This is a genomic window from Verrucosispora sp. WMMD1129, from assembly GCF_029581255.1.
In the GTDB taxonomy this organism is placed as follows: Bacteria; Actinomycetota; Actinomycetes; order Mycobacteriales; family Micromonosporaceae; genus Micromonospora; species Micromonospora sediminimaris.
Genome location: NZ_CP120741.1, coordinates 5,435,200 through 5,549,223 on the forward strand (window position 1 = coordinate 5,435,200; position 114,024 = coordinate 5,549,223).

The 114,024-nt window shown below is 70.9% G+C and carries 103 protein-coding genes and 1 pseudogene (1 of these 104 only partly in view); 57 read left to right on the forward strand and 47 right to left on the reverse strand.

Annotated elements, in window-relative coordinates; translation table 11 throughout:
- Together O7624_RS25370 and O7624_RS25375 are read left to right on the forward strand one after the other, a co-directional pair.
- Positions 1–312, forward strand: partial view of an enoyl-CoA hydratase/isomerase family protein gene (locus O7624_RS25370; RefSeq protein ID WP_282237518.1) — the 3' portion only. The gene continues 456 nt to the left of window position 1, outside the view; 312 of the gene's 768 nt are visible here — the last part of the coding sequence; the start codon falls outside the window, past its left edge; the stop codon is at positions 310–312.
- Positions 313–422: 110 nt separating this feature from the next.
- Entirely contained in the window at positions 423–2,399 is a 1,977-nt protein-coding gene (locus tag O7624_RS25375) for an ABC transporter ATP-binding protein (protein WP_282240760.1), read from the forward strand.
- Between the two features lie 21 nt (positions 2,400–2,420).
- Here the strand turns inward: O7624_RS25375 and mug are convergent, their stop codons facing one another.
- The 6 genes from mug to O7624_RS25405 form a co-directional block, all read right to left on the reverse strand.
- Positions 2,421–2,942, reverse strand: a complete 522-nt coding sequence (gene mug / locus O7624_RS25380) for a G/U mismatch-specific DNA glycosylase (RefSeq protein WP_282240761.1) — start codon at positions 2,940–2,942, stop codon at positions 2,421–2,423.
- 101 nt (positions 2,943–3,043) lie between these two features.
- A complete protein-coding gene (locus tag O7624_RS25385) occupies positions 3,044–3,805 on the reverse strand; it encodes an SDR family oxidoreductase (protein WP_282237519.1) in 762 nt (253 codons plus the stop codon).
- Positions 3,806–3,869: 64 nt separating this feature from the next.
- Positions 3,870–4,358: a hypothetical protein gene (locus tag O7624_RS25390; RefSeq protein WP_282237520.1), complete on the reverse strand. Its 489-nt coding sequence runs from the start codon at positions 4,356–4,358 to the stop codon at positions 3,870–3,872.
- Positions 4,355–5,173: a DUF692 domain-containing protein gene (locus tag O7624_RS25395; RefSeq protein WP_282237521.1), complete on the reverse strand. Its 819-nt coding sequence runs from the start codon at positions 5,171–5,173 to the stop codon at positions 4,355–4,357. The genes O7624_RS25390 and O7624_RS25395 overlap by 4 nt, the downstream gene beginning before the upstream one ends.
- Positions 5,170–6,084 carry a TIGR04222 domain-containing membrane protein gene (locus O7624_RS25400; protein WP_282237522.1) on the reverse strand — a complete coding sequence of 305 codons (915 nt, stop codon included), beginning with the start codon at positions 6,082–6,084 and terminating at the stop codon, positions 5,170–5,172. Before O7624_RS25400 ends, O7624_RS25395 begins: the two co-directional genes overlap by 4 nt.
- A 103-nt stretch (positions 6,085–6,187) precedes the next feature.
- Positions 6,188–6,760 (reverse strand): TetR/AcrR family transcriptional regulator, encoded by a 573-nt coding sequence (locus O7624_RS25405; RefSeq protein ID WP_093401424.1) that lies wholly within the window; start codon positions 6,758–6,760, stop codon positions 6,188–6,190.
- A 152-nt stretch (positions 6,761–6,912) separates the two neighbouring features.
- Here O7624_RS25405 and O7624_RS25410 point away from each other — a divergent pair, with 152 nt between their 5' ends.
- Positions 6,913–7,557: an HAD family hydrolase gene (locus tag O7624_RS25410; RefSeq protein WP_282237523.1), complete on the forward strand. Its 645-nt coding sequence runs from the start codon at positions 6,913–6,915 to the stop codon at positions 7,555–7,557.
- A 161-nt stretch (positions 7,558–7,718) separates the two neighbouring features.
- Positions 7,719–8,651, forward strand: coding sequence for an RIO1 family regulatory kinase/ATPase (locus tag O7624_RS25415; RefSeq protein ID WP_282237524.1), 933 nt, complete (start codon positions 7,719–7,721; stop codon positions 8,649–8,651).
- A 69-nt stretch (positions 8,652–8,720) separates the two neighbouring features.
- Here O7624_RS25415 and O7624_RS25420 read toward each other — a convergent pair whose 3' ends face one another.
- The gene (locus tag O7624_RS25420; protein WP_093401421.1) at positions 8,721–8,969 is read right to left on the reverse strand and encodes a DUF2630 family protein; all 249 of its coding nucleotides are present in this window, start codon (positions 8,967–8,969) and stop codon (positions 8,721–8,723) included.
- 307 nt (positions 8,970–9,276) lie between these two features.
- Here O7624_RS25420 and O7624_RS25425 point away from each other — a divergent pair, with 307 nt between their 5' ends.
- The 3 genes from O7624_RS25425 to O7624_RS25435 all read left to right on the forward strand — a co-directional run bounded on the left by O7624_RS25425 (position 9,277) and on the right by O7624_RS25435 (position 12,987).
- Complete coding sequence (locus O7624_RS25425; protein WP_282237525.1) at positions 9,277–11,757, forward strand: nitrate- and nitrite sensing domain-containing protein; 2,481 nt, start codon at positions 9,277–9,279, stop codon at positions 11,755–11,757.
- A gap of 85 nt (positions 11,758–11,842) precedes the next feature.
- On the forward strand, positions 11,843–12,274 hold the full coding sequence (locus O7624_RS25430) for a roadblock/LC7 domain-containing protein (RefSeq protein WP_093401419.1): 432 nt from the start codon (positions 11,843–11,845) through the stop codon (positions 12,272–12,274).
- A gap of 113 nt (positions 12,275–12,387) precedes the next feature.
- Positions 12,388–12,987: an ATP/GTP-binding protein gene (locus O7624_RS25435; RefSeq protein WP_093401418.1), complete on the forward strand. Its 600-nt coding sequence runs from the start codon at positions 12,388–12,390 to the stop codon at positions 12,985–12,987.
- Positions 12,988–13,049: 62 nt separating this feature from the next.
- Here the strand turns inward: O7624_RS25435 and O7624_RS25440 are convergent, their stop codons facing one another.
- Entirely contained in the window at positions 13,050–15,905 is a 2,856-nt protein-coding gene (locus O7624_RS25440) for an aconitate hydratase (RefSeq protein WP_093401417.1), read from the reverse strand.
- A 158-nt stretch (positions 15,906–16,063) separates the two neighbouring features.
- Between O7624_RS25440 and O7624_RS25445 the strand changes: the two genes are divergently transcribed.
- The gene (locus tag O7624_RS25445; RefSeq protein ID WP_093401416.1) at positions 16,064–16,420 is read left to right on the forward strand and encodes a glyoxalase; all 357 of its coding nucleotides are present in this window, start codon (positions 16,064–16,066) and stop codon (positions 16,418–16,420) included.
- 228 nt (positions 16,421–16,648) lie between these two features.
- Here O7624_RS25445 and O7624_RS25450 read toward each other — a convergent pair whose 3' ends face one another.
- Positions 16,649–17,935 (reverse strand): IS256 family transposase, encoded by a 1,287-nt coding sequence (locus tag O7624_RS25450; protein ID WP_282237173.1) that lies wholly within the window; start codon positions 17,933–17,935, stop codon positions 16,649–16,651.
- Positions 17,936–18,153: 218 nt separating this feature from the next.
- Here O7624_RS25450 and O7624_RS25455 point away from each other — a divergent pair, with 218 nt between their 5' ends.
- The gene (locus O7624_RS25455; protein ID WP_282236516.1) at positions 18,154–19,455 is read left to right on the forward strand and encodes an IS256 family transposase; all 1,302 of its coding nucleotides are present in this window, start codon (positions 18,154–18,156) and stop codon (positions 19,453–19,455) included.
- A 152-nt stretch (positions 19,456–19,607) separates the two neighbouring features.
- Here O7624_RS25455 and O7624_RS25460 read toward each other — a convergent pair whose 3' ends face one another.
- Positions 19,608–20,264, reverse strand: a complete 657-nt coding sequence (locus tag O7624_RS25460; RefSeq protein ID WP_282237181.1) for a C39 family peptidase — start codon at positions 20,262–20,264, stop codon at positions 19,608–19,610.
- A gap of 489 nt (positions 20,265–20,753) precedes the next feature.
- Here O7624_RS25460 and O7624_RS25465 point away from each other — a divergent pair, with 489 nt between their 5' ends.
- Positions 20,754–22,427: a right-handed parallel beta-helix repeat-containing protein gene (locus O7624_RS25465; protein ID WP_282237526.1), complete on the forward strand. Its 1,674-nt coding sequence runs from the start codon at positions 20,754–20,756 to the stop codon at positions 22,425–22,427.
- A gap of 7 nt (positions 22,428–22,434) precedes the next feature.
- Here the strand turns inward: O7624_RS25465 and O7624_RS25470 are convergent, their stop codons facing one another.
- Positions 22,435–22,623 carry a hypothetical protein gene (locus tag O7624_RS25470; protein ID WP_170863509.1) on the reverse strand — a complete coding sequence of 63 codons (189 nt, stop codon included), beginning with the start codon at positions 22,621–22,623 and terminating at the stop codon, positions 22,435–22,437.
- Positions 22,624–22,642: 19 nt separating this feature from the next.
- Here O7624_RS25470 and O7624_RS25475 point away from each other — a divergent pair, with 19 nt between their 5' ends.
- The 5 genes from O7624_RS25475 to pulA all read left to right on the forward strand — a co-directional run bounded on the left by O7624_RS25475 (position 22,643) and on the right by pulA (position 31,114).
- Complete coding sequence (locus O7624_RS25475) at positions 22,643–23,335, forward strand: hypothetical protein (RefSeq protein WP_282237527.1); 693 nt, start codon at positions 22,643–22,645, stop codon at positions 23,333–23,335.
- Positions 23,336–23,372: 37 nt separating this feature from the next.
- Positions 23,373–23,762 carry a hypothetical protein gene (locus O7624_RS25480; protein WP_282237528.1) on the forward strand — a complete coding sequence of 130 codons (390 nt, stop codon included), beginning with the start codon at positions 23,373–23,375 and terminating at the stop codon, positions 23,760–23,762.
- Positions 23,763–23,916: 154 nt separating this feature from the next.
- Positions 23,917–24,717 (forward strand): hypothetical protein, encoded by an 801-nt coding sequence (locus tag O7624_RS25485; RefSeq protein ID WP_282237529.1) that lies wholly within the window; start codon positions 23,917–23,919, stop codon positions 24,715–24,717.
- 79 nt (positions 24,718–24,796) lie between these two features.
- Positions 24,797–25,489: a cellulose binding domain-containing protein gene (locus O7624_RS25490; RefSeq protein WP_282237530.1), complete on the forward strand. Its 693-nt coding sequence runs from the start codon at positions 24,797–24,799 to the stop codon at positions 25,487–25,489.
- Between the two features lie 132 nt (positions 25,490–25,621).
- Positions 25,622–31,114: a pullulanase-type alpha-1,6-glucosidase gene (gene pulA / locus O7624_RS25495; protein WP_282237531.1), complete on the forward strand. Its 5,493-nt coding sequence runs from the start codon at positions 25,622–25,624 to the stop codon at positions 31,112–31,114.
- 120 nt (positions 31,115–31,234) lie between these two features.
- Here the strand turns inward: pulA and O7624_RS25500 are convergent, their stop codons facing one another.
- The 3 genes from O7624_RS25500 to O7624_RS25510 form a co-directional block, all read right to left on the reverse strand.
- Complete coding sequence (locus tag O7624_RS25500) at positions 31,235–32,905, reverse strand: hypothetical protein (protein ID WP_282237532.1); 1,671 nt, start codon at positions 32,903–32,905, stop codon at positions 31,235–31,237.
- Between the two features lie 352 nt (positions 32,906–33,257).
- Positions 33,258–34,997 (reverse strand): right-handed parallel beta-helix repeat-containing protein, encoded by a 1,740-nt coding sequence (locus O7624_RS25505; RefSeq protein WP_282237533.1) that lies wholly within the window; start codon positions 34,995–34,997, stop codon positions 33,258–33,260.
- 359 nt (positions 34,998–35,356) lie between these two features.
- The gene (locus O7624_RS25510; RefSeq protein WP_282237534.1) at positions 35,357–36,838 is read right to left on the reverse strand and encodes an aminopeptidase P family protein; all 1,482 of its coding nucleotides are present in this window, start codon (positions 36,836–36,838) and stop codon (positions 35,357–35,359) included.
- A gap of 135 nt (positions 36,839–36,973) precedes the next feature.
- Here O7624_RS25510 and asnB point away from each other — a divergent pair, with 135 nt between their 5' ends.
- Positions 36,974–38,935, forward strand: coding sequence for an asparagine synthase (glutamine-hydrolyzing) (asnB, locus tag O7624_RS25515; RefSeq protein WP_282237535.1), 1,962 nt, complete (start codon positions 36,974–36,976; stop codon positions 38,933–38,935).
- Between the two features lie 60 nt (positions 38,936–38,995).
- On the opposite strand, the gene O7624_RS25520 is transcribed toward asnB, so the two are convergent.
- The gene (locus O7624_RS25520) at positions 38,996–40,111 is read right to left on the reverse strand and encodes a lytic polysaccharide monooxygenase (RefSeq protein ID WP_093407421.1); all 1,116 of its coding nucleotides are present in this window, start codon (positions 40,109–40,111) and stop codon (positions 38,996–38,998) included.
- A 403-nt stretch (positions 40,112–40,514) separates the two neighbouring features.
- Here O7624_RS25520 and O7624_RS25525 point away from each other — a divergent pair, with 403 nt between their 5' ends.
- Positions 40,515–41,450 (forward strand): PfkB family carbohydrate kinase, encoded by a 936-nt coding sequence (locus O7624_RS25525; RefSeq protein WP_282237536.1) that lies wholly within the window; start codon positions 40,515–40,517, stop codon positions 41,448–41,450.
- 68 nt (positions 41,451–41,518) lie between these two features.
- Here the strand turns inward: O7624_RS25525 and O7624_RS25530 are convergent, their stop codons facing one another.
- Together O7624_RS25530 and O7624_RS25535 are read right to left on the reverse strand one after the other, a co-directional pair.
- Positions 41,519–42,355, reverse strand: coding sequence for an MBL fold metallo-hydrolase (locus O7624_RS25530; RefSeq protein ID WP_282237537.1), 837 nt, complete (start codon positions 42,353–42,355; stop codon positions 41,519–41,521).
- The gene (locus O7624_RS25535; protein ID WP_282237538.1) at positions 42,352–42,756 is read right to left on the reverse strand and encodes a hotdog domain-containing protein; all 405 of its coding nucleotides are present in this window, start codon (positions 42,754–42,756) and stop codon (positions 42,352–42,354) included. Before O7624_RS25535 ends, O7624_RS25530 begins: the two co-directional genes overlap by 4 nt.
- Positions 42,757–42,880: 124 nt before the next feature.
- On the opposite strand from O7624_RS25535, the gene O7624_RS25540 reads away from it, so the two are divergent.
- A complete protein-coding gene (locus O7624_RS25540) occupies positions 42,881–43,906 on the forward strand; it encodes a phosphatase PAP2 family protein (RefSeq protein WP_282237539.1) in 1,026 nt (341 codons plus the stop codon).
- Between the two features lie 18 nt (positions 43,907–43,924).
- On the opposite strand, the gene O7624_RS25545 is transcribed toward O7624_RS25540, so the two are convergent.
- The 3 genes from O7624_RS25545 to O7624_RS25555 all read right to left on the reverse strand — a co-directional run bounded on the left by O7624_RS25545 (position 43,925) and on the right by O7624_RS25555 (position 46,359).
- Positions 43,925–45,217, reverse strand: a complete 1,293-nt coding sequence (locus tag O7624_RS25545) for a PH domain-containing protein (protein ID WP_282240762.1) — start codon at positions 45,215–45,217, stop codon at positions 43,925–43,927.
- 299 nt (positions 45,218–45,516) lie between these two features.
- Positions 45,517–46,047 carry a PH domain-containing protein gene (locus tag O7624_RS25550; RefSeq protein ID WP_282237540.1) on the reverse strand — a complete coding sequence of 177 codons (531 nt, stop codon included), beginning with the start codon at positions 46,045–46,047 and terminating at the stop codon, positions 45,517–45,519.
- 39 nt (positions 46,048–46,086) lie between these two features.
- A complete protein-coding gene (locus O7624_RS25555; RefSeq protein ID WP_282237541.1) occupies positions 46,087–46,359 on the reverse strand; it encodes a hypothetical protein in 273 nt (90 codons plus the stop codon).
- Positions 46,360–46,595: 236 nt separating this feature from the next.
- Here O7624_RS25555 and O7624_RS25560 point away from each other — a divergent pair, with 236 nt between their 5' ends.
- The 3 genes from O7624_RS25560 to O7624_RS25570 are packed head-to-tail and all read left to right on the forward strand — an operon-like array spanning position 46,596 to position 49,641.
- Entirely contained in the window at positions 46,596–47,702 is a 1,107-nt protein-coding gene (locus O7624_RS25560; RefSeq protein ID WP_093407405.1) for a MoxR family ATPase, read from the forward strand.
- A complete protein-coding gene (locus tag O7624_RS25565; protein ID WP_282237542.1) occupies positions 47,681–48,694 on the forward strand; it encodes a DUF58 domain-containing protein in 1,014 nt (337 codons plus the stop codon). Before O7624_RS25560 ends, O7624_RS25565 begins: the two co-directional genes overlap by 22 nt.
- Positions 48,691–49,641, forward strand: a complete 951-nt coding sequence (locus O7624_RS25570; protein ID WP_282237543.1) for a VWA domain-containing protein — start codon at positions 48,691–48,693, stop codon at positions 49,639–49,641. Before O7624_RS25565 ends, O7624_RS25570 begins: the two co-directional genes overlap by 4 nt.
- Positions 49,642–50,199: 558 nt before the next feature.
- On the opposite strand, the gene O7624_RS25575 is transcribed toward O7624_RS25570, so the two are convergent.
- The 4 genes from O7624_RS25575 to O7624_RS25590 form a co-directional block, all read right to left on the reverse strand.
- On the reverse strand, positions 50,200–51,327 hold the full coding sequence (locus O7624_RS25575; RefSeq protein ID WP_282237544.1) for an acyltransferase: 1,128 nt from the start codon (positions 51,325–51,327) through the stop codon (positions 50,200–50,202).
- Positions 51,324–52,286 carry an alpha/beta hydrolase gene (locus tag O7624_RS25580; protein ID WP_282237545.1) on the reverse strand — a complete coding sequence of 321 codons (963 nt, stop codon included), beginning with the start codon at positions 52,284–52,286 and terminating at the stop codon, positions 51,324–51,326. The genes O7624_RS25575 and O7624_RS25580 overlap by 4 nt, the downstream gene beginning before the upstream one ends.
- Positions 52,287–52,384: 98 nt before the next feature.
- A complete protein-coding gene (locus O7624_RS25585; RefSeq protein ID WP_282237546.1) occupies positions 52,385–53,050 on the reverse strand; it encodes a response regulator transcription factor in 666 nt (221 codons plus the stop codon).
- Positions 53,047–54,330: a histidine kinase gene (locus tag O7624_RS25590; protein ID WP_282237547.1), complete on the reverse strand. Its 1,284-nt coding sequence runs from the start codon at positions 54,328–54,330 to the stop codon at positions 53,047–53,049. Before O7624_RS25590 ends, O7624_RS25585 begins: the two co-directional genes overlap by 4 nt.
- Positions 54,331–54,483: 153 nt before the next feature.
- On the opposite strand from O7624_RS25590, the gene fabG reads away from it, so the two are divergent.
- The 4 genes from fabG to O7624_RS25610 all read left to right on the forward strand — a co-directional run bounded on the left by fabG (position 54,484) and on the right by O7624_RS25610 (position 57,911).
- The gene (gene fabG, locus O7624_RS25595; RefSeq protein WP_093407398.1) at positions 54,484–55,188 is read left to right on the forward strand and encodes a 3-oxoacyl-ACP reductase FabG; all 705 of its coding nucleotides are present in this window, start codon (positions 54,484–54,486) and stop codon (positions 55,186–55,188) included.
- Positions 55,189–55,214: 26 nt separating this feature from the next.
- Positions 55,215–55,982, forward strand: a complete 768-nt coding sequence (gene fabI, locus O7624_RS25600; RefSeq protein ID WP_282240763.1) for an enoyl-ACP reductase FabI — start codon at positions 55,215–55,217, stop codon at positions 55,980–55,982.
- Positions 55,983–56,061: 79 nt separating this feature from the next.
- On the forward strand, positions 56,062–57,093 hold the full coding sequence (locus O7624_RS25605; protein ID WP_282237548.1) for a ferrochelatase: 1,032 nt from the start codon (positions 56,062–56,064) through the stop codon (positions 57,091–57,093).
- The gene (locus tag O7624_RS25610) at positions 57,042–57,911 is read left to right on the forward strand and encodes an HAD-IIA family hydrolase (protein WP_282237549.1); all 870 of its coding nucleotides are present in this window, start codon (positions 57,042–57,044) and stop codon (positions 57,909–57,911) included. Before O7624_RS25605 ends, O7624_RS25610 begins: the two co-directional genes overlap by 52 nt.
- Before the next feature lie 12 nt (positions 57,912–57,923).
- Here O7624_RS25610 and O7624_RS25615 read toward each other — a convergent pair whose 3' ends face one another.
- Positions 57,924–58,700: an alpha/beta fold hydrolase gene (locus tag O7624_RS25615; protein WP_282237550.1), complete on the reverse strand. Its 777-nt coding sequence runs from the start codon at positions 58,698–58,700 to the stop codon at positions 57,924–57,926.
- Positions 58,701–58,728: 28 nt separating this feature from the next.
- On the opposite strand from O7624_RS25615, the gene O7624_RS25620 reads away from it, so the two are divergent.
- Positions 58,729–59,334: a TetR/AcrR family transcriptional regulator gene (locus O7624_RS25620; protein WP_282237551.1), complete on the forward strand. Its 606-nt coding sequence runs from the start codon at positions 58,729–58,731 to the stop codon at positions 59,332–59,334.
- 162 nt (positions 59,335–59,496) lie between these two features.
- Here the strand turns inward: O7624_RS25620 and O7624_RS25625 are convergent, their stop codons facing one another.
- Positions 59,497–60,291, reverse strand: a complete 795-nt coding sequence (locus tag O7624_RS25625; RefSeq protein ID WP_282237552.1) for a hypothetical protein — start codon at positions 60,289–60,291, stop codon at positions 59,497–59,499.
- Between the two features lie 204 nt (positions 60,292–60,495).
- Here O7624_RS25625 and O7624_RS25630 point away from each other — a divergent pair, with 204 nt between their 5' ends.
- Together O7624_RS25630 and O7624_RS25635 are read left to right on the forward strand one after the other, a co-directional pair.
- On the forward strand, positions 60,496–61,308 hold the full coding sequence (locus O7624_RS25630) for a DUF3097 domain-containing protein (protein ID WP_282237553.1): 813 nt from the start codon (positions 60,496–60,498) through the stop codon (positions 61,306–61,308).
- A gap of 76 nt (positions 61,309–61,384) precedes the next feature.
- Positions 61,385–62,665, forward strand: a complete 1,281-nt coding sequence (locus O7624_RS25635) for an AI-2E family transporter (protein WP_282237554.1) — start codon at positions 61,385–61,387, stop codon at positions 62,663–62,665.
- 92 nt (positions 62,666–62,757) lie between these two features.
- Here the strand turns inward: O7624_RS25635 and O7624_RS25640 are convergent, their stop codons facing one another.
- Positions 62,758–64,077: a serine hydrolase domain-containing protein gene (locus O7624_RS25640; protein WP_282237555.1), complete on the reverse strand. Its 1,320-nt coding sequence runs from the start codon at positions 64,075–64,077 to the stop codon at positions 62,758–62,760.
- 82 nt (positions 64,078–64,159) lie between these two features.
- Here O7624_RS25640 and O7624_RS25645 point away from each other — a divergent pair, with 82 nt between their 5' ends.
- The 4 genes from O7624_RS25645 to O7624_RS25660 all read left to right on the forward strand — a co-directional run bounded on the left by O7624_RS25645 (position 64,160) and on the right by O7624_RS25660 (position 69,649).
- Entirely contained in the window at positions 64,160–64,630 is a 471-nt protein-coding gene (locus O7624_RS25645; RefSeq protein ID WP_093407378.1) for an NfeD family protein, read from the forward strand.
- A 4-nt stretch (positions 64,631–64,634) separates the two neighbouring features.
- The gene (locus tag O7624_RS25650; protein ID WP_093407375.1) at positions 64,635–65,744 is read left to right on the forward strand and encodes an SPFH domain-containing protein; all 1,110 of its coding nucleotides are present in this window, start codon (positions 64,635–64,637) and stop codon (positions 65,742–65,744) included.
- A gap of 563 nt (positions 65,745–66,307) precedes the next feature.
- Positions 66,308–67,117 (forward strand): hypothetical protein, encoded by an 810-nt coding sequence (locus tag O7624_RS25655; protein ID WP_210941487.1) that lies wholly within the window; start codon positions 66,308–66,310, stop codon positions 67,115–67,117.
- 342 nt (positions 67,118–67,459) lie between these two features.
- A complete protein-coding gene (locus O7624_RS25660) occupies positions 67,460–69,649 on the forward strand; it encodes a transglycosylase domain-containing protein (RefSeq protein WP_282237556.1) in 2,190 nt (729 codons plus the stop codon).
- A gap of 111 nt (positions 69,650–69,760) precedes the next feature.
- Here O7624_RS25660 and O7624_RS25665 read toward each other — a convergent pair whose 3' ends face one another.
- Positions 69,761–71,611, reverse strand: a complete 1,851-nt coding sequence (locus tag O7624_RS25665) for a thiamine pyrophosphate-requiring protein (RefSeq protein WP_282237557.1) — start codon at positions 71,609–71,611, stop codon at positions 69,761–69,763.
- A 140-nt stretch (positions 71,612–71,751) separates the two neighbouring features.
- Between O7624_RS25665 and O7624_RS25670 the strand changes: the two genes are divergently transcribed.
- Entirely contained in the window at positions 71,752–72,843 is a 1,092-nt protein-coding gene (locus tag O7624_RS25670) for a crosslink repair DNA glycosylase YcaQ family protein (protein ID WP_282237558.1), read from the forward strand.
- 162 nt (positions 72,844–73,005) lie between these two features.
- Here O7624_RS25670 and O7624_RS25675 read toward each other — a convergent pair whose 3' ends face one another.
- A complete protein-coding gene (locus O7624_RS25675) occupies positions 73,006–73,530 on the reverse strand; it encodes a hypothetical protein (RefSeq protein ID WP_282237559.1) in 525 nt (174 codons plus the stop codon).
- 70 nt (positions 73,531–73,600) lie between these two features.
- On the opposite strand from O7624_RS25675, the gene O7624_RS25680 reads away from it, so the two are divergent.
- The 6 genes and pseudogenes from O7624_RS25680 to O7624_RS25705 all read left to right on the forward strand — a co-directional run bounded on the left by O7624_RS25680 (position 73,601) and on the right by O7624_RS25705 (position 78,680).
- Positions 73,601–74,464, forward strand: coding sequence for a LysR family transcriptional regulator (locus O7624_RS25680; protein WP_282237560.1), 864 nt, complete (start codon positions 73,601–73,603; stop codon positions 74,462–74,464).
- Positions 74,461–75,006, forward strand: a complete 546-nt coding sequence (locus O7624_RS25685; protein ID WP_282237561.1) for an RNA 2'-phosphotransferase — start codon at positions 74,461–74,463, stop codon at positions 75,004–75,006. Before O7624_RS25680 ends, O7624_RS25685 begins: the two co-directional genes overlap by 4 nt.
- 27 nt (positions 75,007–75,033) lie before the next feature.
- The gene (locus O7624_RS25690) at positions 75,034–75,336 is read left to right on the forward strand and encodes a metalloregulator ArsR/SmtB family transcription factor (RefSeq protein WP_282237562.1); all 303 of its coding nucleotides are present in this window, start codon (positions 75,034–75,036) and stop codon (positions 75,334–75,336) included.
- Positions 75,336–75,722 (forward strand): VOC family protein, encoded by a 387-nt coding sequence (locus O7624_RS25695; RefSeq protein ID WP_170863517.1) that lies wholly within the window; start codon positions 75,336–75,338, stop codon positions 75,720–75,722. Before O7624_RS25690 ends, O7624_RS25695 begins: the two co-directional genes overlap by 1 nt.
- Before the next feature lie 46 nt (positions 75,723–75,768).
- Complete coding sequence (locus O7624_RS25700; protein WP_282237563.1) at positions 75,769–76,638, forward strand: RNA methyltransferase; 870 nt, start codon at positions 75,769–75,771, stop codon at positions 76,636–76,638.
- Between the two features lie 61 nt (positions 76,639–76,699).
- A pseudogene (locus tag O7624_RS25705) lies at positions 76,700–78,680 on the forward strand (PucR family transcriptional regulator).
- A gap of 180 nt (positions 78,681–78,860) precedes the next feature.
- Here the strand turns inward: O7624_RS25705 and O7624_RS25710 are convergent.
- The gene (locus O7624_RS25710; protein WP_282237564.1) at positions 78,861–80,216 is read right to left on the reverse strand and encodes a hypothetical protein; all 1,356 of its coding nucleotides are present in this window, start codon (positions 80,214–80,216) and stop codon (positions 78,861–78,863) included.
- An 83-nt stretch (positions 80,217–80,299) separates the two neighbouring features.
- On the opposite strand from O7624_RS25710, the gene murD reads away from it, so the two are divergent.
- The 3 genes from murD to O7624_RS25725 all read left to right on the forward strand — a co-directional run bounded on the left by murD (position 80,300) and on the right by O7624_RS25725 (position 83,364).
- On the forward strand, positions 80,300–81,649 hold the full coding sequence (murD, locus tag O7624_RS25715; RefSeq protein ID WP_282237565.1) for a UDP-N-acetylmuramoyl-L-alanine--D-glutamate ligase: 1,350 nt from the start codon (positions 80,300–80,302) through the stop codon (positions 81,647–81,649).
- 63 nt (positions 81,650–81,712) lie between these two features.
- Positions 81,713–82,570 carry a hypothetical protein gene (locus O7624_RS25720; protein ID WP_282237566.1) on the forward strand — a complete coding sequence of 286 codons (858 nt, stop codon included), beginning with the start codon at positions 81,713–81,715 and terminating at the stop codon, positions 82,568–82,570.
- A gap of 8 nt (positions 82,571–82,578) precedes the next feature.
- Positions 82,579–83,364, forward strand: a complete 786-nt coding sequence (locus tag O7624_RS25725) for a hypothetical protein (protein WP_282237567.1) — start codon at positions 82,579–82,581, stop codon at positions 83,362–83,364.
- On the opposite strand, the gene O7624_RS25730 is transcribed toward O7624_RS25725, so the two are convergent.
- The 4 genes from O7624_RS25730 to O7624_RS25745 are packed head-to-tail and all read right to left on the reverse strand — an operon-like array spanning position 83,336 to position 89,541.
- Positions 83,336–84,700, reverse strand: a complete 1,365-nt coding sequence (locus O7624_RS25730; RefSeq protein ID WP_282237568.1) for an acyltransferase — start codon at positions 84,698–84,700, stop codon at positions 83,336–83,338. The genes O7624_RS25725 and O7624_RS25730 overlap by 29 nt on opposite strands.
- A 38-nt stretch (positions 84,701–84,738) precedes the next feature.
- Complete coding sequence (locus O7624_RS25735) at positions 84,739–88,299, reverse strand: trypsin-like peptidase domain-containing protein (RefSeq protein ID WP_282237569.1); 3,561 nt, start codon at positions 88,297–88,299, stop codon at positions 84,739–84,741.
- A complete protein-coding gene (locus tag O7624_RS25740; RefSeq protein WP_282237570.1) occupies positions 88,296–89,162 on the reverse strand; it encodes a pentapeptide repeat-containing protein in 867 nt (288 codons plus the stop codon). The genes O7624_RS25735 and O7624_RS25740 overlap by 4 nt, the downstream gene beginning before the upstream one ends.
- Entirely contained in the window at positions 89,152–89,541 is a 390-nt protein-coding gene (locus tag O7624_RS25745) for a hypothetical protein (protein ID WP_093407332.1), read from the reverse strand. The genes O7624_RS25740 and O7624_RS25745 overlap by 11 nt, the downstream gene beginning before the upstream one ends.
- A gap of 517 nt (positions 89,542–90,058) precedes the next feature.
- Between O7624_RS25745 and O7624_RS25750 the strand changes: the two genes are divergently transcribed.
- From O7624_RS25750 to O7624_RS25770, 5 genes are read left to right on the forward strand one after another with little or no spacing between them, the layout of a single operon-like run.
- Complete coding sequence (locus O7624_RS25750; protein WP_093407330.1) at positions 90,059–91,021, forward strand: MurR/RpiR family transcriptional regulator; 963 nt, start codon at positions 90,059–90,061, stop codon at positions 91,019–91,021.
- Entirely contained in the window at positions 91,018–91,767 is a 750-nt protein-coding gene (locus O7624_RS25755) for an SIS domain-containing protein (RefSeq protein WP_282237571.1), read from the forward strand. The genes O7624_RS25750 and O7624_RS25755 overlap by 4 nt, the downstream gene beginning before the upstream one ends.
- A 26-nt stretch (positions 91,768–91,793) precedes the next feature.
- Positions 91,794–93,197: an N-acetylglucosamine/diacetylchitobiose ABC transporter substrate-binding protein gene (gene ngcE / locus O7624_RS25760; RefSeq protein ID WP_093407325.1), complete on the forward strand. Its 1,404-nt coding sequence runs from the start codon at positions 91,794–91,796 to the stop codon at positions 93,195–93,197.
- 23 nt (positions 93,198–93,220) lie between these two features.
- The gene (locus O7624_RS25765) at positions 93,221–94,162 is read left to right on the forward strand and encodes a sugar ABC transporter permease (RefSeq protein ID WP_282237572.1); all 942 of its coding nucleotides are present in this window, start codon (positions 93,221–93,223) and stop codon (positions 94,160–94,162) included.
- Positions 94,163–94,175: 13 nt separating this feature from the next.
- Positions 94,176–95,138 carry a carbohydrate ABC transporter permease gene (locus O7624_RS25770; protein ID WP_282240764.1) on the forward strand — a complete coding sequence of 321 codons (963 nt, stop codon included), beginning with the start codon at positions 94,176–94,178 and terminating at the stop codon, positions 95,136–95,138.
- An 85-nt stretch (positions 95,139–95,223) separates the two neighbouring features.
- Here O7624_RS25770 and O7624_RS25775 read toward each other — a convergent pair whose 3' ends face one another.
- On the reverse strand, positions 95,224–95,919 hold the full coding sequence (locus O7624_RS25775; protein ID WP_282237573.1) for a helix-turn-helix domain-containing protein: 696 nt from the start codon (positions 95,917–95,919) through the stop codon (positions 95,224–95,226).
- A gap of 64 nt (positions 95,920–95,983) precedes the next feature.
- Here O7624_RS25775 and O7624_RS25780 point away from each other — a divergent pair, with 64 nt between their 5' ends.
- From O7624_RS25780 to O7624_RS25790, 3 genes are all read left to right on the forward strand, one after another.
- A complete protein-coding gene (locus O7624_RS25780; protein ID WP_282237574.1) occupies positions 95,984–96,646 on the forward strand; it encodes a hypothetical protein in 663 nt (220 codons plus the stop codon).
- Positions 96,643–97,401, forward strand: a complete 759-nt coding sequence (locus O7624_RS25785; protein WP_282237575.1) for an isocitrate lyase/phosphoenolpyruvate mutase family protein — start codon at positions 96,643–96,645, stop codon at positions 97,399–97,401. Before O7624_RS25780 ends, O7624_RS25785 begins: the two co-directional genes overlap by 4 nt.
- A gap of 180 nt (positions 97,402–97,581) precedes the next feature.
- Positions 97,582–98,127: a hypothetical protein gene (locus O7624_RS25790; protein ID WP_282237576.1), complete on the forward strand. Its 546-nt coding sequence runs from the start codon at positions 97,582–97,584 to the stop codon at positions 98,125–98,127.
- A gap of 11 nt (positions 98,128–98,138) precedes the next feature.
- Here the strand turns inward: O7624_RS25790 and O7624_RS25795 are convergent, their stop codons facing one another.
- The 3 genes from O7624_RS25795 to O7624_RS25805 are packed head-to-tail and all read right to left on the reverse strand — an operon-like array spanning position 98,139 to position 99,966.
- Positions 98,139–98,546 (reverse strand): VOC family protein, encoded by a 408-nt coding sequence (locus O7624_RS25795; RefSeq protein WP_282237577.1) that lies wholly within the window; start codon positions 98,544–98,546, stop codon positions 98,139–98,141.
- Positions 98,543–99,313, reverse strand: coding sequence for an ArsR family transcriptional regulator (locus O7624_RS25800; protein WP_282237578.1), 771 nt, complete (start codon positions 99,311–99,313; stop codon positions 98,543–98,545). Before O7624_RS25800 ends, O7624_RS25795 begins: the two co-directional genes overlap by 4 nt.
- A gap of 59 nt (positions 99,314–99,372) precedes the next feature.
- Complete coding sequence (locus O7624_RS25805; protein ID WP_093407628.1) at positions 99,373–99,966, reverse strand: DJ-1/PfpI family protein; 594 nt, start codon at positions 99,964–99,966, stop codon at positions 99,373–99,375.
- A gap of 40 nt (positions 99,967–100,006) precedes the next feature.
- Between O7624_RS25805 and O7624_RS25810 the strand changes: the two genes are divergently transcribed.
- The 3 genes from O7624_RS25810 (at position 100,007) to O7624_RS25820 (ending at position 102,295) form a co-directional block, all read left to right on the forward strand.
- Positions 100,007–100,966, forward strand: coding sequence for a helix-turn-helix domain-containing protein (locus tag O7624_RS25810; RefSeq protein WP_282237579.1), 960 nt, complete (start codon positions 100,007–100,009; stop codon positions 100,964–100,966).
- A 40-nt stretch (positions 100,967–101,006) separates the two neighbouring features.
- Positions 101,007–101,789: an alpha/beta hydrolase fold domain-containing protein gene (locus O7624_RS25815; protein ID WP_282237580.1), complete on the forward strand. Its 783-nt coding sequence runs from the start codon at positions 101,007–101,009 to the stop codon at positions 101,787–101,789.
- Between the two features lie 128 nt (positions 101,790–101,917).
- The gene (locus O7624_RS25820) at positions 101,918–102,295 is read left to right on the forward strand and encodes a nuclear transport factor 2 family protein (protein ID WP_282237581.1); all 378 of its coding nucleotides are present in this window, start codon (positions 101,918–101,920) and stop codon (positions 102,293–102,295) included.
- 51 nt (positions 102,296–102,346) lie between these two features.
- On the opposite strand, the gene O7624_RS25825 is transcribed toward O7624_RS25820, so the two are convergent.
- Both O7624_RS25825 and O7624_RS25830 read right to left on the reverse strand, forming a co-directional pair.
- Complete coding sequence (locus tag O7624_RS25825) at positions 102,347–102,955, reverse strand: class I SAM-dependent methyltransferase (protein ID WP_282237582.1); 609 nt, start codon at positions 102,953–102,955, stop codon at positions 102,347–102,349.
- A 36-nt stretch (positions 102,956–102,991) separates the two neighbouring features.
- Positions 102,992–103,888 (reverse strand): LysR substrate-binding domain-containing protein, encoded by an 897-nt coding sequence (locus tag O7624_RS25830; RefSeq protein WP_282237583.1) that lies wholly within the window; start codon positions 103,886–103,888, stop codon positions 102,992–102,994.
- Positions 103,889–103,989: 101 nt separating this feature from the next.
- Here O7624_RS25830 and O7624_RS25835 point away from each other — a divergent pair, with 101 nt between their 5' ends.
- Positions 103,990–105,027: a hypothetical protein gene (locus O7624_RS25835; protein WP_282237584.1), complete on the forward strand. Its 1,038-nt coding sequence runs from the start codon at positions 103,990–103,992 to the stop codon at positions 105,025–105,027.
- Between the two features lie 120 nt (positions 105,028–105,147).
- On the opposite strand, the gene O7624_RS25840 is transcribed toward O7624_RS25835, so the two are convergent.
- Entirely contained in the window at positions 105,148–106,089 is a 942-nt protein-coding gene (locus O7624_RS25840; protein ID WP_282237585.1) for an SDR family oxidoreductase, read from the reverse strand.
- 76 nt (positions 106,090–106,165) lie between these two features.
- Positions 106,166–107,038, reverse strand: coding sequence for a helix-turn-helix transcriptional regulator (locus tag O7624_RS25845; RefSeq protein ID WP_282237586.1), 873 nt, complete (start codon positions 107,036–107,038; stop codon positions 106,166–106,168).
- 173 nt (positions 107,039–107,211) lie between these two features.
- Between O7624_RS25845 and O7624_RS25850 the strand changes: the two genes are divergently transcribed.
- Positions 107,212–108,012 (forward strand): aminoglycoside phosphotransferase family protein, encoded by an 801-nt coding sequence (locus O7624_RS25850; protein ID WP_282237587.1) that lies wholly within the window; start codon positions 107,212–107,214, stop codon positions 108,010–108,012.
- Between the two features lie 96 nt (positions 108,013–108,108).
- Here the strand turns inward: O7624_RS25850 and O7624_RS25855 are convergent, their stop codons facing one another.
- Positions 108,109–109,698, reverse strand: a complete 1,590-nt coding sequence (locus O7624_RS25855) for a DUF6194 family protein (RefSeq protein WP_282237588.1) — start codon at positions 109,696–109,698, stop codon at positions 108,109–108,111.
- Positions 109,699–109,761: 63 nt separating this feature from the next.
- On the opposite strand from O7624_RS25855, the gene O7624_RS25860 reads away from it, so the two are divergent.
- Together O7624_RS25860 and O7624_RS25865 are read left to right on the forward strand one after the other, a co-directional pair.
- Entirely contained in the window at positions 109,762–110,493 is a 732-nt protein-coding gene (locus O7624_RS25860; protein WP_282237589.1) for a TioE family transcriptional regulator, read from the forward strand.
- 177 nt (positions 110,494–110,670) lie between these two features.
- Positions 110,671–111,336 carry a helix-turn-helix transcriptional regulator gene (locus O7624_RS25865; RefSeq protein WP_282237590.1) on the forward strand — a complete coding sequence of 222 codons (666 nt, stop codon included), beginning with the start codon at positions 110,671–110,673 and terminating at the stop codon, positions 111,334–111,336.
- Here O7624_RS25865 and O7624_RS25870 read toward each other — a convergent pair.
- The 4 genes from O7624_RS25870 to O7624_RS25885 all read right to left on the reverse strand — a co-directional run bounded on the left by O7624_RS25870 (position 111,325) and on the right by O7624_RS25885 (position 113,897).
- Positions 111,325–111,720, reverse strand: coding sequence for a VOC family protein (locus O7624_RS25870; RefSeq protein ID WP_282237591.1), 396 nt, complete (start codon positions 111,718–111,720; stop codon positions 111,325–111,327). The genes O7624_RS25865 and O7624_RS25870 overlap by 12 nt on opposite strands.
- Positions 111,721–111,889: 169 nt before the next feature.
- On the reverse strand, positions 111,890–112,858 hold the full coding sequence (locus O7624_RS25875; RefSeq protein WP_282237592.1) for a GNAT family N-acetyltransferase: 969 nt from the start codon (positions 112,856–112,858) through the stop codon (positions 111,890–111,892).
- Positions 112,859–112,891: 33 nt separating this feature from the next.
- Positions 112,892–113,539, reverse strand: a complete 648-nt coding sequence (locus tag O7624_RS25880; RefSeq protein WP_282237593.1) for a GyrI-like domain-containing protein — start codon at positions 113,537–113,539, stop codon at positions 112,892–112,894.
- Positions 113,523–113,897 carry a VOC family protein gene (locus O7624_RS25885; protein ID WP_282237594.1) on the reverse strand — a complete coding sequence of 125 codons (375 nt, stop codon included), beginning with the start codon at positions 113,895–113,897 and terminating at the stop codon, positions 113,523–113,525. Before O7624_RS25885 ends, O7624_RS25880 begins: the two co-directional genes overlap by 17 nt.
- Between the last annotated feature and the right edge of the window lie 127 nt (positions 113,898–114,024).

The window sequence follows — 114,024 nt, forward strand, 5'->3', positions numbered from 1 at the left end:
CTGGCCGGCACCAAGCGCCTGGTCGAGTTGGTCGGCTACGCCCGCGCCCTGGAGATCTGCACCACCGGGCGGCGGATGGACGCCGCCGAGGCCGACCGGATCGGCCTGGCCACCCTGGTGGTGCCGACCGCTGAGCTTGACGACGCGGTGCGTGACCTGACCGCCGGGCTGCTCACCCACGACCGGGACGCCGTCGTCGAGACCAAGGCGCTGCTCGCCGGTGCCGCTGGGCGTACCCACGCCGAGCAGCAGCGCGCCGAGCGGGAGGCGCAGACGCGACGGCTACGGGATCTCGCCGGCCGGGGAGAATAGTAAGGACCGCTCGGGAAGATCCGGGTTACTCGTGTGGTTGTCGTAGTCATCGGGAGAATTGACCCGACGGTCTACGACGTCCTGATCCGGAGGTGAGCGTGTCCAACCACATGGCCGCTGGTGGCATGGGCGGTTGGAGCATGCTCCGGTCGATGCGCAGCCAGGACGACATCGCCGCGCACCGGCTTAAGCGTGGTGTCGCCCGCCGGATCGTCGCCTTCGCCCACCCCTATCGACGCGACATCGTCGTCTTCCTGCTCACCGTGATCGTCGCCGCGGTGATCGGGGTGGCGACCCCGCTGCTGGCCGGCGACGTGATCGACGCGATCACCCGGGGCGGCGCCGAGGCAGGGGCGCTGGTGATCCGGCTGGCCCTGTTCATCGCCGCGCTCGCGGTCGCCGACGCTCTCCTGTCGCTGGCCCAACGGTGGTATTCGGCCCGCATCGGCGAGGGCATCATCCTCGACCTGCGTACCCGCGTCTACGACCATGTGCAGCGGATGCCGTTGCAGTTCTTCACCCGGACCCAGACCGGCGCACTTGTCAGCCGGCTCAACAACGACGTGATGGGTGCCCAGCGGGCGTTCACCTCGACGCTGTCGGGCGTGGTCAGCAACGTGATCCAGTTGGTCCTCACCGCCGCGGTGATGCTCACCCTCTCCTGGCAGATCACGGCGCTGTCACTGGTGCTGCTGCCGGTGTTCATCATCCCGGCACGTCGGGTGGGCCGGCGGCTGGCCGAGATCACCCGTGAGTCGTACGACCTCGACGCCAAGATGAACGCGACGATGACCGAGCGGTTCGGCGTCGCCGGCGCTTTGCTGGTGAAGCTCTTCGGCCGACCCGACGCCGAGGCGGCCCGGTTCGCCACCCGCGCCGAACGGGTCCGCGACATCGGCATCACCTCCGCGATGTACTCGCGGACCTTCTTCGTGGCCATGCTGCTGGTGGCCTCGCTGGCCCAGGCCCTGACCTACGGCCTGGGCGGCTGGCTCGCGGTCAGCGGCCAGGTCAGTGCCGGCACCGTGGTGACCCTCGCGCTGCTGCTCACCCGCCTCTACGGCCCGCTCACCGCGCTGAGCAACGTCCGGGTGGATGTGATGAGCGCGCTGGTCTCGTTCGACCGGGTCTTCGAGGTGCTCGACCTGCAACCCGGCATCAAGGAACGACCCGACGCGGTGCGGATCCCCGAGGGCGCGGGGACTGTCGAGTTCCGCGACGTCCGGTTCCGCTACCCGAGCGCCGCCGAGATCTCCCTCGCGTCGCTGGAGGAGGTCGCCGCGCTGGATCGTACGGTCAACGAACCGGTGCTCAAGGGCGTCTCGTTCAGCGTCGAGCCGGGGCAGATGGTGGCGCTGGTCGGGCCCTCCGGCGCCGGCAAGTCCACCCTGTCCATGCTGATCTCGCGCATCTACGACGTGACCGACGGGCAGGTGCTGGTCGGCGGGGTCGACGTCCGGGACGCCCGGCTCGACTCGCTGCGCGACGAGATCGGGGTGGTCACCCAGGATTCGCACCTGTTCCACGAGACCATCGCGGAAAATCTGCGCTACGCGAAGCCGGACGCCACCGACGACGAGCTGTGGGCGGCGTTGGCCGGGGCGCAGGTCGCCGACCTGGTCAGGTCCCTGCCGGACGGGCTCGAGACGACCGTCGGTGAGCGTGGATACCGCTTCTCCGGTGGCGAGAAGCAGCGCATCGCCATCGCCCGGCTGCTGCTCAAGGCACCGTCGATCGTGATTCTCGACGAGGCGACCGCGCACCTGGATTCGGAGAGCGAGGCGGCGGTGCAACGGGCGCTCTCGGTGGCGTTGACCGGGCGTACCGCCCTGGTGATCGCCCACCGGCTCTCCACCGTCCGGGACGCCGACCAGATCCTGGTCCTCGACGACGGCCGCATCGTGGAGCGGGGCCGCCACGACGAGCTGGTCGCGGTCGGCGGTCTCTACGCCGAGCTGTACCGCACCCAGTTCGCGGTGGCGGACTCACCCACGCCGTACGCCGACGCCACCGGTCCCGAGCCGGTGGTCATCCCCAGCCGGGAGTACATCGCCGACGAGGCCATGCCGCCCGCCGCCGCCAACTGAGGCTGCTGGTCCATTCGCCGCTCACCCGAGGGCGGCCGAGTGAAGTTCGGCGAAGGCGGCACCGAGGGTCTGCGGTGTGTAGTGGGCGTTCAGCCCGCTGGGGTTGGGCAGCACCCACAGCCGGGCATCGGCCAACTGCTCCGGTTGCGGCCCGAACCCCGCCTTCGGTCGGGCAAAGCCGATCCGGTACGCCGTCACGCCGACCACCGCGACCCAGCGCGGCCGGTACCGACTCACCTTGTCGGTGAGCTGCCGTGCGCCGTCGACCAGTTCGCTCGCGGTCAGCTCGTCGGCGCGGGCGCTGGCCCGGGCCACCATGTTGGTGATCCCGAGCCCGAGGGCCGGCAGTTCGTCCTGCTCGCTGGGGTGTAGCAGTCGGGGAGTGAATCCACCGCGGTGCAGCGCCGGCCAGAACCGGTTGCCGGGGCGGGCGAAGTGCCAACCGGTCGCGGCCGACCACAGCCCCGGGTTGATCCCGACGAAGAGCACGTCCAGCCCGACGCCGATGATGTCCGGGATGGTCTTGTCGGCTGCGGCGGCCAACTCCTCCCGGCTCGGTCGTGGGTACCGGCGTGGCTGGGGCTCGTCCCGCCCCGGCCGGCCGTGGGCGGCCCGCCGGTCGCGGCGGGGTGGCTGTCCGGTGGTCACAGGCCGCGCAGCGCGCCGCCGTCGACCGGAACGGTGACGCCGGTGAGGTAGCTGGCCGCGGGGGAGAGCACGAAGGCGGCGACCCGACCGAATTCTGCGGGGTCACCGATGCGGCGCAGCGGGATGGCGGCCTCCACCTCGGTCCGGGCCCGTTCCGGGTCGCCGGAGGCAGCGAAGAGTTCCCGGTTGCGGTCGGTCAGGATCCGTCCCGGCAGCAGCCCGACCACCCGTACGCCCCGGGGGCCGTACTCGTCGGCGACATCCTTGGCAACGCCGGCCAGACCCGGCCGCAGGCCGTTGGAGATGCCCAGTCCGGGTACCGGGCCGCGCGCCGAGGTGGAGAGCACCAGCGCGATGGCGCCACCGTCGGGCATCGCGGCGGCGACCGTTCGTACGGTGCGGACGCTACCGAGGAAGACCGTCTCGAAGGACTGCCGCCACTGCTCGTCGTCGACCGACGCGGCACTGCCGGCGGGCGGTCCGCCGACGGAGACCAGGGCGCCGTCGATGCGGCCGAAGTGGTGCTGTGCGGTGGTCAGCAGGCGTTCGGGGGTCGTCGGGTCCGCCAGGTCGGCGGTGACGCCGACGGCCCGGTCGGGGCCGCCGAGACTGGCCACGGCGGCCTCCACCGCGTCGGCGTGCCGGGCGGAGAGCACCACCCGGGCGCCATCGGCCACCAGGCACTGTGCGGTGGCGTAACCAAGCCCACGGGAGGCACCGGTGAGCACGTACACCCGATCGGTAAGTCCGAGATCCATGGCGACGATCCTGCCCCAGCCCGGTGGGCCGGAAACAGCCCCGGTCCCGTGTCGTGGGTCAGGTTCAGGGGCGGGCCGGGCGCAGCAGGCGTACCCGGCCGGCGACCTGAAGGGCGAGCACGGCGCCGACCCGGCCGAGGGCGGGTGAGCGGCGGCGACGCGGTGCCCTTTGCCCGTCGTAGCGGAACTGCGCCTCGCGGACGGCCAGTTCCTCGGCGCCGAGTGCCGGCAGGGCGGCGCGGGCGTGCAGTGCACGGGCCAGGTCCCAGCCGTCGCGCAACCCGCCGCCGGTGGGTCGGTCGGCCGCCCATTCGACGAACACCGTCGGCCAGGTGGGGCCGAGCCCGGCGGCGAGCAGCGGCCAGTGCCGGGCGACCTCGCCGGCCCGCTTGCGCAGCAACGCGGCACGGGCGGCGGCCAACGGGCCGGGCGCGAAGCCGGGTGGCGGCGGATCGCCGGCCACCAGGGCCGCGACCAGTTCCGCCTGCCGCGAGGCGAGCGATCCGACCGGCCTTCCGGCCGGGCCGGCGGGCCCCGCCCCGGCCGGCGTCACGTCACCTCCGGAAAGCCGCAGGCGGCGGCGACGGCGTCCAGTTCGGTGCGCAGCTCGGCCGCCGGTGGGTAGTGCCCGTCGCGTTCCAGCAGGGCCGCCGGTGGGCGGTGCCGGGCGCACAACTCGGCGAGCAGCTCCAACACCTCCCGCCCGATCGGATCGGTGTGCGTGTCGTGGTAGAAGCCGCCACCCTCGGTACCGCCCGCGACGTGCACGTACGCCACCCGTTCCAGCGGCAGCCGGTCCAGCAGCGCTAGCGGGTCGGTGCCGCGGTTGCGGGCGTTGGCATACACGTTGGCGACGTCGAGCAGCAGCAGTGCTCCGGTGCGGTCCAGGATCTCGTTGAGAAACGCCGCCTCGTCGAGTTCGTCGTCCGGCCAGTCGAACAGGGCGGCGATCGGTTCCAGCGCGATCGGCACCGGCAGGTCCGCCTGGGCGCGGGTGATGTTGGCGCAGATCGCGTCGACCGCTTCGTGGCTGCGGGGCAGGGGTAGCAGGTGGCCGGCCTCCAGGCCGCCGGCCCGGACGAAGGCGATGTGCTCACTGACCAGGGGCGCCGCCAGCTGCTGCGCGACGGCCGCCAGGTGGGCGACCCGGGTCGGATCGACCGGTTCCGCGCCGCCGAGGGAGAGTCGCACGCCGTGCGGCACCACGGTGACGCCGCGGTCCCGCAGCTCGATCAGGTCGTCCGGTGGCGGTCCGGCGGTCGGTACCGACTCGGCGATCACCTCGACGAAGCGCAGGCCGGGCAGCTCGGCGACGAAGCCGGCTATTTCCGGGCGCCAGCCGATCCCCACGCCATGCGGGGTGTTCATCCGCCGCACCCGCCGCCGCAGCCCCCGCCGCCGCAACTGCCGCCACCGCAGCCTCCGCCGCCCGCGGCACCGCCGCCGCCACACCCGCCGGTGGACGTCGCGCCGCCGGCCACGGCTTGGCGTTGGATCTCGGCCTGCTGGGCGAAGGTCGGATCTAGTGCCCAGAGTGACGCGGTGCCGTAGAGGGCCACCGCCATGGCGGCTCCCGCCGCTCCATAGGTGGCGTACGCCGGGTTCGCGGTGGGCGCGAGGTGCCGGTTGCGCTGGCGCAGTGTCCGCAGGGCGGCCTCGGCTGCCCGGGTTCGGCGGGGCACCCGGACGAGCAGCACAGCGGTCAGTACGCCGAGCGCGACGACGGTGAGCACCAGATACCAGACCGGGCGGTCGTTGGCGAGCCCGGCGACGATTCGGGCGACACCGAGCACCAGGAGTGCGACCAGCAGCAGCGGACCGTGCCGCAGGGCGGCCCGCCGGTCCGGACCGATCGCGAGACCGCGCTGGTCGAGGCCGTCACGCAGTTCGGTGAGGGCCCGCTCGACCCACTCGGTGCGCCGTAGCTCCCGGGCCAGGGTGCGCTGCGTCGCGGCGTAGTGGATGGCCCGGTCGAGTGGGGTGGCGGCGGGCGGCAGCGGACCGTCGGCGGTCAGCCGGCGGTCCGGGTCCACGCCGATCGCGCCCTGGCTGCGCAACGCGCCGAGCGAGGTCCAGACGGCGAAGTCATCGCCGCCGTTGAGGTAGGCGACCTGCTGCGGGTTCAGCTGGTCGGCGGGGGGAGCGGCACGCCCGCCCAGCAGCGCCCGGCGGCGGATCAGCACGACGGTGACGGCGAGCACCGCAGCCACCAGGTAGAGCGTGATGAAGGTGGGACCGGGAACTCCCCAGGTGTCGTAATCGACCGCGAAACCCGTCATGGCCTGCTCCTGTCACGCGAGGGAACGCGGCTTCATTGTGGAGCGGCGATGCCAGCATCCGGCTGCCCGTACGGTCGAGTTATCTTCTCGTTACCTGACGGGTTCAGCGTCGGCGCACCGCTTCCTCGACCAGATCGAGCACCGCGCCCAGGTCACCGGCGGGCCGACCCATGGCCAGGTGCAGCACCAGCCCGTCGTAGGCGAGTTCGAGGAACCGGGCCAGCACGTCGATGGGGATGTCCTCGCGGAGTACGCCGGCCTCCCGTTGACGGGCCAGCCGGTCCCGGGTCGCCTCGGCGATGGCGGCCGACCGCTGTGCCCAGCGGGTGGCGAAGGTCGGGTCGGTACGCAGCCGTCGCGACACCTCCAGTTGGCTGCCCAGCCAACCTGTGGTGTCCGGGGAGACCGCCCGGGCGAGCAGGTCACGCATGACCTGGACCAGTCCGTTGCGGGCGACCGTCTCCACCATCGTGGCCGCGTCGTCCTCAGCGACGGCGAGGAAGAGGGAGTCCTTGTCCCGGAAGTGGTGGAAAATGGCGCCACGGGAGAGGCCGGTGGCCTCCTCCAGGCGTCGTACGGTCGCGCCCTCGTAGCCGTGCCGGGCGAAGCAGGCTCGCGCGGCGGCGAGGATTTCCTGACGGCGGGCGTCGAGCTGATCCTGGCTTACTCTGGGCACGTGTCGATCGTGTCAGCTCCCCTCGACTGACGCAAACCGTACGTACGGCTTGGTTCCTGGGGTCGGCCGCATGCGACGGCTGTTCCGGACCGACACCACCGCGTAACCTTCCGCCCTGTCGGCGAGGTACCCGATTCCCGTAAGGTGCCCGAGTGCCGCTGCTCCTGCTGGACCTGGACAACACCCTGCTCGATCGGGCCGGGCCGTTCCGCACCTGGGCAGAGCGCTTTCTCGACGGCATCGGAGCGCCTCCGCACGACATCGAGTGGTTGCTGTCCATCGACGCCGACGGATTAACGGACCGCTGGGACGTGGCGGACGCGATCCGGGACCGCTATCGGTTGCGGATCCCCTCCATCGACCTGGTGGAGGAACTGCACGACGGGGTGGTCGAGTTCACCCGGCTGGACCCGCTGGTGGCGTGCGCCCTGCGGATCGCCGACGACGCCGGCTGGATGCCGGTCGTGGTGAGCAACGGCGCGGTTCGGCAACAGGACGCCAAGATCAGACGTACCGGGTTGGACCGGTACGTCGCCGACTGGGTGATCTCCGAAGAGGCGGGGGTCAGCAAGCCCAACCCCCGCATCTTCGCGCTCGCCGCGCAGCGGGCCAGAATGCCGCTGCGCGGTGCCTGGGTGGTCGGCGACGGCCCGGAGGCGGACATCGGCGGAGCCACCGCCGTCGGTCTGCCCAGCATCTGGCTGCACCGGGGGCGTCCCTGGACCGACGCCCGGTTCGCGCCCACGGCGACGGTGGACACCGTGATCGCCGCCATCGCCGAGATCATGGGCGCCTGAGTCGCGCTAATTGGGTTGACCCGACCGGTGCGGCCGACGAGCATGGTCCGCGCATCGTGCACTCCGGGCGTGCGCCCGGTCGAGGAGAGGGGGTCGGTCATGGCCGTCTTCGCAGGTCACTTCCTGCCTCCCCACACCTCGACCAAGGGATTACCAGCGTCATGCGTGATCACGACTTTCCGGCGCCCGAGCGCCGAACCCGCGGCCGACGCCGCTTCGACGACGACGAACCGCACTTCCTGAAGCGCGGCCGGCCGACCGGCCCCGCTCCCACCGACCCCGACGAGCCCGACCCGGGGACCGGCGAAACGTGGTCCTCCTGGGACGATGCGCTGCACGGCCCGCAGCCCCACCCGCACTGGCTGGTCACCGAACTGGCGGCGAAGGACACCGAGCTCGGTGTGCTCAAGACCGGCAAGGAGGCCGACGTTCACCTGGTGCGCCGGGGTCTACCCGGCACCGACCGGTCCTGCCTGCTGGCGGCGAAACGATACCGGGATCCTCGGCACCGGCTGTTTCACCGGGACGCGGGATACCTCGAAGGGCGCCGGGTGCGCCGCTCACGTGAGATGCGGGCGATGACCGGCCGGACCGCGTTCGGCCGGCAGATGATCGCGGGACAGTGGGCGGCGGCGGAGTTCGCCGCCCTGAGCCGGCTCTGGGAGATCGGCCAGCGCTACGGCACCATCACCGTGCCGTACCCGGTGCAGTTGCGGGGCACCGAGCTGATGCTGGAGTTCCTCGGCGACGCCGAGGAGGGACGCGCCGCACCCCGGCTGGCCGAGTTGCGCCCAGCACCGGCCGAACTACGTGCTCTGTGGGGGCAACTGGTCGACGCGCTTGTCGTCCTGGCCCGAGCCGGGTACGCGCACGGCGACCTGTCGCCGTACAACCTGCTGGTGCACGCGGGGCGACTGGCGCTGATCGACCTGCCGCAGGTGGTCGACGTGGTGGTGAACCCGCAGGGGCGGGAGTTCCTGGCCCGCGATGTTCGGATCGTCGCCGCCTGGTTCGTCGCCCGGGGACTGCCGGCGGACCTCGTGGACCCGACGGTGCTCACCGAACTGCTGTGCCGCGAGGCAGGTCTGGCCTGACCGGCCGGGCTCCGGGTGGCGGTGGCCACCGCCACCCGGAGCCCGTCGCGGGGCGTGGGCGAGCGGGATTCACTGCAGATAGCGTTCGACCTCGGACGTCGGGCGGGCGCCCTGGGCCTCAGGATCGCCATGGGCCTGCCGAGCTGCACGGCGGCGGCGCAGCAGATCCCAGCACTGGTCGAGGGACTCCTCCAGCTCCCGCAGGCGGGTGCGTGCCTCATCGTCGGTGCCAGTCTCGTGGGCCTGCGCCTGTGCGCGCAGCCGGTGCTCCTCGTCAACCAGATCCGAGATCCGGCTCAGGATGGTCTTGTCGTCCATGTCCCTGAGCCTGGCACAGCGGGGCCGACCACGGCTCGCATTCCCGTCGGCGAATCGCACAGACCGGCCGATGTGCCCCGGCGGCCAGCCGCCGCCGCTCATCGGGCGGGCGACGGTGCGGGCGGCCCGGCGGCCGGCGCTCTGGTCGCCGGACCGTGCGCCTGCGGCGGGTGACCCGGGTCGACCAGCGCATGATCACCAGCGCTTGAGTTGCTGCGGTGACGTTGTTAGGTTGCGCCGGGGCCGGTGTGCTGTGTGGCTCGCTCCTGACTGACCGGTCAACTAGCTCACGGCCAGGGACGGTGTGATGGGTTCCCGCAGTACGAAGCTGCGTGCCAAGGTGGTGGCCCTGCTGGCCGCGCTGGTGGCGCTCTGGAGCTTCGCCGCCTGGGTCACCGTCCGCGATGGAGCGAACCTGTTCGGTGTGCAGGCGCTCGACGCGCAGGTGTTCGATCCCACCGAGCCGCTGCTGCTGCAGTTGCAGTTGGAACGGCGCACCTCGCTTGTCTATCTCGGACGCCCGCAGGAGGCGCAGCTTGACGAGTTGACCCGGCTGCGTGCCCGTACCGACCAACTGGCCGCCGAGTTCGTCGAGTCGACCGACGACTGGCAGGTCGGCGTGTTCGGCAGCGACGCGCTGCACGACCGTATCGCGGAGCTGGAGCGGCAATTGGCCGCGCTGCCCGACACGCGTACTGCCGTCGACGGGCGCAACATCGGCCGCAGCGACGCCGGTGCGACGTTCACTGAGCTGATCGAGTCGATCTACCAGGTGTACGACGAACTCGGCAATCTCGACGACGACCAGGTCGCCGAGGACACCGCACAACTGATCCGGCTCGACCGTGCCCGGGAGCTGTTGTCCCAGGAGGACGCCATGCTGGCCGGCGTGCTCGCCGCAGGCCGGATCACCTCGGTCGAGCGGGCCGAGTTCACCCGGGTTGTCGGTGCCCGTCAGTTCGTCGCCGAGCAGGCGATCGTCCGGCTGCCCGAAGCTGATCAGCGTCGCTACGAGCAGATGGTCACCGGGGCGAGCTTCCGGCGACTGGCCGACCTGGAATCTCAGGTCATGAACGGCAACGGCACCTACCGACTGCCGTTCTCGACCTCGGACTGGTCCGACACCACCGCTCCGGCGCTAATCGAGATCGGTGACGTGGTGCTGGCCGGTGGTGACGACATCGTCAAGCGGGCCACGCCGGTCGCGATCGGTGTCATCGTCCGGCTGGTCCTCGTCGCGGGTCTCGGCCTGCTCGCGGTCATCGCCTCGGTGGTCGTCTCGATCACCACGGCACGGGCGCTGGCACAGCAGCTGCAACGACTGCGCGATGCGGCGTTCCGACTCGCCAACGAACGGTTGCCGAGCGTGGCGGAGCGGCTCGGGCGCGGTGAGCAGGTGGACGTCGCCAGGGAGATGCCAGCGCTGCGCTTCGATGACGACGAGTTCGGCCAGGTGGGTCGAGCCTTCAACGTGGTGCAGGAGGGCGCCGTCCGCACCGCGGTCGAGCAGGCCCAGCTGCGTGGGACCGCACGCGAGGTGTCCCTGAGCCTGGCCCGGCGTACCCAGGCCCTGGTGCACCGCCAGCTCACCCTGCTCGACGCGATGGAGCGTCGCGAGCAGGACGCCGAGGAGTTGGCAGACCTGTTCCGCGTCGACCACCTGGCCACCCGGGTACGACGTGCTGCGGAGAACCTCATCGTGCTCTCCGGCGCGACCCCCGGCCGGGCGTGGCGCCGCAGCGTCCCGATGGTGGACGTGGTCCGGGGTGCGGTCGGTGAGGTCGAGGACTACACCCGCGTCACCCTGCTCTCGATCGGCGGTGTGTCGCTGGCCGGGCGGGCCGTCGGTGACGTCATCCACCTGCTCGCCGAACTGATCGAGAACGGACTCTCGTACTCTCCGCCACACACCAACGTGGAGGTGCGCGGAGAACTGGTCGCCAACGGCTTCGCCATCGAGATCGAGGACCGCGGTCTGGGCATGACCGAGGACGACCTCGCCGCCGCCAACCACCGAATCGTGGACCGTTCCGAGCGGAACCTCGCCGACGCGTCCCGGCTGGGCCTCTACCTGGTGAGCCGGCTGACCGACCGGCACGGCGTGCAGGTCCGGCTCAAGGAGTCGGCGTACGGCGGGACGACCGCCGTGGTGTTGATCCCGACTGATCTGATCGTCGACGAGGCTGAGCCGAGCATGGCGGAGGGACGACCTGCGGACGCCGCGGCCCAGCCCACCGGCGACGGTGGCGTGATCGGGACCGGCCGGGAGGTACCGGCGGAGATCGGGCACTCCAGCGGTGACGGTGCCGATGTTTACGGGCTGCCGAGCAGTTCTCGGCCCGGTGCCGGGCACTCCGTTGCCTGGGACGGACCGACGATTCCGATCGGACTGCCGGTCACGTCAGCGTCCAACGACGGTCCGCAGTGGCCGCCGCGCCGGACAACTGATCCCGGCACCGGAAGCGGTGCGGGCCCCGCCGCCGGTCGACCGGCCGACCCGGTGACCCCGGGTGGCCCCATGCCCGCCGAGATCGAGCCGACCCGCACCGAGTCGGGCCTGCCGGTCCGGGTACGCCAGGCGAGCCTGGCCCCGGCGTTGCGGGCCGAGCCCGAGACGGTGCAAGCGGACGAGGACGTGGTCCGCGAGCCCGAACAGGTGCGGCGCATGATGAGTTCGTACCAGACCGGCACCCGGCGCGGACGTTCCGATGCCGCACGGCTGCTCGGTGCTGGCGGTCGGTCCGGGCCCGACGATGAGCCCGAGGACGCCGATCAACAGGCGACCTGACCGAGGTGCGCTGCCCGGCGAGCCGGGGAGAACGGTCAGGCCCAAGTGAGCACGGCGATGAGCCGGGGGAGAAGAGGACGACGAAGTGGCGCAGAAGACGGCTTCGAGTGCCGACCTGACGTGGTTGCTGGATGATCTGGTTGGCCGGGTCAAGCAGGCCGAACACGCGGTCGCGCTGTCCGCCGACGGTCTGCTGATGGCCTCCTCGCAGGGGCTCAGCCGCGACGACGGTGAGCACCTGGCGGCGATGGCGGCCGGCATCCAGAGCCTGGCTCGCGGCGCCGGCAAGCGTTTCGGCGGCGGGCAGGTGCAGCAGACGATCATCGAGATGCAGTCTTCGTTCCTGTTCGTCACAGCCGCCGGGCGTAACGCCTGCCTGGCGGTGCTGGCCAGTGAGGACGCCGACGTCGGGTTGATCGCGTACGAGATGGCCATGTTGATCACCCGGGTCGGCAGGTACGTCGCCTCGCCGTCCCGGCCAGCCGAGCAGGCCAACGGGGAACAGCAGCCCGGATGACGGTGGAGGGAACGCGGTGACCGGCGGCCGGGCCCGCCCGGTCACCGGCCCGCCGGCCTGGGCCCGCTTGACCTGGCGATCGTCGGCACACAGCATCTTCGAGGCGGTTATCAATGGACTACGGGCACGCTGAGCGGCCGTCGGACGCGGCGGCTCTGCCCACAGCGATCAAGATTCTGATCGCCGGCGGGTTCGGGGTGGGTAAGACCACGTTGGTCGGCGCGGTCAGCGAGACGCGTCCGCTGCGGACCGAGGAGGTGCTTACCGAATCGGGCGTGGGCATCGACGACCTGGAAGGCGTCGAGACGAAGCGGACCACCACCGTCGCGATGGACTTCGGTCGGATCACCATCAGCGACGACCTGGTGCTGTACCTCTTCGGCACCCCGGGTCAGGACCGGTTCTGGTTCGTCTGGGACGAGTTGGCACTCGGCGCGATCGGCGCGGTGGTGCTCGCCGACACCCGTCGGCTGGCCGACTGCTTCCCCTCCCTCGACTACTTCGAGGGTCGGGGGACCCCTTTCCTCGTCGCGGTCAACTGCTTCGAGGGAGCCCGCCAGTACCGGCTCGACGAGGTGCAGGCGGCGCTGAACCTCGATCCCGAGGTGCCGGTGCTGCTCTGCGACGCCCGGCAGCGGGAGTCGGTGAAGGAGGTGCTCATCATGCTGGTGGAGCACGCCATGAAGACTCGGGAGGCACGTCGCGCCGACTGACGGGACACCAGACGACATGAGGGCTCCCACCCGTCCGGGTGGGAGCCCTCATGGCATCGCGGTCAGTTGGCGATCATGCGCCGCAGCACGTACTGCAGGATGCCGCCGTGCCGGTAGTAGTCCGCCTCACCCGGGGTGTCGATCCGCACCACCGCGTCGAACTCCACGCCGCTGTCGGTGGTGACCTTCACCGTACGCGGAGTGTCGCCGTCGTTGAGCGCGGTCACTCCGGCGATGGTGAACGTCTCGGTGCCGGTCAGTCCCAGCGACTCGGCGTTCTCCCCGGCGGGGAACTGCAACGGCAGCACGCCCATCCCGATCAGGTTGGAGCGGTGGATCCGCTCGTACGACTCGGCGATGACCGCCTGCACCCCGAGCAGCATGGTGCCCTTGGCCGCCCAGTCCCGCGACGAGCCGGAACCGTACTCCTTGCCGGCCAGGATGACCAGCGGCACGCCCGCCTCCTGGTAGGCCATGGAGGCGTCGTAGATCGAGGTCTGCTCCCCGGTCAGGTGGTTGACCGTGAAGCCGCCCTCCACCCCGGGGACGAGCTGGTTGCGCAGCCGGATGTTGGCGAAGGTGCCCCGGATCATCACCTCGTGGTTGCCCCGGCGGGAGCCGTAGGAGTTGAACTCGTGGCGCGGCACGCCGTGTTCGGCGAGGTACTGCCCGGCGGGGGAGTCGGCCTTGATGGATCCGGCCGGCGAGATGTGGTCGGTGGTCACCGAGTCGCCGAGCTTGGCCAGCACCCGAGCCGGACCGATGTCGGAAACAGGCGCCGGCAGGCGCCCCATGCCCTCGAAGTACGGGGGCTTGCGGACGTAGGTGGAGTCGCCGTCCCAGGCGAAGGTGTCCCCGGTCGGGGTCGGCAGGGACTGCCAGCGCTCGTCACCGGCGAAGACGTCGGCGTACGCGGAGCTGAAGCCGGTGGCGCCGATCGCGGAGGCGATGACGTCCTGGATCTCGGCGGTGCTCGGCCAGATGTCGCGCAGGAAGACCGGGTTGCCCTCGCTGTCCTCGCCGAGCGGCTCGTTGGCCAGGTCGATGTCCATCGTGCCGGCCAGGGCGTACGCCACCACCAGCGGCGGGGAGGCCAGGTAGTTCATCTTCACGTCCGGGTTGATCCGGCCCTCGAAGTTCCGGTTGCCGGAGAGCACCGAGACGACCGCGAGGTCTGCCTCGTTCACCGCCGCGGAGATCTCCTCCGGCAGCGGGCCGGAGTTGCCGATGCAGGTGGTGCAGCCGTAGCCAACCAGGTGGAAGCCGAGCTTCTCCAGGTACGGCGTCAGACCGGCCCGTTCGTAGTAGTCCATGACGACCTTGGAGCCGGGCGCGAGGGTGGTCTTCACCCACGGCTTGCGGTTCAGGCCCTTGTCCACGGCGTTACGGGCGAGCAGCGCCGCACCGATCATCACCTGCGGGTTGGAGGTGTTGGTGCAGGAGGTGATCGCGGCGATCACCACGGCGCCGTGGTCCAGCTCGAACTCGGTGCCGTCGGCGCCGGTGACCCGGATCGGGTTGCTGGCCCGTCCACCGGAGCCAACCGCGGAGTTGACCAGCTCACGGGGCGCGTCGGCCGGGTCGTCGATCCCGTTGGCCGGGGAGTCGCTGGCCGGGAACGACTCGGCGCTGGCCTCGTCGGCGTGGCCGGTCACGCCGTACGGCTGCTCCTGCTGTGGGACGCCCGGCTTGCGGCCCGGGTCGCCGCCGGTCTCGTCGGCGGACACGTAGTCGGTGAGCGCCGAGCGGAACAGGGTCTTGGCGTTGCCGAGCGGCACCCGGTCCTGCGGGCGCTTCGGCCCGGCGAGAGAGGGCTCGATGGTGCCCAGGTCGAGTTCCAACTGCTCGGAGTAGACCGGCTCGTGGTCCGGGTCGTGCCAGAGGCCCTGCTCCTTGGCGTACGCCTCGACCAGGGCGACCTGCTGCGGGTCACGGCCGGTCAGCTCCAGGTAGCGGACGGTCTCGGCGTCGATCGGGAAGATCGCGACGGTGGAGCCGTACTCCGGGGACATGTTGCCGATGGTGGCCCGGTTGGCCAGCGGCACCGCGCTCACGCCGGGGCCGTAGAACTCGACGAACTTGCCGACCACGCCGTGCTTGCGCAGCATCTCGGTGATGGTCAGTACCAGGTCGGTGGCGGTGGTGCCGGCCGGCATCTCGCCGGAGAGCTTGAAGCCGACGACCCGTGGGATCAGCATGCTCACCGGCTGGCCGAGCATGGCGGCCTCGGCCTCGATGCCGCCGACGCCCCAGCCCAGCACGCCCAGACCGTTGACCATGGTGGTGTGCGAGTCGGTGCCGACGACCGTGTCCGGGTACGCCTGGCCGCCGCGCTCCATCACCGTACGGGCGAGGTACTCGATGTTGACCTGGTGCACGATGCCGGTGCCGGGCGGGACCACCTTGAACTCGTTGAACGCGCTCTGGCCCCAGCGCAGGAACTGGTAGCGCTCCTTGTTGCGGGTGTACTCCAGCTCGACGTTGCGCTCGAAGGCGTCCTCGCGGCCGAACAGGTCGGCGATGACCGAGTGGTCGATGACCAGCTCGGCGGGGGCGAGGGGGTTCACCTTGGTCGGGTCGCCGCCGAGGTCGCGGACGGCCTCACGCATGGTCGCCAGATCGACCACGCAGGGTACGCCGGTGAAGTCCTGCATCAGCACCCGTGCCGGGGTGAACTGGATCTCGACGTTCGGGTCTGCGGTCGGGTCCCACGCACCGAGCTGGCGGATGTGCTCGGCGGTGATGTTCGCGCCGTCCTCGGTCCGCAGCAGGTTCTCCAGCAGGATCTTCAGGCTGTAGGGGAGCCGTTCCTGGCCCTCCACCTTGCTGATCTTGAAAATCTCGTAGCTCGCGTCTCCGACGCGTAGCTGGGTCTTCGCACCGAAGGTGTCGAGGCTCGCCACGTCGTACTCCTTCACACCAGCGACCGTGAGTAGTCCTGAGCAGTCTTTCGCACCGGCCGGAGTGCTGCCGTGGTTAGGCAACACTTACCGCCGATTCTCGCCGTCAACAAAACCGTACGTCCGTCTTGCTATTCATGCAACCCGGTGACATCGTCTGGACGGGAGGTGCACACATGATCCATCACGTACAGCTGGCCTGCCCGCCCGGCTCGGAGGGCCTTTCGCGGGCCTTCTACGTCGGCATCCTCGGCCTCACCGAGCTGACCAAACCGCCCGCCCTCGCGGCCCGCGGTGGTTGCTGGTTCCAGGGGTACGGTGCCGAGCTGCACCTCGGCGTGGAGGACGACTTCCGCCCGGCACGCAAGGCGCACCCCGCCCTGCTGCGGCCCGATCTCGACGCCCTCGCCGCCCGGCTGCGCGCCGCGGGCCATCCGGTCACCTGGGGCGACGAAGATCTGCCCGGCCTGCGACGCTTCCACACCCACGACGTCCACGGCAACCGCCTAGAGTTTCTGGCCCCCACCGTCTGAACGCCACCCCGCCGCCATAACCCTCACCGGCCAACCGCCCGCGCCCGTCCGTCGCCGTGCCGCCCGCAGGCGCCGCCGGTTTCCTCAGGTCAGGGACTATCGGTGGACCCCGTGCCGTGCCGTGCCGCTGCGCCGTGCCGCTGCGCCGTGCCGCGCCGCCCGCCGCCGTGGCCCTCGCCGCCTGCTGGGGGGGGCCTGTCTCGCTAAGGGTGTTTCCGGCGATCTTGGTTAGTAGGTTTCAGCGGCTGGGAAGCGGTCGCTGAAGGTGATGGCGAAGGCGTTCAGGGCGGGTTTCCAGCGCGTCGTCCATCGGGTTCTGCCTGCTCCGGTGGGGTCCAGGGATCGGGTCACCAGGTACAGGCACTTCAACGCGGCCTGCTCGTTGGGGAAGTGGCCGCGGGCCTTGACCGCCCGCCGGTAGCGGGCGTTCAACGATTCGATCGCGTTGGTCGAGCAGATGACTGTGCGGATCTCCAGGTCGTAGTCGAGGAACGGGATGAACTCCGCCCACGCGTTGTCCCACAGCCGGATCACCGCCGGGTACCGGCCGCCCCATTTCTCGGCCAGGTCGTCGAACGCGGCCCTTGCGGCGGTGGCGTTGACGGCGGTGTAGATCGGCTTGATATCGCGCTTCAGCTCATCCCAGTAACGCCGCGAGGTGAGCCGGAAGGTGTTGCGGATCAGATGGATCACGCACGTCTGCACCACCGTCTGCGGCCACACGTTCGTGACGACATCGGGCAGGCCCTTCAACCCGTCGCAGACCAGGAAGAACACGTCCTTCACGCCCCGGTTGCGCAGGTCGGTGAGCACGCTCATCCAGAACTTCGCGCCCTCACCACCCGCGCCGGCCCACAACCCGAGGATGTCCTTGTCCCCGTCGAGGGTGACTCCGATCGCGGCATAGAACGGCCGGTTCGCCACCTGCCCATCCCGCACCTTCACCACGATGGCGTCGATGAACACCGCCGCGTAGATCTCGTCCAGGGGCCGGTGGGACCAGTCGGTCATCTCCTCGATCACCTTGTCGGTGATCCGCGAGATCGTCTCCTTGGACACCGAAGCCCCGTAAATCTCGGCGAAGTGCGCCGAGATTTCCCCGGTGGTCAAACCCTTGGCATACAACGACAACACCACCTCATCGACGCCCGACAGGCGACGCTGCCGCTTGCGCACGATCTGCGGCTCGAACGTGCCCGCCCGGTCCCGCGGCACGTCGATCTGCACCCGTCCCGACGCGTCGGTCAACACCGTCTTCGACCGAGTGCCGTTGCGGATGTTGCCCGAGCCGGCACCGTCGGGTTCGTGTTTGGCATAACCGAGATGCTCCGTCATCTCCTCGTTCAACGCGGTCTCCAGGACCGTCTTGGTCAACTGCTTCAACAGCCCGTCCGGACCCGTCAACGACAAGCCCTGCTCCTTCGCGGCCCGAACCAGCTCAGCGGCGGCTTTCGCCTCCGCCGACGGCTCAGCCCGCTTCTTCCGTCCGGTCTGGTCGTTCAGTGTCGCGGTCATCACGGCACCCTCCTCACCAGGCACAACGCCCGGCAGGTCAGGCCGGAAACACCTTTAGATCCACAGACCCGCTGGGGGCAGCGATGCCGCCTGCAACATCGGGGATGTTGCTGTGTCACGCCACGGCGAGGGAGCAACATCCCCGATGTTGCTGCATCCTCCGGACGATCGGGACTGTAAGACGAACGGTGTAACTCCTGATCAAGGAGCAGCACCTGATGTCTGATGGATCGATGGCCGCCGTGGATACTGCCGCGGTGGCGAAGAACGGGCCGGGACAACCGGCGGAGGGTCTCGACGGGGAACTCGTCGCCCAGATCGTGGAGCAGGCCCGTGCGGCGGGTCTGCAGCTGACCGGCGACGGCGGTCTGTTGCAGCAGCTCACGAAGCGAGTCCTGGAATCAGCGCTTGAGGGCGAAATCACCGATCACTTGGGCTATGACAAGGGCGAGCCGGCGGGCAGGAACGGCGGGAACTCCCGCAACGGTGTGCGGGCCAAGACGGTGCTCACCGATGTCGGCCCGGTCGAGATTGACGTGCCGCGCGACCGGGATGGGTCGTTCGCGCCGCAGATCGTCCGCAAGCGGCAGCGTCGGTTGTCCGGTGTGGACGACATGGTCATCTCGCTGTCCGCCAAGGGCCTGACCACCGGGGAGATCCAGGCCCACCTCGCCGAGGTCTACGGTGCCGACGTGTCACGGCAGACGATCTCGACGATCACTGACAAGGTTGTCGAGGGCATGACCGAGTGGCAGAACCGGCCTTTGGACCCGGTCTACCCGGTGATCTTCCTGGACGCGGTGCACGTGAAGATCCGTGACGGGAAGGTCGCCAACCGGCCCATCTACCTGGCCCTGGCCGTCACCGTTGACGGCACCCGGGACATCCTCGGGCTGTGGGCCGGTGACGGCGGTGAGGGCGCCAAGTTCTGGCTGCAGGTCCTCACCGAGCTGAAGAACCGCGGTGTCGCGGACGCGTGCATGGTGGTCTGTGACGGACTCAAAGGGCTGCCCGACGCGATCGGCGAGGTGTGGCCCGAAGCGGTGGTGCAGACCTGCGTGATCCATCTGCTGCGTGCCTCGTTCCGGTATGCCGGCCGGCAGCACTGGGACGCCATCGCCAAAGCCCTGCGGCCGGTCTACACCGCGCCCACCGAGCCGGCTGCCAGGGCCCGGTTCGCCGAGTTCACCGAGGCGTGGGGCGGCAAGTATCCGGCGATCGTGCGGCTGTGGGAGCAGGCGTGGGCGGAGTTCGTGCCGTTCCTGGCCTTCGACGCCGAGATCCGCACCGTCGTCTGCTCCACCAACGCCATCGAGAGCGTCAACGCCCGCATCCGCCGCGCCGTCCGCGCCCGCGGCCACTTCCCCAACGAGGCCGCCGCGCTGAAATGCGTCTACCTGGCCGTGATGAGCCTCGACCCCACCGGGCAGGGCCGCCGGCGCTGGACCATCCGCTGGAAGCCAGCCCTCAACGCCTTCGACATCGCCTTCGAAGGACGCCTGTCCGCAGGCCGCAAGTAGCCGTCAACAACCCGAGTTACACCGTTCGTTTGACAGACCCGGACGATCCGGCGTGGGTGGGTGGGTGGGTGGGTGGGGTTGGGGTGGGGTTGGGGTGGGACGACGAAGGGCCGGCCCTGGGTGGGGTCGGCCCTTCGTGGTGTTTCGGTTGGTCAGGAGGTGGCGCTGTAGCCGCGGGTGGCGATCCAGTCGGCGAGGGTGTCGATGCTCATCCGGTAGGAGGCTTGGGTGGGGTCGGCGGAGTCGGCGATGGTGACGGTGTCGCCGCCGTCGCGGTAGCCGACGACGCTGATGTAGTGGCCGCCTTCGAAGCTGTGGGTGGTGCCGTCGGTGTCGGTGGCGGTGCCGGCGATGTTGGCGACTACGGCGCGGCCGTCGTTGACGGTGCGGACGATGTCGTCGCGCAGCTTGTCGGTCTGCTTGTCGTCGGCCTTGGGGTCGGTGATCTCGACCGAGCGGTAGACGTCCTTGCCGGTCTCCTTGTTGAGCACGGGGGTGATGTCGTTGATGGAGTTGGTGCCGGCCTCGGTGGTGCGCATCTGCTTGGCCATGGTGTCGACGTCGATGTTCTTGCCCTGCACGCTCAGGGCGTTGCGGGCGGCGGCGGGGCCGCAGTAGTAGAAGTTGGGCTGTGCTTCGTAGCGGACGCCGAGTTCGCGTTCGCCGCCGGGCTTGCGGTCGGCCTGCACGGCGCTGGCCTGGACGCCCGGGGTGGCGTGGGCGGCGATGGCGGGGCCGGCGATGCCACCGGCGGTGGCGGCGGCAGCGGCGATGGTCAGGGCGGTCTTACGCAGGATGGTGGTAGCCATGATGATCTGCACCTTTCGGTCGGGGGTGCGCGCGGCTGCGCCCGCGTGTGGGGGATGCGGGTGAGCCATGCGGAAAGGGGGGAGGTTTTGCGGCGTTCGTCCGGTGTCCCGGGAGGCGGGGTGACACCGGGGGATCGCGGCCCGGCCAGGTGTAACGCCGGGTGGGCCGGGGCCATTCCGGGGGCCTCGCGGGGAGGCGGATGGCGCTGGCGTCGTCGTCCTGGGTGTAACGCCCGACGGCGGGGAGCCATTCCGGCCCGGGCCGGGGGCGGCGCTCGGAGGCGCTCGTGGTTACGCCATGTACAACCACCGGACCTGGCCCGCGATTCCGCCGCGGGGGTGACCCCGGCCACCGCAAACCGCCCGATAACTGACATATCTGGTCAGATTGTTGTCATCCGTTGCCGGGGTGAGCCGGGTGGGGCGTTTTCGGGCGGGGGGAAGGGGAAAGCGGCGGCGGTCAGGAGGTCACGACCGAGGGGAGAGGCCGTGCGGCAGCAGGACCGGTCCGTCGCCATCCGGGAACGTCTGTCGCCGGTCGCCGGGGCGCCGCTGTGGTGCGATGCGCTTGACTTCGGACTTCGGGGTGATGGGGTCACCAACGACCAGCCTGCGCTGTCTGCCCTGGTTGACCGCCTGGGTGAGGGGTACGCCGCCGACAGTAGGGCGCGGGTCATCTACTGCCCGCCGGGCATCTACTCGATCAGGGACGCGGGCACGATCTGGCGTAGCGGCGTGTCACTGATCGGTGCGGGGCCTGGAGCCACCCGGTTCGTGCTGAGCAACGAAGGGAACCGGGCAGACCCGACACCGCTGGCCTTCTGGACCACCGTGCAGCACGGCGCCGACCGGGACCGGCACATCGCCGACTGCACCTTCGCCGACTTCGAGATCGACGGCTCGGGCGTGGCGATGGCGGAGTACAGCTATCTGGCCAAAGGTCTCGGCCTGCAGTACGTCGTGCGGGGCGTTTTCCGCAATCTCTACATCCACCACACCGGCGCCACCGGGCTCGGCTGCGACTTCCTCCAGGACAGCCTGATCGACGGCGTGGTGGTGGTCGGCTGTGGTCGGCTGGACAACGGTGAGGAGATGGGCGGCGCGGGCATCGGCATCGGCATCGGCGGCTGGGGTGCGGTGGAACGTTGCACCATCAGCAACTGCACCACCCTCGGCAACGGCACCAACGGGATCTTCCTGGAACTGCAGAAGCCGTACTGGACGCCGCCGCGCGGGTATCGCATCATCGGCTGTCACAGCCAGGCCAACCGGTTCGGCATCTCGGACTGGGGCGCCGACGGCCTGATCGTCTCCGCCTGCACGCTCACCGGGAACCTGGAAGCCGGCTTCGACGTCTCCGCCAACGGCACGGCGGGCATCGCCGGCCGGGGCGGCATTCTCAGTGACTGCGTGATCGACCGCAATGTCCGCGACGGGATCAGCATGGGCAACACTCCCGGGCCGTACACGATTCGGGGCAACCGGATCAGCGGCAACGGTTGGTACGGGTACCACCAGCACAGCCTGGGCAACGGCTATGAAGGCCCGGCGTCGGACGTGGTGATCGACAGCAACGAGTTCTGGGACAACGGTCTGGACGGAATCCGGGTGGACCGGCCGATGGTCGACGCGGCGGTGACGAACAACCGGATCCGGAGCAACGGGCGGCAGTGCGCCCCGGCGGCCACCGGCTCCGGGGAGTCGGTGCGGTACGGCCGGCGTGCGGTGTCGGACCGGGCGGCGGTGTGGGCACCCGACGGGCATCGCGGAAAGCTGCTCCGGGTGGGGTCCCGACTGGCACTGGTGGTCGGCAACACCGAGATGGAACTGGACCTGGCGGACCTGCGGCCGGATGCGGCGATCGCCTGGAACGAGGACGTGCCACCACCGGGCGCGCGCTACGAGTTGCCGGCGGCGGCGCCGGTACGGGCCGGGTTCACGGTGAACGCCCACTTCGAGTCGGCGATGGTGCGCGGCAACCGGATCTGGGACAACCGCGACGACCCGACCCAGCGTTACGGCATGTGGATCAGTGATCAGGGGGCATGCGTCTCCTGCCGGGTCGAGGACAACGACCTCGCCGGCAACGCCGAGGGAGCGATGCGGCTGGACAGCCAACCGGTCGGCGGCCGATGGGACCGCAACCACATCGACGTGGACTGAGGGCGACTCAGCCGGCCTCGTCGGCCGGAGAGTTCGAGCTGGCCTCCGCGTGCCGGTCGCGCAGCCGGGCCCGGATCTCCTCCGGGGTGTACGCGCGCCGCCGCCGTTCCGCCCGGGCGATCACCACGCCGGAGGCCGCGACACCGGCCAGACCGGCCAACCCGAGGACCTTCCACCACCGCATCCGTCGCCGCATCCGCTTAGGGTAGTCCCCTATGAGCATCAGCCTGGACGAGGCGGTGGAGCTGACCCGTACCGGCGATCTGTGGGTCTTCCGTGGCCGCAGCGTGCCTGACCGGGCCATCCAGTTGACCACCAACAGCCCGGTCAACCATGTGGGCATGGCTGTGGTGCTGGACGACATGCCACCGCTGATGTGGCATGCCGAGCTGGGTCGGTCGCTGCCGGATTTGTGGACCGGCACCCACCAACGTGGTGTGCAGTTGCACGACCTGCGGGACGCGGTCTGTGTCTGGGCCAACCGGTACGGCCAGCGGGGTTGGCTGCGCCAGCTCGAACCGCCGGCCGACGCGGAGATGGAGCGGTCGGTGCTGCGGACCATCGCCCGGCTGGACGGCACACCGTTTCCGTCCACCGCCCAGCTGGCCTGGCGGTGGGTGCGCGGGCGGGTGCCGTCGCCGCGGTTGCCGCTGCCGGCCTTCCGGCGACGCGTTCCGGCCGTTGACCCGCAGCCGGATCCGCCTGCCGGAGGGGCGCGGGACCTGGACCTGGAAACCGCGTACTGCGCGGAGGTTGTGGCGGTCACCTACGAGGCGATGGGTCTGCTGCCGGTCGGACGCCGACCGAACTGGTACGACCCGGGTCGGTTCTGGAGCGGGGACGACCTGGGGCTGCACGGAGGTGCCCGGCTGGGCAGCGAGATCGAAGTGCGGATCCCACCCCGTTGAGGTTTCGTCGGGGCACCCCCGGGCAATTGCTTGCGGCGTGACTGCTTCCACCGATCTCGACCTGCTGACCGACTTCTTCGAAAGGTACGGCGTGGCGTTGACCGCCGGTGACCTGCCGGCGATCGCCGGCTGCTACGCCCTGCCCGGGCTGGTGGTGGCCGACACCTACAGCTTCTCGTTCAACTCCCCGGCCGCCGTCGCGCTGTCCTTCGTGGGTGCCGCGCCTGACTACGCCGAGCGCGAGTTGGTTGCGGCGCACGCCGACATCGAGCAAGTGCAGCAGATTTCCGCCCTGCTCGTGGAGGTCGCGGTGCGCTGGGAGTTCCTGGACAGCCAGGGCCGGCAGGTGCCCGGCGAACGGTACCGCTACCTGCTGCGTAGCACCGAGGAGGGGCCGGCCATCTGCACTGTCGTGCGGACGGGCTGAGCCAGCGGTACGGCTCCGGCCGCCGACCAGCCAGGTGCGACGCGTCGATGTGTCGGGTGCGTCGGCGGGTCGGGCGGCTTTGGCGCCTGCCCGTTTCGCGCCGCGGCCCGGCGTGACTAGGCTGGCCCGTCGGCGACGACGAGTGGGGACCTCAATGTCAGTGCGGCCGTCCGGTGATGCCAACGACGATGCCACCGGTGACCAGGGTGGTGATACCACGGGTGACCGGAACGGTGACGCCGCCAGTGGGGTGGTCGGTGGGCACGATCTGTCCAGGATGGTCGCCTCCGTACCCTGGGTGGTGGCGCTGGTCGGCGTCGCGGTGCTGGCGGTGCTGCTTGTGGTCGCACTGTTGTCGTTCCGCGGCCCCGAACGTCCGTCGGCATGGGCGCCGGGCCCGCCGATGAGCCTGCCGACGACTGTCACGGCGAGCGCGGAGGCAGCGCCTACAGCTCGTTCGACGACCTCGACCGGCCCCACCGCGACAGCTTCGGTCACACCGACCGGCTCACCCACGCGGTCCGGATCGCCGGCACCGCCGACCGATCCGTCGCGTACCGGATCGCCCGCGCGGCCGGAGGCCAGCCGGTCACCGAGCACGTCCGCCCCGGCGGCGCCGACCGACGGCGGCGGGGCGGTCACCGCCAGCTACCGGGTGCTCGACAGCGGCGACGCGGATCACTTCGAGGCCCAGTTGGTGGTCAGCAACGGCACCAGCGGGTCGAACGACTGGCAGGTGGAGTTGCGTTTCAGCGGCGGTGTCACCGGGATCCGGGCCTCCAGCGGCCCGGGAGTCTCGGTGACCATCAGGGGCCCTGGCTGGTACCTGCTCAGCGGAACCGGTCAGCTCGCCGCCGGGGCCCAGCAGTCGGTGCAACTGCGGTTCACGCGTACCGGGGGCGGGGAGTATCCGAGCCAGTGCACGGTCAACGGAACCGGCTGCGGGATCGGTTAGGACAGTTGGTGATTCGTCGGGCACTTTCCGGCGCGGCTGAAGATCGTTACGCTTGCCGGGCTGCCCGCTGAGGAGAGACATGTCCGGTACGCGCCGCGCTCCCCGTCAGTTTCCGCCGCACGGCTCAACCGCCGTGGCTTCCTCGCCGTGGATCCTGGTGTCGATCGGCGTCGTCATCATGGTGGTGCTGCTCGTCATCGCGGTCGGCGCGTACCGGGGGCCTGGGCCGGACTTCCAGCCGGTGCCGCCCGGACAGCCACCGGTTGCCGCCGCGCCGATACCCGAGCGCGCCTCCTCGGCAGGTCGAGAGGCGTCGGCGCCACCGTCGGTGGCGGTGCCGGGGCTCTCCCCACGCCGGACCGACCCGCCGAGCCCGACCCCCAGCGCGGCACGTACGACGCCGCCGCCGGCCGCGCCGCCATCGGTCGCACCGTCCCGTACGCCGGCACCGCAGCCCGCGCCGATCGAGGCCCGCTATCGGGTTTTGCACACGTTCCACGGAGGCTTCATCGCCGAGGTGTCGATCCGCAACGCCTCCCACCGTGACCTGGACTGGGTGGCGCGGGTGGAGTACCCGGGCGGGCGGGTGGTGACCGCCTGGCTGGAAGGCGTTCCACAGGGGACGTTCAGCGGTGCGGACGGAACGTTGACCTACCGCAGCGGGCCGGACCTCGCCGGCGGATCGTCCGTGTACCTGCGCTTCCACATCGAGTCGGCCGATCCCCGGCCCGCGAGTTGCCGCGTCTCCGGACGCATCTGCCGCAGCCGTTAGCGTCCAGCGGGGACTGGCCGCGCCTGTCTTGCGCAAGTGTCTGCCTTGTTGCAGGTCTGTTTGCAAGGCATTGCAGAATCTTTCGGCAAGGGCTAGCGTGCGGGCCAATCAGCGACCAGAGGAAGGCCGTCGATGAAGCCCCCGCCGACACCCCGCACATTCCTGCTCGCCCTTGTCTTCCTGCTCACCGTCACCCTGGTCGGCACGCCTGTCGCGGCGACCCCCGCCGCCACGGCCGGCCGGCCCGCCGGCACCGGGGCACCGAGCGCCACCGGTGCCGTCACCTGGCACGCCGAACCCTCCGCCACCGCCCTGCTCGCCGCCGGCCGTAGCCAGGCTGAGGCCGAGCAGTTCTACTTCGTGCTGCCGGACCGGTTCGCCAACGGAGACCCGCGCAACGACCGGGGCGGCCTGGTCGGGGACCGGCTGCGTACCGGGTACGACCCCACGGACAAGGGGTTCTACCAGGGCGGCGACCTCAAAGGACTTACCGAGCGCCTGGACTACATCGAGGGGCTGGGCACCACCGCCATCTGGCTCGCGCCGGTCTTCAAGAACCGGCCGGTGCAGGGCGAAGGCGACGACGTGTCGGCCGGCTACCACGGCTACTGGATCACCGACTTCACCCAGGTCGACCCCCACTTCGGTAGCCCCGCCGACCTGAAGAAGCTGGTCCAGCTCGCCCACCGGCGTGGCATCAAGGTCTACCTCGACGTCATCGTCAACCACACCGCCGACGTCATCGCTTACGAAGAGGACACGTACACCTACGTCGACAAGGCGACCGCGCCCTACCGCGACGCGCAGGGTCGGCCGTTCGAAGATCGTAACTACGCCGACGGCAGCCGGGACTTTCCGAAGGTCGACGGTGGCTCCTTCCCGTACACCCCGACCTTCGAGACCCGGGCCGACGCGAAGGTCAAGGTCCCGGCGTGGCTGAACGACCCCACCATGTACCACAACCGTGGTGACTCGACCTTCGCCGGCGAGAACAGCGAGTACGGCGACTTCTTCGGTCTCGACGACCTGTGGACCGAGCGGCCCGAGGTGGTCCGCGGCATGACCAAGATCTACGCCGACTGGGTACGGTCCACCGGAGTCGACGGCTTCCGGCTGGACACGGTCAAGCACGTCAACATGGACTTCTGGCCGCAGTTCAGCCAGGGCGTGCAGCAGGCGGCGGCCCGGGCCGGCAAGAAGGACTTCTTCATGTTCGGCGAGGTGTACAGCGCGGACCCGGAGATCGCCTCCAGCTACGTGCGGCAGGGCGGGCTGCCCGCCACGTTGGACTTCGGCTTTCAGGAGGCGGCGCGCGGCTACACCGCGAACGACGGATCGGCCCGGGCGTTGGCCGATCTGTACGCCCGCGACGACCTCTACGCCGCCCGGGACACCCACGCCGGCCGGCTGACCACCTTCCTCGGCAACCACGACATGGGCCGGATCGGCTCGTTCATCGCCAACGGACCCACCGACCCGGCCACCCACCTGCGTAGGGACCAGCTCGCCCATGAGCTGATGTTCCTCACCCGTGGCCAGCCGGTGATCTACTCCGGCGACGAGCAGGGCTTCACCGGCGCCGGCGGCGACAAGGACGCCCGGCAGCCGATGTTCGCCTCACGTACTGCGGACTACCTCGACGACGACCTGCTCGGCACCGACCGCACCCACGCGGTCGACCAGTTCGACCGGACGCACCCGCTCTACCGCACCATCGCCGACCTGGGCCGGTTGCGCCAGGCCCACCCTGCCCTGCGCGACGGCGTGCAGGTCACCCGGTACGCGGCCGACGGCCCCGGCGTCTTCGCCTTCTCCCGGTTCGATCCGGACGACCGCACCGAGTACGTGGTGGCGGTCAACAACGCCACAGCCGCGCAGACTGTCACCGTGGACACCTGGTCGGCCGGCGCCACCTTCACCGGCATTCACGGCGCCACCGCCCGACCGGTGGCTGCGGGCGACGGCAAGCTGACCCTGACCGTGCCGCCCCTGTCAGCGGTGGTGCACCGGGCCGGCAGGCCGGTCGCGCTGCCCGACGTCAGGCCGGGTATCACCATCACCGCCCCGGAGGGGTCGCCGGCCACCCGGGCCGAGGTGACCGCCCAGGTCACCGGCGACCCGCTGGCCCGCGTGACGATGGCGGCCAGGGTGGCCGGCGGGAAGTGGACGTTGCTCGGCTCCGCTCATCGCGCGCCCTACACCGTGCACCACGACCTGACCGGTCTGGCCGCCGGTACGAAGATCGAGTACAAGGCGGTGGTCCGCGACGGTCGGGGCCGCACCGCTTCCGGCCACGCCACCGCCACCGTGGGCACCCCTGACCTGCCCGGCTCGTCACGGGACTGGCTGGTGGTCCATCACCAGCGCCCGGACGGTGACTACGACGACTGGGGGCTGTACGCCTGGGGTGACATCGACCCGGAGTACGCCACCGAGTGGCCGCAGGGGCAGCCGTTCGCCGGCACCGACGCGTACGGGCGGTTCGCCTGGGTGAAACTCAAGCCGGGGGCCAAGTCGGTCGGCTTCCTGGTGGTCGACGCCGATGGCAACAAGGACGTCGACAACGACCGGACCGTCGACGTGACGCAGTCCGGCGAGGTCTGGGTCAAGCAGGGCGACCCGGCGACGTACCTGACCCGGGAGGAGGCCGCAGGTGAACCTGCCCCGCCGGTCGAGGAGGGTACGGCGGTCATCCGCTACCACCGGTCCGACGGCGACTACGACGGCTGGGGCCTGCACCTGTGGGACGGCGCGGCCACCCCCACCGACTGGGCGAAGCCGATGCCGCCGACCCGGGTCGACTCCTTCGGCGCCGAGTTCCGGGTGCCGCTGGCCGAGGGCGCGACCGGGCTCAGCTACATCATCCATCGCGGCGACGAGAAGGACCTGCCGCAGGACCAGCGGCTCGACTTCGCCGACGCCGGCCGCGAGGTCTGGTTGCTCGCTGCCACACCGGGCCGGCTGCTGCCGGCGACGGTCACCGGCAGCAGCCGGGACACCGACATCACCAAGCAGCGGGCGCACTGGATCGACAGGTCCACGGTCGCCTGGCGCACCGGCCCCATCGACGGGCGGGCGTACGCCCTGGTGACCGCGCCGGCCGGCGGGGTGCGCGTGGTCGACGGCGAGCTGGTCGGGACGTACACCTCGCTGCCGCTGACCGCGCAGCGCAACGGGCTCACCGAGGCGCAGCGCGCGGCCTTCCCGCACCTGTGGGACCACCGGGCTTTCACGCTGGACCGGAAGGATCTGGCCAAGGTGCCGGCGGCGCTGCGCGGGCAGCTGCTGGTGACCGAGCGGGCCGCCGACGGCACCCTGCTCGGTGCCACCGGCGTGCAGATCCCGGGTGTGCTCGACGACGTCTACGCCCCGGCCACCAAGGCGAGCCTCGGTGCCACCTTCACCGGCGGTGTGCCGACCCTGTCGGTCTGGGCACCCACCGCCCGGACGGTGTCGCTGGAGCTGTACGACTCGCCGACGGCCACCGCACGACAGGTGGCGATGCGTCGCGACGACCGCACCGGCGTCTGGTCGGTACGCGGGCAGCGGTCCTGGAGCGGCAAGTACTACCGCTACCGGGTGCAGGCGTGGCAGCCGGCAGCGCAGCAGCTGGTCACCGCGTCGGTCACCGACCCGTACTCGGTGGCGCTGGCGGCGGACTCCACGCACAGCCAGCTCGTCGACCTGACCGACCCGAAGCTCGCTCCGGCGGGTTGGGCGCGGCTGCGCAAGCCGGCCGCGGCGCCCCCGGCCAAGGTGCAGATCTCCGAGCTGTCGGTGCGGGACTTCTCCATCGCCGACGACACCGTCCCGGCGCAGCGGCGGGGCACCTTCCTCGCCTTCACCGACCCGGCCACCGCCGGGATGCGGCACCTGAAGGCGATAAGCGACGCCGGGGTGACCCACCTGCACCTGCTGCCGGCGTTCGACTTCGCCACCATCCCCGAACGCCGGGCCGACCAGCGGCAGCCGGACTGCGACCTGGCGGCCCTGCCACCGGACTCGGAGCGGCAGCAGGAGTGCGTGGCCGGGGTGAAGGAGACCGACGGCTACAACTGGGGGTACGACCCGCTGCACTACACCGTCCCGGAGGGCGGGTACGCGGTCGACCCGGAGGGCGCCCGGCGCACCACCGAGTTCCGGCAGATGGTGGCCGGGGTCAACGACGCGGGGCTGCGGGTGGTCATGGACGTGGTCTACAACCACACCTCGGCCGCCGGCACCGACCCGAAGTCGGTGCTGGACCAGATCGTCCCCGGCTACTACCACCGGCTGCTCGACGACGGCACGGTGGCCACCTCCACCTGCTGCGCCAACACCGCGCCCGAGCACGCCATGATGGGCAAGCTGGTGGTGGACTCACTTGTCACCTGGGCCAAGGCGTACAAGGTGGACGGGTTCCGGTTCGACCTGATGGGCCACCACCCGAAGGCGAACATCCTGGCCGTGCGCGCCGCACTCGACAAGCTGACCGTGGCCCGGGACGGCGTGGACGGAAAGAACATCCTGCTCTACGGCGAGGGCTGGAACTTCGGCGAGGTGGCCGACGACGCCCGTTTCGTGCAGGCGACGCAGGCAAACATGGCCGGTACCGGGATCGGGACGTTCAACGACCGGCTACGCGACGCGGTACGCGGCGGCGGCCCGTTCGACGAGAACCCGCGCCAGCAGGGCTTCGCCTCCGGCCTGTTCACCGACCCCAATGGCGACCCGGTCAACGGCTCGGCTGCCGAACAGCGGGCCCGGCTGCTGCGCCAGCACGACCTGGTCAAGGTGGGGCTGACCGGCAACCTGCGCGGCTACCGGTTCGTCGACTCGGCGGGCCGGCAGGTCACCGGCGCCGACGTGGACTACAACGGCTCACCGGCCGGCTACACCGACGCGCCAGGGGAGGCGGTCACCTACGTCGACGCGCACGACAACGAGATCCTGTACGACGCGCTGGCGTACAAGCTGCCGCAGGCCACCTCGGCGACGGACCGGGCCCGGATGCAGGTGCTGGCGCTGAGCACCGTGGTGATGGGCCAGGGCACCGGATTCGTCACCACCGGCACCGAGCGGCTGCGGTCCAAGTCGCTGGACCGCAACTCGTACAACTCGGGGGACTGGTTCAACCAGATCCGGTGGGACTGTGCCCAGGGCAACGGCTTCGGCATCGGTCTACCGCCGGCCGAGGACAACCGGGACAAGTGGCCGTACGCGAAGCCGCTGCTGGCTGATCCGAAGCTGGTGCCGGACTGCGCGGCTGTCGAGTTGACCGACGCCCGCTACGCCGAACTGCTGCGGATCCGGGCGTCGTCGCCGGTCTTCGGGCTGCCCAGCGCGAAGGAGGTGCAGCGGCGGGTCGCCTTCCCGCTGTCGGGCGCGGACGAGACACCGGGTGTGCTCACCATGACCCTCGACGCCCGTGGGCTCGGCGGGAAGTGGCGGTCGGTGACGGTGGTCTTCAACGCCACTCCGGAGAGCGCCACGCAGCGGGTGGCCGGGCTGCGTGGGGCGGACGTGACGCTGCACCCGGTGCTGCGTTCCTCGGCCGACCCGGTGTTGCGTGAAGCGGCCTTCGACAGCTCCAGTGGCACCTTCACCGTGCCGGGACGCAGCGTGGCGGTCTTCGTCCAGCGGTAGTGCCGCTCCGGCACACGACGCCGGAGTACGCTCCGGCCCCGCCGGTCCGATCCGTCTGGATCGTTCCGGCGGGGCCGAAGTCCCCTCACCTCGGTCCGGCAGGAGCCGGTGCCGCGTTGATCAGCCGAAGCAGTTCGGGATCGGGGTGAAGGTGCCGGCGCAGTTGGTCGGCTTGTTGGCCGTGATGGCCGACTTGTCGTCCACGTTCACCTCACCGAGGAAGCTGAAGACGCCGCCAGCGGTGAGAGTGGCGAAGTTGTGCGCCACCTTCGTCTTCTCCAGGTCGATCACACCGGCGACGGTGAAGATGCCGCCGCCCACGCCCAGCGGGCCGACTGCCCGGTTGCCGCTGATCTCGCTGTGCCGGAAGGTCGCCTCACCGGTGCCGTTGAACACGCCACCGCCGAAGAAGCCGGCCTTGTTCTCGACGATCTTGGTTTCCTCGACGTTGGCGATCGCGCCGAAGCCGAGGGCCAGGCCGCCACCGACACCGACCGTGGTGTTCTTGGCAACCTCGACGTGTGCCAGTTCGAGGGTGCTGTCGTCACCCGCCGCGGTGACGCCACCGCCGGCCAGGACCGCGGTGTTCCCGATGACCTTGGAGTACCGGACGGTCGTGTTGCCCTCGATGTCGAGCACGCCACCGCCGAAGCCGAGCACCTCGTTGCCGACGACCTCGGTCTTCTCGATCCAGGCGGTGCCGCCGTCGATGTCGGTCCGGAAGATGAACGCCGCGCCGTTGGCGATGCCGCCACCACCGATGATCGCGTCGTTGTTCTTCACGGTCGACTCGGCCACCCGCAGCACGCCGGCGTTGAAGATGCCGCCGCCGTAGAGGAAGGCGGTGTTGTCGGCGACCGTGGTGTGGTAGAGGCTGGCCTTGCCGAAGTTGGCCAGGCCACCTCCGACGCCGCCGGCCTGGTTGGCGACGATGTGCGTCTCCTCGAAGGAGGCGGTGCCGCCGGGCTGCACGAGCACGCCACCGCCGTCGTTGGACTCCGGGTCGACCAGCACCGACGGTGCGCTCGCGGCCTTTTCCTTGAGCGCGATGCCCTTCGGCTTGGCGTGGAGCAACGGCAGGTATTCCTTCTTCGCCTCGGCGGCCTTGGTCGCCTCCACCGAGTTCGAGAACCGTGACCAGACGGCTTCCGGCGTGTCGCCGTTGACCGGCAGTGCACTGGTCTGGCCGTTCTTGATGGTCAGGCCCTTGACGGTCAGGTTTCCGCCGCGACCCACGTTGAGGATCCGGAACTCCTCGGCCGTGGCGTCCCGGACGATCTTGGTGTCGTGGCCCTTGAGCACCACGTTCTCCGTAATCACCGGAAGGCCGTTGGGGCCGGTACCGTCGCCCGCGTCGGAACGGGTCAGGGAGTAGGTGCACCCCTTGGCCAGGTTCAGCACGCCGCCGTGGTTCTCGTTGGCGAAGACCAGGGCCTGGATCAGCTTGTCGCTGTCGCAGGGCACATCCTTGCCGTGATCCCGCTTCTGGTCGTCCCGCTTCTGGTCGTGCCGGGCACGCTCGTCGGCGGCATTGTCGGCCCGGTCCTCCTTCTTGCCCTTGTGCCCCTCGGGGGCGACCGCGTTCTGGTCGCCGTCCCTGCTGACCTGCTGGGCGGTGGACCAGCGCAGACCATCGGTACCAACCGCGCCGGCGCCGGTGGCGACCCCGACGGCGGCGATGCTGACCACGCCGGTGAGCCCGGCGACGCCACTGGCGAGCCAGAGCTTACGACGCCGCTTGGGCGTCGCCTCCGACTCGCTGGCGTTGTTCTTAGCTACGTAGTTGGACATCGGAGCTCTCTGCCCTCTCGTCGTACCAGACAGGGTCGTCACGCACAGGCGAGCGTCCCCTGCTACAAATCGGTTGTAGCTCCCAGAACCACCGTATGAGAAGGTTCCTCGCCTCAGGGCCTTATCCGAAATAACCCCACATTAGGTACGTCGTGGGTCGGTGACGCCCAGGCTCGTGCTGATCGGCACGCCGGGGTGGCTTCCGCCCGGACCTGCTCTGACCTGTCCGGACGGCCCTGGAGAAGCAGCAAGCGGGACGAAGGTGGGGCTCCTCCGCAGCGCCGAGCGCCACGGAGGAGCCCCTCTATGTGGTGGTGCTGTCCTGTTGCTCGTCGCTCGCCTCGACGATGGATCAGCCGAAGCAGCGGTCGGGGATGACCGGGCTGCCGATGCAGTTGGTCGGTCGGTTGCCGGTGACAGCCGACTTCCGGTCGATCTCCACCTGGTCGTTGTCGGTGTAGATGCCGCCGGGTGCGTTGGTGGCCACGTTGTCGGCGACCTTGGTCCGGATCAGCGTGGTCACCCCGTCCTGGTTGGCGAGGCCGCCCGCGAAACCAGCCGTACCCGAGGCCTGGTTGGCCCACAGCTCGGAGTCGCGCAGGGTTACCGAGGCTTCGTCGTTGAACAGGCCGCCGGCAGCTCCGTTGGCAGCCACATTCTCCTTGACGACGCTGTGGGCGATGACCGCCGTGGAGTCCTCGGCGATCCCGAGGCCACCGGCGTCGTCGTTCGCGAAGTTCCGGGCGACAAGCGTGTGTTCCAGGCTCAGCCGGCTGTCGCCGAGAGCGACCAGGCCGCCGCCGTCGAGGCTGCTGGTGTTGTCGGTGAGTTCGCTCTGGACAGCGGTGGTGTCGCCGCCGTTGACGAAGACGCCGCCGCCGAGTACTCCGGTCCGGTTGTGGCTGATCGTGCTCTTCCAGACCCAGACCGTGCCGCCCGTGCCGGCGAAGCCGTTGGGCGTGGAACCGTTGGCGACGCCGCCGCCCCCGGTACCCGAGTTGTTGTACACGATCTTCGACTCTTCGACCCGCAGGGTGCCCGTGCTGAACAGGCCGCCGCCGAAGCTACCGGCACTGTTCTGTTCCACGGTGCTGTGGCGGATCGTGGTGGTGCCGTAGTTGGCGATGCCACCGCCGTTGCGGGTCGCCTGGTTCTGCACGATACGGCTGTGCTCCAGGTCTGCGGTACCGCCCTGCTGCACCAGGATGCCACCCCCGTCGACGCCGTCGGCGGCGATGCTCGGCGGAGCGGCGTCCGCTCCGGCGGCCTTGGCCTTGGCCGCCGGTGACGGCTTCGCCGCGGGTGCCGCCTTGGACCCCGCTGCTGCCTTGGCACCGTCGGTCGTGGGCTTCGCCCCGGCCGGCTTGGCCTTGGCTCCGGCTGCCTTGGTTCCGGCGGCCGGGGTGGTGCCGGTGGGCTTCACGGTGCCGAGTTCCAGTCCCTTGACCGGTGCCGCGATCGTCATGCCCGGAGCGGTCTGGCCGCCCTTGACCGTCACACCCTTCAGGGTCAGGTGACCACCTCGGCCGACGTTGAGGATGCGGAACCGCTCGGCGTTCGCGGCCCGCACGATCTTGCTGTCGTCGCCCTTCAAGGTGATCGGTTTGGTGATCACCGGAAGCCCGTTGCCGTCATCGCTGCGGGTCAGCTCGTAGGTGCAGTACCGGGCCAGGGCAAGTACGCCACCGTGGTTCTGGTTGGCGTGCACGATGGCCTGGATCAGCTTGTCCGTGTCGCAGGGCACCTCGTGAGCCCTGTCCTTGTCGGCACCGCCACCGTCCTTGCGCCCGGCACCCTTGCGGCCGACGTGGTCGCCGGCCGAGTCGTCCCTGGTGCCGCCGTTCTCGGTTGCGTCGGCCTTCCCCGCGTCGCTGACGTTCTGCCGGGCGTTGGACTGCGCGTCCGTCCGGCCCGGCGTACCGGATCGGTCGTCGCGGGCGGCCACCCCACCCAGCGCGGCCAGACCGACCACGCCGGTCAGACCGGCGACGCCCGCGGTGATCCATAGTTTTCGTCGTCGAAGTCCCGGCGGTGCCGGGGGTGGTGGTGCCGGGGGCGGCCCACCGTAGGAAGTGGTCACGTCATCAGACATCAGAGCCTTCCGCCCTTTCCTGCTACCAGACTGGTTCGCACCGAGCGAATGGGTGCGAGCAGCTACAAATGGGTTGCAGCCTCTGATGACCACCGTATGCGAATGTTCTTCGCGAGAAGGATGAATCCGAAATAACCCCGCATTGGTACCTGATCAGGCATCGCCGCGTCATCGCGCAAGATCTGGCCGAAAGCGGTTGACCAGGACGAACGCTTCATCCGCCGGACAGACGAGGGCGGGCCCCGCGCTGAAGCGACACTCTGGTCGCTCCGGCGGGGCCCGCCCTCCTGGGTCCGGTTGCACAGCTCGGCGAGCCTGGGGAACGCGGCCTACGCGTGGCGCTAGTGCGGGCGCTCCGGTCAGCCGGGCAGTCGCGGGCCGGCCTCGCGCTGCTCGGCCAGCCAGGTCTCCACCTCGTCGGCCCGGCGTGGCAGGCCCGCCGACAGGTTCACCGCGCCGGCCGTGGTGACCAGCACGTCGTCCTCGATCCGGATGCCGATACCGCGCAGCTCCTCCGGGACCAGCTCGTCCTCCGGCTGGAAGTACAGCCCGGGCTCGACGGTGAGCACGTACCCCTCGCCCAGGGTGCCGTCGCGGTACATCTCCTTGCGGGCGTTGGTGCAGTCGTGCACGTCGATGCCGAGCATGTGCCCGAAACCGTGCAGGGTCCACCTGCGGTAGACGGTGGAGTTGTCGTCCATCGCCTCGTCCACGCTCACCGGCAGCAGTCCCAGCTCGGCCAGCCCCTCGGCGAGCACCCGCATGCAGGTGCGGTGCACGTCCTTGAACGCCACCCCCGGCTTGATGAACTCGATGCCGGCCTGCTGCGCGGCGTACACGATGTCGTAGATCTGGCGCTGCAACGGGGTGAACCGCCCGTTGACCGGCAGCACCCGTGTCACGTCGGCCGTGTAGAGGTGGCGTCCCTCCACACCCATGTCCATCAGCAGCAGCTCACCCGGACGGGTGACGCCGTGGTTGTGTACCCAGTGCAGGATCGTGGCGTGCTCACCGGCGCCGACGATCGAGCCGTAGCCGATGTCGTTGCCGTCGTGCCGGGCCCGCAGCGCGAAGACCCCCTCCAACAGCCGCTCGGAGACGCCCCGGTCGGCCGGCAGCACCCGGGCCACGTCCTCGAAGCCGCGTACGGTGGCGTCGATGGCCTCCTGGAGCTGGGTGATCTCCCACTCGTCCTTGACCAGCTTCAGCTCCGCGACGGCGATCGCCAGCTCACGGTCGCGGGCCGGCTGCCCCTCCTCGCGCGGGCCGTCCCAGGGCCGCACCGCGGTGTCCACCCGCGCGTCGAAGCCGCGCAGCACCCGGGTACGCGCGGGTGCCAGCCCGGCCAGCGCCGCCTCCAGCTCGGTCAGGTCGGCGGTGGGCAGGCCCAGCTCGGTCGACTTCTCGGTCAGGGTGTGTCGCCGACCCACCCACAGCTCGCCATGACGGCTGCGGAAGAACTCGTCGTTCTCCCGTGAGGAGCGGGGCCGCATGTAGAGCGTGGCGTCGTGGCCGGAGCCGGTCGGTCGCAGCACCAGCACACTGTCCGGGTCGTGGTCTCCGGTCAGGTACGCGAAGTCGCTGCCCGGTCGGAACCGGTACTCGGTGTCGTTGGCGCGTACCTTCTCGCCGCCGGTGGGAATCACCAACGTCTCGCCCGGGAAGGCCGCCGAGAGGGCGGCCCGGCGCTTGGCGTAGTTCGGCACCTCCGGCCGCGGGCCGACCGGCAGGGTGGTGTCCCGCCAGCCCTGCCGCATGAACGACAGGAACGCGGGCGGGAAATCCGGGTCGTGCGACTCGGTGCCGTCGGTCGGTTTACCGTCGGTGCGTTCCTCGGTCATTGCCCCGCTCCCTTCGCCTCATTGCTGGTCCCGACGGTACCGCGAACCCGGTCGTGGCCGACCCGCCGGTGGGGCGTCGCGGTGAGCCCGACAGTGCCGCGACGGCCGATCAGCACGCGTGGAAAGATGACGGACATGTGCGGACTCCTGGCTTTCTTCAGTGCGCGCGGCGATGCCGCCGCCCACCGCGACAACATCGCCGGAGCGTTGGAATGCCTGCACCACCGCGGCCCGGACGAGACCGGGGTCGAGGTGGTAGGCGACGCCTCCGGCCGGTACGCGGACGGGGTGTTCGCCCACAAGCGGTTGGCGATCATCGACGTCGCGCTCAGCCACGAGCCGCTGCCCTACGCCGACGGGCGCTACCTGCTGACCTTCAACGGCGAGATCTACAACTACATCGAGCTGCGCGAGGAGCTGATCCGCGACTTCGGCGCCCGGTTCGCCACCAACGGTGACGGCGAGGTCATCGTCGCCGGCTACCACTACTGGGGCGAGCAGGTGCTCACCCGGCTGCGGGGCATGTTCGCCTTCGTCATCTGGGACCGGCAGGAACGTCGCGCGTTCGGTGCCCGCGACTACTACGGCATCAAGCCGCTGCACTACCTGGAGACCGCCGACGGGCTCTACCTCGCCTCGGAGAAGAAGGCCCTGCTGCCCTTCGCCCAGTCGGCGTACGCCGGGGACGCCGGGGTGGATCCGGCCAACCTCAGCCACTACCTGACCCTGCAGTACGTCCCCGAGCCCGGCACCCTGCACCGGGGGATCAACCGGATCGGCTCGGGGGAGTACCTCACCTGGACCCCGGGCGGCCGGATCGACGTACGGCGCTGGTACCGGCCGGTGTTCCGGCCCGCGCCGGTCTCCGACGAGCAGAAGCTCTACCAGGAGATCCGCGAGACGCTGCGCGAGAGCGTACGTATGCACATGCGCTCCGACGTGCCGGTCGGTTCGTTCCTGTCCAGCGGCATCGACTCCACTGCGGTGGTCGCCCTGGCGCGGGAGTTCAACCCGAACATCCTCACCTTCACCGTCGGCTACGACGTGCCGGGCTACTCCGAGATCGACGTCGCCCAGGACTCGGCCCGGCACCTCGACGTGACCACCATCCCGACCAAGATCGGGCCACAGGACATGATCGAGGCGCTACCGAAGATCGTCTGGCACCTGGACGACCCGGTCGCCGATCCGGCGCTGGTGCCGCTCTACTTCGTCGCCAAGAAGGCCGCCGAGCACGTCACCGTGGTGCTCTCCGGCGAGGGCGCCGACGAGTTCTTCGGCGGTTACACGATCTACCGGGAGCCGCTCTCACTGAGCAGCGTCAACGGGCTGCCCGACGGGGTGCAGAAGGGCCTGCGGGCAGTCTCCAAGGCGATTCCGCAGGGGGTCAAGGGCAAGAGCTTCCTGGAGCGCGGCACCACGCCGATCGAGGAGCGCTACTACGGCAACGCCCGGATGTTCACCGAAGAGGAGAAGCAGCACCTGCTGCGCCGCTACGACCCGTCGGTGCGCTACACCGACGTGACCGCGCCGATCTACGCCGAGTGCACCGAGCTGGACGACGTCACCAAGATGCAGTACGTCGATCTCTACACCTGGCTGCGCGGCGACATCCTGGTCAAGGCGGACCGGATCTCCATGGCGCACTCGCTCGAGGTGCGGGTGCCCTTCCTCGACCGTGCGGTGTTCGAGGTGGCGGCGAAGATCCCGGTGGAGCTGAAGTTGCCGCCGCGTTCCGACGCCACCAAGTACGCCATGCGCCAGGCGTTGCAGGGCGTGGTGCCGCCGGCCATCGTCAACCGCAAGAAGCTGGGCTTCCCCACCCCGACCCGGGTGTGGCTGCGCGGCGAGATGTACGAGTGGGCCCGGCATGTGCTGACCACCTCCGGCGCCGGCGAGCTGCTCGACCTGTCGTACGCGCTGCGCCTGCTGGAGGAGCACAAGCGGGAGGAGTTCGACCACTCGCGCAAGGTGTGGACGGTGCTGATCTTCTGCATCTGGCACGCGATCTTCGTCGCGAAGACCCTCGACCCGGGCATCCAACGCAACCAGTCGGCGCTGTTGACCAAGCCCGTCGTCGGCTCCATGGTGCGCTGACCGACAAGCGGACAAGCGGAAGGGGGCCCCGGTCGGGGCCCCCTTCGTGGTGCTGGTAGGTCAGCTGCTGGAGCAGGTCGCCGTCGGCGTCGCGCCGCTGCCGCTGGCGAGGAAGCCGAAGCTCGTAGTGCCGTTGGCCGCGACGGAGCCGTTGTACGACACGTTACGGGCCGTCACCGACGATCCGGACGTGGTCTGGGTCGCGTTCCACACCTGGCTGATCTGCTGACCACCGGGCCAGCTCCAGTTGGCGGTCCAGCCGCTCAACGCCGAGCTGCCGGTGTTGCGGATCTCGACCTCACCCTGGAACCCACCGGACCAGCTGCTGGTCACCTTGACCGTGGCGGTGCAGCCACCGGGGCCCGGCGGCGGGGTGGTCGGGTTCGGCGGGGGCGTGGTGGGGTTCGGCGGCGGGGTGGTCGGGTTCGGCGGCGGGGTGGTCGGGTTCGGCGGCGGCGTGGTCTGGTTGCCGCCGATGCCGGTCACCTCACCGTTGCCGCCGTCGAAGACCACGTCGGAGCAGCCGAAGAAGTTCTCCTGGCTGTCCGAGCGGACCCACCGGGAGTAGATGATGTGCCGGCCGCTCTTGTTCGACGGCAGGTTGCCGGTGAAGTAGTAGTGGCCGTCGTTGGTGCCGACCGCGCCGCGCTGCGGCGGGTTGGTCACCGTCAGGAACGGCTGGGCCTCCAGGTCACTCCAGGCCAGCGCCCGGGTGGGGCTCCAGCTGTCCCGGGTGACGTAGAAGTAGAACGTGCCCGGGTGGTGGGCCCAGTTGCTGTACTTGAACTCGATCGACCGGCCGGCCGTCAGGTGCGTCAGCGGCCAGTCGTTGCGGGCCAGGTCGTAGCCGCGGAAGCCGGTGGCCCCGCCGCTGCACAGCTGCCCGTCCGGGATGAAGCCGGTGGTGCGACCGCCGGCGTCCGAACGCAGCACGCTGAACCAGTTGTAGAGCGAGTTCGTCCCGCTCTGCGCGACGGCGGCAGCGCAGGCCGGGTTGTTCGGCCTGATCTCACCGGTCTGGGTGAGGCCGTCGCGCCAGCACAGGAAGGTGCGGGCGCCCGGCGTCATAGCCGCGCCGTGCGCGGCGGCCGGCTCGGGGCTGGCGGTCACGACGACCGCACCCGCGAGAAGAGTGAAGGCCGCGGTTAGCAGCGCGGCCAAGCGTGGACGGTGCACGGGTTTCTCCTGACTCGGGAGCGCACCACGTGGGTGCGCCCCGCCGAACGCGCGGGTGGCGGGTGTGGTGCCGCCCCCGCTGCTGCGGGCGAAAATGCGGCTACGCGGCGACCGTGCGGATGGGGACGGATGGCCCAGCCCGGCACGCTGTCGCCAGCGGAGTGTCGACGCGTGAATGCCCTCGCGCGATGTGAAGCCCGGCACCGGTGGACGCGCAGCCCCGCGCCACCCGGCATCATCATCCCACCACGCCGGCCCGCTCCGCGCAATAGCCACCCCTCGATGTGTGAATCGGACCCGGTGCGCGGCCCCCAGGCCGCGCCAATACCGTGGCTTCCACGCCCCGGCACACACCCGCTGTGCCAGCCTGGGCATCACGTACGGCAGACGGAAGGACCTGACGATGGGATACGCGGTGGTGCTCGGCGAGGCGCTCGTCGACCTGCTGGACACCGAGTGCGACGGCGCGCCGGTCTACCGGCAGGCGATCGGCGGTGGACCGCTGAACGTCGCCGTCGGTGTCGCCCGGCTCGGTGGCGCGGTGCAGTTCGTCGGGTCGCTCGGCGATGACGTGCTCGCCGGTCGGATCCGGGACTTTCTCACTGCCGAGCAGGTGGGCCTGACCGGCGCGGTGACCGCCGCGGTGCCGACCACGCTGGCCGTGGCCACCTTCTCCGGCGCGGAACCGGACTTCCGCTTCTACGGCGAGCCGCCCTCCTACGCGCTGCTCGGTCCCGACGAACTCGACGTCTCGTTGGTCGAGGGCGCCGACGTGCTCTACTGCGGCTCGATCGTGCTGCTGGCGCCGACGACGCTTGCCGCCGCCCGCCGGGCCTGGGCGGCTGCCCCGGGGCTGCGGGTGTTCGATCCGAACGTCCGACCCCGGCTGCTGGCCGGCCCGCAGGCGCTGGCCGGGCTGCGCGAGGTGGTCGCCGAGTTCGCCGCCGGGGCGCACCTGGTCAAGCTCAGCGCCGCCGACGCGGAACTGCTCTATCCAGGTGAGCCGGTCGAGTCGGTGGCCGTGTACCTGCGCGAACTCGGCGCGGCCACGGTCGTGGTCACCCTCGGCGCGGCCGGCGCGGTGGTCGCCGCCGCAACTGCCGATCCGGTACGCGTACCCGCCCCGAAGGTCGACGCCGTCGACGCCACCGGCGGAGGTGACTCGGTGATGGCCGCCCTCGTCGCCGACCTGCTGACCGACGGCGAGCCGGTCGGGCCGTCCGGCTGGCACGAGCGGGTCGGCTACGCCCTGCGCGTGGCCGGCCTGGTCTGCGAACGTCCCGGTGGCGCGGTCGCCATGCCCACCCGCGCCGAGGTGCGCCAGCGCTTCGGTGACTGACGATCAGCCCGACTGACCGGGAGATCCACACCGGCCGGCTGACCGGCGGCGTCGATCGTGGGAACGGGTCAGGCGGTGCCGTCGAGTTCGGCGTACCCGCGCCGGGCGGCGGTAAGCGCGTGACGGGCCGGGAACGGGGCGTCGGCGGCCACCCGCTCCGGTGGTGCGCCGCCGGTGTGCCCGGCCCGGATCAGCCAGGCCAGCTCCACCAGCTGGGCGTGCTGGGCCCGGACGAACTCCGCGTCGACCGGCTCGCCGTGCCCGGGCACGACCACCGTCGCCGGTGACATCGACCGCGACAGCTCAGCCAGCGCGTCCGGCCACTGCAACGGGTACGAGTCCTCGAACGCCGGGGGACCGGCCTGCTCGACAAGATCACCGGCGACCAGCAGGTCGGCGTCAGGCACCTGGACGACGAGGTCGGCGTCGGTGTGGCCCCGCCCGGGATGGCGCAGCACCACCTGTCGGCCACCGACATCGAGGACCGCCTCGGTGCGCACCGTGTGGGTGGGCGCCAACAGCGCGGTGTCGGCCAACTCGGCGGCGAGTTCGGGATGCCCGGACCGCAACTCCGCGTACGCCTCCCGGCGCAGCCGGTCCGCCTCGTCGCGGATGGTCGCGGCGGCCAGCTCGTGCGCCCAGACCGGGCGGGCCGGATCACCGGCCAGGGTGGCGTTGCCGAAGCAGTGGTCGAAGTGGTGGTGGGTGTTCACAAGCGTGAGCGGATCGGTGGTGACCGCGCGTATGGCGGCGGCCAGTTCGGTCGCCTGCCCGGCGGTGGAGAGGGTGTCGACAAGCAGCGCCGCGCCGTCGCCCAGCACCAACGTCACGTTTACCGCGAGCACCGGCTCACGCAGCACGAGCACCCGGTCGGCGACCTCGACGAACCGGCCGGTCGTCGTCATGCCGCACCAGCGGCGCGTGCCAGGAACCGTTGCCGGTCGACCAGGGCCCGCTCCACCCGCCCCTCGGCGACGGTCTGCCCGCCCTCGGTGACGGTGATCTCGAACACCAGCCGCCGCCGCTCCACCTCGGTCAGCCGGGCCTGCGCGGCGACCATGCGGCCCACAGGTGTCGCGGCCCGGTGCTCCAGCTCGACCCGGGTGCCGACGGTGGTCGAGCCGTTCGGCAGGTGGCCGGCGGTGGCAGCCACCGTCGCCGCTTCGGCCAGGGCGAGCACCCGTGGCGTGCCGAGCACCGGAACGTCGCCGGAGCCGACCGCCTGGGCGGTGTCGGCGTCGGTGACGGTCAACTCGACCCGGGCCGTCAGACCCGGGGTCAGGGCTTGATCGGGTAGCTCCCGCATGGCCACAGCGTAGGTCCTCGGCGGAGCCCGGGTCACGCGGCCGGGCAGATGCGCCACGCCCGCCACGGCACCGCAGGTGCTCCTGCCGCCGGTCGGGCGCGGGTCGCCGCTAACCTTGTCCGCGATGTCTGCCGTCACCGACCCCCAGCCCCCAGCCTCCACCGAGCCGCCCACCCGGCGCGACGGTGGGCGCCGCCGCGTGATCGCGATGTCGGTCTGGGGCGTCGCCTTCGTAGCAGGCTGGCTCGTCATCGGCCTGCCCACCGACCCGGTGTACGCGTTCTTCTGGATCTGGGCCGGCACCATCGCCTGGTACTCCGCCCGCCCGTGGCGCAGCCACCTACGCTTCGCCCGGGACTGGGTGCCGGTGGTGCTGCTACTGGTCGCCTACAACCTCTCCCGTGGGTTCGCCTACCACGACGGGACCGTGCCGCACGCCTACGAGTTGATCCTGGCCGACCGTCTGATGTTCGGCTGGGCCATGGACGGTCAGGTGCCGACCGTCTGGTTGCAGCAGCACCTCTACCAGCCGGAGGTGCGCTGGTGGGACGTCCTGGTCAGTTGGGTGTACTTCTCGCACTTCGTGGCGGCGCTGGCCGCCGCGGCGGTGCTCTGGATGGTCGAGCGCAGCCGGTGGGCGGCGTTCATGCGCCGCTGGTTCTTCCTCTGCGCCACCGGCCTGATCACCTACTTCCTCTACCCGGCCGCGCCACCGTGGTGGGCGGCGCAGAACGGGTTGATCGAGGAGGTCGCCCGGATCTCCACGCGGGGCTGGAAGGCGTTCGGCATGCACGGCGCGGGCAACCTGCTCAACGCCGGGCAGTTGGCCTCCAACCCGGTGGCCGCGATGCCGTCGCTGCACACCGCCTTCGCCCTGTTCGTGGTGCTGTTCTTCCTGCGTAACGTCCGTCGACGCTGGTGGCCGCTGCTGCTGGCCTACCCGCTGGCGATGACCTTCACGCTGGTCTACAGCGGCGAGCACTACGTGATCGACGTGCTGGTCGGCTGGGCGTACGTCGCCATGACCTTCCTGGTGGTCGGCTGGGCCGAACGCTGGTGGGCCCGCCGGAAGGCCCGCGCCGCCCCGACCGACACCTCGACCGCCGAGCCGGCACCGGTGGCGTCCTCCGCCGTTCCCGCTCCCCGCTGACTCCGTCGCCGCGTCAGGTCAGCCCGCGCGGCGGGCGGCTTGGCCGCGGGCGGTCAACTCCGCCGCCAAGGCCCAGGCGTCGGCGAGGTCCCGGTCCGCCGCCGCAGCGCCGGCGCCACCCGCGGTGTCGGCGTGCACGGTGGCCAACCCGAGCATGCGCTGCACCGGCCCCTGTACCACCCGGACGCTCTGCAACCGGGCGTACGGCACGATCGTCAGCTGGCGGGTGAGCAGGCCGGACCGGACGGCGAGCACCTGCTCGGTCAGGCCGGCGCCGAGCACCTGGCGGCTCAGCGGGTTGACCCAGCGGGCCCGGGCCGGTGGTGGCCGCAGCGGCAACGACGACAGCGCCACCCCGGGCAGCACCTCGGCGACGATCATCTCGCCGGTCGGTTGGTCACCGACGGGCAGCAGACGGTCCGGCCGATTGCGCTCGTCGGCCTCGCCGGCGGCGTAACCGGCGACCTCCAGCCGCAGCCGCAACCAGCCCTTCATCCGCCACAGCAACGGCCAGGTCACCCGCACGGTCTGCACCCGGTGCAACGGTACGGTCTGCGACCTGGTCTCCAGCAGGCCGTTGCGGATGCGCAGCCGGTCGTCGTCGCGGGCCAGCTGGAACCGCCAGTCGTCGAGGACCCGTCGGACGGGTTGCAGCAGGACCCCGGCCATCGCGGTGAGCGTGCTCGCCACCGCGATGAAGGACCAGGACCCCTCGGACAGGAACTGCGTCGCCACGAAAGCCACGCCGAAGGGCAGCAGAAACGCCTGCGGGGTCAGCAGCTGACTGATCAGCAGGTCCCGGTTGCTCACCGCGTGCAGCGGACGGCCCGGTGGCGGGGGTGGCTCGGCACCGGCCGGCACCGGCTGCGCCGGGGCCGCCGGCGCCGCACCGGAGGGGCTGCCGGCCAGGGTCAGCAGGCGCTGGCGCAGCGCCGCGGCCTCGGTGACGCTGAGGTACGCCAGTGGCGCCTCGGTCTTGCCGCCGCCGACCACCTCCAGGCGCAGCTCGGCCAGCCCGGTGAGCTGCGCGAGCAACGGCCGAACCACCTCGACGGCCTGGAGCCGTTCCAGCGGAATCGCCCGGGTACGCCGCCAGAGCAGCCCCTCGTGGATGCGTAGTTCCCGGCCCACCACCTGGTAGCCGGTGTTGTACCAGCTGACCACAGCCAGCACGCTCGCGCCCAGCGCGAGCACGATCACCATCGCGACGAACCAACCGAACCCGACCCGGGACAGGGTCGACCAGGACAGCCCGGCGATGACCACGACCAGCGACTTGGCGCCGTGCAGCGCGGGACTCAACGGATGCAGCCGTTGCCGTGCCGACGGATCCTGCGGCGGCGGACCGGCCCACCCGGCGGGCGGCTGCGGCGGACCGGACGGCGATGACGGCCCGGCCACCTGGTACGGGTTCGGCGGCGGACCCACGCCCGGTGGTGCTGCCTCGGCTGCCGGCACGGCGTGGTCGGACGGCGGTGCCTCGGCGGGCGTCGCCGGCACAGCGCGTTCGGCGGGCTGACCGGGAGCTTGGTCGCCCACCGCGTTTCCGACGTGCTGCCGCTCGTCCGAGCTGGGCGGGGTCCGGTCCGGACCCGGTCCGGCCGGCCCGCTCACAGCCCTTCCGCCCGGTCCTCGCCGAGCGCGGTCAGGCGGTCCCGCAGCCGGGACGCCTCCGCCGGACGCAGCCCCGGCACCCGGGCATCGCTCGCCGCGGCCGCGGTGTGCAGCTGCACGGTCGCCAGATCGAATGCCCGCTCCAGCGGACCGGCGCTCACGTCGACGAACTGCATCCGCGAGTACGGGACGATGGACAGCCGACGGACCAGCAGACCGTGCCGGACCAGCAGGTCGTCCTCACGTTCGGCGTAGCCCCAGGCCCGTACCGCCCGGACGATGGTCACCACCCGCCACAGAGCGAACAACCCGACGGCACCGAGCGCCAAACCGAACGGCCAGGAACCGGTAAGTGCCCAACCGACACCGAGCACCGCCGAGACGACGGCCACCCCGGCCGCCAGGCGCAGCAGCTCCACCCAGATCAGGTCGGTCGAGATCGACTGCCAGTTGACGGTTTCCGGCCACGGTTCGAGCGGGCTGGTCGGCGCGGCCGGCGGCCGGACCTCAGGCGCGTCATCACTCACAGTGCCGACCTTTCGTTCGCGACTGCGGGGCTCGCAAGCTCACTCCTCGCGCTCACGGGGCCGGCTTTTCGTTGTACGCGTCCACTCTTCGAGCGTAGGCGATCCCGCCAGCGGGGTGACCTCGCGCAGAAAGGCCCGCGCGCCGAGGAAGTCGCCGAGTGACGACCGGTGCACGTCGCAGGCGAGCCAGGTCTTGCGCCGCTCCGGCGCGTGCAGGCGGGGATTGTTCCAGTGCAGTGCCCATCGGGCCGCGGCACGACACCCACGGGCCGAACACGGTAGTGCTTCGGCGGGGCTGTCGGGGTGGGTCATCCCGCTCAGTCTAGGACGGCGGGGAAGAGTGAGCGCCGGGCGGCCACGGGGGAAGCCGCCCGGCGACGGATGAATGGTACACACGCCGGGGCGGCTTTTGTCCACTGGCGATCGGCGATTCCTCCCTCCCGGAACGGCGTGGCGGAAATCGGTCGCTCCCTCCGTCGGTACTCAGTCGGGCATGCGAGGCTTGGTACCGCACACGCCGCGACGACCGATCACGCTGTGGAGGACCAGTGGCCCAGCCGACCACGCCCGACGCCCCGCCGCCGAACGGGGCGCAACCACAGGCGCCCGCACCGCCGACCACGCCGGCGCAGGACGCCTCCCTGCTGGAGCGGGCACTGTTCGAGATCAAGCGCGTGATCGTCGGGCAGGACCGGATGGTCGAGCGGATGTTCGTCGCGTTGCTCGCCCGCGGGCACTGTCTGCTGGAAGGCGTACCGGGGGTGGCCAAGACCCTCGCGGTGGAGACCCTCGCCAAGGTGGTCGGCGGATCGTTCGCCCGGGTGCAGTTCACTCCGGACCTGGTGCCGGCGGACATCATGGGCACCAGGATCTACCGCCAGTCCAGCGAGAAGTTCGACGTCGAGCTGGGTCCGGTCTTCGTCAACTTCCTGCTCGCCGACGAGATCAACCGGGCGCCGGCGAAGGTGCAGTCCGCGTTGCTGGAGGTGATGAGCGAGCGGCAGGTGTCGATCGGCGGCGAGAGTCACCGGGTACCGAACCCGTTCCTGGTGATGGCGACGCAGAACCCGATCGAACAGGAAGGGGTGTACCCGCTGCCGGAGGCGCAGCGGGACCGCTTCCTCATGAAGATCATCGTGGGGTACCCGACCGACGCCGAGGAGCGGGAGATCGTCTACCGGATGGGCGTCGCTCCGCCCGAGCCCACCGCCGTGTTTGACACCGAGGATCTGATCGCCCTGCAACACAAGGCCGACCAGGTCTTCGTCCACAACGCCCTGGTCGACTACGCGGTCCGGCTGGTGCTGGCCACTCGTACGCCGGCGGAACACGGCATGCCCGACGTCGCGCAACTGATCCAGTACGGTGCCAGCCCCCGGGCCTCGCTCGGGCTGGTCCGGGCCACCCGGGCGCTGGCCCTGCTCCGCGGCCGCGACTACGCCCTGCCGCAGGACGTGCAGGACATCGCGCCGGACATCCTGCGGCACCGGCTGGTGCTCAGTTACGACGCGCTCGCCGACGACGTACCGGCCGACCACGTGGTGCACCGGGTGATGTCGACAATCCCGCTGCCGTCGGTGGCGCCCCGGCAGCAGGCCACCCCGCCCGTCGGGGCGGTGGCACCTACCTCGGGGTGGCCCGGGCAGCGGCCGTGACCTCGACCACCCCTCGACCCGGTGAGCCGGACCCGCTGGCGGCCACCAACCGTTCCGGTGCCGTGCTGTCCCGCCTGCAACTGCTGGTGACCCGCAAACTCGACGGGCTCCTCCAGGGCGACTACGCGGGCCTGCTGCCCGGCCCGGGCAGCGAGGCCGGCGAGTCGCGCGAGTACCGCCCCGGCGACGACGTGCGCCGGATGGACTGGCCGGTGACCGCCCGGACCACCACCCCGCACGTGCGGCGTACCGTGGCCGACCGTGAGCTGGAGACGTGGCTGGCGGTGGACCTGTCGGCGAGCCTGGACTTCGGCACCGGCCAGTGGCTCAAGCGGGACGTGGTGATCGCGGCGGCCGCGGCGATCACGCACCTGACCGTGCGGGGTGGCAACCGGATCGGTGCGGTAGTCGGCAGCGGCGGTGACGTCCCGGTGCCCCGCCGTGGCCGGCGGCAGCCGCCCCCGGTCGGCCCGGGACGGCTGGTCCGGCTGCCCGCCCGGTCCGGGCGCAAGGAGGCCCAGGGCATGCTGCGGGCGATCGCCGGCACCGAGATCCGGCCCGGCCGCGGTGACCTCGGCGCGCTCATCGACATGCTCAACCGCCCGCCCCGGCGGCGCGGTGTCGCTGTGGTCATCTCCGACTTCCTCGCCCCGCCGGCCCAGTGGGCGCGTCCGCTGCGCAAGCTGCGGGTACGGCAGGACCTGCTCGCGATCGAGGTGGTCGATCCGCGGGAGCTGGAACTACCCGACGTCGGGGTGCTCCCGGTGATCGACCCGGAGACCGGCGAACTGCACGAGGTGCAGACCGCCGACCCGGGCCTGCGGCACCGTTACGCGGCAGCCGCCGCGGCGCAGCGGGCGGAGATCTCCGCCGCGTTGCGCGCCGCCGGCGCCGCTCACCTGCGACTGCGTACCGACCGAGACTGGCTGCTGGACATGGTGCGCTTCGTGGCCGCCCAGCGGCACGCCCGCACCCGAGGGACGACGAGATGATCCGACTGCTGCAACCCTGGTGGCTGCTGGCCGTGCTGCCGGTGCTCGCCCTCGCCGCGCTGTACGTCTGGCGGCAGCTGCGCCGGCGCGACTACGCGCTGCGGTTCACCAATGTGGACCTGCTGCGTACCGTGGCGCCGAAGGGCCTCGGCTGGCGTCGACACCTGCCGGCCACCGCGTTCCTGCTGGCCCTGCTGGTGTTGGCCGGTGCGTTGGCCCGGCCCGCGGTCGACACCCGGGAGCCGTTGGAGCGGGCCACCATCATGCTGGCCATCGACGTGTCGTTGTCCATGCAGGCCGACGATGTGCCGCCGAACCGCCTGGAGGCAGCGCAGGAGGCGGCCATGCAGTTCGTGGCGGAGCTGCCCGAGACGTACAACCTGGGGTTGGTCTCGTTCGCCAAGTCGGCAAACGTGCTGGTGCCGCCGACCAAGGACCGCCCGGCGGTGACCAACGCCATCGAGGGACTGGTGCTGGCTGAGGCGACGGCCACCGGTGAAGCGGTCTTCACCTGCCTGGAGGCGATCCGGTCGGTGCCGGCCGACGGGGCCGCCGGTATCCCGCCGGCCCGGATCGTGCTGCTCTCCGACGGCTTCCGCACGGCCGGACGGTCGGTCGAGGAAGCGGCGGCCGCGGCGCAGGCGGCGAACGTGCCGGTCTCCACCATCGCCTTCGGCACCGACTCCGGGCACGTCGACATCGGTGGCCAGTTGCAGCGGGTACCGGTGGACCGGCTCGCCCTGGCCGAGCTGGCCGAGACCACCGAGGGATTCTTCTACGAGGCGGCCACCGTCAACGAGCTGAAGCAGGTCTATCAGGACATGGGCAGCTCGATCGGCTTCCGCACCGAACCCCGCGAGATCACCCAGTGGTACGCGGGCATCGCGTTGCTGCTGGCCCTCTGTGCCGGCGCATTCAGCCTCCTCTGGTCCTCCCGCATGATCTGACCGCCACCAAAGCCTTGTTGATCATGAGGTTGGCGGCACTCATGGAGATCAAACCGCCCGCCAACCTCATGATCAACAGAGGCGGACGGACGAGTGGGGTCAGTGGGTGGCGCTGGCCAGGAAGAAGAGGACGGCTACCCAGACGGCGGCGAGGGTGAAGCCCAGCGGGGCGACGTAGCGGCTCATGACAGCTCCGACGTGGCGACTGGCGGCCCGGGCAGGGCGGACCGCGAGAGGGGTGGATCAGGACGCGCACACGCGAAGTCGTGACCGGGCTGCTTTTCCGGCGGTACCCGTCCGATCGGCCGCCGCGAAAGGGGAGCGGGACGGCGGGACGGATACCCGGGGGAGCGGGCCAGCTCAGGCGGAGCGGGGCTCAGCGTGGCTGGCGGTCGGCCCGGCCACGACTGGGAGGATCGCTATCTCGCACAGCGATCACCTCCTGCGGTCGGATTCCGGGGCGATGCGGACCGCCGAGCGACCCGCAAACGCGGATCATCGTACACCCGGGTTTTGCGCCCGGCCCACTCGGCCGATCGGCCCACGGAGCGCGCCCGTTCATCGGTCGACGGCGGCCCGGCCGCCGCTGCCGGGTGCCTTCGTCGGCCGGGGCTCGCCGCGCCGGACGAGCAGCGCCAGCACGGCGGTGAGGACCGGCAGCCAAGCGATCCGGGCCAGCAGCCAGGTCGGATCGTCCGGCGCGGTGTGTAGCCCCGGCAGCGCGGTCCCGCCGTGCGCGGCGAGCACCACCACCGCGACCAGCACCGGCTGGTGCCCGAGGTAGATGCGTACCGCGTGCCGGTTGATCTCCTCCGCCAGCCTGCGAGGCAGCGGCCGGGACAGCAGTCGCACCAGCGTCGGCCGGGCCGACAGGCCGAGACCTGTCTGGGCCACCGCGAGCGCTACCACGAGCAACGACGGCGGATCGAGATTGGATCTGCCATCGCCGGGGACCCCGACCGCGCTGGCGGGATAGCCGAGGGCGAGTACGGCGGCCAGTCCGACCGCCCCCGTGACGACCAGCCACCGGGCGTCGCGCCGTCGGCTCAGTCGGCCGTCCGCGTGCGCCAGGCCCAGCAGATACGGCACGGCCCAGGCTGCCAGCACCGTCACCGGTGGCAGCCAGGTGCCGGCCGGGAGCAGGCGCACGGCCAGGTCGGTGCCGGCCACCACGGCCGCCGCGGTGACCGCGCAGCGCAGTGTGCCCCAGCGGCGTACCGCGGCGCGCAGCGGGCCGGTGAGCACCACCAGGGCCAGCAGTGGGGCCAGGAACCAGAGGGGACTGATCGCCAGCGTCAGCGCCACCGACAGCGTGTCGTCGGCGACGCCAGCGACGGCAGCGGCGAGTAGTACGGCTGAACCGGTGCCGAGCAGGGCGATCGCGGGCAGGAGCAGCCGCCGCAGTCGGTGTGCCACCCAACCGGGTCTGGCGTGCCGGTCAGCCGAACGGGCGGAGGCGTGACCGGCGGCGAAGAAGAACAGCCCGAGGGTCTGCAACACCCAGCTGACCGGGGCCAGGGCTGGCATCGTGGTGAGCGGGCTGACCAGGTCCAGCGCGCCTTCCGTGTCGAGTACTAGTCCGGTGACGAGCCAGTGACCTAGCACCACTCCCACGACGGCGAAGGCGCGCAGCCCGTCGACGAGGGGATCCCGAGCCCGTCGGTGGGCGGTGTGGTGGTCGCTCATCGGGCCTGTCCCGTCGTCCGGACGGTCACCGGGTCGGCGGTGTGCCCGGAGGGCGGTGGGGGCGAATGGACTCCGTGCGGTTGCGTGGTGCCGTGCAGCACCACTGCGGCGATCGCGGTAAGCGTCGGCCCGCCGGGTAGCAGGTACCCGTCGTGACCGGTGGCATCGACCGGCAGCGGTCGGGCGCCGAAGGACGGGGCGCCCGGTCGGACGCCGTGTCCCAACCCGGGCAGGCGGAGCTGCGGCACCCACCGGATCCAGTCGTCCGGTGCCTCGGCGGCCCACATGCGGACCGGGCCGAAGCGGTCGGCGTGCTCCGCGCCGACACCCACCCCGCCGAGGGTGACCACGTCGGTGACCTGCGGCGGGGCCTCCCTGGCGGCCAGCCCGACGACAAGCGCGCCGTAGCTGTGACCCACCAGGGTGATGCGGACGGCCGGTAGCTGCCCGGCCAGTGTCCGCAGGTGGTCACCGAGTTGGTCGGCACCCCGGCGGGCGGCAAGCGGGGTGGCTGCCGTGGCGATGCCGTCGGGCGGGTCGTAACCGAGCCAGGCCAGCACGGCCACCCGGGCGTGCGGATCGGCGGCGTGCAACGCGGCACGTAGGTCTCGGGCCTGCTGGGCCGGGGCGCGCCGGGGCTCTCCGCCCAGCCCTCGGTCGAAGTCGGCAAGCCGGGTACCGACGCCCGGCACCAGCACCGCGATTCGATCGGCGCTGGCGAGGTCACCGAGGACCTCGACGGCCCGGCCGTCGCGGTGCGGGTCGAAGGCCAGGAACTGCCGACCCTGTGCGGCCCAGCGGGCGTACGGTGCTCCGGCGGCCTGCATCGCGGCGGCAGTCGACGGGTACGCCTCGACGAAGCCGGCCGGGGCGGCGTCGGGCGGCACCGTTGGTGGCCGTACCAGTCCGGTCGCCAGCATCGCCGCGAGGCTTAGCCGGATCATTTCCCTGCCCACCATCACGCGCTCCCTCCACCCGGTCGTGGCGTGCAGGATGTGTCGGCGGTGTGGTGCCGGTCGTCAACCCGGGGAGCCGTTGATGGCCTGGCACTGGGGGGCTACTCCCCGGCGGCGACCAGTCCGGTCTCGTACGCGAGCACGACGGCCTGGGCGCGGTCGCGCAACTGGAGTTTGGCCAGGATCCGGCCGACGTGGGTCTTGACGGTCTGCTCCGCGACGACCAGTTCGGCGGCGATCTCGGCGTTGGAGCGCCCCTGGGCGATCAGCCGCAGCACCTCGGTCTCGCGTGGGGTGAGCGCGGCGAGGACTGTGGGCCGGGGCCGCTGCCGGTGTGGCCGGGCCGCGAATTCGGCGATCAGGCGGCGGGTGACGGTCGGGGCGAGCAGCGCGTCACCGCCGGCGACGACGCGTACCGCGTGGATCAGGTCGGCGGCGGGGGCGTCCTTGAGCAGGAAGCCGCTGGCTCCGGCGCGCAGCGCCTCGTAGACGTAGTCGTCCAGGTCGAAGGTGGTGAGGATGAGCACGCGTGGCCGGTCGGTCGGCCGGTCGCCGAGGAGTTTGCGGGTCGCGGCGAGGCCGTCGAGCACCGGCATCCGCACGTCCATCAGCACCACGTCGGGGTCGAGTCGGCGGGCCTGCGCGACCGCCTGAGCGCCGTCGGCGGCGTCGCCGACCACCAGCAGGTCCGGCTGGGCGGCCAGCAGCGCGCCGAAGCCCTGCCGAACCATCGCCTGGTCGTCGGCGATCAGCACCCGGATCGTCATGTTGGGTCCTTCGGCTCGTCGGATTGCGGCGGGTCAGCCGGCAGCAGCGCGTCGATCGCGTAGCCGCCGTCGGCGGTGGGGCAGGCGGTGAAGCTGCCGCCGAGGGCGAGGACCCGCTCGCGCATGCCGGTCAGTCCTTGCCCGCCACCGCGTGCGTCCGGGCTGGTCGGGGTCCCGCCGGCGGCGTTCTGGATGCGTACCGTCAGGGCGCCGGGGTGATCGCGGACCGTCACGCGCACCTCGGCACCGGCCGCGTGGCGGGCCGCGTTGGCCAGCCCCTCCTGAACGATCCGGTAGGCGGCCAGCCCGACCGGTGCTGACGGCTCGGTGGCGGTGTCGTTGTCCAGTTCCACGGTCATTCCGGCCCGCTGTGCGGCGGCCACCAGGTCGGGTAGTTCAGCCAGCGTCGGCTGCGGGTCGGTCCGAGTGCCCTCCGACTCGCTGCGCAGCACGTGCAGCAGCCGCCGCATGTCGGTAAGCGCCGCCCGGGCGGCCTCGGCGATGGCGCTGAATTCGGCCCGGGCCGGCTCGGGCACGGCGAGGCGGTACGGCGCGCTTTCGGCCTGCACGGCGATCAGTGACATGTGGTGCGCGACGACGTCGTGCAGTTCCCGCGCGATGCGGGTGCGCTCCTCCAGTACCGCCCGCCGGGCCTTCTCCAACTCGCTCACCTCGGCCTGCTCGGCCAGCGCCCGTCGGGTGAGCAGGTTGTGCCGCAGCAGGTCGCCGACGATGAGCAGCACCACGAACAGCAGGGTGACGCCCACCTGGTTGCCCGGCGGCACGAATATCCAGACCGGGAGCAGGCTGAACAGTCCCGTCCAGGCGAGCACGGCCCGGTCGACCCGTGCCGCCACGGTGATCAGCACGACGATGATGACCAGGATCTGTGTCGGGTTCCACGGCCAGAACTCGTACGTGGCGGGGCCGAGCACCACGGCGTTGTCGGTCGTACGCCGGTTGAAGGTGCCGAACAGTTGCCCGATGAACATGATCCGCCAGGCCAGCAGTGGTCGGGTGGGCAGCAGGGGCAGCGGCGCGACGGTGAGCAGGGCGATGACCCACGCGGTGGCGATGGGCAGGCGCCGCGTGTCCAGCAGAAACTGCGCGGTGATCAGGGCCAGCCCGAGGAGAAGCAGCAGGCCGGTCGTCCGCAGGACGGCGGCGGTGCGGGGCCGGTGTCGCAACCGGTCCAGTGGTCGGCGGCGCGCCGGATAGTCCGGCCCCACCACGGTGCGGCGCAGCCCGGCCAGGGCGGCACGGACGGTACTGCGGTCCATATCCCGGCAGGGTAGTTCCAGTGGCCGGCTCCGTCGTGCGACCAGGGAGTGATCCATCCAGTGGTACCCGGGTACGACGTGCGGCGGGTTAGTGATTACCGTGCGGTAGCGCCTAGTCTCCAAGCCGCAGCGATCTTTGGGAGGGGACGCACCGTGTCACGAACTGTGCTGGTTACCGGGGGCAACCGGGGGATCGGTCTGGCCATCGCCCAGGCCTTCGCCAAGCAGGGTGACCGGGTGGCGATCACCCACCGGGGCAGCGGGGCGCCGGACGGGCTGTTCGGCGTGCGGTGTGACATCACCGACAGCGAGTCCGTCGAGGCGGCCTTCGCGGCGGTCGAAGCGGAACTGGGACCGGTGGAGGTGCTGGTCGCCAACGCGGGCATCACCGACGACACGCTGCTGCTGCGCATGTCGGAGGAGCAGTTCACCCGGGTGCTGGACACCAACCTGACCGGCGCGTACCGCTGCGCCAAGCGGGCCTCCGGAAAGATGCTGCGGGCCAGGTGGGGGCGCATGATCTTCGTCTCCTCGGTGGTTGGCCTCTCCGGCGGTGCCGGCCAGGTCAACTACGCGGCCAGCAAGGCCGGCCTGGTCGGGGTGGCCCGCTCGATCACCCGGGAGCTGGGCGGCCGGAACATCACCGCAAACGTGGTCGCGCCGGGCTTCATCGAGACCGACATGACCGCCGGGCTGACCGACCAGCGCAAGGCCGAGATCCTCAAGTCGATCCCGGCGGGTCGGATGGCCAGCCCGGACGAGGTCGCCGCGGTGATCACCTGGCTGGCGGGCGACAGCGCCGGGTACGTCTCCGGCGCGGTCATCCCGGTCGACGGTGGCCTGGGCATGGGCCACTGAATCCTGAGCACGGAGGAATGAGCGTAATGTCCGGACTGCTGGCCGGTAAGCGGCTGCTCGTCACCGGCGTCATCACCGACGCCTCGATCGCCTTCTCGGTGGCCAAGCTCGCCCAGGAGAACGGCGCCCAGGTCGTGCTCACCGGCTACGGCCGACTGTCACTGGTGGAGCGGATCGCCAAGCGGCTGCCCGAGCCGGCACCCGTGATCGAGCTGGACGTGACCGACCCCGAGCATCTCGCCGGGCTGGCCGACAAGGTCCGCGAGCACGTCGACGGCCTCGACGGGTTGGTGCACTCGATCGGTTTCGCCCCGCAGAGCTGCCTCGGCGGCGGGTTCCTCGACGCCTCCTGGGACGACGTGGCGACGGCGCTGCACGTCTCGACGTACTCCTACAAGTCCCTTGCCGTCGCTGCGCTGCCGCTGATGTCGCCGGGCGGCTCGGTGGTCGGTCTGACCTTCGACGCCAGCCAGGCGTGGCCGGTGTACGACTGGATGGGCGTGGCCAAGGCCGGGCTGGAGTCGGCCTCCCGCTACCTCGCCCTGCACCTGGGCAAGCAGGGCATCCGCAGCAACCTGGTGGCCGCCGGTCCGCTGCGCACCATGGCCGCGAAGTCCATCCCCGGCTTCGAGCAGTTCGAGGACGCCTGGGCCGGACGTGCCCCGCTGGGCTGGAACCTCACCGACCAGGAACCGGCCGCCCGGGCCTGTCTCGCCCTGCTGTCGGACTGGTTCCCGGCGACCACCGGCGAGATCGTGCACGTCGATGGCGGTTACCACGCAGTCGGCGCCTGAGGTGTAGCCGGGGCGCTGTTAACGACCGGGACCCGGGGGCGTTGCCGGGACGCCGCAGGCCACCGGCAAGAATGGACCCATGGCGTACGACGCGGTGGTGCTGGTGTCCTTCGGTGGCCCGGAAGGGCCCGACGACGTGCTGCCGTTCCTGCAGAACGTGACCCGGGGACGGGGCGTGCCGCCGGAGCGGCTAACCGAGGTCGCCGAGCACTACCAGCACTTCGGCGGGGTCTCTCCGATCAACCAGCAGTGCCGGGAGCTGTTGGCGGCGGTCCGCGCCGACTTCGCCGCCAACGGGCTCGACCTGCCGGTGTACTGGGGCAATCGGAACTGGGATCCGATGCTCGCCGACACGGTGGCCCAGATGCGCGACGACGGCGTACGACGGGCGCTGGCCTTCGTCACAAGCGCCTTCGGCGGATACTCCTCCTGCCGGCAGTACCAGGAGGACATTGCCGCCGCACGGGCGGCGGTCGGCCCGGACGCGCCCGTGATCGAGAAGCTGCGCCAGTTCTGGGATCATCCCGGCTTCGTCGAGCCGCACGTCGACGCGGTGCGCTCCGCGCTCGCCCAACTAGACCCGGCGCGGCGGGACAGCACCCGGCTCGTGTTCACCGCACACTCGGTGCCGATCTCGGCGGCCGACAGCGCAGGCCCGCACGGCGGCCGGTACACCGCCCAACTCGCCGAGACGGCCCGGCTGGTGCACGCGGCGGCGGCCCCGGATCTGCCGTACGACCTGGTCTGGCAGAGCCGGTCCGGCCCGCCCCACGTGCCGTGGCTGGAGCCGGACATCAACGACCACCTGGAGACGCTCGCCGAGCAGGGCGTGACTGGGGTGGTGGTCAGCCCGATCGGATTCGTCTCCGACCACCTCGAGGTGGTGTGGGACCTGGACACCGAGGCGTTGGACACGGCCAAGAGGCTCGGGGTGGACTTCGTCCGCGCCGGTACCCCCGGCACCGACCCGCGCTACGTGACCATGGTTCGGGAACTGGTGCGGGAACGGATCGACCCGGACGGCGCGGAGCTGCGTCGTCGGCTGGGCGAGCTGCCGATGTGGGACAGCTGTCCCACGGTCTGCTGCGTCCCACCCCGCCGTCCGTCCTGACCGCCGCGGCGAACCCGACGACACCCCTGGGGATGATCATGCAGGACCGTAAGCCCGTCGAGAGTTGGCTCAGCGACATGGACGGCGTGCTGGTGCACGAGGGCCAGCCGGTGCCGGGCGCGCCGGAGTTCGTCAAGCGGCTGCGTGCCTCCGGCAAGCCGTTCCTGGTGCTGACCAACAACTCCATCTACACTCCGCGCGATCTCCAGGCCCGGTTGGCCCGGATGGGCCTGGACGTGCCGGAGCAGGCGATCTGGTCGTCCGCCCTGGCCACCGCCCAGTTCCTGGCCGACCAGCGGCCGGGCGGCACCGCGTACGTCATCGGGGAGGCCGGGCTGACCACCGCTCTGCACGCGGTGGGCTACGTGCTCAGCGACTTCGCCCCCGACTACGTGGTGCTGGGGGAGACCCGCACCTACAGCTTCGAGGCGATCACCAAGGCGGTCCGGCTGATCAACGACGGGGCGCGGTTCATTTGCACCAACCCCGACGCCACCGGGCCCTCGGTGGAGGGTGCCCTGCCGGCCGCCGGCTCGGTGGCCGCGATGATCTCCAAGGCCACCGGAGTGGAGCCGTACTTCGTCGGCAAGCCCAATCCGATGATGATGCGGTCGGCCCTGAACACGATAAACGCACACTCGGAGAGCACCGCGATGATCGGTGACCGGATGGACACCGACATCCTCTGCGGCTTGGAGGCCGGGCTGGAGACCATCCTGGTGCTGACCGGGATCAGTTCCCGGGTGGAGGCGGAACGTTATCCGTACCGACCCTCCCGCATCGTCAACTCGGTCGCCGACCTGATCGACGAGATCTGAGCCGGCGCCGGGTCACTGGCGTGCCGCGTCGCGGCACAGGAATTCGGCGAGCACCGGGGCGAGGACGGTCGCCGGCACACCGTGCCACTCGCCGGGCAGGCCGCGCTGCTCGGCGGCGGGCAACAGGCCGGCCATGGTGGCGGCCATCTCGGCCAGGTCGTCGGTGCTGCCGGCGCTGTGCAGGACCAGCGCCGGGGCGCTCACCCGGGCGAGCACGGCCGGCCCGGTGGCTTCGCTGAGCAGGCTGTCGTAGGCCAGGGTGTGCGCCACCGAGACCATGGCGTTCCAGTGTGGCGTGTCGCGCATCCCGGCCAGCAGTTGCTCGGGTACGCCGATGGAGGTCAGGAAGAACGTCACCGCCTCGGCACCGCCCAGTCGGCTCAGGGTCGCGGTGAAGGCCCGCTTGCCGGTTTCGTCATCGTCGACGCTCAGCGGTGGCTCCAACAGGACCAGCCGTCGCACGTCGAGGCCGGCGGCGGCCGCGTGCAACGCGAGCAGACCACCCGAGGAGTACCCGTACAACGCGGCGGGCGCCTTCGCCGCGGCGATCAGCGCGGCGAGATCCTCGACCTCGCGTTCGGGGGCGTAGGGCGGGGTGTCGTCGCTGTCCCCACGCCCACGACGGTCGTAGCGGTAGACGGTGAAGTGGGGTATGAGCAGGTCGGCGAGTTCACCGAGTGGGCTGTTGGCGCGGAAGTGCCCGGCGGCGTCGATGAGAATCAGCGGCGGGCCGGCGCCCTCGCGTTGGTAGGCGATGCGCGTGCCGTCCCGTGAGGTGACCATCGGCATGAACTGAACCGTACAGTACAGTTACGGTGTGCGAAAGGACGTTAACCGGCGCGGGATCCTCGACGCCGCTCTGATCGAGTTCCTCGAACACGGCTACGTGGCCGCCGGGATGGACCGGATCGCCGCCCGTGCCGGCGTCTCCAAGGTGACCGTGTATGCGCACTTCACCGACAAACACGGCCTCTTCGAGGCGGTGTTCACCGGCGCGATCGCCGAGGCCGAGCGGGCCGGCTCGGCGTACGTCGAGGCCCTGGCCGACTCCGACGACCTGCCACGGGACCTGCGGGCCTTCGCCCGCGAGCACATCGCCACGGTCACCGCCCCGCACCTGCTCCAGTTGCGTCGGATGCTGATCGGCGAGGCGGGCCGCTTTCCTGAGCTGGCCCGGGCGTGGCACCGCGCCGCGCCCGAACGTGGCCACGTCACTCTCGCCGCGGCCATCACCCGTCTCGCCGAGCGGGGCCTGCTGCGCGCGCCGGACCCGCTGCTCGCGGCGCAGTACCTGAACTATCTGATCCTGTCGATTCCGCTCAACGAGGCGATGTTCGCCGTTCGCGTGTCCTTCTCCGAGGCGGACCTGCACCGCTGGGCCGACGAGGCAGTCCGGATCTTCCTCGCCGCCCACACCCCCTGAACGGCCACCCGCGCCCCGCGATCTTGCACTTGTGGTCGCCGCAATGCGGCCTCCATCCGCTTTTGTCCCGACACAAAATGCAAGATCGCGGGTGCCGGGTGCCGGGTGCCGGGTGCCGGGTGCCGGGTGCCGGGTGCCGGGGTGCCGGGGCGCCGGGTGGGGTCAGGGGTGCAGGGGGGCGTTGCAGGCGGCGACGAGGGCCTGACGGCAGGCGGCGGTGAGGGGGCGCAGGGCGGCGTCGCGCTGCTGGGCCTCGTAGTTGTTGACCGCGCCGCCGGGTGCCGCGTGCCCGGCCAGGGCGAGGACCCGGTCGAGCACGGCGGCCCGGGCGAACAGCCGGCGCGAGCGCGGGTCGAACCCGGGGGGCAGGTCGGTGGTGCCGTCGGGGCGACGCAACGCCTCCAGGGCGCCGGCCAACTCCGGACGCCACTGGGCCACGTCGAGGCGGGTGAGCGCGGCTGTGGTGTCGGCCAGCGCGGCGGCCAGCTCCGCCTCCGCTTCGGCGGCGCCGGGCAGGGTGAGGCAGGCGGCAGGAGCGTCCGCCGGCAGCGGGTGCACTCGCCAGAGCACCGTCTCGAAGGTGTCGCCGGAACCAGAGGTGTGTACGCGTACCTCGGGGATCAGCCCTAGCCCGCCGGCTATCACGGCCTCGCCGGCAACCAGCGCGGCGCCGGCGAAGTCGCCCGGGCCGGGTAGGCCGCGCGGGTCGCCCGGCGCCGGCAGCACCAGCCGGATCTCGTCCGGCGAAAGCTTGGCCAGGGTGGGCAGCGCCTCCCGTAGCGGTACGTCGGTCCAGGTGCCGGGCGCGTCGGCGACCAGGTGCTCCTCGGTGCCGGCGACGGCGTCGGCGACCTCGTCGAAGGGCACCAACCCGGCGCGCCACGCGCGCACCCAGGCAACGAACCGGCTCGACCGGCGCGGCGCGAGGATGGCCGCACCCGCAGCGGGGGTGGACATGCCGAAAGAGTACGTGGTGACGCCGGTCCGTGTCTCGACTGCCGCGCCGCCGCCTCCCCGTCGCGCCGATCATGCAGTTGCGGTGGGCGATTGGCTCCCCTTCACGGCTTTTGTCAGGTGCCACAACTGCATGATCGCGATCGGAAGGTAGGGACGGGGTGTGTCGGGGTTGGGGCGTGGTAGTGGCGGGCTTAGCGTGACGGGATGGGGCGGCGGTACGGCGAGGACGTGTTGGCGGGGGACTGGCGGCGGCGGAAGGTGACCCCGGAGGTCGACGCCGAAGCGGACCTCGTGGTCGAGGACGCCGAATCCGGTTTCTGCGGGGCGGTCGTCGGCTTCGAATCCGGTGCGGTGGTGCTGGAGGACCGGCACGGTCGGCGGCGCAACTTTCCGCTGTTGCCGGCGGCGTTCCTGCTCGACGGCCGCCCGGTCACCCTGCGCCGTCCCACCCGGCCGCCGGTGCCGGCGGCCCGGCGGCGTACCGCCTCAGGGTCCGTGGCGGTGGACGGGGTACGCGCCCGGGTCGCCCGGGCCAGCCGGATCTGGGTCGAGGGTGTGCACGACGCCGCCCTCGTCGAGCGGATCTGGGGCGACGACCTGCGCATCGAGGGTGTGGTGGTGCAACCGCTGTCCGGCATCGACGCGCTCGACGCCGAGGTACGCGACTTCGGGCCGGGCCCGGGCCGTCGGCTCGGTGTGCTGGTCGACCACCTCGTGCCCGGCTCCAAGGAGAGCCGCATCGTGGCCCGGGTCAACTCGCCGCACGTCCTGGTCACCGGTCACCCCTACGTCGACGTCTGGCAGGCGGTGAAACCGGCTGCGCTGGGCATCGCGGCGTGGCCGGTGGTGCCGCCGGGACGGCCCTGGAAGGAAGGCGTCTGCGCCGCGCTCGGTGTCGCCGAACCGGCCGAACTGTGGCGGCTGATCCTGTCCCGGGTGGACAGCTTCGCCGACGTGGAGACGCCGCTGATCAACGCGATGGAGCGGCTGATCGACTTCGTGACCGAACCGGACTGAGCCGCCGGCCCCACCGGCGAGGACGTCGACCGCTACCGTGAACGGCCTGATCCCTACCACCCCCGGGGGTACGCACGTGAGCCGGTTAGAGCAACTGCGACAGCGGTTGCGTCAGGCGTACGCGACGGGACGCGAGTCGGTGCGTGCCGCCCGCGAGCGGGAGAACGCGCGGCGCATCGAGCGGGCGGCCGAGCGGGACCGGCTGATTCCCGAACCGGTGACGCCGACGGACGACGCAGCCGTCTCCACGACCAGCCGCGACGACGCGGACGTGCCGAGGGGCCTGCGCATCGCCGCCGCCTGGTCGTGGCGGCTCCTGGTCATCGGGATCGTCGGCTGGGCGTTGCTGCGGATCTTCGGCGCCATCCGTGTCGTCATCGTCCCGTTGCTGGTGGCGTTGCTGCTCGCCGCCCTGCTGGCGCCGGCCGTCGGCTGGCTGCTGCGCGCCCGGTTGCCGCGTACGCTGGCCACCGCCGTGGTGCTCATCGGCGGGCTGGCCGCAGTGGTCGGCACACTGACCCTGGTGGTCAACGAGTTCATCGCGGGCCTGCCGGAGCTCAGCGCCAGCGCCGCGGCCGGCATCGGGCAGATACAGACCTGGCTGCGCGACGGCCCGTTGAACCTCTCCGACACCCAACTCGACAGGTACATCGAGGCCGGGCAGAACTGGATCAACGAGAACTCGCAGGCGTTGACCAGCAACGCGCTCGCGACGGCAGGCACCGTGGTCGAGGTGTTCACCGGCGCGCTGCTGGTGCTGTTCGCCACGTTCTTCTTCCTCCGCGACGGCGACCGGATCTGGCGGTTCCTGGTCGGGACGTTCCCGGTCGCCGCCCGCTGGCGGGTAGACGACGCCGGCCGGGCCTCCTGGCGGACGTTGGTCGCCTACGTACGCGCCACGGTGCTGGTGGCGTTCATCGACGCCGTGGGCATCGGGATCGCCCTGGTGCTGTTCGACGTGCCGTTCGCCTTCCCGCTGACGGCGCTGGTGTTCCTCGGCGCGTTCATCCCGATCGTCGGCGCGACGCTGTCCGGCGCGGTCGCGGTCCTCGTGGCGTTGGTGGACGCCGGCTGGGTCACCGCCCTGATCATCTTCGGTGCGGTGATCGTGGTGCAGCAGGTGGAGGGCAACGTCCTGCAACCGTGGATCATGGGTCGGGCGGTGGCGTTGCATCCGCTGCCCGTGGTGCTGGCGGTGACCGCCGGGGTGGTGCTGGAGGGCATCGTCGGCGCGCTCGTCGCCGTACCGCTGATCGCGGTGCTCAACACCGCCGTGCGCCGCCTGTCCCGGCAACGGCCGACGCCGACGCCACCGCCAGCGGCGCCGGAGGCCGTGGTGGTTCGCTCCCCGGTCTGACGGCCTCGCCGTGTCGGCGGCAGACGCCGCCGACACGTGCCCGATCTGTTGGCCGAGCCGGGTATGCGCGCGGCGAGGCACGTCACGCCGGGTCAGGGTTCGTCGTCCGGGGAACGGGTGAAGACGAAGGTGGCGATGTCCAGCGCGACCGGGCGACCCGTCTCGTCGCGCAACACCATCAGGACCTCGCCGTTCTCGACCCCGCTGACGCCGCGCCACCGGTCGGGCCCCTCGGGGGCGTAGCGACTGATCCGGTCGCCGCGTGACGCGCCGACCAGTTTCCCGGTGGTGTGGTCCCAGCTGACGTCGAGCGCGGTACCCATCCACCACCAGCGGCCGGTAAGCGGGGACAGATCGACCGGCGGTGGGGCCTCGGCCGGCTGCCACGGCCGGGCCGACACGGGCTCGACGTCGAGCACGTGGGTGAGGACCCGGTGGCCGAGCGGCCCGATCCCACCGGTGCGGAAGCCGTACGAGTTGGCGAAGCCGACGACGCCGGTGCGGCTGGGGCGGTGCACGGCCAGCGTGGCGACGTAACCGGGCATCGAGCCGCCGTGCCCGACGTGGATCCGGTCGCCGTCGCGGGTGAGCTGGATACCGAGGCCGTATCCGCCGCGCCAGGCGTCCAGGTCGCTGAGGATCACCGGGGCGCACATCTCATCGAGGGTGGCGGGGCTGAGCACGGCCGGATCCGGGTCGGCGAGGAAGGCCGCCCAGCGGGCGAGATCGGTGACGGTGGACCAGAGCTGACCCGCCGGCGCCATCGCCCGGCTGTCGGTTCGTGGCTCCTCCCGTAGCGTGTCGTGCCAGGGGTGCAGCACGTAGCCCCGGGCGAACGGCTCGGTGGCCGCGTAGGTGGTGCGGTGCAGCCCGAGCGGCTCCAGGATCCGCTCCCGCGCCAGTTGGGCCCAGGGCGTACCGGTGACCCGCTCCAGCGCGCCGCCGAGCAGCCCGTACGCCAGGTTGGAGTAGTGCCAGACCCGGTGCGGCGGATGCGCGACCTTCGCGGTGGTGAATCCGGTAAGCAGGGCGGTCAGGTCGACGCCCTCGCTGCGTTCCCACCACGGGCCGTCGGGTTCGCGTTGCAGACCGCCGGCGTGCCCGAGCAACTGCCGCAGGGTGACCGCCCCGGCCGCGGCGGCCTCGGGCAGGTGCCGGCGCAGCGGGTCGTCCAGTGCCAGCCGGCCGGCGTCGCGTTCCTGCATCACCAGCACGGCGGTCATCGTCTTGGTGATCGAACCGATCCGGTACTGGAGATCGGCGTCGGGGTGCGGCTGCGTGCCGGCGGCGGCTAGGTGGGCCAGCGTGCCGTCGCGGACTACGCCGATGATCAGCGATGGGACGTGGCCGGCGGACTGCGCGTCGGCCACCAGAGCGTCGACCTGCCGGGCGGTTTCGGGACGCAGGGGCACGAAGTCTCCCTCGATGTCGGTAGGGTCGCCCTATGATCATGACAGTTCGATGACACGTGCACGGACATGTCACGATCGTTACGTGGATGCCGTGTTGTGGATCGTGCTGGGTGTGGTGCTGGCGGTCGCTGAGATCTTCACGGCGACCCTGTTCCTGATCATGTTTGCGGTCGGCGCGTTCGCCGCTGCGGGTGCCGCCGCGCTGGGTGCGCCGGTGGCCGTGCAGGCGGTGGTCTTCGCGGTCGTCTCCGCGCTGACCGTGTTCGCCGCGCGACCGGTCATTCAACGACACAAACAGACCAGCTCCGACAGCGACGACACCACCTTCGGGGTCGAGGCCATCGAGGGCTCGACCGCCCTGGTGCTTGAGCACGTGGACGCCGACCGGGGCATGGTGAAGATCGACGGCGAGGTGTGGAGCGCTCGCGCCTACGACGCCACCCAGGTTTTCGCACCCGGCGAGCGGGTGCAGGTTATCCAGGTCAAGGGAGCGGTAGCCCTGGTCTGGCGGGACGTCACCACTCCCGGTGAGCTACCCGAAGCGGAAAGGTGAACGGATGGAGTTCGTAGTTCCCGCCCTATTGATAGCAGTGGCGCTGATCGCCGTGGTCACCCTGGCCAAGTCGGTGCGGATCGTGCCGCAGCAGCGTCAGGACGTCGTCGAGCGGCTCGGCCGGTACAAGCGCACGCTGAATCCCGGCCTCAACATTCTCGTGCCGTTCATCGACGCGGTACGCACCAAGGTCGACATGCGCGAGCAGGTGGTCAGCTTCCCGCCGCAGCCGGTGATCACCTCGGACAACCTGGTCGTGTCGATCGACACCGTCCTCTACTTCAAGGTGGTGGACTCCGTCCGGGCCACCTACGAGATCTCCAACTTCCTCCAGGCGATCGAGCAGCTGACCGTCACCACGCTGCGTAACGTGATCGGCTCGCTGGACCTGGAGCGGGCGCTCACCAGCCGGGAAGAGATCAACCGACACCTCTCCGGCGTACTGGACGAGACCACCGGTCGCTGGGGCATCAAGGTGACCCGGGTGGAGATCAAGGCGATCGAGCCGCCGCCGAGTATCCGCGACTCCATGGAGAAGCAGATGCGCGCCGAGCGGGACCGCCGGGCGGCGATCCTGAACGCCGAGGGGCACAAGCAGTCGCAGATCCTCTCGGCCGAGGGTGAGAAGCAGGCGGCGGTGCTGCGCGCCGACGGTGACCGGCAGGCCCGGATCCTGCAGGCCGAGGGTCAGGCGAAGGCGATCCGTACCGTGTTCGACGCCATCCACCAGGCCAACCCGAGCCAGAAGGTGCTCGCCTACCAGTACCTCCAGGCCCTGCCGCAGATCGCCAACGGCACGGCCAACAAGGTGTGGATCGTGCCGACCGAGCTCACTAAGGCTCTGGAGGGCATGGGCGGCGCACTTGGCGGTCTGGGTCAGATGGTCGGCGACGCGCCGAGCAAGGAAGCCTCCGATGATGCCAGCGCCGTCGAGCGGGAGGCCGCGGAGGCCGCGCAGGCCGCCGCCGCCGCGGCCCAGGAGATCCACAACGAGGTACGCGTAGCCGAGGCGCAGGCCACCGGCGGCAACAGCCCGCAAGGCCTGCCCGCGCCGGAGCCGGTTTCCCCGGCTGCCCTGCTCAACGACACCTCGGATCAGCGCGAGCGCGGCTGACCCGATCCGGTACCGGCCCGAACCGCTGTAGCGGTTCGGGCCGGTTCGCGTCCTGCCCGGGTTCGCGTCCTGCCCGGGTTCGCGGTCTCCGCCGCCGCCAGACGACCCCGGATGCCGCAAGGTGCGGTCTACGCGCCGCCAGATGGCCCGGGATGCCGCAACTCGCGGGTCTATGCCGTGTGCCTGGTCGGTCCGGGTTACGGCCGGTCCGGGTTGCGGCAAGGTGCGGTCTGCGCGTGGCTGGTTGGCGCGGGATGCCGCAACTCGCGCTCTCCGCCTGGCTGGTTGGCGCGGGATGCCGCAACTCGTGGCCTCCGCGTGGCTGGTTGGCGCGGGATGCCGTAACCCGGGCGACGGCGGGGCACCGACCGAGTGTCTGACAGGTGGTCTCGCGCAGTCGCGGGGTCGGGTTCCGCCGGCCGGGCTCGGACCCGGCGACAAATGCGAGAAAGACTCATGAGGCGTCCCGGTGCCTGCCACCATCGGTCGTAGTACGGGTGGTGACCAGGCATCGGGGCGCCTCGGCGCGTCCCGGCACCGCCCGCAGGTGAGCGAGGTGACGCATGGAGCCGGTGCGGCGATTGTGGTCCACGCCGGAAGTGCCCGGAGCCCATGACCCGAAGGGGCCGATGGGCACCCGGCGTACGGGTGGGGGGTTCGGCGTTCTTCCCTTCATCGACGAGCCGGCACCACCCGGACCCGCCACCAACGCCAGCTGGGCCTGGTCGCTGCGGCGGCTGGCCCGCGCTGCGGTCTGGTTGCTGCCGGCGTACGCGATTCTCTACGGCGCGGTCGCGATGGCCAGCGACGGTGGCGTGGGCAACGACCCGTATCCGGCCGACGGCCGGGCGCTGTACCTGATCGGCTGGGTTGCCGCGGTCTGGCTCGGCCTGCTGGCCCTGCTCGGGCTGACCGGGCTGCTCGCCGCCACCCGCAGCCGGCACGCCGCGGTGGCCGGCCTGCTGGTCAGCATTGCCGGCACGGTGCTCATGCTGCCGTTCGCGGGGCTGTCCGAGCAGACCCCGGTGTTTGGCACCAGCGCCCGATCGCTGGTGCTGGTCGGCGCCACCTGTTACAGCGCGGGTTGGCTGCTCACCGGGTGGGCGGTGGCCCGTTCGGGGATGTTCAGCATCGGGGACGGGACGATGCTGATCATCGCCAGCCCGCTGCTCGGCCTCGGCGGGGCGTTGATCGGTTCGTTGCAGACCTTCGGAGCGATCTTCGTGTTGATCTCCGGCATCGGCATCTGCTACCGCTCGGGCCGCCTGCTGCCCCGGGAGATCCTCCGGGACGCCACCAGCGCCAGCGTCGCCACCGCCGGTCCGCCCGCGCCGATGGGCCCCGGCGGCGCGGGCCCACTCGGAACGGCTTGAGTAGACCGCCTCGGGCGGCATGGTGCGGCAGGTGCGTGACGGTCATCGTTAGTTAACCGGCGATGGCGTCGACGCGCCAAGGTCGACGACAAGGTCGAGGCGCCAAGGTCGACGCCAAGGTCGACGTGCCGAGGTCGCCGCCAAGGTCGACGTGCCAGGTTGCCGACAAGTCGGAACCGTTGTCTGTCCTGCGACCGACTGCGCCGCCTGTCGCCTCTCGCACCAAATCCGGCGATCTGCTCCACGACCAGGGCAGCAGTGGCTGGCAAATAGCGGTGAATTGCCTGACAACTAGCCAATTGTGGTGGCCGGAAGGTGGCATTCGCGGCAATCCTGGGGACCATGGCCACCCCTACGCCGCTGTCGCGGCTGTTCACCGTCGTACTGGCCGGCGTGCTCGCCGGCCTGGTCCTGGCGGTCGCCGCGCTGCCGGGCAACCTGTTGCTCGGTTTCGCCGCGAAGGCGGCACTCGGGAACTACGCCGCGCTGCCCGACGCGTTGCGGACCCCGGCCACCCCGCAACGGTCCTACCTCTACGCCAACGACGGCAAGACGTTGATCACCACGTTCTACGACGTCAACCGGACCGACGTGGCGCTGGCGGAGATCGCGCCGGTGATGCGTCAGGCCATCGTGGCTGCCGAGGACCGGCGCTTCTACGAGCACGGCGGGGTCGACCTGCGCGGCATGCTCCGGGCGGTGGTCAGCAACGTCACCGAGGGCAGCGGGCAGGGCGGCTCGACGCTGACCATGCAGTACGTCCGCAACGTGCTCAAGACCGATCCGAACCGCACGGCGGAAGAGCGGGCCGCGGCCACCGAACCGACCATCGGGCGCAAGCTCCAGGAGATTCGGTACGCCAACGCGCTGGAGCAGCGTCTCGGCAAGGACGAGATCCTCAACCGCTACCTGAACATCGCGTACTTCGGCTCCGGGGCGTACGGGGTGGCCGCCGCGAGCCAGCGTTACTTTTCCAAGGCGCCGGCCGACCTGACCCTCGCCGAGGCGGCGCTGCTCGCCGGCCTGGTGCAGTCGCCGGAGGCGTACAGCCCGATCGACGGCGACGCCGACGCGGCGTTGGAGCGCCGGGGGTACGTGCTGGACTCCATGGTCGAGACCGGCGCGATCACCGCTTCGCAGGCTGCCGACGCCCGGGCCGAGGCGTTGACGCTGGACCCGAGCGAGCAGGCCAACGGCTGTGCCGCCACGGCCGGCGGGGGCGAAGAATGGGGCTTCTTCTGCGACTACCTGCGCCGCTGGTGGGTCAGCCAGCCGGAGTTCGGCGACACCGCGCAGGAGCGGGAGCAAGCACTACGACGTGGCGGCTACACCGTGGTCACCACGCTGGACCCGCAGATCCAGGCCACCGCGCAGCGCCAGGCCACCGACATCTACGGGTACGACAACCCGCGCGCGGTACCGATCGCCGCCGTCGAGCCGGGCACCGGTCGCGTCCTGGCGATGGCGGTCAACCGGCACTACAGCCTCGACAGCAACCCCGACGGGCAGGTCAACTACCCGAACACCGTCAACCCGTTGATCTCCGGCGGCACCGGTGTCGCCGGCTACCAGGCGGGCTCCACCTTCAAGCTGTTCACCATGCTCGCCGCGCTGGAATCCGGACGGACCCTGTCCACCGGCTTCGACGCGCCGAGTCGGCTGCCCACCCGGTACCCGGCCGAGGGGGAGAGCAGCTGCGACGGCCGCTGGTGCCCGGCCAACTCCAACCCGGAGTGGATGGACGGCTACCGGATGATGTGGGACGGCTTCGGCCGCTCGGTGAACACCTACTTCGTCTGGCTGGCCGAGCAGGTCGGGCCGGAGAAGGTGGTCGAGATGGCCCAGCGACTGGGCATCACCTTCCGCGCCGAGTCCGACGCCGACTTCGCCGAGAACGACGCGGCCGACTGGGGCGCGTTCACCCTCGGCGTGGCCGCCACCACCCCACTCGACCTGGCCAACGCGTACGCGACGGTGGCGGCCGAGGGGACGTACTGCGCGCCGCTGCCGGTGGTGTCGGTGACCGCGCCGGACGGGCAGCGGCTGCCGGTCGGCGACCCGGACTGCCGCGAGGTGCTCGACCCCGACGTGGCCCGCGCCGCAACCGACGCGGCGCGCTGCCCGGTGGGTCAGCAGTCCGCCTTCGGGCAGTGCAACGGCGGCACCGCCACCGCTGTGAGCCGGATTCTCGACGGGCGCCCGGTGGCCGGCAAGACCGGCAGCTCCGACCAGGCCGCCACGGAGAGCTTCGTCGGGTACACCCCGCAGGTCGCGGTCGCCGGTATCGCCGCCAACCCGGACGATCCGACCGACCACGTCGGTGCCGCCGTGCAGGCCCGGGTGATCGACGCGGTCGCCCGGATCATCGGCACAGCGGTCGAGGGCCAGCCGGAAGAGGCGTTCACCCCGCCCAGCCGCGAACTCGTCGGCACCCCCCGCCGCCCCGTCGAACGCGATCCGCTCCCGGACCCCCGCCGCACCCCCGACAACCCCCTGTCCGACCTCCGTCGCTGGCTCCAAGGCCGCGGCTGACCCCACCCACACCCCCGAGATCCCGTCCCGTTGATCATCAGGTTGCCGGCAAGCTCTCCATGAGTTCCGCCAACCTCATGATCAACAGGGCGAAGTGGGGTGGGTGAGGGGTCAGGGGCGGCGGGGGCGGTAGGTGGTCACGACGCTGGGGATGCCGCGGCGGATGATGCCGGCCCAGTCGGTGTCGCCGCGCAGCACCGCGGCGGCGGTCTTGCGGGCCTGTTCGGTGGTGAAGTGTGGGGGCATCATCAGCTCGGCGGGGTCGACCAGCGCGTTGATCACCGTCGGCCGGTCGGCGCGTAGGGCCCGGTCCCAGACGTCGGCCACCTGGTCCGGGCGGTCGACCAGCTCGCCGCGCAGCCCCAGCACCTCACCCCACCGGTGGTACGCGATGTCGGGCAGCTGCTGACTGTCCGGGAACATCGGGGTGCCCTCGTCGGAGCGCTGCTCCCAGCTGACGAAGGCCAGGTCCCGGTTGTTGAGCACCAGCACCACGAACCGGGGATCGGCCCAGCTCTGCCAGTACTTCGCCACCGTGATCAGCTCGTTGACCCCGTTCATCTGCATCGCGCCGTCGCCGATCAGGGCCACCAGTGGGCGGTCCGGGTGGGCGAACTTGGCCGCCAGCGCGTACGGCATGGCGCCGCCCATGGAGAGCAGGGTGCCGGACAGGCTGGCCAGCATCCCCGGACGCACCTTGACGTGCCGGGCGTACCAGGCGGTGGTCGTGCCGCAGTCGACGGCGAGCATCACGTCGTCGGGCAGACGTTCGCTGAGGCTGGCGAAGAGCAGCTGCGGGTTGACCGGGCGGGCGTCCTGCTCGGCCAGTTCCCGCTGCGACTGCCGCCACGCGGCGGTGGCCCCGGCGATGGTCTCCCGCCAGCGGGTCGGTCCCGGTCCGGGGCCGAGTGCGGCCAGCAGCGCCCGCAGGGTCGGTGCGGCGTCGCCGGTCAGGTTCACCTCCGTCGGGTAACGCAGACCGAGCTGGGTGCCGTCATGATCGATCTGCACCGCCCGCGCCTGACCGGGTGGCGGATAGAACTCCGAGTACGGCATGTTGCTGCCGACGATGAGCAGCCGGTCGCACTGGTTCATCAGCTGCCAGCTGGGCCGGGTGCCGAGCAGGCCGATGGCACCGGTCACCCAGGGCTCGCGGTGATCCACGGCGGTGAACCCGAGCAGTGCCGTCGCCACCCCCGCGCCCAGGCGATGAGCGATCTCGCGTACCTCGTTCTCGGCACCGAGCGCGCCCTGGCCGACCAGCATGGCCACCCGCTCGCCGCTGCTCAGCACCTCGGCGGCGTGCCGGATGTCCGGCTCCGGCGGCACCGTCGGGCCGCTGCTCGGCACACTGCTGGTGTGGTAGAAGCCGTGCGCGTGCGGCGGGTTGGGCACCGCCGGCAGGTCCTGCACGTCGAGCGGCAGCACCAGGGCGGTGACGGTACGCCGGGCCAGCGCGGTCCGGCACGCCCGGTCCACCAGGTGGCGTACCTGGGACGGGTGGTCGAGCTGGGCCAGGAACGCCGCCGCCACGTCCTTGTAGAGGGCGAGCAGGTCCACCTCCTGGTAGTAGCCGCCGCCCTCGGCGGTGAGCGCGGTGTGCCCGACCAGGGCGACCACCGGCTGATGATCCAGTTTTGCGTCGTAGAGACCGTTGAGCGCGTGGATGGCACCGGGACCACTTGTCACCAGCACCGCGCCGAGCGGCCCACCGCCGTACTTGACGTGCGCCGACGCGGCGAACCCGGCGGTCTCCTCGTGTCGCACCTGGACGAACTGCACCTGCTCGTTGGTGCGTTGCAGGGCCGAGGTCATCCCGTTGATGCCGTCGCCGGGAAAGCCGAAGTAGCGGCGTACGCCCCAGCAGGCGAGCCGCTGCACGATGTGGTCCGCGACGCTGGCGCCACGGGGCAACGGCCACGGGTCGGCCGGCACATAACTGCCGACATGCTCTGCGCTCATCGCATACGCCTCTCCGGCTCGGGCTACTGGCATTCGGCCGCAACTTCCCTGATGTTGCGGCGTCGCAGGTGCCGGAGGCGGCAATATCCCCGAAAGTGCGCGGATCTTGAGAGGGCCGACGGTCGGGTAGGGTCGGCGGTGTGGTCGTTCATCGGCTGACGCGGGACGAGGCCCGGCGGATCGCGGTCCAGGCCCAGTTGCTCGCCGCGCCGCGCCCGAGCGACCTGGTGGAGGTCGTCGAGCGCCTCACGATTCTGCAGCTCGACCCCACGGCGGCCATCGCGCCCAGCGCCGATCTCGTGCTGTGGAGCCGACTCGGTCCGGCCTACGACCCCGCGCACCTGACCAGGGCGATCGAGGTCGAGCGCAGCCTGGTCGAGACCGTCGCCTACATCCGGACGCCGGGTGACCTGCCCGCCGTGATTGCCGAGGCCCGCGCCGCGACCCATCCGTCCGCCCGAGCCTGGATGGAACAGAACGCGTCGTTTCGCCGGGACATCCTGGCGGCGTTGGCGGCGAGGGGACCACTGTTGTCCCGGGACATCCCCGACACCAGCGTGGTGCCGTGGCCGTCGAGTGGCTGGACCAACAACCGAAACGTCACCAAGATGCTCGAACTGCTGGCTCGACACGGCCAGGTGGCGATCTGCGGTCGCAAGGGGCGGCAGCGCTACTGGGATCTCCCCGAGCGGGTGTACCCGGTCGACCTGCCCGACCTCGATCCGGACGAGGCGGCCCGGCTGCGCGACGAGCGTCGGCTCGCCGCATTGGGCATCGCCCGGTCCGGTGGGACGCTGACCCCGGGTGAGTCGCCGTTCGTCGGTGCCGCGGGGGAGGAGGCCGTGGTCGAGGGCGTACCGGGGACGTGGCGGGTCGACCCGGCGTACCTCGGGCTGCCGTTCGAGGGGCGCACCGCGCTGTTGTCGCCGTTCGACCGGCTGATTCACGACCGGGTACGCACCGAGCAGTTGTTCGGCTACGAGTATCTCCTGGAGATGTACAAGCCTCGGGGCAAGCGTCGGTGGGGCTACTTCGCCCTGCCCGTACTCCATCATGACCGGCTCGTCGGCAAGCTGGACGCGACCGCCGACCGCAAGGCGGGTGTCCTCACCGTCAACGCTCTGCACGAGGACGTCCCTTTCACCCGGGCGATGACCGCCGAGGTCGACGCCGAGATCGAAGCTCTCGCCACCTGGCTGGGTCTGACCACGACCCGAGCCCAGGTGTCTTAGTCGTCGCCAGGATCGGGTGGCCCGACCGCGCGCGTCGACGGCGGGCGGATCCTCCTCGCGGGTTGCGGCATCACGGGGTGTCGGCGGAGCGGTAAGGCGCGAGATACCTCAACCCGTGAGGGCGAACCGGCCGGCCTGCCGACCTGACGCGCCGCTGGTGTCCTACCGGCGGGCCGGGCTCGCGGTAGGTAGCGAGCCGACGATGTGGCGCTCGACATCGGCCCAGGTGGACGTGGGTCGGCCGTAGGCGGGCACCGGATGGCGCTGGGGCCCGAAGAAGTACTGATGGGCGACGGTTCCCCGGATGGCGGCGTGCACCTCGCGATGGTCGTCGACGAAGTGGGTGAGGGCGAGGTCGAGGCAGTGGGCCCGCTTGTCGGCCCGCGCCCGGCAGAACCGGACGTGGTCGTGGTGGACGCCGCTGCGCCGGTGGAAGTCGTGGGCGGCAAGCCAGCGCAGGGTACGGGCCTGGACGCGCGGGCCGCATTTGGAGATCAGCCATACCTGGCCGCCGAACAGGGTGACGAGGCGGGCGATGGTGTCGACGGCACCGGGCACCTCGGGGGTGGCCAGCATGGTCGCCTCGTCTCCGTTGAAGAAGGCGGTGTCGCCGCCGCCCGGGTGGGCGGGGCCGTCGATGATGACCCGGCCGATGTCGATGCCGAGCCGGGGGACTTGGTTCGTCATACCGTTCAGGATGCGGCCCACCCAGCCCGCGCAGAACTATTGTTTGATGCCTGGTCTATAGTCACTGACTATGGATGGGCGGGACCTGCTGGAAGCCGACCCGTTACGCTCGTTCGCGGTCTTCGCCGAGCACCGCAACTTCACCACCGCCGCACGGGAGTTGCACATCAGTCAGCCCTCCCTGCACGTGAAGATCCGGAAGCTGGCCGCCGCGCTCGGCGTGGAGCTGTACGAACGCGACGGTCGCCGGCTGACCCTGACGGTCGCGGGGGAACGGCTCGCCGCGTACGCGCTGGACTCCCGCCGACGGGCCGAAGAGTTCCTGCGGGAGCTGCACCACCAGTCCGCGCCGACGCTGACCATCGCGGCCGGGCGGGGCGCGCTGCGGTGGGTGATCGGCGAGGCGATCCAGCGGGTCGGGCGCCGGGGCCGTCGGGTACAGGTGATCACGGCTGATCGGGACGCGGCCCTCACCGCCGTCACCAGCGGGCAGGCCGACCTCGCCATCGTCGCCCACGACCCGCCCGGTCGGCAGGTCGAGGCCATGCAGATCGCCGCCTACCGACAGGTGCTCGTACTCGGTGACGGGCACCCCCTCGCCGCGCGCGGGCAGGTCCGGCTCGGTGACCTCGAAGGTCTGGATCTCGTCGTACCCCCGGCCGGGCGTCCGCACCGCAGGGCGCTGGACCGCGCCCTGCTCGACGCGGGCGTGCGCTGGCAGGTCGCCGCCGAGGTCGACGGGTGGGACCTGTTGGTGCATCTGGCCGCGTTGGGGGTCGGCGCCACCGTGGTCAACGGCTGTGTGGGGCTTCCCGAGGGTCTGCGTGCGGTCCCGATCCACGGCCTGCCGGATATCCGGTACTGGGCGACCTGGCGGCCACCCCGACGGGCCGTGGTGCAGGACCTGCTCGACCAGTTCGGAACCGGCCAGTGACCGACCGGCTCACCTCGGCCAGCAGGTTCCTCGCGTACGTGCTCCGCCACCGTCCGGAGGCCGTCGACATCACCCTCGACGAGGGCGGTTGGGTCGACGTGAAGGTGCTGCTCGCCGCGCTCGCCCGACATGGCCGTCCGGTCACCCGACAGGTGCTGGCCGAGCTGGTCGCCGGCACCGACAAGCAGCGTTTCGAGCTGCACGCCGGGCGGATCCGCGCCGCGCAGGGCCACTCGGTCCGCGTCGACCTGCGCCTGGAACCCGTCGTGCCGCCAGCGCTGCTCTACCACGGCACGGTGTCCCGCCACCTGCCCGGCATCCGGGCCGAGGGGCTGCGCCCACGCGGCCGTACGCACGTCCACCTGTCGGTGGACCGGGAAACCGCCGTCACTGTCGGTGCCCGACGTGGCGACCCGGTCGTGCTGACCGTCGACGCGGCCGGCATGCACCGCCGCGGGTTCGTCTTCTACCGGGCCGTCAACGGTGTCTGGCTCACCGGCCACGTTCCACCCGGCTGGATCGTTGTCGGTGAGTCGGCTTGACGGGCAAGTGGCCACTTGCCTATAACTGTGCGAGTGGACGCGGAGCGTGACCTGTTCAGGGCCATTGATGACGCGACGCGACGCACGATCCTGGACGAGTTGATCGACCGGGACGGCCAGACGCTCTTCGAGATCTGCGGCCGACTGGCCGTGAAGCACAACCTGACCTCCTCGCGCCAGGCCATCTCACAGCACCTCGCGGTGCTCGAAAAGGCCGGCCTGGTACGCACCCGGCGACAAGGCCGGTACAAGTTCCACCACATCGACACGAGCCCGCTGCGGGTGATCGTCGAGCGGTGGCCCATCGACCGAGAGGTACCAGATCCGTGATCCGTATCCATGTGACAAGCGTGTTCGTCGACGACCAGGCGAAGGCGCTCGCCTTCTACACGGAGAAGCTGGGGTTCACCAAGAAGACCGACATGCCCGCCGGCGAGTACCGCTGGCTGACCGTCGTCTCACCGGCCGACCCGGACGGGGTCGAGCTGCTGCTGGAGCCGGCCAACCACCCGGCGACGGGTCCGTTTCAGCAGGCCCTGGTCGCCGACGGCATCCCGTTCACCTCGTTCGCCGTCGACGACGTGTACGCCGAGGTCGAGCGCCTCAAGAAGCTGGGCGTCGAGTTCACCCAGGAGGCGACCGACCTGGGCCCGGTGGCGACCGCCGTGCTCGACGACACCTGCGGCAACCTGATCCAGCTCGCCACCATGAAGTAGCCGTACCCACGCCCTCGGTCGGTGGACGCGGCCTTGCGTGGCCGTCATGCCGGTCGGGCGCCGGCCGGTCAGCTCCCGGCATCACCCGATCCGGCAGAATCGGCGGGTGCCCGTCCACCTGATCACCGAGCCCGGCGACGAGCGGATCGCCGACTACCGGGCGCTTACCGACGTGGAGCTGCGCACCCGCTGGGAGCCGCCGCACGGCCTGTTCATCGCCGAGGGTGAACTGGTGCTGCGGCGGGCGCTGCGGGCCGGCTACCCGGCCCGGTCCTTCCTCGTCGACGCCAAGCGGGTCGACCAACTGGCCGACCTCGACACGGGCGACGCCCCGGTGTACGCCGCGACCCCCGACGTGCTGCGCGAGGCGACCGGGTTCCACGTGCACCGGGGAGTGCTCGCGTCGTTCCGGCGCAAGCCGCTGCCGACCGCCGCGGAGGTGCTCGCCACCGCCGGTCGCGTGGTGATCCTCGAAGACGTCAACAACCATACGAACCTGGGGGCGATCTTCCGGGCGGTAGCGGGGTTGGGGGTGGACGCCGTGCTGCTCTCACCAACCTGCGCCGATCCGCTCTACCGGCGCAGCGTACGGGTCAGCATGGGTGAGGTCTTCGCCGTGCCGTACGCGAAACTGGAACCGTGGCCGACGGCGCTGGCCGACGTGCGCGCCGCCGGGTTCACCGTGCTGGCGATGACGCCGGCACCCGACGCGGTGCCCATCCAGCGACTGGACCCGGCCCAGCGGTCCCGGGCCGCGCTGCTGCTCGGTGCCGAGGGCGCCGGACTGACCGGCGCGGCGATGGCGGCCAGCGACGTCCGGGTGGTCATCCCGATGCGACGCGGTGTGGACTCGCTGAACGTAGCTGCCGCCACCGCCGTGGCCTGCTGGGAACTGGGCCGCGACGACCCGCTCTGAGTAGCAGCCGTGGCGGCACCGGCGAGCAGCCCCGCAAGTCACGGACGGTAGCGTGTCGCGGGTGTTCCCTACCGTGCGTGAGGTCCTCGCCCTGGATCCGGTCCGCCACGGCGCGCCACGCCTCGTCGCGGGGGAGATCGGGCTGGACCGTCGGGTGCGCTGGGTGCACGTCGCCGAGGTACCGGACATCGCCACCCTGCTCGGCGGCGGCGAGTTGGTGCTCACCACGGGTATCGGGCTGCCCGGCGACGACGCCGGACTTCGGGCCTTCATCGGCGACCTGGCCGGCGTCGGTGTCTCCGGGCTGGTCGTCGAGTTGGGTCGGCGCTACCACGACGGTGTACCCCGGGTGATGGTGGCCGCCGCCGAACGCCACGGCCTGCCCTTGGCGGAACTGCGTCGGGCCACCCCGTTCGTGCGGATCACCGAGGCGGTGCACGCCCTGATCGTGGACGCCCAGCTCACCGAGCTGCGCGCCACCGAGGAGATCCACCAGCGGTTCACTGAGCTGTCGGTAGAGGGGGCCGACCCCGGTGAGGTGGTCCGGCAGGCGGCCGAGTTGTCCGGCTGCCCGGTGGTGCTGGAGAACCTGTCCCGCCAGGTGCTGGCGTACGACCCGGCGGGGGAGAGCGCCGAGCTGCTGCTGGACGGGTGGGAGCAGCACTCCCGGCGGGTCCGGCCCGAGGGGCGCACGGCGTACGACCCGGACTGGGGCTGGCTGGTCACCATGGTGGGCGCCCGAGGACAGGACTGGGGCCGGCTGCTGCTGCGCTGGCCACCCGGTGGGGATCTGGCCGGTGGTCAACCGTTGCCGGCCGGCGGGCGGTCCGCCCCGGTGCCAGCCCCCGGGCGGACCGTCGCGACCCCGGCCGGGCATGGTGACTCGCCCTCGGCGCCGCCGACCAGGCTGATCATCCTCGTGGAGCGGGCGGCGTCCACGCTCGCCCTCGGCCGGCTGATCCGGCGGGATGCCGAGGGACTGGAACGCCAGCTCCACCGGACCCTGCTCACCGCCCTGCTCGACCACTCCTGGCCGGTGGACGAGGTGGCCCTGCGGGCCCGGGCGCTCGGTGTGGTGCTGGAGCGCCGTCAGCTCGTCGGGGTGGTGGTCCGCCACCGTGCCGAGGCCGGCGGCGAGGACATGGCGCGTCACCGCCAACCGGCGGGCAGTTGGCCACTCGCCGAGCCGGGACACCCCGGCGAGGCGCTCGACAACGTCCCGGACACCGGGCCCGCCCGGCTGCGCGACCTCGCCGAGGCTGTCGGACAGGCGCTGCGCGAGGCCGGTCTGACCGGCCTCGCGCAGCGCCCTGGACGACCAGACGGTGGGTGTCCTGCTCGCCCTGCCGGATGCGGCAGCGGAGGATCGGGCGCTGGCCGCCTTCGCCGCCGCGCTGCGCCGGACCCGCCCCGACCTGCGTGGGCGCGCCGACCTGTCCGGGAGCGGTGACCTGCCTGGGCGTGCTGACCTGCCTGGGCGCGTTGACCCGTCCGGGCGTGCTGACTCGTCGTGGCGTGCTGACTCGGTGGGGCGTCTCGGAGCGTTCGGCCGCTCCGACGACGCGCCGGCGAACGCTGGCCGACGGTCCGTCGCTGGGCTGCTGATCGCCGCCGGCTCCGGCGTGGGTAGCCTGCGGGAGGCACGCCGGTCGCTGATCGAGGCCCGTCAGGTCGCCGACGCGGCCCGCCGGGACCGGCGTGACCTGCCGATCTTTCGGTTGCCGCACGTGGGGTTGGCCGGGCTGCTGCACCTGTTGCGCGACGAGCCCCGGGTGCAGACCTTCGTCGAACGGCAACTCGGAGCACTGCTGGCGTACGACGCGCAGCATCCCCGGGAGCAGTTGCTCGGCACCCTGCGCGCCTACCTGGAGCAGGGCCGGAACAAGTCCGCGGCGGCGGTGGCCGCGCACCTGTCCCGCCCGGCGTTCTACGAGCGGCTGGCCCGGATCGGCCGGATCCTCGACATCGACCTCGACTCGGTCGACGCCTGCCTCTCCCTTCACGTGGCCCTGCTGGCCCTCGACGCCATCCGCACCCCCTAACCACCCCCACCAACCCCCTCCACCCCCCGACCCCCTCACCGCGTTGATCAAGAAGTTTGCGCCATTTTCGATCTCCAGCGAGGACCAAAACTTCTTGATCAACGCGGTGAGGGGCGGGCGGTGAGGGGCGGGCGGGGAGCGGAGCACGGGTGGGGTGGGGTGGGGTGGGGTGGGGTGGGGTTAGGGGGTGAGGGTTTGGAGGGTTTTTTGGTAGGTGGGGGGGATGTGGTGGTTGGCGGCGGCGGGGGTGAAGGTGTCGGAGGTGGCGGCCGTCGCCCACGCGCTGTCAGGAACGGCGGCTACCAGGGCGGTCACGACGGGGGTGTCGCGCCAGTCGGGCTGTTGGGCGAGCAGGCTCAGCGCGACCACCGACTCCTCCACCTCGCCGACGCACTCGAACGGCTTGTGCCCGTCGATGCCGAGTAGTTCGCGGTAACCGGGAATCTGCGCGGAGTCGGCGAGCAGGTCACCGCCGAAGATGTGGGTGATCCGCTCGCGGGGCATGAACGGAGCCAGGGCCAGGAAGACGAAGCGGCACTTGGGGCAGTCCCGGCACCACCGCTCGCTGGCGTCGCGGAGCTTGAACGCGGCGTTGCAACTGGTGACCACGTCGTCGTAGCGGTCGATGCCGGCGAAGAGCCGGGCGATGTGCAGCTCCGACAGCGGGCGCAGCAGCGAGAAGTACGGTTCGGCCAGCCCGGCGTGCTCCGCGAGCGCGGCCCGCAGCAGTCCCTCGGCCTCGACGCCCTTGGACCACTGGTGGTTGATCTCGTGACCGTTCCAGATCAGGTTCGGATCCGACGCCGAGCGCTCGTTGGACATCACCACCGGGCCCAGCCCGTGCAGCACCGCCGTGGCGACCGCGATCAACGAGTTGATCGCGGTGACCGGGATGTGTCCGTTGCGGGCGCCGGCCGCGTTCAGCTCGAACAGCACCGGGTCGATGCGTCGTCGGGCCGCGAGAGCGGGCAGCCCCGACGCCGCGTTCACCGCGTTGATCACGTGGTTCGGGTTGACCGAGAAGGGCACCGGGTCGAGGCCGGCCCGGCGCAGCGCCTCCAGGCTGACGATCGAGTCCTTGCCGCCGCCGACCGCCGACAGCGGGCGCCGGTCGGAGTTGTCGTACTCGGCTGCCGGCTTGACCTGTCCGTCGGGCACGCGCGGGGTCAGCTCCAGCACGTGCGGCAGTTGGTTGCGGTACGCGTACTCGGCGAGGCCCTTGGTGTAGACGGCCGTGACGAACTCGACGGCGGCCGGGCCGAGCGGTGCCGGCAGCACCAACTGCCCCGGCGCGGCCGTCTTGTAGTAGCTGACCCCGGCCACCACGTGCAGCAGCTCCAGCACCCGACCCAGCGCCGCCACGGCGGCGTCCGACGGGGACTCCTCCGGCACCGGCAAGGTGACCACCTCGGTGAACCGCTGCTCACCGTCGGGCCCCGTCAGGGCGTAGTCGAACAACGCCTCGCCGGTGGACAGGTCGATCGAGTAGGACGGGAAGGTGAACGCGTCCATCCGCGCCAGCTGCGTGTTGAGCACACGCCATACTAGGCCCTGGTTCGTCCGGCCGTGCCCGGCTCGGCCGGACCGCGCCCTGCCGCCGTCGTACCCGAGGAGAACCTGTGCGCCTGTCTGACCTGCGCGGACGTAAAGTCGCAGTCTGGGGGGCCGGCCGGGAGGGCCGGGCAGCGGTGACGGCCATCGCCGCCCACGGCCCGGCCGACCTCGTCGCCGTCGACGACAGCGCGAACTTCCTCTCGCTGCCCTGGGACGGACCTTTGGCGGAGGCCGCCCCACTGGTCACCGGCGACGAGGGTTTCGCCCGGCTGGCCGCCGCCGACGTGGTGGTCCGCTCGCCGGGCGTGCCGCAGACGCATCCCTGGCTGATGGAGCTGCGCCGCCAGGGCGCGACTGTCACCCAGGGCACCTCGCTCTGGATGGCCGACCACGGCGACCGCACCATCGGGGTGACCGGCAGCAAGGGCAAGAGCACCACGTCCAGCCTGATCAGTCACCTGTTGACCGCGGTGGACCGGCCGAACGTCTTCGGCGGCAACATCGGCGTGCCGACGCTGGACCTGCCGGAGGCGGAGCTTTATGTCCTGGAGCTGTCCAGCTACCAGTGCAGCGACCTGACCGACTCGCCCCGGGTGGCGGTGGTCACCGCCCTGTTCCCCGAGCACCTCGACGCGCATGGTGGCGAGCGGGAGTACTACCGGGACAAGCTCAACCTGCTCGCGTACGGGCCGCGCACCGTGGTGGTCAACGGCGCGGACCCGCGGCTGGCGTTCGAGTTGGGCGACCGCGCGGCGGTACGCGCCGGCACCGCCGACTCGGTGAACGTCGCCACCGGCCCGGACGGTACGCCCTGGTTCCACCGGGTCGACCAGCCGCTGTTCCCACGGGCGGTGCTGCCGCTTGTCGGTCGGCACAACGAGGGCAATCTGTGCGTGGCCCTGGCCGTGCTCGACGCGTTGGGCATCGACCTGGTCGAGCGTAAGGACGCCCTGGCGGTGGCGGTCGCCGAGTTCCAGGGACTGGCCCACCGGCTGACCGAGATCGCCGACCCGTCCGGCCTGACCTTCGTCGACGACACCCTCGCCACCAGCCCGTACGCGGCCATCCACGCCATCGACGCGTACGACGGGCGGCCGTTGACCGTGATCGTCGGGGGCAACGACCGGGGGGTCGACTACACCCCGCTGCGCGAGCACCTGGCCGAGCGGGAACTGACCGTGATCGGCATCCCGGACAGTGGTCCGCGGATCATCGGGGCGCTCGACGGGCTGCCGAAGGTACGCACCGAACTTGTCGACGACCTCGCCGAGGCGGTGCAGCTGGCCCGCCAGGTGACTCCAGCCGGCGGGGTGGTGCTGCTCTCGCCCGCCGCCCCCAGCTACGGCCGCTTCCGCAACTTCGAACACCGGTCCGAAGCCTTCGCCGAAGCCATCCGCGCCACCGCCCCCGCCTAACCACCGCGGGGGTGGTGGTTGGGGGGTTTTACGCTGACGGGAGTCGGTTCCCGGAGGTGGTTGATGGTTCAACTGCTGCGCCGCCCAGGTGCCGGCCCGCGTGCGCACGCGGTCGGCGTCGCGCGGCTGATGGCGCACACCGACCCGGTCGCCCTGATCGGTGTCGCTCTGTCGATCTCGCTCTCCGTGACGCTGGACCTGACCGGTGCCGCCACCGGCGTGGAGTCGTTGCTGGCCGGTCTGATGGGCATCACCATCTCGTTGCTGGTGGACTCCATCGCCCGGGCCGAGCGTCGGTTCCAACTGCGAGCGCTGCTTGCCGGCCCGCACTGGCTGGTCCGGGCAGTTCCGGAACTCGCCACCGCCGCCACCGAGGCGGTCGACCGCCACCCAGGCACCCGGGTCGCGGAGGAGACCCAGCGCCGGTTCGAGCGGTTCCACGCCGACCTCGGCCAACTCCGGCAGGGGCGCATCATCCGGCCCGGCGACGATTACCAGGACATGCTCGGCGCCACCCGGGACTGCGTACGGCAGTTGGAGGCGCTGACCAACGTGCTGCCCCGGCTGGCCTGGTGGCGCGGTGACATCGGCCGGCGGTACTGGGCGGAGAATCTCGCCGCGCTGGCTCGCGGCGTAGAGATCACCCGGATCTTCACCTACACCGAGTTCTCCGACGAGTTGGCGGAACTGGTGGCGACGCAGCGTCGGGCGGGCGTACGGGTGGGTCTGCTGTCGACCGTCGCGGTCCCGGCCGACCTGCACGTCAATCTGATCCGCTGGGACGGCACAGCATGCTGGACAGCCGGCATGAGCGCGCACGGCGAGATCAACGAGAACCGGTTCTCGGTGAACGCCGCCGACCTTGCCCGGGCCGACGAGACGTTCCAGGCGTGCCTCAGTCGGGCCGCCTTCGACACCTGACGGAAGGGATGACCGCCCAGGGCGTACTGCTGGTGACCGTGGTGGTCTGGGCGGTTACCCTGATCCGTCCGGTCCGGTGGCGGGCCCTCGTGGCCGCGCTGCCACTGCCCATGACGGCCGCGCTGCTGGCCACCGATCATCCCGTCGACGGCGCGCAACTCGTCGGGGTGGTCGGGCTCAACCTGTTCTTCGGCGTCGTGGCACTGGCCCATCACCGTTTTCGGTGGCCGATCCTGTTGGCCGACCTGGCGGGTGTCGGCGGCTACCTCGCGATCGCGGCGGCGTTGCGTCCGGTCGCGCTGCCGTTCTGGCCGACACTGGCCGCCACGGTCGCCTGCTGGCTGCTCGCCGTGCTGGTGCTGCACCGGCTTCCGGGGCCTGGCCACCCCACCGATCCGGCTGGCCCGACCGATCCGGCTGGCCCGACCGATCCGGCTGGATCGGCGCGGTTGCCGGTGGCGGCCCGGCTGCTGCTGGTCCTCGCCGGTGCGGCGCTGACCGGGCTGCTCGGCCAGGTGCTGCGGGGGCTGGTGGTGACCTTCCCGTACGCCGGGGTGCTGGTGGCGGTCGAGGTGCGACGGGACCTGCCGGTCTTCTGCCGGCACTTCGCTCGCAACAGCCTGGCGCTGATCGGGTTCCTGGTCGGGGTCCACCTGGGCCAGGACGTCTCGGTCGTGGTGGCGCTGGTCGCCGGCTGGGCCGGGTTCGCGCTGGTCGCGGCGGCGCTGCACCTTCCCGCCTGGTGCCGTGCAAAACGCCACCCGGTCAATCTCGGCTGCCCCACCCGGACCTGAGCAGGCGCAGCGTGCCCGCGCCGGCCAGGTAGGCCACCAGCGCCTCCACCGGCCAGCCGAACGGCTCCGGCGCGGTCTTGGCCGCCGCGCCGTTTGCCGCCAGGGCGTACCCGACGGCGGCGAATCCGGCGACGGTGAGTGCTGCGCGGGCACCCGCCCACCTGGCCGACGCCCTCAGGTGCCGGGGGCGGCCGGTGGACGCCTCGATCGGGCCGAAGATGGCGACCAGGACGGCCAGCACCACAGCCAGCATCAGCACCCACGGCAGCCGCCAGGCCAGCCAGGCCGCCGTACCGGCTTCCGGCGTGGGGAGCAGACCGAGCCCGTGCAGCGCACCGACCAGCAGCACGGCCGCGCTCAGGTGCCACAGGAAGACCGTCAGTACGACTGAGTTGACCGCGATCACCGCCTGCCACGGGCGGTTCCGGTGCAGCCACCGTTCCGCCCGCTCCCGCAGCAGCAAAATCAGCCCGATTTGGGCGGTGGCGACCGCGAGCAGGGCCACGCTGGGTGGGGCGGCGTTGGCCAGCCGCTGACCGGGAAGATTGATCATGCTTATCGGGTACGGCCCGGGGCCGGTGAGCAGGATCGCCACGGCGAGACCGCCGAGCAGCATCGCACTCGCGGCTCGGCGGGACATCGGCAGGCACCGGGTACGCAGTCCGGACGGGTGGCAGTGCCCGCGGCGGGCGTCGTACCAGGCGAAGCCGATCTGGTGGACGGCGAGCCAGCCCAGTAGGTAGTTGGGCAGGGCCAGGTTGGCCGGCCCCAGCGCACGGCCCAGGTCACCGGCGGCGACCAGCACCACCAGCGCCAGCGGCACCAGCAGCCCGAGGCGGCGGTGCAGCGCGTACATGACCGGGGTCAGCGGCACCACGGCCAGGTAGGCGGCGAGGAACCACAGCGGAATGGTGGCGAACCAGACGACCGGGCGAACCTCGTCCGGCTGGGCACCGCCCAGCCGGGCCACCAGCGCGCCACCGGCGAGCACCAGCACCAGGGCGCTGGTCGGGCGCAGCAGGCGGGCGCTGCGGCCGAGCAGCCATCCGATCGCGTCGCCGCCACGGCGCTGGTGGGCGGCCAGTGAGGCGGCGTTGGCGTACCCACCGACCAGGAAGAAGACCGGCATGACCTGGACCGCCCAGGTCAGCGGGTACGCCCAGGGCAGGGCGGTAAGTGCCGAGTGGCCGTCGGGTCGGTCACTCTCGTCGTACTCGACTGCCGCTATCGCCCAGTGTCCGAGGACCACCAGCACGATCGCCAGCGCCCGGAGCAGGTCGAGGTAGCGCTCCCGGTCCGCCGGCGTACGGGCGGCGAGGCGGGCCAGGCGGCGCATAGTCCGAAAGTATGCCGACGGAAGCCGCACCGTCGGGACTATTCCCTCAACTGCTTTACCGCTGCCGGGGCTGTCAGCGCGGCGAGCAGCGCCGCCGTCTCCCGCAACACGGCGTCGCGCAGGTGGACATGCGGCTCGGCGACCCGCCACCGGGGAATCCAGCGGTGCAGTCGGGTCAGCACGTCGACCGCGCCCTGGTGGGTGAATCGCCCCGCCCAGACCAGCGACTGGACGCGCCGCGCTGCCTCGCTGAACTGGGAGCCTTTCGGGCAGTTCGGGTTCAGCGCGGACGGATGGGCCAGCCAGCGGAGAACGATGTCGTCGAGGCGTGCCCCGGCGATCCCGCAGCGCAGCGGGTGACGCCGGCAGAGCGCCTGGATCAGGCCGTCCAGTTGACCGTGCCCGTTCACCTCCGCCGTGTCGTGCTCGACGGCGTCCAGGTAGCCCTCCACCGAGCGCAGTAGCCGACCGGTCAAGCTCGGATAACGGTCGATGCCTGTAGCGATGCCGGTCAGGCGCCAGGGGATGTCGACATCCTCCGGGTGCGTGGCGGCCCACTGCAACACCACGTCCGCAGTGGTCTCGGTCAGGGCTTTCTGCCGGGTGATGTGCTTGCTCACGAAGTCGACGTGTGGCGTCGACCGGTGCTGGTCCGCCCAGCGGTCGATCAGCGGCGACAGCCACTGCGGCAGGTCGGTCAGCTTCCTTCTGGCCAGCAATGGCGGCAGGACGAATCCGGCACCGACCGTGTCGCCGTACTCCTGAAGCCAGGCCAGCGCGATGTCCACGGCCCGATCCATCACATCCGCAGGCACGTCGTTTCGATCGAGCAGCGGTGGTAGGACGTACTGGGCTTGGGTGAGGGTGCCGTGTTGGTCGAGCCAGCGCAGGGCGTGCTGGATGGCGGGTGGTGCGTCGTGGGGTGTCAGGTCGTGTCGGCTGAGCAGCGGTGGTAGGACGTACTGGGCTTGGGTGAGGGTGCCGTGTTGGTCGAGCCAGCGCAGGGCGTGCTGGATGGCGGGTGGTGCGTCGTCGGGTGTCAGGTCGCGTCGGCTGAGCAGCGGCGGTAGGACGAACCCGGCACCGATCGTGTCGCCGTGCTGTTGAAGCCAGGTCAGGGCGGTGTCCACGGCACGAGGTACGGCGTCTGCTGATAGGTCGTGTCGGCTGAGGAGCGGGGATAGGACGTACTGGGCTTGGGCGAGGGTGCCGTGTTGGTCGAGCCAGCGCAGGGCGTGCTGGATGGCGGGTGGTGCGTCGTGGGGTGTCAGGTCGTGTCGGCTGAGCAGCGGTGGTAGGACGAACTGGGCTTGGGTGAGGGTGCCGTGTTCATCGAGCCAGCACAGGGCGGCTTCGATACCTTGGCGGGCATCCTCCGGGCGCAGGTCGGCACGGCTCAGCAAGGTCGCGATGACGAAGCTTGCCTCCAACGCCGTTCGATGCAGCGCCAGCCAGACGGTCGCCACGTCGATCAGGTGGGCGGCCTGCGGCGTGGCGACGGTGCGCAGTCCCTTGTAGAGGATGTGGCGCGCCGGCAGTGATTTTCCGTGCTCGGTCAGCCAGGGTTCCCCGAGTTGCGGCCAGTGTTGGAACAGCGCTTGCGCCCATGCGGAGTTGTCCAGCACCGAGCCGAGGGCGTAGGCGCCCACGTCACGCTGGCTGGCCAGCAGCAGGCCGGCCGCGTCCGCGTTGGCGGCCAACCAGGCCGTGCAATGCCCGGCGAGCGGCCCGTCGCGTTGCTGGAGGGCCATGTCCCGCAGCAGCCGGTCCAGGTTCATGGCGTACCGGCCGATGGTGCGGGCACTGGTCAGGCACGCGTCGAGGATCCGGTCGGCGACCTTGGTACGGACCGTGTCGAGGCCTGCCCGCACGGTGGTGTGCTCCAGCAACTGGTCGACCACGATGTCGTGCACCGGCGCCAGGCCGTCCGGCGTGTGGATCATCCAGCCCATCGCGAGCAGGACGTCGAGCAGGTGCTCGGCGCGCGACTCGTCGCTCTGCTCGACCCGGCCGCCGCAGGCGACCAGGGCGGGACGCGGCTGGGGAGTGGCGGCGGCCATCGCCGCGTAGACCTGTAGCCGCACGTCGGGGTCGCGCGCGTCGTCCAGCCGCTCGGCGTGATGCAGCAGGTCGTCCTCGTTGAGCCGGCGGACCAACCAGTCCAGGAGGTTCTCCGGCCGCAGGTCGCCGATCGCCGTCGACAGCCGCCCCCGATCCGCCTGTGCCTCGGCCGCAGCGGCGATCAGGGTGGCGATGACCGGTCGTCGGCCGCACAACCGCGACAGCCGCTCCTCGCCGAGGATCGTTCGCGCCCGGGGGGCCAGCGCGGTGACGACCTGGTGCCGGATCCGGTCGAGGTGCTCGTCGTCGGGTCGCAACTCGACAGGTTTGAACACCTCGGTGAGTGGGGTGTTGTCCTTCTGGTGGAACCAGCCGGGCCGGGCCGATCCGAGCAGGGCCAGCCGGATGCCACGGGCGCGCGCGGCCGGCAGCAGTCGGTGCCGGATCGCCGGGTAGTCCAGGGCGCTGAGGTTCAGGTAGTCGATGATGATCAGCAGGCGTTCGTCGGCGCAGCCGGTCACCACCTCGATCAGCTGCTCGGTGGTGACCAACGGTTCGCCGGGGCGTACGTGCAGCACCCGCCAACCCGCGTCGACCGCGCGGCCGGCGACCTCCAGGCAGGTGCGGGTCTTGCCGATTCCGGCCTGACCGACCAGGAGCAGGCCGGATTGGCCGGCCTGCTCGTCGAGGCGTTTCAGCAGCCGTACGGGATGGGTGGCGGCGTCGCTGTCGGCGGGCGACACGTACGGCAGTCGGTCGCCGCGCAGGTTGTCGGCCAGCTCGGTCAACGCCTCCGCGTGCTCGACGATTCCGGTCGGCAGCAGCTGCGGTGGTTCCCGTTCGACCTGGTCAAGCGAGGTGCCGACCAGGCCGGCGAAGGCGGGGTCGGTGAGCAGCCGGGTGATGCGTACCGCGTCCAGCCGGCCAGGACCGTACCGGGACGGCACCGCCACCATGACACCCAGCAGGAGTTGCCGATCGCCCGCGGTCAGCAGCGGGGCACCCGAGTAACCGCTGTGCGGGTGCGGCTCCAACACCGGCGTGCCGGTGTCGTCGCGTACCACCGCACCGGTGTCGTCGCGCTGTGGCTGCGGCGGCTGCGGCGCGATCCTGGTGGAGTCCAGGGCGTACCGGTGGTCCTCGAAGCCGAGGCTGGGCATGACCTGCCCGGGCAGCTCGTCGAGGTGGCGTCCGTCGCGCGTGACCCGGACCCAGGGATAACCGACGGTGAGACAGGGCACCGGCCGATGTCCGCGCAACTCGCCGTAGCGGATGCGAGTCTGCTCGCGGGACCAGAGCGGCACGTCCATCCGGATCAGGGCCGCGTCGGCGTCGAGGTCGTCGCCGCGCCAGATCACCGCCGCCCGGTGTTCCGGCTCGGTGGGGCTGTCGCTGCGGGATACCCAGGTCGGCTCCCCGCGGGCACCCACGACGTGACCTGCGGTGAGCACCAGGTCCTCCCCGACGGCGTACCCGGAGCCGAGCAGCCTGCCGCGCACCTTCACCACCTGTTGGACGTGCGGCTCCAGTCCCGTCACGAGAGGTGGCCGGCGCAGGTGTGACGGTTGTCGTCGCTGTTGGTGCCGTCGGGGCAGATCGTGTTCCGCCAGACGACCCCGCCGATCGAAGCGCCGGTCAGGTCCGCGCCGGTCAGGTCGGCGTTGGTGAAGTCGGCGTGGTCGAGCTTGGCGTCGCGCAGATCGGCGTCCCGCAGGTACGCGTCGACGAAACGGGCGTTGCGCAGGTCGGCGGTCGGCTGGACGGCCGGCGGGTTGGCGGCCCAGGCGAAGGCCACGATGCCGATGGCGGCGACGGCGGTGGCCAGCATTAATTTACGCAAGGCGTGGCGGAACTGGTTCTTCAGCGCCTCGTGGGTGGCGGTGTCCTCGATCGCGGTGATCCGTTCGTCGAGGTCGGCGATCCCGGCCGCCAACTGCGTCCGTACGTCGTCAGCGGTCGACGGCTCGCGCTGCGCGGCGATCAGTTCCTCGCGGGCGGTGATGATGTCGGCCGGCGTGGAGAAGCCCTGGAGGTACTTGGGGTTGCGCCGGAAGTGCTCCACGACCGTGGTCAACTCGGATCGCCGTTGCGTCCACGCCGCGTCCAGGTCGCTGACCAGCACCAGCTTCGGGAGCAGAATCTGCACGGCGGTCCAGATGGTGTAGACCACAGTGGAGAGCCCGGCAGCCGCACCGGTTACCGCGACCCACAGCCGGGCGCGGTCGACGGAGTCGGGTACGCCGAGCGGAAGTTCGCCGATGCTGGACAGTTGGCTGCCGGCCAGCATTGCCGCACCCACCGCGGCGGCGCTGGCCACCAGCCACTTCGCCGCGTCACGGATGCGGTCGTTGCCGCGTTCCAGGGCGTCGGTGCCGCCGGTGGCCTCCCCCTCAGTGATCATCACGTTCGATGTCCACACCGGGCTTCGGGCGGACGATCGGCGGCAGTTGGGCGCTGCCGATCCAGTTCGGGTCGAGACCCACCTCGGTCTCGTCCGCGCCACGGGTTATCCGGTCGGCGTTTCCGGGCTCGATGTCGTGGGGTTGTCGGTGCCGCGGAACGGGAGAGTGCCGTGGCTGCCGCCATGGATAGAGCGTCAATCGAATGCGATGTGCATGGGTGTTTTCGACAGGCGCAAGATGCCACGTGACGCCGCTGCCATTCTCCCGGGTGACCAGGTGCAGTTCCACGTCGACGCTGTCTTCGGCAGCGCCGGATGTCGATCGCTGCAGATCCCGGATCAGCGCGGACAGTGCGGTGGGCAGGGAAATGTCCGGCACCAGGCCTCCAACATGGACTTCGACTGGCAACTGCTTGCAACTGAACGTTAACCGACCGGACGAGGCGCCGAATCCACCGGTAGGTGTATCGGCGGTGGCCTTACGAAGGGCATCGAATCGACGAGTCGGTAATGCGACTTTCCTGGGACGGCTCGGGGCGATTCTGCTAGCCATTGACGACTCGGCCGGCGAGCGGATGTTGACAAGAGGCCGACGGGCTCAACGACCGGCGCGGCCGAGCGCACGTGCCGGCGGGTGGGGTGGTGCCTGTCCGCTCCGGGGTGACCGGCAGCGGCGAGGGTCCGTCGGCCACGGCGGTGCCGGAGGCCACCCCCGGCTCCCTGATCGGCGGGCGCTCATGCTGGTCGTGGCGGTTTCCGGGGCGGGGTGTGCGGCCGCGGCAGACCCGGTGTCGCAGGTAACAGTTTGAAAACTTCGCCCACGGTCTTGACATGGAGGGGCCTTCAGTAAGAACTTTTACCACTAACAGTTAACAGTCTTTTCCGAAAGGCGTCCCATGGTTGATCACGAGGCGGACACCTCCGCGGGCACCGCGGTGGCCGACGTCGATGGGGTTGACCGCCGGGGCGCACTGGGCGTTGCCTCCGACGGGACACTGGCCCGGGTCCGCACCGGTGCCGCCGAACTGACCGGCGCGCTGCGGCGGGTCGCCGAGCACGTGCTCAGCGACCCGGAGGCGGCGGCCCGCGCCACCATCGTGGAACTGGCCGAACGCAGCGGCACCTCGCCGGCCACGGTCACCCGGTTCTGCCGCGCAATGGGCTTCGACGGCTACGCCGACCTGCGTCTGGGTATCGCCGCCGAGACCGGTCGGGCACGCTCGGCCGGCTGGACCGTTGACATCGGCCGAGAGATCCAGCCCGGCGACCCGCTGGAGCGGGTACTGGAGCAGATCATGGCCGCCGACACCCGGGCCATGCATGACACCGCCGCGCTGCTCGACCTGACCGAGGTCGAGCGGGCCGCCGTCGCCATCGCTGGTGCCGAGCGGGTGAACATCTTCGGTGCCAGCGGCAGCGCGCTCGTCGGCGAGGAGATGCAGTTCAGCCTGCACCGCATCGGCGTGGCCGCGTGGGCCTGGAACGACGTGCACTCCGGGCTGGCCGCTGCCGCGCTGCTGCGTCCCGGCGACGTGGCGTTGGGCATCTCGCACAGCGGCCAGACCCGCGAGGCCATCGAGATGCTCGCCGAGGGCGGCAGCCGAGGTGCCACCACCATCGCGCTTACCGGATTCCGCCGGTCGCCGCTGGCCGAGTTGGCCGACATCGTGCTGCTCACCGCCAGCCAGGCCACCACGTTCCGGCCGGACGCGCTGTCGGCCCGGCATCCTCAACTTGTCGTCCTCGACCTGCTCTACATCGCGGTCGCCCAGCGCACCCACGACCGCGCCCACGCGGCCTTCCGGCGTACCGCCCAGGCCGTGGACGGGCACAAGGCAGCGAGGGAGGCCAGCGCATGATCAGCGCCCAGGGGTACGCCGACGCCGTCCGGCCAGTCCTCGACCGGCTGGTCGAGCGGGGTGCCGAGTCGCTGGGCCGGGCCGCCGACCTGATCGCCGCCAGCCTGCGTGACGGTGGGGTGTTGCAGGCGTTCGGCGCCGGACACTCGGAAGCCTTCGCCGCCGAACTGGTCGCCCGGGCCGGCGGGCTGGTACCCACCAACCGGATCTCCCTGCACGACCTGGTGCTGCACGGCGGTGTCTCGCATCAGGTGCTTGCCGACCCGAAGCTGGAACGTGACCCGGCCGTCGCGCATCAGCTCTACGCGATCGCCGCACCCCAGCCGCAGGACGTCTTCGTGGTGGCGTCCCAGTCCGGCATCAACGGTTCGGTGGTCGAACTGGCGCTGCTGGCCACCGAACGCGGTCACCCGCTGATCGCGGTCACCTCGGTCGAGCACACCGGACGGGTGGCCCCGCGGCACCCGTCCGGCCGGCGGCTCGTCGATCTCGCCGACGTCGTGCTGGACAACGGCGCGCCGTACGGCGACGCACTGCTGCCGCTCGAGGGCGGCGGCGCGGTCTGTGCGGTCTCCTCGGTCACCTCGGCGCTGCTGGCGCAGCTGCTGACCGCGGAGGTCGTACGACGGTTCCACCAGGCCGGAGAGGCACCCCCTATCTACCTCTCCGCCAACGTCCCCGGTGGGGACGAGCACAACCTCGCCCTCGAGTCGCGGTACGCCGGGCGACTCCGGCGCACCGCCTGACCCGACATCACAAGGAGAGTCACACGATGTCCGTTACCCCCGATCTCGACCGCCGGACCCTGCTGCGCCGCGCGGCGGCCGCGGGCCTCCTGGTGACCCCGGCCGCCGGTCTGCTCAGCGCCTGCGCCGGCAGCACGCCGAGCCAGAACGACGACAGCGCCGGGGAGAAGAGCAACGACAACCCCTTCGGCGTGCAGGACGGCAGCGCCGTGAAGGTGGTCATCTTCAACGGTGGGTTGGGTGACGCCTGGGCCAAGGAGGACCAGGCGATCTTCAACGCCAAGTACCCCAACGTCACCGTCAACATGAGCTCCACCCAGAAGATCAAGACCGAAGAGCAGCCGAAGATGGCGACGCAGCCCAGCGACGTCGTCATGAACTCCGGCGCCGACATGATGGACATCAGCACCCTGGTCAACGAGGGTGCCATCGAGCCGCTGGACGACCTGCTGGCCGCCCCGGCCTGGGACAGCGAGGGTACGGTGGCCGACACGCTGCTGCCGGGCACCGTCGGTGACGGCACCTACCAGGGCAAGTTCTTCGTGGTGAACGTGGCCTACACGGTCTGGGGCAACTGGTACAACTCGGTGCTCTTCGACAAGGAGGGCTGGACGCCGCCGAAGACCTTCGACGACTTCTTCGCCCTCGCCCCGAAGATCAAGGCCAAGGGCATGGCCCCGTACGTGTACGACGCCGTGCACGGCTACTACCCGCGCTGGGCGCTGATGGCGACGGTCTGGAAGTCCGCCGGCAAGCAGGCCGTCATCGACATCGACAACCTCAAGGAGAACGCCTGGCGGGCCGAGGGCGTCCTGCCGGCGCTGGAGGCGTGGGAGAAGCTGGTCAAGGACAAGCTGCTGCTGCCCGGCAAGCTCGACCACACCCAGTCGCAGCAGGCGTGGCTCGACGGCAAGGCGGCCTTCATCCAGGTCGGCACCTGGCTGAAGAACGAGATGGCGGCGACCATCCCGCCGGGCTTCGAGATGAAGATCTCCGACTACTGGGGCCTGGGCGCCACCGACAAGGCGCCGAACGACGTCTACGCCGGTGCCGGCGAGGGCATCGTCGTCCCGGCCAAGGCGCCGAACAAGGCCGCCGCCAAGGAGTTCCTGCGCGCGGTGCTGTCCAAGGCCGGTTCGGCGAAGTTCGCCGAGCTGACCAAGTCCCTGGCCTCCACCAAGGGCTCCGGCGACAACGTCCAGGACGCCGCCCTCGCCAGCGCCAACGAGCTGATGAAGAACGCCAGCTCGGACCTGATCTCGATCAAGCTCTGGAACTTCTACGCCGACCTGGACAAGGAGAGCCAGAACCTCTCCGCCGAGTTGATGGCCGGCCGGTTGACCGCCGCGCAGTTCGTCGACAAGATGCAGGCCGCCGCCGACAAGGTCGCCCAGGACTCGTCGATCACCAAGCAGACCCGCGACGCCTGATCCGAACGGAAAGAGTGAGTCCCATGCGGCACGGTGTTGCGCGTTTCGTCACGGGTTTCCTGGCCCTGCCGGTCGGGCTGTACCTCTTCTACGTGGTGTGGCCCTTCCTCCAGGCGGCCGGGTACTCGCTGACCGACTGGGGAGGTTACTCCGACAGGCAGCAGTTCGTCGGGCTGGACAACTACCTCCGGCTCTTCTCCGACGAGCTGATCAGGAAGGCGTTCTGGCACAACGTCTTCTTCCTGATCACCGTGCCGCTGTTCACCATCGCGCTGGCCCTGTTCCTCGCGTTCCTGCTCAACGTGGGCGGACGCGAGGACAAGGCCGGCATCCGGGGAGTGTTCGGCTCCGGCCTCTACAAGGTGATCTTCTTCTTCCCGCAGGTGCTGTCCCTGGTCGTCATCGCGGTGATGTGGCAGCAGATCTACCGCGCTGACGGCCAGGGCCTGATCAACGGCATGCTGATGAGGATCGGGCTGGTCAGCGAGGACGACCCGATCACCTTCATGTACGACCCGGAGCCCTTCCTCGGCGTACCGGCGGTGCTGTGGTGGCTGTTGCTGATCGCGGTCTGGAGCGGCGCCGGCTTCTACATGGTGCTCTTCTCCGCGGCCATGCAGTCCATCCCGAAGGACGTCTACGAGGCGGCCATCCTGGACGGTGCCGGCCGGTTCCACACCTTCTTCCGGATCACCCTGCCGCTGCTGCGGGACACCGTCTCGGTGGCCTGGGTCTATTTGGGCTTCATCGCCCTGGACATGTACGCCCTGGTGTTCGTCATGACGCCCAGCCAGGGTGGCCCGAACCACGCCAGTGAGATCTTCGCGTCGGTGCTGAACTTCACCGCCTTCCAGAAGGGTCAGTTCGGTTACGCCTGCGCGATGGGCGTGGCACTGGCGATCTTCACGATCCTGCTGGCCGCTCTCCAGCTGAGGATCACCCGTCGTGAGCGGATCGAGTACTGAGGAGACCTGGACGATGAGCACGGTGACCCATACTCCGGGTGGCCTGGCCGGCCCCGACCAGACTCCACCACCGGCCGGTACGCCGGCACAGCGCGCCGCCGTCGGCGGCGGCCGGGCCGGAGCGCGCTTCTTCAACGGCTTCTCACACCTGTTCCTCGCCGTATGGGCGATCATGGTGGTCTACCCGCTGCTGTGGGTGGTGATGTCGGCGCTCAAGACCGACTCGGAGGTCATCCGCAAGCCGCTGTCGCTGATCCCCGAGCAGTTGCAGTGGGGCAACTTCGCCCGGGCCTGGACCGAGGGGCACATCGGGTCGTTCTTCCTCAACACCATCCTGGTGCTGACCGGCAGCGTCTTCCTCACCATGCTGCTCGGCTCGATGGCCGCCTACGTGCTCGCCCGCTACGAGTTCCCCGGCAACCGGCTGATCTACTACATGTTCCTGTCCGGGCTGACCCTGCCGATCTACCTCGCTGCGGTGCCGCTGTTCAAGGGCGTCTACAACACCGGCGTGGTGCTGCCGTTCCTCGGCCCGAACAGCCACGTCATGCTGATCCTGGTCTACGTTGCCTGGTCGCTGTCGTTCACCGTCTTCTTCATGCACTCGTTCTTCCGTACCCTGCCCAACGCCATCGCCGAGGCGGGCATGGTCGACGGCGCGTCGCACAGCCGGTTGTTCTTCAGCGTCATGTTGCCGATGGCCAAACCGGGCCTGATCAGCATCGGCATCTTCAACGTCCTCGGCCAGTGGAACCAGTGGTACCTGCCGACCCTGCTCATGCAGTCGGTGGCCGGGGAGCCGAAGAACCAGGTCATCTCCCAGGGCCTGATCGAACTGTCGGTCAACCAGGGCTACCGCTCCGACTGGTCCGGCCTGTTCGCCGGGGTCACCATGGCGATGCTGCCGGTGCTCATCGTCTACATCGTCTTCCAGCGTCAGGTGCAGTCCGGCCTCACCGCCGGCGTCAGCAAGTAACCGCCGCCGCGCAGGGCGTGCTCGGTCCGGGAAACCAACGGCCTCCACCCGAGTCCGACCGGTCCCGGACCGAGCGCGCGCCACCTCAGTCGAGGATGATCCCCAACTGGTCGCGCAGGGCCGCCTGCCCGGCGGCGGTGTGGCGTACGGCGCGGCCGGACCCGATGCGCACCACCCACCCGTGGCCGAGAAACCGCTCGCACAGTTTCGCGCCAACCAGTCCGCCGAGGTGCTCCCGGCGTTCGGTCCAGTCGAGGCAGCCCCGGACCAGCGGCCGGCGGCCCGACCGGGGCCGCGCCGGATCCCAGCCGAGCAGGTCGATCAGCCAGGACCGGCCGGCCGGGGTGAGCGCGAAGCCGCCGCCGTTGTCCAGCAGCCCTCGCCCGATCATCGCATCGGTCACCGCCACACCGAGCCGTCCGGCCAAGTGGTCGTAGCAGGTACGGCCCCGGCGCAGGGCCGCGCTGGCGGTGGCCGCCCGCAGACCACCGGTCCGGGCGGGAGGCGGTTCGAACCGGGCCGACAGGTCCTCCAGCAGTTGCGCCACCGAGGGGTCGGCGAGCTGCACGTACCGGTGCCGGCCCTGGCGACGCTGAACGAGCAGGCCACCCTCGACGAGGCGGTGCAGGTGCCCGGTGGCGGTGGAGGGCGCGACACCCGCGTACGCGGCGAGTTCGCTCGCGGTCCACGCCCGGCCGTCGAGCAGCGCGAGGCAGATCCCCGCACGGGTCTCGTCGGCCAGCAGCGCCGCGAGCCCGGCAAGGTCGGCAGCGGAGGTCACCTACCCATTGTCGGGTACGACAGTTCGGTGCTCACCGAAGGATCGTGGTCGTAGCCTTCGCCGCATGCTGGAGATACGCGGCCGCGCGGCCGCCCTCGCGGTGCTGACCGACCCGACGTTCGTCGTGCCGCCCGTCCCACCCGCGTCCACCGGCGTCGCCTGGCTGCGCGCCACGGTGGGCCGGTTCAGTTCCGGCATCGAGTACGAGCGCCGGCGCGGCTTGTCCGTCGCGATCCTGGACGCGATCCCGCTGGAGCCGCTACGCCATGCCGGTGACTCCCACCCGGTGGCGGTCCTGGCCCCTCGGCTGGGAGTCACCCGTCCCGTGGTGCAGTTGATCCGCGACGTGGCGCAGGCGTACCAGCCCGGCACCGGTGACGAGTCGCGGGCCGACACCGCCATGCATCGGTTGGTGGCGCTCTTCGGCGGCACATTCGACGAGCCGACCTCCGCCCGCATCGGCCTGCTCGTCCAGGCCTGCGAGGCAACGGCCGTCCTGATCGACCGGACCCGGCACCGTCACGTCGACGAGGTGCTGCGTGACGATCCGCCGGTGCCGGCGACCAGACGGCAGGCGACGGTCACCGCCACCGTGGCCGGTATGACCGTCGAGGCCGGTGAGGTCGTGCGGGTGCCCCTGGCCGGTGATCTGGCGTTCGGTGCGGGACCTCGACGCTGCCCCGGCCGCGCCCACGCTCTCGCGTTGGTGGCCGGAGCACGCGGATGAGCGGCGGCTTCGCAGCGCTGCACCGTGTCGACGACCCGCTGGTTCTGCCGAACGTCTGGGACCTCGCGTCGGCCCGGTTCCTGGTCGAGGCCGGGTTCGCCGCGCTCGGTACCACAAGCCTCGGCGTCGCGGCCGTCAACGGCCTGCCCGACGGCGCGGCCGTCACCGGGGCCGCGACCGTGTCGCTCATCCGCCGGCTGGCGGCGCTGCCGGTACACCTCACCGCCGACATCGAGACCGGATCGGTCGCCGCGGCGGTCGCGGTGGCCGAGGCCGGCGCGGTGGGCGTCAACCTGGAGGACGCCATGGGTCCGGCGCCGGAGCACGCGGCACTGATCCGGTCGGTGAAGCGGGAGGTGCCGGGGCTGTTCGTCAATGCCCGTACCGACACGCACTGGCAGCGTCCCGGTGACCTGACGGAGGCGGTCGACCGGGTTCGACGCTACGCCGACGCCGGCGCCGACGGCGTCTTCGTCCCCGGTCTGGCCGAGCCCGCCGACATCGCGGCGGTGGTGGCCGCCGTCGACGTACCGGTAAACATCCTGTTCCTACCGGCCCGGCACACCGTGACCACCCTGGCGGAACTGGGTGTGCGGCGGATCAGCACCGGCTCACTGCTGTTCCGGGCGGCCCTGGCTGCCGTCGTGGACACCGCGAGAGCGGTACGCGAGGGGCGCGCCGTACGCCCCGACCTCCCGTCGTACGCCCAGGTGAACGTCGGGCCCGGCGAGCGCGCCGCCGGGGACGTCCCCTGACGGTGCCGGTCGGCGGTCGCGTCATGCCTGCGATGTCGGCGAGACGAGAAGTCGTCGCACGGATAGGCGCGCCAAACCGCGTTGCTGCCGACATCCCGATGGAACCAGTCCGCGGGTGGGTCAGCTCACGGCGCCCGTGGCCGGCCACGGGCGCCTGAAGCTCATCACTAACCTGCGGGTATGGGCGTCGATGAGCGGCTGCGGCGAATCCGGGGCTGGCTGTGGGTCGTGGTGGTGGGCCTGTTTCTGAGCGGTGTCACCGCGTTTCCTCTGGAGATCGAGGTGGGCTGGCTGCTGCGGGCGGCCGACCCGCTCGCCGAGCAGTTCCCGGCCCTGGTCGGCTGGATCGAGCGGGTCCACGTCGGACTTGTCGAGACCGGGGACCGGTACCCGTTCATGCGGTACGGGACCGACTGGCTCGCCTACGCCCACCTGGTGCTGGCCGTGGCGTTCTGGGGACCGCTGCGTGACCCGGTGCGCAACGTCTGGGTGGTCCAGCTTGGCATGATCGCCTGTGTCGGGATCGTGCCGCTGGCGCTGATCTGCGGGCCGCTGCGGGAGATCCCGTGGTTCTGGACGGTGGTGGACCTGTCTTTCGCCGTCGGGGCGTTCCCGCCGTTGTGGTTCGCGTACCGGCACATCCGGGCGATCGAGTCGCAGCGGGCCGAACCGGCAGGATCGACCCGCTCGTCGACCCAAGAGACCGCCGGGCCAGCCCGTCCGTGACAGTGGTCCGCTCAGGACGTGGCCGTTGCGCCGGCGGCGAGGCGGTGGGCGGGTTGGAACAGCTCGATCAGGTTGCCGGCCGGGTCGGCGAGCAGGATCTGGCGTCCGCCCGGGCCGCTGACCACTTCGCTGCGGAACGACACTCCGGCGTCGCGTAGTCGATCGATCTCGCCATCCAGGTCGCCGACGACGAGGTGGATGCGGTTGTGGCCGGCGGTGGCGACGTCGGTGGGGGTGGCGCGGGCACCGGAGCTGGCCGGCCCGGACAACAGCAGCCGGAGCGGGCCGCGCACCACGTCGGCGAAGGCGGGGGCGGCGCTGGTGTGCAGGGCGAACCCGAGATGCGTGGTGTAGAACTCGACGGCGGCGCTCACGTCGTCGACGAGGTATCGGACGCTTGCGTACTGGGGGTCTGTCATAGCCGGATCTCCTTCGCGGACCGGGCTGCGGTGAGCACGGGTAGTAGATGTCGGACGCGGATGTCGATGTCGATCGCCACGCGGTGGAAGGCGGGATAGTCGGCGGTCGTCGCGGGATCGGGGATGCTCCAGTGGACCCGTCGGGGTTCGTGGGGCAGGTCGGGGCAGACCTCGCGGGCCTTGTCGCACATGGTGATCACGTAGTCGTACCGGCGGCGGGCGACCGTGTCGAGGTGCCGGGGCCGCTGCCCGGCGACGTCGACACCGAAGCTGTCGCGCAGTACGCGTACCGCGTGCGGATGCAGGCCCGACCTGGGCCGGGTGCCGGCACTGACCACCCTGACCTCGCCGCCGGAGCGGCGGAGCAGCAACGCCTCGGCGATCGGTGAGCGGGCGCTGTTGCCGGTGCACACGAAAAGCACGCTCAGCTTCCGCGATCGCCGCCGATCCACCGGGGGAGGCGTTGTCGTGGCGAGCAGCGCGGGATGCAGGGCCCTGCCGGCCTCGGCCAGCGCCAGGGCGCAGGAGTCCAGATCGAGGTGGTAGTAGCTGTCCCGGCCGTCGAAGCTGCTGCGGGAGGCGCTGACCAGCCCGCCGTCGCGCAGCAACCGAAGGTGGTAGGAGACCAGATTCTGCGGCTCACCGACAAGCGCCACCAACTCCCGGACGCGGAGATCGCCGGTCGCCAGCTCGGTCAACAGCTGCCAGCGCAGCGGATGTGCGGCCAGGTGCAGGAATGACGGAGTGGTACGACCCGATGACGCCACGACTGGATATTACATCAAATCCACTTGATGGGTTGGTTGACCTGCCGGTTTCGGCATCGCTACCTGGTCGTGGCCGGGTTCTTCCAGACCGGGCCGCGCAGAGCGAAGTCGATGGTGGCAGCCACGGTGGCAGCGCGTTCCGTGCCGTACTCCCGCTCGGTCAGCCACAGGCCCAGATCGATGCCGGCGCTCAACGCGCCCGCGGTGACCCGGTCGCCGTCGTCGACTACCCGCTCCTCGATCACGTGCACGCCGTAGGCGCGCAACTCGTCGTACGCGTGGCGATTCGTCGTGGCGTTGCGCCCGGTGAGCAGACCGGCCGCCCCGAGCAGCATCGCGCCCGTGCACACCGACGCCATCCACCTTGCGGAACCGGCGACCTCAGCCAATCTCCTGGGCAGCACGCCGGCCTGAGCCTGCGCCCAGGAGCCCTGCTCGGCCCGGTTCAGCCAACCCCCGCCGACCACGATCACTCCGTCCGGGCGATCCAACACACCGGGAACGTTCAGCTGGACGCCCCGCATGCTGCGAACCGGACCCGGCCCCTCCGCGACCACCAGATCAACCTCGAACCCGGCACTGGACAGCACCTCGAACGGGCCGAAGGCATCGAGTTCGTCAAAGCCGTCGAATACAACGATCTCTACTCTCACCCGTACAGCCTCGCGACCGCCGCCGGGACGGGCCAGTGGCATGCTTGCCATCGTGCGTGAGGAACCGGCCATTCACCGCGTTGCTGTACTGGCTCTCCCTCCGGTCGTGGCGTTCGACGCGGCCATCGCCACGCAGGTCTTCGGCCACGAAGGTCTCGGCAGGTACGAGGCTGTCCTCTGCTCGCTGCGGGCCGGGCCGGTGCCGACCACCACACCCGGGTTCGGTATCACCGTCGCCGCGGGCCTCGAAGCGGTCGCCACCGCCGACACCGTCATCGTGCCCGGGTTCCGGCGCGGGCCAGCGCCGGTGGCCGCGCTCGACGCCCTACGCAGCGCGCACCAGCGCGGAGCCCGGATCGCCGCCATCTGTAGCGGCGCCTTCGCGCTGGCCCAGGCCGGTCTGCTCGACGGCCGTCGCGCCACCACACACTGGGTCCACGCCGCTGCACTCGCCAAGGAACATCCCACCGTGCGGGTCGACCCGGCGGTCCTCTACGTCGATGAGGGCACCGTACTGACCAGCGCCGGCCTCGCCGCCGGCCTCGACCTGTGCCTGTACCTGATCGGTCTCGACCACGGCCAGCAGGCGGCCATCCAGCGGGCCCGGCACATGGTCACACCGCTGCACCGCGCCGGAGGGCAGGCCCAGTACACCGTGCCGAGCGCCGTGGTGGTGGGGGAGCGGCTCACCGGCGTGACGGACTGGGCACTGGCCAACCTGCACCGGCCCATCACGGTGGCCGACCTCGCGCGGCAGGCGATGCAGTCCACCCGAACGCTCAGTCGCGCCTTCGCCAGGGAGCTGGGCACGAGCCCGCGCGCCTGGCTGATCGCGGCCCGGCTACGCCGGGCCTGTGCCCTGCTCGAAAACGGTGACCTGACCGTCGAGGAGATCGCTCGACGCAGTGGCCTGGGCAGCGCCGCCAACCTCCGGCTTCAGTTCCGTCGGGCGTACGCCACCACTCCGCTCGCCTACCGGGCTGCGTTCCAGCAGCGCTGACCGGTTGTGGACGCGTGCGTCCGATGGTCGAATGCGGCTCATGACGGCAGCCTGCCGAGAGTCCTCGCTGCTCTTTCACGCCGCCGACGGCAGCGAACTGCCCTTGCTGATCTTCGAGCCGGGCGCCGGCAAACCACCCCGTGCCGGCATCGTGCTGTTCCATGGCGGCGCCCTCCGCGAGGGATCGCCTGACGGGCTCGCCCCGCACTGCCGACAATTGGCGTCGCGCGGGATCCTCGCCGGTTCAGCCGGGTATCGGCTGCTCGGCCGCGGCGCGGTCAGCATCGACGACTGCATCGCTGATGTTCGGTGGGCGATCGACCAGTTCGCCCGGGTGGCCGCGGTGCGCGGGCTCGAAGCGTCGCACCTGGCCTCGGGCGGCAGCTCAGCCGGGGCTCACCTCGCGGCTGTCGCGGCGATGACCCCACCCGCCACCACCGCGGCACCGACGGCCGGTACGGCGGCCCTGGTGGCCCTCAACCCGGCGGGATCGAATCTGCGCTCCTTCGAGCCGGCCGCGCAGCGCCGCCTCGAACGGCAGGTCGGCATCGCACCGGGCAGACTGATCGAGTATTCACTTGTCGAACTCGTGCGGCCGGGGAACCCACCGATGCAGATCCACCACGGCACCCGCGACGAGGTCGAGCCGATCGACTCGGTGCGGCAATTTCGGGACGCGATGGTGCGCTCCGGCAACGAGTGCGTGCTCATTGAGTACGAACAGGCCCGCCACGGATTCCACTACCCCGACGACAGCAGGCACTTCGACGACGTGCTCGATGCCACGGCGCTGTTCCTCCTCGACCGGCTCGCGACGAGGTGACCGGGCAATGTCCCGATTGTCGAAGCCCTGACCGGGGCATCCCACCCCCTCCCTGACGGTTCACCAGTGACAACGCGTCATACGTCTACCGCCGCCCGGCACGCCCTCGGAATGGCATTGTGTTGTCCATGAACAGAAAGCAGGTCGCCGACTGGATCGCTGCCTACGAGCAGGTGTGGCGGACGCCGGGTACGCAGGCGTTGGTCACGCTCTTCACCGAGGATGCAAGTTATCAGCAGGGGCCGTACTGGACGCCCGTCGTCGGCCTGCCGGCCATCGCCGAGATGTGGGACCAGCAGCGCAAAGGCCCCGACGAGGTGTTCCAGATGACCACGGAGATCGTCGCGGTCGACGGCGACACCGCGGTGTCGCGCCAGGAGGTCCGCTACGGCGACCCGGTCGACCAGGAGTACCGCGACCTTTGGATCATGCGATTCGCGGACGACGGACGTTGTCGGTCGTTCGAGGAGTGGCCGTTCTGGCCGGGACAGCAGCCGGCTGCCTGATCGAAGCGGCCGGCCGTAGGCACGGTCAGGTGTCGGATGCGGCGGGCGGGCTCAGGTGGCGGTCGCGGCGATGGCCGCGTACCGGCGGTCCGGGCGGTCCGGGAACTGCTGTTGCAGGCGCTGAAGCTCGGTGAAGCCGGCCCGCGTCAGGCGAGCGGAGAACTCGTCGACTGGCCAGCGGTACGCGGTGAGAACCTTGTGGTCGAACTCGGCCACCTCGTCTTCGCTGTCGAAGAAGCCGATCACCAACCGCCCGGACGGGGTCAGCATCCGGCGGAACTCGGCGAGCACGTGGTCCAGTTCCGGTGGTGGCAGGTGGATCGTCGAGTACCAGGAGAGGACGCCGGCCACCGAGTGGTCGGGGACGTCCAGTTCGGTCATCGAGCCGAGCCGGAACGCCGGCCCGGGGAAGTTCGCTCGGGCGTGGTCGATGAACTCGGGGACCAGATCGATGCCGGTCACCTTGACGCCGAGCGAATGCAGGTAGGCGGTCCAGTGGCCGGGACCGCAACCGAGATCGAGCACCGCGCCGTCCAGACCCGCGAGATGGTCCCGGATGAGAGCCGTGTCGTCCGCGTGGGCCTGCCCGCCGCCATCGAAGAGTGCGATGTACTGCGCCGACATTGACGAATAGGCATCGCGTACCGGCTGGTTGCTCACCGTGGCACTGTAGACCCGGGCCGGGGCGTCGGGCGGTTACCCCGCCCAGCCGCGCTGCCGGGCGAGGTGAGCAGCCACGTCGACGACGACCGCAGCGGCCGGCGACAGCGCATCGCGTCGCCACACCAGCTCCAGGTCTGGTGCCGGGAGGTCGTCGGTGAGGGTGAGGACGACGCCGTCGACCGTGGGCAGCGCGGCAAGCGACCGGGGTACCAGCGAGAATCCGGTGTCCTCGGCGATGCCCACGCGACGCCAGCCGAGTTGCTGGCAGTCCCGAGCGGCGAACTGCACGTCCGCGCGGGCGCAGGCGGTGAAGACGGCAGCGCGGTAGCCGGGCGTCAGGTGTTCGGGCGGCAGGTTGAGCGGGCCGATCCGCAGGTCGCCCAGTGTCGCGGTCGGACGCCCGGCAAGCGGGTGCCGGGGACCGACGACGGCGACCAGCGGCTCCCGTCGTACCGTCTGCCGGGCGAGGTCCGACTGAGCAGCCGCGCCCCGCGACAGCACCAGATCGAAGCGGCCGGCGCGCAACCCGGCGTCGAGTTCGGTCGGCCATGCCTCGCCCGTGCGAACGGTGATGTCCGGATGCATCGCCCGCAGCGCGTCCAGCAGTTGCGGCACCACCTCGTGTGCGGCGCTGGCGACCGTTCCGATGCGCACCGTGCCGGCGCGGCCCTGCCCGGCCGCCCGCGTCGCCCGGACCATCGCGTCCGCGTCGCTGAGCACCTGACGCGCAGACGCCACGAAAGCCGTCCCGGCCTCGGTCAGGCGGGTCGGGCGGCGGGTGAACAGTGGTACGCCGAGCTGCCGCTCCAGGTCGCGGATCTGTCGACTCAGCGGTGGCTGCGCCATGTGCAGACGCTGCGCGGCCCGCTCGAAACTGCCCTCCTCGGCGACCACCACGACGTACCGCATGAGGCGTAGATCCACCGACATACCGCGAAGGTACCCGCCCATACCTCATGGATCTTGTCGGTGACTCACCACCGAGGCCACGCTCGATGCGACAAGCCTGATCGGAAGGAAACGTGCGAAACATGCGACGACTGCTCGCGATTCTGATCGTCCCGGTGCTCGGCGTGCTCGGCGCCGTACCTGCGCCGGCGTCAGCGTCTGTGCCGACCTCGGCTTTCGGTGCCCCCGGCCCGCGACCGGACAGTTACGTTCTGGCCGGCGACGACGCCTACCCCGAGGGCATCGCCCGAGACCCCCGGAGTCCGTACTTCTACGTCAGCAGCCTGACCGACGGGCGTATCTACCGCGGTGACGTCCGCTCCCCGCGAACCACGGTGTGGCTGCCCGGCAACGCCGCCGACGGCCGGACCACCGCCGGCGGGATGAAGGTCGACCATCGCGGCCGGCTCATCGTCGCTGGCGGAGGAACCGGGTACGTGTGGGTGTACGACACGCGCACCGGCGCGCTCCTGCACCGCTTTGCCACTGCCGCACCGAATTCCATGCTGAACGACGTAGCGCTGACCGCCAACGGCGACGTCTACGTCACCGACTCGTTCCAGCCGACCCTCTACCGGATTCCTGCGGCGGACCTGCGCGGTGGCACGGGCACCACCAGGCCGCTACCCACCTTCCTCGACCTGCGCGGCACCGGCATCGAGTGGAACGCCGGGTTCAACCTCAACGGCCTGGTGGCCACCCACGACCAACGCCACCTCATCGTCGCCGACTACAACGACGGCGCGCTGCACCGCATCGACCTGCGGCGGCGCACGGTCCGGGCGATCGACCTGGGCGGCGCCACGGTGCACGGCGACGGCCTGCTCGTACGTGGCCGCACGCTCTACGTGGTCAGCAACATCGACGGGAACGGCAACACCGTCAACGTGCTGCGGCTCAATCGCCGCGCTGACCAGGCAAGGCTGCTCGGGCGACTGACCGACCCCGCGCTGCACGGCCCGTCGACGGCGGCGTTCGACGGTCACGACCTCCTGGTGGTCAACTTCCAGTACGGGGCGGAGAATCCAGTCCTGCCGTACACGGTGGTGCGGCTCGGTGCGGGACTTGCCTGGCCTCCCGTATCCGGGGGACGGACGGCGTCCGACGACCGGCTGTCCTGAACGGTCTCCCGTCTCCCACGACCTGTGGGTGACCGGGGCCGACACCCCTGCTACGGGCGTCGGCCCCGGTCACGATGAGCTGACATGCCATGGCGCCGCCCAGCCGTCATCGGCCGGAAGTCAGCTCAGGCGGGGAATCGCAGTCCCGATCAGCCGCTCGGAGACCTCCCAGAGTCGGCGGGCGTCGTCGTCGCTGCGCAGCGGAGCCCACAGCTCGCGCTGCGCGGGCGCGCCGCCGACGTCGCCGAAACCCTTGGGGCCGAAGAACTGTCCGCCCTGGGAGTCGGGGCCGGTCGCGGCCAGCAGCGCCGGCAGTGCCGCCGAGGAGACCGTGCCGGCCACGCCGAGGCGGGACATCAGACGGATCATGCGGACCGAGGTGGTGTCCTTCGCGCGGCCCATGCCGGGTTGCGCGGCGAGCAGATTCGTCGGCGACACCCCCGGGTGGGAGAGGTTGCTGGTGACGCCCCATCCGGCCGCCGCGCTGCGGTTCTGCAGCTCCCGGGCGAACAGGCCGACGGCGATCTTGGACTGGGCGTACGCCTTCATCGTTTCGTAGCCGCGCTCCCAGTTGATGTCGTCCCAGTTGATCGCCCCGCTGCGGGCGGCGACGCTGGTCTGGTGGGTCACCCGCGCCCGCCCCTGCCGCAGCAGCGGCAGCAGTCCCTGGGTGAGCGCGAAGTGACCGAGATGATTCGTGCCGAACTGCAGTTCGAAGCCGTCCTTGGTGAGCTGGCGGGTGGGCGGGTTCATCACGCCGGCGTTGTTGATGAGGATGTTGACCGGGCGGCCCTCGTCGACGAGTTGGCTGGTCAGGGCGGCCACCGAGTCCAGCGATGACAGGTCGAGCGCGCGGGTGCCGATTGTGGCTCCGGGGACACGGCCGCGGATGCGGTCGGCGGCCTGTTGCCCCTTCGCCGGGTTGCGGACCGGCATGATCACCTGTGCGCCGGCCCGGGCGAGGCGGCCGGCGATGACGAAGCCGATCCCGTCGCTCGCGCCGGTGACGACGGCGAGCTTGCCGGACAGGTCGGGGATGGTGAGGTCGAAGTGGCGGGCCATGTCGGTCTCCTCGTGTCGGCCGATCCGATCGAATCGGCGGGTGCGATTCGATCGTCGGCGACCGCCGACGGCGGATTCAGGGCCTTCGGAGCCACGGATCGGCGATCCCACGATGAGCGTCGCCACCGAGCACGGCGAGCAGCTGGAGCTTCTCGTAGCTCTCGCTGCCCGGGACCGCGGTAAAGACGTGCAGGTAGTGGGACTGTCCCGGATCCACGAGTGTCTGGCAGTTCAGCTCCAGCAGACCGAGTTCGGGGTGCACGAAGTTCTTGCCATCGTCCGGGCGCAGGCCGACCTCGTGCTGCTCCCACAGCTTGCGGAACTCGTCGCTGCGCTCAAGGAGCAGCTCGGTGAGCTGCGCCGCCCGGGAGCCGGGGCCGCGCAGTGTCGCGATCTCTCGGGCGCCTGAGGTGAACATGCGGGACAGGAAGCCGTGGTCTTCGGGCGCGTACCGCCGGCGGGTGGCCGGGTCGGTGAACCAGCGGTAGACGATGCTGCGGGCGGGACCGGTGTAGCCGGTGGTGTCGCCGGTGAGGGCGACGCCGAGCGCGTTCTGCCGGAGCGTCTCTCCGAGTTCGCTGACGATCTCGGCCGGGGTGTCGTCGAGACGGTCGAGTACCCGTAGCAGGCCAGGACTGATGTGGTCGCTGGTGGCGCCGCGCGGCGGAGGACGGTGCCCGGCCAGCCGGAACAGGTGGTCGCGCTCGTCGAGCGACAGGTGCAGGCCCTGCGCGATCGAGGCGATCATCTGCTCGGACGGGTGTGGCCCGCGCTCGCGTTCCAGCCGGGAGTAGTAATCGGTCGACATGTGGCAGAGCAGGGCCGCCTCCTCGCGCCGCAGGCCGCTGGTCCGGCGGCGCGGTCCGCGCGGGAGGCCGACGTCCTCGGGCTGCAGCGACTCCCGGCGGCGCCGGAGAAAGTCGGCCAGGCCGGCCCGGTCGATCGTCATGTGCGCTCCCTGTCTCGGTCCTGCCTCCTTCCTACCGGCCAGGTGACCGGGGCAGCCACGGATCGCCGATCCCCCGCTGCCCGCGGAGGGGGCTGCTCGCTGTTTCCTGGCGGGCAGGCCGGGGCGCTGCCGAGCAGCCCAGTGGGCCAGCCCGTGGCCGACTCGATCACGCCGTGGGTGGCACCGGCAGCGATGACCGCAGCGGCGTCGTTGATCGGCCCTCGATAATGGCCGGCGTGGAAGAGGTCACGGTCGTCGTCGCCCATGATGAGCGTGCGACCCTGCGCGTCGGCGATGTGTTCCTGAAGGTGGACAGTGATCAGGCGCGTATCGATGTCGAGGTCGAGGCGATGCGGCTGGCGCCCGTGCCGACTCCCGAGGTCCTGTGGCGCAAGCCGCCCGTCCTCGCGATCACTGCTGTCCCCGGCCAGGCGCTGGGCCGCCTCGGCGAGCCGTCGCCCGCGTCACCGGCGGCGTGGGCCGCGGCGGGCGCGGTGATCCGGACGCTGCACGACGCGCCACCACCGCCGTGGGCCGGCAGGAAGCTCGTCGGGCTGGACGCGGAACTCGAACGCGAATGCGCCTGGCTCGTCGACAGTGGCGTCCTGCCCGCCGACCTGGTCGGCCGCAACCGCGAGATAGCCGAGGCGGCGCTTCGGCCGTGGACGCCGGTGTTCATGCACGGAGACCTGCAGATCACCCACATCTTCACCGACGGCGACCAGGTCACCGGCGTGATCGACTGGTCCGAGGCAGCGCCCGGCGATGCGCTGTACGACCTGGCCGTGCTTACCCTCGGGCACGAGGAACGCCTCGATGATCTCCTGACCGGTTACGGCACCGACGTCGACCGGGATGTGATTCGCGCCTGGTGGTCGCTGCGCAGCCTGCTGGCTTCCCGCTGGCTGATCGAACACGGCTTCGACCCGTCCGCGCCAGGCTGCGAGTTCGACGTACTCAGATCGCGGATGTGAGGAGCAACGCCCGGCGTCCGGGCCCATCACCCTCGGACCCGACGGCAACCTGTGGACGGCATTGGAGAACGGCGCCCTGGCCCGGATCGCCGGAGCTCAGTCTGGCCGGTCAGCCGCCCGACGTGCGGCGCGTTCGTGGCGGTCGACTGCTCGGCCGTGAGCGATGGCGAGGAGTCGGTCGATCTCGGGCAGCAGGTGCGGGCCGGGCATGACGATGCTGCCGAAGCCGTACAGCGCGTAGCCCGGGTGTGGTACGACAGTGTCCAGCCGGGTGAAGTCGAACTCCTGCCGGTGCTCCTCGAACGCCTTGGGTGGGAAACCGAACAGCCTCTCGAACTCGGCTCGGCCCAGGTCGAGGTTGAGGCGGAAGACGCCGGGACGGTCGAGCTGGGAGGCGTCGTCGAAGCCGGGCACGTCGTGGTCGACGATGGTGGCGAACGGCTGGCGGCGGTCGGGGCCGACGTAGAAGAACCGGTCGCCGCCGGCGCCCTCGGGTGATCCGTTCTCCTCGTTCGTCACGATCTGCTCGACGCCGGGTAGCGCGAGAATCCGGTCGGCGAGCATGGCCGCGTCGACGCCGGTCGGGATGTGCAGCACCGCGTCGGCGTGGTCGATGGTGGCCTGATCGAGCGGGAAGTAGCGGTGATCGTGCGTTCTCCGCTCGGCCGCTGCTATCTCGGCCGCACGGACGTACCGCGGAAGCATTGTTCCCCGCTGAAGTCTGCCTTCGTAGGTCGACGGAGCCGGCGCCCCGATGCCGAGCGCGGGGCTCGCGCCGAGACTACCGACGATCACCGCGTACCGGTCATTCAGCAGCGACGCGACGATGGCACCGGCGCCGGCCCACGAGACGTCCTTTCCGGCAATGGTCATCGTGCTCGATTGGCGCTGGAGGTGTGTGTTGTGCGCGAAGACCAGCGTGGGTCCACGGTGTGCCTCGGCCGATCGGATCTGAAGCAGGTTCTCCGCCATCAGCGCGTCTCGGACCCCGGCCAGGCGGGCGAAGCGTTCCGCCCGCTCCAGCGGTGCGGCGGCCGCCGCGTGGTAGCGCAGCACCGCGACAGCGGACATGGCCTGCACGAACGCTGCCGGCCAGCCCCCGGCCAGTCGGGGTGCGTTCAGGTACAGCTCGATCAGCAGCTCGTCGGCGATCACCCGCAGGCGCTGGGCGTCGGCCGAGCGCCCGATCGACCTGCCGGGTTCCCAGATCGCTGCGGTGTCGCTCCACCGCGCCTCGTCCCCGATCAGGTCGTCGATCTCCGCCGATCGGTCGAGGCCGAGGAATTCGCAGGTCCGGATGAGGTAGTGCCGTGGACTCGGGGCACCCTCGATCTCCAGCGGGGCGTCGAAGCCGTGGAACGTCAGGCGTTCCGAGGCCGGTCGGCCGGCGTTCCACTCGCGCATCCGCAGCAGCAGGTCACGGTTGGCCGGGGCACCGCCGAACCCGTGGCTGAACCCCTCGGTGAGCGCACGGTCGAGCGTGACGGCGGTGGAGCCCTGGACGAACTCGTTGGCGATCAGCCCCGCCGCCCGGTCGCTCTCCAGCGCGATCGACCGGTAGCCCTGCACGGCCAGCGACATGAAGGTCTCGTTGCGGATCTGGAGGAAGGCGGACTCGCCGTGCGTCGGTTCACCGAGCGCGAGCAGCGCCGGTGGTACGGCAAGCAGGTCAAGAAGGGACGTCATTGCATCGACCGTATCGTTGAACTACCGGTTGAGACTTTTCAGCGACGGAACGAGGTGACCGCCATGAAAACCTCCAACCCAGGGGTACGCCGACCAGTCGATCTCGCGCGCCGTCACGGCCTTTCCGCGCAGGCCGTGCGCAACTACGAGCGGGATGGCGTGCTGCCGCCGGCCCAGCGCAGCCCGACCGGCTACCGCCGGTTCACCGAGGTGCACGCAAAGGCGCTGAGCGCCTATCTCGGGCTGATCGTGGGCCACGGCTACCCGGCCAGCGGTGACATCATGCGTGCCGTCAACCGGGGTGACATCGACGCCGCGCTGCGTACGATCGACCACAGCCACGTCCTGCTTCAGCGCGACAGAGACACGTTGGACGCGGTGGAGACGGCGGTCGCCGTCCTCACCGGTTCACCGCGGCAACCACAGGGCCGGAAAGCAGTGCCGATCAGCATGCTGGCCCACCGTCTCGGCGTACGACCCGCAACCCTGCGCAAGTGGGAGCGGGCCGGGATTCTGCAGCCGGCGCGTGACCCGGCCACCGGCTACCGCGACTACTCACCAGACGATGTCCGCGACGCCGAACTCGCTCACCTGCTGCGTCGCGGCGGGTACCGGCTCGACCACATCGCCGGCGTGCTGCGTCGGGTGCGCGAAGCCGGTGGCACCGAACCGCTCGCCGCGTCACTGCGTCAGTGGCGGGAACAACTCACCGCCCGTGGCCAGGCCATGCTCACCGGGGCCGCCCGGCTCGCCGAATACCTCGACGCGGACACCCGGTCCGTCGTACGGCATTGACCCCGCCGGAGCGCCCGCCCATACCGTAAACCCTGGCGGCGGGCTACCGGAGGAGGCAGAACGGGTGGCCGGCCGGGTCGGCAAAGACCCTGAAGCGCCACGGCAACCGACACAGAAGCATGTCGCTCGATCGGGCATCCTCGTGAGTTGTCGTGCCCGGATGGGAGGGTCGAGGGCGTGTACGAGGAATGGTCGTCACCGCTGCCGTACGTCGTGGCCTGGCGGAGTGTCACGCCGCCGGACGGTGGATCCAAGCGCATCGTGCCGGACGGCTGTCTCGACATCATCTGGTGGGACGGCACGGTTTTCGTCGCCGGGCCGGACACGACCGCCCAGGTCGAGTCTGTTCTGCCCGGTAGTCGGTACGTTGCGCTGCGGTTCGGCGCGGGCACCGGGCCCGGTGTGCTGGGCGTACCCGCCTCCGAGTTGGTCGATCGGCGTGTGCCGCTTGACGCGGTGTGGCCGGCGGTGGTCGTGCGGGCCATCGCCGAGTCCGATGATCCGGCCGCCGCGCTGACCGAGGCCGCGAGCCGGCGCTGGCAAGGGGTCGACCGGGTGATGGTTGCTCTGGCCGGTGCCGCGCAGGCCGGGTTGCCTGTCGGGTCGGTCGCCGAGCGGTGCGGGCTGAGCTCCCGACAGTTGCAGCGGCGCTGCAACACCGCCTTCGGTTACGGGCCGAAGACCTTGCAGCGGATTTTGCGGTTGCAGCGGGCCCTTGCGTTGGCCCGGTCCGGTCGGTCGTTCACGACGGTGGCGATCGATGCGGGCTACGCCGATCAGGCCCACCTCGCACGCGAGGTACGGGCGATGGCTGGCGTGCCGCTGAGTGCTCTACTGCGGTGACGAGTTCCAGGCGAAGAGATCCACGACGTTGCCGTCCGGATCGCGTACCTGTGCATAACGCTGCCCCCACGGTGCGTCCCAGGGCGCGTTGACCGACCGGTGTCCGGCGGCGACCAGGTCGCCGTGGCATCGATCCACCTCTGCCGCATCGGCGCAGAGAAAGGCCCAGCCACCGGAGGGCGGTGCCGGCTGGTATCCCGGGTCGAAGGACTGCAACGAGGCGTGCGTGTCCCACATGAGACGGATACCGCCCGAGACCGTCGTCTCGACGTGCGGCTCCTGCTCGGCACCGTCCGGAAACTCCAGGCCGAGTCGCCGGTAGAAGGACAGGGACGCGGCCATGTCGGCCACCGCGAGGCCGATCGCGTTGAAGGTGGGTGCCATGAATCCGACCCTACGAGCGTGCCGCCGGAGAAGTCTTGAACGAATCGGACACCGGTCAGCGTCCGGTCGGCCCAGAAGCTGCTCGTTGCCGGGCACCGGCGGCGGTGGACCACTGATTGCGGCTGAGGCCGAGGACGAGCGTCTGGTTGCGCACGCTCGTAGCAGGCGCTCAGAAACGGATCAGCCGGTGCAGCCGGAGGAACGTGTCGGTGAAGCCCAGCTTCGGCCAGGCCCGCGAGGAGAGCAGGTTGGTGACCCGCCAGTCGGTGACCATGCTGTCGAAACCCGCCGACACCGCCCAGTCGATGACCGCGGTGCCGAGGGCTCGTCCGGCGCCGACGCCGCGCGCGTGCGGAAGGACCGCCGCGAACCCGAGGAACCCGGCGTGCTCCGGGCGGGCCAGGCTCAGGTGGGCGCTCGACTTCTCCAGCGCGCAGCCGATGGCAGAGCCGATGACCTGGCCGTCCGTTTCGGCCACGAAGGTGGCGTACCCGGGGTTGCCGATGTCGGCCGTCCATTCGGCGACGGCCTCCTCCAGGGTGCCCATCGGACCGGCGGAGAAGGTCGGGGACTGTCCCTGGTGCAGCGGCAATTCAAGATCGAGTTGAGCGAGCAGCGGGATGTCGGCCCGGGTCGCCCGACGCACCGACAGCCCGGCCGGGGTGACCGTTGCCGGCCGTGCGGCGGGCCGAATGGCGTGCGCGTGCTGCTGGCCGAAGCCCAGTCGGAACCAGGCTTGTACCAACTCCGCGTCGTGTGCCGGAACGACGACGTAGTGCGCCGTGCGGCCCTCGTCGACCCAGCGGGTGGCGGCGAGCGCGTACAGGTCGCGCATCACCTCCGGATCGACGGCCGCCATCCCGGCGGCCTCCACCCAGATGTTCGGCCCCCACAGCGGTGACGGCTTCGGCGCACCGAGGACGAAACCCACCGGGCCACCGGCACGGTAGGCGACCGCCCCCGAGGCGTCCGGCGTCTCGTACGCGCTGGTCAGCTCGGCCAGCGTCGCGGCGGCGTCCTCGAAGCGGGCGGACAGCAGCGGCTGGGCGACGCGGTGCCGGCGGTGCCGGTCAGCCAGCAACGTGGCGCAGGCACCCAGGTCGGCGGCCGTGAGCGGCCGTAGCTCGGCGCGGGACATGGCCGGCACCCTACGCAGCACCGGGCGTCGCGGTCATCCGGGTTTCGACGGCGCGGACGCGGCCACGGCGGTGACCGGCTGCCTCAGGATGGTGCGCTGTTTCTCGGGTGCGACCCGGCGGAAGTCACTGAGGTATATCTCGTGGTGCTTCCCGGCCATGCGCAGCCCCTGGGCCGGGATGAACTCGTCATGCAGGTGGGCGAGCACGGCTGCCTCGTCGTCGAAGGCGCCGACGTGCAGCGTCTGCACGCAACATCCTTCGGACAGGGTTTCCAGGCGGACGTCATCGAGGCGTACCGGCTGATTCTTCGCCCCGGCCTGCGCGAAGGCGGCGTCGAACATGGCCCGGTCGACCCAGTCCGGGACCATCAGCAGCAGGGTCCAGTTCCACCGTGACTTGTCCCGAGACGTGGTGAAGGCGGCCATGTCCTCGGCCCACCACAGGCCCTCCAGAGGCGGGACGACGTAGTCGCGCCCGAGGTGCCGCTTGCTGGCGAACTTCAGCTTGTACGCCACCGGGTAGAGCGCTTCGACGGCGGCGGTGAAGGCGGGTGAGGTGTTGGGGTCGCCGTGGCCGTCGATCATGAGGTAACACAGGTCGGGTACGTCGACGATCCGGAATCGTCCCCGTGGTGCCTGGTAGGCGTCGACGGTCTTCTTGAAGTCAATCTTGTCTGTCATCGGGTTCCTGGGCCGGGTCGAGCGGCGCACCGCCGAAGCCGATCTCGTTGCCGTCGGGGTCACGGTAGATCACCTTGCGCACACCGTTGTCGTACGTCTCTCGTGAGGCAGGTTGGATGCCTCGGGCGGCGATGCCGTCCACCCGCTGATCGAGGTCGTCGACGAACACGGTCTGGAGGGCGTGGCCGGCCCGCTCGGGCAGTTCCTCGATGTAGAGGTACCGGTGCTCGGCAAGCTCCCACACCGCCTCGGTGTCGTTCGGCACGAACGTGGGTGCGGAGCCCAGCAACCGCTCGTACCAGGTGAGGGCACGCTGATAGTCGCTTACCGGAAGCCCGGCGAAGAGGTCGACTGTCATGCGCCCAGGCTAATAGCTCTGGACGCGGGCCGGCGAGCCGGACCGTAAAGCACAAAGGCAAGGAGGAGAACTCCTTGCCACTATCAACATATACCGCACCCCCGGCATTGCGGCAAGACCCCGGTCG

Bases quoted from the DNA above. Each gene is read 5' to 3' on its own strand.
- O7624_RS25795 (WP_282237577.1), bottom strand. From the start codon at position 98,546: ATGACAGACCCCCAGTACGCAAGCGTCCGATACCTCGTCGACGACGTG.
- pulA (WP_282237531.1), top strand. From the start codon at position 25,622: ATGAAGCCCCCGCCGACACCCCGCACATTCCTGCTCGCCCTTGTCTTC.
- O7624_RS25435 (WP_093401418.1), top strand. From the start codon at position 12,388: ATGGACTACGGGCACGCTGAGCGGCCGTCGGACGCGGCGGCTCTGCCC.
- O7624_RS25860 (WP_282237589.1), top strand. From the start codon at position 109,762: ATGAAAACCTCCAACCCAGGGGTACGCCGACCAGTCGATCTCGCGCGC.
- O7624_RS25455 (WP_282236516.1), top strand. From the start codon at position 18,154: ATGTCTGATGGATCGATGGCCGCCGTGGATACTGCCGCGGTGGCGAAG.
- O7624_RS25385 (WP_282237519.1), bottom strand. From the start codon at position 3,805: ATGGATCTCGGACTTACCGATCGGGTGTACGTGCTCACCGGTGCCTCC.
- O7624_RS25540 (WP_282237539.1), top strand. From the start codon at position 42,881: ATGTCTGCCGTCACCGACCCCCAGCCCCCAGCCTCCACCGAGCCGCCC.
- O7624_RS25675 (WP_282237559.1), bottom strand. From the start codon at position 73,530: ATGACGAACCAAGTCCCCCGGCTCGGCATCGACATCGGCCGGGTCATC.
- O7624_RS25475 (WP_282237527.1), top strand. From the start codon at position 22,643: ATGAGCATCAGCCTGGACGAGGCGGTGGAGCTGACCCGTACCGGCGAT.
- O7624_RS25535 (WP_282237538.1), bottom strand. From the start codon at position 42,756: ATGCGGGAGCTACCCGATCAAGCCCTGACCCCGGGTCTGACGGCCCGG.
- O7624_RS25585 (WP_282237546.1), bottom strand. From the start codon at position 53,050: ATGACGATCCGGGTGCTGATCGCCGACGACCAGGCGATGGTTCGGCAG.
- O7624_RS25740 (WP_282237570.1), bottom strand. From the start codon at position 89,162: ATGATCACTGAGGGGGAGGCCACCGGCGGCACCGACGCCCTGGAACGC.
- O7624_RS25780 (WP_282237574.1), top strand. From the start codon at position 95,984: ATGCTGGAGATACGCGGCCGCGCGGCCGCCCTCGCGGTGCTGACCGAC.
- O7624_RS25835 (WP_282237584.1), top strand. From the start codon at position 103,990: ATGCGACGACTGCTCGCGATTCTGATCGTCCCGGTGCTCGGCGTGCTC.
- O7624_RS25490 (WP_282237530.1), top strand. From the start codon at position 24,797: ATGTCCGGTACGCGCCGCGCTCCCCGTCAGTTTCCGCCGCACGGCTCA.
- O7624_RS25820 (WP_282237581.1), top strand. From the start codon at position 101,918: ATGAACAGAAAGCAGGTCGCCGACTGGATCGCTGCCTACGAGCAGGTG.
- O7624_RS25395 (WP_282237521.1), bottom strand. From the start codon at position 5,173: ATGAACACCCCGCATGGCGTGGGGATCGGCTGGCGCCCGGAAATAGCC.
- O7624_RS25445 (WP_093401416.1), top strand. From the start codon at position 16,064: ATGATCCATCACGTACAGCTGGCCTGCCCGCCCGGCTCGGAGGGCCTT.
- O7624_RS25525 (WP_282237536.1), top strand. From the start codon at position 40,515: ATGGGATACGCGGTGGTGCTCGGCGAGGCGCTCGTCGACCTGCTGGAC.
- O7624_RS25460 (WP_282237181.1), bottom strand. From the start codon at position 20,264: ATGGCTACCACCATCCTGCGTAAGACCGCCCTGACCATCGCCGCTGCC.
- O7624_RS25655 (WP_210941487.1), top strand. From the start codon at position 66,308: ATGGAGCCGGTGCGGCGATTGTGGTCCACGCCGGAAGTGCCCGGAGCC.
- O7624_RS25875 (WP_282237592.1), bottom strand. From the start codon at position 112,858: ATGTCCCGCGCCGAGCTACGGCCGCTCACGGCCGCCGACCTGGGTGCC.
- O7624_RS25630 (WP_282237553.1), top strand. From the start codon at position 60,496: ATGGGGCGGCGGTACGGCGAGGACGTGTTGGCGGGGGACTGGCGGCGG.
- O7624_RS25500 (WP_282237532.1), bottom strand. From the start codon at position 32,905: ATGTCCAACTACGTAGCTAAGAACAACGCCAGCGAGTCGGAGGCGACG.
- O7624_RS25885 (WP_282237594.1), bottom strand. From the start codon at position 113,897: ATGACAGTCGACCTCTTCGCCGGGCTTCCGGTAAGCGACTATCAGCGT.
- fabI (WP_282240763.1), top strand. From the start codon at position 55,215: ATGTCCGGACTGCTGGCCGGTAAGCGGCTGCTCGTCACCGGCGTCATC.
- O7624_RS25470 (WP_170863509.1), bottom strand. From the start codon at position 22,623: ATGCGGCGACGGATGCGGTGGTGGAAGGTCCTCGGGTTGGCCGGTCTG.
- O7624_RS25580 (WP_282237545.1), bottom strand. From the start codon at position 52,286: ATGGTGGGCAGGGAAATGATCCGGCTAAGCCTCGCGGCGATGCTGGCG.
- O7624_RS25870 (WP_282237591.1), bottom strand. From the start codon at position 111,720: ATGGCACCCACCTTCAACGCGATCGGCCTCGCGGTGGCCGACATGGCC.
- O7624_RS25810 (WP_282237579.1), top strand. From the start codon at position 100,007: ATGCTTGCCATCGTGCGTGAGGAACCGGCCATTCACCGCGTTGCTGTA.
- O7624_RS25845 (WP_282237586.1), bottom strand. From the start codon at position 107,038: ATGACGATCGACCGGGCCGGCCTGGCCGACTTTCTCCGGCGCCGCCGG.
- ngcE (WP_093407325.1), top strand. From the start codon at position 91,794: ATGTCCGTTACCCCCGATCTCGACCGCCGGACCCTGCTGCGCCGCGCG.
- O7624_RS25555 (WP_282237541.1), bottom strand. From the start codon at position 46,359: ATGACCCACCCCGACAGCCCCGCCGAAGCACTACCGTGTTCGGCCCGT.
- O7624_RS25880 (WP_282237593.1), bottom strand. From the start codon at position 113,539: ATGACAGACAAGATTGACTTCAAGAAGACCGTCGACGCCTACCAGGCA.
- asnB (WP_282237535.1), top strand. From the start codon at position 36,974: ATGTGCGGACTCCTGGCTTTCTTCAGTGCGCGCGGCGATGCCGCCGCC.
- O7624_RS25605 (WP_282237548.1), top strand. From the start codon at position 56,062: ATGGCGTACGACGCGGTGGTGCTGGTGTCCTTCGGTGGCCCGGAAGGG.
- O7624_RS25450 (WP_282237173.1), bottom strand. From the start codon at position 17,935: ATGACCGCGACACTGAACGACCAGACCGGACGGAAGAAGCGGGCTGAG.
- O7624_RS25730 (WP_282237568.1), bottom strand. From the start codon at position 84,700: ATGCGCCGCCTGGCCCGCCTCGCCGCCCGTACGCCGGCGGACCGGGAG.
- O7624_RS25765 (WP_282237572.1), top strand. From the start codon at position 93,221: ATGCGGCACGGTGTTGCGCGTTTCGTCACGGGTTTCCTGGCCCTGCCG.
- O7624_RS25530 (WP_282237537.1), bottom strand. From the start codon at position 42,355: ATGACGACGACCGGCCGGTTCGTCGAGGTCGCCGACCGGGTGCTCGTG.
- O7624_RS25700 (WP_282237563.1), top strand. From the start codon at position 75,769: ATGCCGGTCGGGCGCCGGCCGGTCAGCTCCCGGCATCACCCGATCCGG.
- O7624_RS25680 (WP_282237560.1), top strand. From the start codon at position 73,601: ATGGATGGGCGGGACCTGCTGGAAGCCGACCCGTTACGCTCGTTCGCG.
- O7624_RS25840 (WP_282237585.1), bottom strand. From the start codon at position 106,089: ATGGCCCGCCACTTCGACCTCACCATCCCCGACCTGTCCGGCAAGCTC.
- O7624_RS25815 (WP_282237580.1), top strand. From the start codon at position 101,007: ATGACGGCAGCCTGCCGAGAGTCCTCGCTGCTCTTTCACGCCGCCGAC.
- O7624_RS25725 (WP_282237567.1), top strand. From the start codon at position 82,579: ATGACCGCCCAGGGCGTACTGCTGGTGACCGTGGTGGTCTGGGCGGTT.
- O7624_RS25665 (WP_282237557.1), bottom strand. From the start codon at position 71,611: ATGAGCGCAGAGCATGTCGGCAGTTATGTGCCGGCCGACCCGTGGCCG.
- O7624_RS25650 (WP_093407375.1), top strand. From the start codon at position 64,635: ATGGAGTTCGTAGTTCCCGCCCTATTGATAGCAGTGGCGCTGATCGCC.
- O7624_RS25785 (WP_282237575.1), top strand. From the start codon at position 96,643: ATGAGCGGCGGCTTCGCAGCGCTGCACCGTGTCGACGACCCGCTGGTT.
- O7624_RS25575 (WP_282237544.1), bottom strand. From the start codon at position 51,327: ATGAGCGACCACCACACCGCCCACCGACGGGCTCGGGATCCCCTCGTC.
- O7624_RS25770 (WP_282240764.1), top strand. From the start codon at position 94,176: ATGAGCACGGTGACCCATACTCCGGGTGGCCTGGCCGGCCCCGACCAG.
- O7624_RS25415 (WP_282237524.1), top strand. From the start codon at position 7,719: ATGCGTGATCACGACTTTCCGGCGCCCGAGCGCCGAACCCGCGGCCGA.
- O7624_RS25720 (WP_282237566.1), top strand. From the start codon at position 81,713: ATGGTTCAACTGCTGCGCCGCCCAGGTGCCGGCCCGCGTGCGCACGCG.
- O7624_RS25505 (WP_282237533.1), bottom strand. From the start codon at position 34,997: ATGTCTGATGACGTGACCACTTCCTACGGTGGGCCGCCCCCGGCACCA.
- O7624_RS25830 (WP_282237583.1), bottom strand. From the start codon at position 103,888: ATGTCGGTGGATCTACGCCTCATGCGGTACGTCGTGGTGGTCGCCGAG.
- O7624_RS25855 (WP_282237588.1), bottom strand. From the start codon at position 109,698: ATGACGTCCCTTCTTGACCTGCTTGCCGTACCACCGGCGCTGCTCGCG.
- O7624_RS25570 (WP_282237543.1), top strand. From the start codon at position 48,691: ATGATCCGACTGCTGCAACCCTGGTGGCTGCTGGCCGTGCTGCCGGTG.
- O7624_RS25400 (WP_282237522.1), bottom strand. From the start codon at position 6,084: ATGACGGGTTTCGCGGTCGATTACGACACCTGGGGAGTTCCCGGTCCC.
- O7624_RS25485 (WP_282237529.1), top strand. From the start codon at position 23,917: ATGTCAGTGCGGCCGTCCGGTGATGCCAACGACGATGCCACCGGTGAC.
- O7624_RS25755 (WP_282237571.1), top strand. From the start codon at position 91,018: ATGATCAGCGCCCAGGGGTACGCCGACGCCGTCCGGCCAGTCCTCGAC.
- O7624_RS25750 (WP_093407330.1), top strand. From the start codon at position 90,059: ATGGTTGATCACGAGGCGGACACCTCCGCGGGCACCGCGGTGGCCGAC.
- O7624_RS25660 (WP_282237556.1), top strand. From the start codon at position 67,460: ATGGCCACCCCTACGCCGCTGTCGCGGCTGTTCACCGTCGTACTGGCC.
- O7624_RS25420 (WP_093401421.1), bottom strand. From the start codon at position 8,969: ATGGACGACAAGACCATCCTGAGCCGGATCTCGGATCTGGTTGACGAG.
- O7624_RS25790 (WP_282237576.1), top strand. From the start codon at position 97,582: ATGGGCGTCGATGAGCGGCTGCGGCGAATCCGGGGCTGGCTGTGGGTC.
- O7624_RS25510 (WP_282237534.1), bottom strand. From the start codon at position 36,838: ATGACCGAGGAACGCACCGACGGTAAACCGACCGACGGCACCGAGTCG.
- O7624_RS25375 (WP_282240760.1), top strand. From the start codon at position 423: ATGGCCGCTGGTGGCATGGGCGGTTGGAGCATGCTCCGGTCGATGCGC.
- O7624_RS25425 (WP_282237525.1), top strand. From the start codon at position 9,277: ATGGGTTCCCGCAGTACGAAGCTGCGTGCCAAGGTGGTGGCCCTGCTG.
- O7624_RS25615 (WP_282237550.1), bottom strand. From the start codon at position 58,700: ATGCCGATGGTCACCTCACGGGACGGCACGCGCATCGCCTACCAACGC.
- O7624_RS25590 (WP_282237547.1), bottom strand. From the start codon at position 54,330: ATGGACCGCAGTACCGTCCGTGCCGCCCTGGCCGGGCTGCGCCGCACC.
- O7624_RS25625 (WP_282237552.1), bottom strand. From the start codon at position 60,291: ATGTCCACCCCCGCTGCGGGTGCGGCCATCCTCGCGCCGCGCCGGTCG.